Origin of the sequence: Clostridium sp. YIM B02506, from assembly GCF_022324845.1 — a bacterium.
Classification (GTDB): Bacteria; Bacillota; Clostridia; order Clostridiales; family Clostridiaceae; genus Clostridium_T; species Clostridium_T intestinale.
Map to the genome: position 1 here is coordinate 1 of NZ_JAKGTG010000011.1, position 111,771 is coordinate 111,771.

The following is a 111,771-nucleotide window of genomic DNA, read 5'->3' on the forward strand; positions in this document are numbered from 1 at the left end:
AATGTAAATAGCTTAATTTTTTTTATTTATGCGTGATTTTATTATTTATACTATGCTAAGTTGACGACATTGAGCGTCTGCCACCTACATGGGTGCTGATGTGGATTGGTATATTAAGGCAGACGATATTGTCTTAAAGCGTCTAGCTCAAAATCAACCACCAGAAACAAAGCAAAATCAAAGTAAAAAATAACATATAGTATCTTCTTTGTTAGTAGGCATTCTGCTATACTAACAGTAGAAATTGGAATTTTAGGAGGTGCTTTATGTTTAATGAAATCTGCATTTACGAAGCAAAATTAACAAAACTAGATGAAATTGAAGAATTAATGAAAGAAGTAGCTGAATTTTATTTAAGTCAAGAGGGTGTTATTGATGTTCACTATATAAGACGCACGCATAGACAAAAGGATTTTAATGCCGTTAAGGAGGGCGAATTGCCTGTTCGTCTTACTCGAAATATAGGTAAAGTGACTTATGTTCTATACTGGGTATTAAAAGATGAAGAAGCACATGCAAGAGTATCAAAACTAGGTGTAGAAAAATTTTATAAACGCTGGAATCGCTGTTTAACTACAATGCCTAAAATAATATTGGGCGAAAACATTGTTTAAACTTTAATTTTATATTTCCAATATGAGCAGACAATTTTAATAAGGTTGACTGCTTTTTTCATACCCAGAAAGGAGTGATACCATTTTTAAATACAAAGGAAAAAGAATCCGAGCCAGTGATAAAAGCCTAGTTTACCATACTGCTTTAGCTGGATTTAGTTTCCTATTCCTGCTGGTGTTGTTACCATTTCATGTATCTTCACTCATGACAATGGATTGGCAGACTATCACGATTGACAGCTTTACCAATCAACTTTGTAGACCATATTTTTGGGGTAGTGTAATCACTGCCCTTTTTGTATGCTTGACTTTTACTTTTCTGTACTACCGATACCGTATTGATTCAGTGAAGCAACTACAGCACCGCCAAAAGCTGGCTCGTATGGTACTTCAAAACGGCTGGTATGAAGCAGAACAGATTCAAGATGATGGCTTCTTCAAAGACTTGCCAAGCACTAAAGCGAAAGAGAAAATCAGCCATTTTCCCAAGATGTACTACTACTTAAAAGATGGACTTATCCATATTAACGTGGAAATCACTATGGGAAAATATCAAGACCAGCTCCTGCAACTAGAAAAGAAGCTCGAAACTGTATGAGGATAGAGCTACCGATAAAATTACTGAACGTAATTTTTCTATGTTATCAACCAAGTATCAGCAAGAACAGATTGAACTTGAAACTGAAATTAGAGCACTAAAGGAAATGCTCGAAAAAAGCAAACAGGAAATAATTGGTGCTGAAAAGTGGATTGAGCTAATCAAGGAATATTCCAATCCTAAAGAGCTTACCTCTTCATTACTAAATACAATGATTGAGAAAATATTGATACACGCACCAGAAACAATAGAAAATGGCGAACGTGTACAAGAAATTGAAATCTATTACCGTTTTATTAGTAAAATAGATTGATGACTTGAAAATAAGATTACATATCTTTAACTATAGGAAAGCGGACAATCTTATCCAGATGTAGAAAATTTGATTTTAATAAGTGATATGTTTAAGGTCAGCATAGATAAACTAGTAAAAGAGGACTTTGATGAGTGCGAATATAATGATATAAAAGAAGAAAAGGAAATTGATGATAAAATTATTGAGTTTTTATGTAGGGCAAAAAAGGTAACTTATGCTGGAAAAGGAGCTGAAGTAGAATCATCAAGACCTAGATCACATGATTTTGAGCATTCAGAAGGAGAGTTAAAATATATAGATACCTATTTAGGCGGAGAAATATTTTTAGGAGAAGAAGGAATATGGAAAGATAACACTCCTATATGGGTAATGAATTATAAAGGAAGAGTTTTAGAGGAGGGCTTTTCAGGGGACTTCTTAAAGGAAACTCTATCCTTAGTTAATAAAGAAATGCCATATAGAGGACCCCTTGTATATGAAAACGGAGATTATAAATATCACTGTATTGTTCAAGGGGATTTTAAATGGTTTAAAGGATACGAAGAAATTTTCTGTCATAATAAAAAAGTATATGAGTGTATGTTTCATGGAGGAGCAATTAAGTAATTTTTTAAGTTAAAATAGGGCAAAGTAACAACATAAATATGTTGTTAGGGAGCTGAAGAAATGAATTTATTTAAGGACTTTATGATAGTATTTTTAAGGATTTTTACTATTTTACCATTCATGCTTATGGTTACTTTATTCATGGGAAGAAGAACAATAGGAGAAATGCCTATATTTGATTTTTTAGTAGTTATAGTAATAGGTGCATTAGTAGGTTCAGATATATCAGAGCCTAATATACCACATATACATACAGTTGTAGCGCTTATCTTTGTAGGGATTTTGCAAAAAATAATATCTACTCTCATGATTAAATATAGAAAAATTGGAAAGCTAATAACCTTTGAGCCGGTGATAGTTATACAGGATGGGAAATTTATAGCTAAAAGCCTTAAAAAGATTGGATATTCAGTAGACAATGTACTTCAGATGCTAAGGGAGCAAGAAGTATTTGATGTTGGAGAGATACATCTAGGAATAATAGAGGCTAGCGGTAAGTTGTCTTTGCTTAAAAAACAAAACAAAGCAACTGTTACTATAGAAGATATGCACCTAATTAAAAAGTCCCCATCTTTATCCTACGTTGTTATAATTCGAGGAGAGGTAATTAAAGATGCACTAGATAAACTTAAGCTTTCAACAATATGGTTAGAGGAAGAGCTAATGAAGCTTAATATTACTGCAATTGATGATGTATTTTTTGCTACAGTAAATGATAACAAAGAACTTAGTGTATCACTAAAAGAATATACAGGGGAAGAAACAATCCCTATATATAACTAAAAAAGGCAGATTTATTCTGCCTTTTTAGTTATAATGTTCTAAGTATTAATATTCAATTACACGGATTGACAACATGAAAGCAACATGATAACCTTAATATATACTTATTAAAACACTTTTAAAAAGTATTTTAATAAAAGGAGGAGTAAATGAAAAATATAGGAGGAAATTCTTTAGTTATTAAAGAAATAAATATAAATCTTGTAAAAAAAGCCTTGAAGATTGAAAAATACGCAACGAAGCAGGAAATTGCAAAAGTTACAGGGTTAAGTATTGTTACAGTAAGTACAGTTCTTCAATATTTGGTAAAGCAAAATGAGGTTATTGAAACTGAGTTAATTTCATCTAGAGGGGGAAGACCTGCACAGCAATATAAATATAACGAAGATTTTAATCTTGTACTCGTAATTTTTCCTTATGATAAAGATGATAAAAGCATAGTAAGTGTTTCTGTAGTAAATCTAGGTGGCAATTGTGTCTATGAAAAAGAACATAGAGTTAAGGTTGTAAATATAGCAACTCTTGAAGATATAATTAAGCCTATATTGGAAGAGTATAAACTCATAAAAGCAATAGGATTTGGTAATCCAGGAGTTGAAATTGATGGAGAAATCATACACTCGGATTATTGGATGTTAAAAGGGGTAAATATAATTGAATACTTTAGTAATCTTTATGGAATTAAAGCTGTGATTGAAAATGATGTTAATGCAGCAGTTGTTGGATTTAGTAATTCCAATAATTTAAAAGATAAAGGTACTTTTGTGTATTTATATTTTCCAGATAAATATCCTCCTGGTGCAGGTATCTTTATTAATGGGAAAATATTTAAAGGTGGAAGAAATTTTGCAGGAGAAGTTGCAACTATTCCTTTAGGAATAACTTGGAATAAGGAGCTTTATGATACATTTGAGGATTTTTGTGAGGCTGTATCTAAATTAATTGTTTCTATCAGCAGTATTTTAAATCCAGATGAGATCATAATAAATGGTACTTTTATAAGTGATAAACATATTGAGTTAATTAATGATAAATGTGAGAGAAAGCTTACAAAAAATATATTGCCTAAATTTTCTCTTTCAAATAACTTCTTAGATGATTATAAAAAAGGGTTAATTGTGGAAGCTTTAAGTGTGTTAGAGCCAGATGTTACATTAATTAAAAATAAATAAAAGAAAGTGAGGAATTATTATGAGTTATATAGACTTGCATATGCATTCATTTTACAGTGATGATGGAGAATTTAGCCCAAAGGAATTGGTTGACTTATGTATAGGTAAGGGTATCAAATATTTCTCTATAGCTGATCATAATTCAGTTAAGGGTATAAAAGAAGCAAAGGAATATTGTAAAGATAAAGAGATAAATATAATTCCGGCAGTTGAATTAGATTGTACAATTGATGGAGTGAACCTTCATGTATTAGGATATGGAATAGATTATAACAATGATATTTTTGATAGAATAGAAGAAGATATCATAGAACAAGAACAAGGTGCATCAAAAAAGAGAATGAAGTTAATAAGAGAGCTTGGAATTGATTTTTCAGATGAAGTAATAAAGAAATTATCTAAAAATGGAGTAGTTAATGGAGAAATGATAGCCGAAGCTGCCATGGAATTTGATAAAGATAAAAAAAATCCATTACTACAACCTTACTATGAAAATGGGACTAGAAGTGATAATCCATACGTAAACTTTTATTGGGATTACTGCTCTCAAGGTAAACCAGCTTATGCTGAAGTTAAATATATAAGTTTAGAAAAAGCAATAGAAGTAATTAAAACAAGTGGTGGAATACCTGTCTTAGCTCACCCAGGAAATAATGTTAAAGAAAAACATTCACTTCTTGAAGCTATAAGAGTTTGTGGAATAGAAGGAATAGAAGTTTATAGTAGCTATCATAGTAAAGAGCAGGTTGAATATTATAAAGAATACGCTATGAGGCATAAACTTATATTAACTTGTGGAAGTGATTTTCATGGTAAAACCAAACCAAGCATAACTATTGGATCTACAGATTGCGAAAACAAAGAAGATGATATTATTTCAGAAATAATCAAAGATATTTAAATTATGATGCAGATGAGTGATGATCATCTGCATTTTTGTTACAAAATAATTAATATTACTTAAAGGTGTTGATAAATTACTTAAAATTACTTAAAATTAAAATAAGAGGTGATATCATGAATGATAAAAATGAAATTATAAACCTGTATAAGACTACTAAAGAAGTTGTTAACTTATCACATGAAGAAAGACTTCAATTAAATATTTCAGAAAAAAAGAGTATAGCTGAAAAGGCATTGATATTTGTTCATAATAACAAAAAGTATTTTTTAGACTCATCTACAAGTGTTCAGCTTTTAGCAAATCTTATAGAAAAGTCTGTAGATGTATATACAAATTCTTTAGATAACATAGAAATTCTTTCTAAGAAAGAAAATGTTGTTATTCATACAACAGGAGAATATCTAAATAAGAATAATAGATTTTTCTATAATAAAGGTGATATCAGTTATTTCAGTGATGATACTGAGTTTGATGTAGCTTTTTTAGGTGCATCAGCGGTGCATGAAGATGGTGTGTACTATGTAGATGAAGAAGATGTTGTAATAAAAAAAGAGGTAGTAAGTAAATCAAAGAGGGTGATATTACTTGCCGAACATCAAAAATATCAAAGAAAAGCTATTTATAAAGGGCTAGACTTAAAAGATATACACATCATAATTCTTGATGATATATCATCAAGTCATTTTGCTGATATCATGAACTCAGAAAACATCAAGATAAAACCAGAAACTTTATTGATTATGTAAGGAGATGTTTTTAGATGTACCAAGAAGAAAGACAGTTAAAGATATTAGATTATTTAAATGAAAACATCAATATGTCTGTACATGATATATGTGAGCTTCTTGATGTATCTAGAGATACAGCTAGACGTGATATATTAAAGCTCATAGAAAAAGGTGCTGCCATACGTACCCATGGAGGAATTTCTCTGCCTGTAATAAGAAATACTATTGAAGCTTACAAAGAAAGAGTAATGAAATATTCTACAGAGAAAAAAGATATAGCAAATAAAGCATTAGAATTCATTAATGAGAAGGAGCACTATTACTTTGATGTTTCTACTACAGTATGTTATTTAGCTGAACTAATTGATAAAAAGGTTACAGTAGTAACTAATTCCTTAGACAATCTAGAAATACTTTCCGAAAAAGAAAATGTGAATATCTATTCTACAGGAGGGCGTCTAAATAAAAATAATAGATTTTTTTATGGAGATGAAGTTAAAACCTATATTGAAGAAAGACTATTTGATATTGCATTTTTGGGGGCTGGCTCCATAATGCAAACAGGATTATACTTTTTTGACAAAGAGGATGTAGTAATAAAACAAGCAGCGGTAAAACAAGCTAGAAAGGTGGTTCTTCTTGTAGATTCTAAGAAATTCAATGGGTTTACCTATTATAAAGGCTTGAACTGGGACCAGATAGATATAATTATTACAGATAGAAGACCACCATCAGTGTTCATAAACATTATAAAAGAGAATGGTATAGAATTAATAATTGTTTAGAATATAAAAGAAGTTATTATAATTTATGTGTGATAACTTCTTTTTATATATGTTAACAGGAATATAATTGAAATCATTATATATACTTATAAGGATTAGTATTAACAATAAAGAGAAGGTAAATATATGTATAGTCTAAAAATAAAATTTAATAAAATTACTGTAGGAATTATGGTAGCTTGTGGTGTTTTAATTTGTGTATATTTTATGATGTCACTATATTTCATGAAACATTTTTATTTTGGCACTGTAGTTAATTCTGTTAATATTTCTGGAAAAAGTCTAAAAAAAGCTAATGAAAAGATGGAAAATGAATTTAATAACTATACAATCACTCTTAAAGAACGTGGTGATGATGAAAAGATTAATGGAGTTGATATAGTACTAAAATATATACCTAATAATAATCTTGTAGAGTTAAAAAGACAGCAAAATCCATTTTTGTGGATGACTATGTTTTTTAATAAAGAATCCATAAATTTAGATATACTTACTTATGATGAAAAGCTACTAAAAGAAAGTTATGATAAACTTTCTTGCATCACAAACCCCAATATAATAAATCCTGAAAATCCTAAATTAAAGTATGTAGAGGGTGGATATGAAGTTCAAGAGGAGATTTATGGAAATAAGATAAAAAAAGAAAATCTATATAATAGTATAGTAGAAGCTATTAAAAAAGGAGAAAAGACTTTAGATTTAGAAACGAATAATTGTTATGAGAACCCTAAGTATGTTGCATATTCTAAAGAAGTTGTTGATGCTAAGGAGCTTCTTAATAAATACATTAAAGCTGAAATAACTTATATTGTTGGAAAAGAATCTGAAGAACTTGATGGATCCATAATAAATAATTGGATAAATATTAAAGATAATTATGAAGTTGAGATTGATGAAAACAAGGTCAAAAGCTATGTAAAAGAACTAGCAAATACCTATGATACCTATGAAGCGGAGCGAGATTTTCTAACATCGGTAGGGAAGAACGTAAAGGTTTCTGGAGGAAATTATGGCTGGTTAATTGATACTAATAAAGAAACGAAGGAAATTATTTGGACTATAAAACAGGGAGAAAAAGTTTCTAGGGAACCTATTTATGCACAAACTGCTCTTTCAAGAGAAGAAAATGATATTGGGGATACCTATGTAGAAATCAATATGACAAGACAGCAGCTTTGGTTTTATAAAAACGGTAAGCTTTTAACAACAGGAGATGTTGTTACAGGAAATATCAACAGAAGTAGATCAACCCCAACAGGTGTCTTTAGATTAAACTATAAACAAGAAAATGCAACTCTGCAAGGAGAAAACTATAGTGCACCAGTTAAGTTTTGGATGCCTTTTTACGGAAATGTTGGTATTCATGATGCTACATGGAGATCTTCATTTGGCGGTAATATATACAAAACAGATGGCTCTCATGGATGTGTAAATGCACCTCTTTATTTAGCTAAAACAATTTATGCAAACATTGAATCGGGAACTCCTGTAATTTGTTATTATGAATAAACAATAAGAAATGATTGTACTTTGACAGTAGTACAATCATTTTTTCTATGTTACTATTTATTTATAAGTAAATATGGATATTTTTAGGAGTGATAGCGTTGATGTGGTTAATAGCAATTATGATTCTAATTTTTCTTTTATATATAGCAAAGAAAAGAATTAAAGGAAGCAAGATTCAAATGATAGCCAGTATATTTGCAGTAGAAGCGATGGTGTTTGCAATAGCATATATGACGAGTCGAGAAAGTAAATACAATTTAATTTGTTTTATATGTTTATTAAGCAAGGTAATACTAGATATTTCAGAGAGGTTTATCTCTAAAAGGAGAAAAGTATGAGTGGATCAATAAAGGAGATTTTTGTAAAATATATATTTTCATTTCTATTTCTCAGTACATTAGCATATTTTTGGAAGTGGCTAGATATGAGTATGGAGACCGCACTTTTCATGTCTTTAGGAATGGGGATTTGTGATTTTCTAATCTATATAGTAAGAAAATATAGAAATAAGAAAAAGATAGAGTAACACAACTATATTTGTGTTACTACAATATTAAGATAAAAAGATTAAATTAAGGAGAATAATAAATGAGTATTGGTAGAAACGATAGTTGTTGGTGTGGTAGTGGAGTAAAATATAAAAAATGTCATATGAATTTTGATGAAAAGCTAGAGAGTCTTAAGGATAAAGGACATATAATTCCAACACGAAATCTCATAAAAAATAAAGAACAAATTGAGGAAATAAAAAAGAGTGCAGAAATTAATAATGCACTACTAGATTATATAAGTGATAAAGTTAAAGAGGGTATTACTACAGAAGAAATAGATAAACTAGTTTATGAATTTACCGTTTCAAAAGGTGCTATACCTGCACCACTTAATTATGGAGGATTTCCTAAAAGTGTTTGTACATCAATAAATGATGTAATATGTCATGGCATACCAAGTAAAAATGAAGTACTTAAAAATGGTGATATCGTAAATGTAGATGTATCAACTATACTAAATGGTTACTTTTCTGATGCTTCAAGAATGTTTATGATTGGAGAAGTAAGTGAAGAAGCTAGAAATTTAGTTAATGTATGCAAAGAATGTTTGTATAAAGGAATAGAGGCAGCTAAACCTTGGGGATTTGTGGGGGATATTGGTGAAGCTATACAAGAGTATGCTGAAAGCAGAGGATATTCAGTAGTTAGGGATTTTGGTGGACATGGGGTAGGAGTTAAATTTCAAGAAGAACCTTTTATACCTCATTTCGGGAAAAAAGGTCAAGGAATGGTTTTAACTCCAGGAATGATGATAACTATTGAGCCTATGATAAATACAGGTGACTATAGAGCTTATATAGATGAAAAAGATGGTTGGACTGCTAGAACTGTAGATGGCTCGCTTTCAGCTCAGTGGGAGCACATGCTTTTGATAACAGATGATGGTATTGAAATAATATCAAAATAGTAGCTTATCAAGACGAATATGACATGTAGTTGTCTATAATAGAATGTTACTATAAGGGTAATATCTAAAAAGGAGATTAATAAAATGGAGATTATAACATTAAATAAAAACAATATAGACAATGAATATATTTGTTGTGCTATTTCTGATAAAAAGTGCAGAGAAGGTTACGAGAAGAAAAAAGAGCTATTAAAGAAAGAGATAGACAAAGGATACAGCTTCAAAAAGTTTGATGTAAAGCATAAAGTATTTATTGAGTATTGCCCATCAGAGATATCTTGGCTTCCTATAAATGCAGATAATTATATGATTATTAACTGCTTTTGGGTAGCAGGTATGCATGCTGGAAAGGGATACGGTAAGAAACTTTTAGATGAATGTTTTAAGGCAGCTGAAAAAATGAATGGAATTGTTGTATTAACAAGTTCTAAAAAGAAATCATACATGGCTGATAAAAGATTTTTTATAAAGCAGGGGTTTGAGGTTTGTGATAGAGCAGATCCATATTTTGAACTCTTAGTATATAAAAATAAAAGGGATGTAGAAAGTCCAACCTTTAATGATTCAGTTAAAAAAGCTATACCTAAAAGTGATAAAGGTTTATGTTTATATTACTCAAACTTTTGTCCTTTTACAGAGCATTACGCAAAAGTACTTAAAGAATTAGCAGATAAAAGCAATATACCTATAGAAATAATAAAAATTAACAATAGAGAGCAAGGGAAAGAAAATCCGTCGCCATTTATAATTTATAGCTTGTTTTATAATGGAAAGTTTCTAACTCATGAAATTGTGAATGACAAAAGGTTTGATAAACTTATTTTATCTTAAAAAGTGAATATATAATATAAAAATACAGATTAGAAGTCTGTATTTTTTTGTGAAATTAATGAAAGTTACTCCGTATATATTTATGAAGACATATAAGAAAGGAGTTAAATATGGTTATTAAAGAGGACAATCTTATAGAAGAATTGGATAAGAGAAATAGTGAAGCCTTAGAATATATAATTCAGAAGTATGCTAACTTGATTTTTAAGGTAGTTATAAATGTTTTAGGTAGTGATAATAGAGAGCTGGCTAAAGAATGTATTAGTGATATATATATGCTTGTTTGGAATAAATATAAGTTATATAATCCGGAAAAAGCCTCTTTTAAGAATTGGCTACTAACAGTAAGTAAATACAAAGCAATAGATTATAAGAGGGCTTGTAAGAGCTTAGAGAATGTAGAGTTAGATAAAGAAGCTTTAAAAGCACCTATCGACATTGAGAGAGATTTTATAGATAAAGAAAATGTTAAAGATGTATTAGGGTACCTCAACGATGAAAAACCTATAGATAAAGAAATATTTATTAGAAAATATATATATGAAGAAAGTATAGAAGAGATTAGTGAAAATTTAAATTTATCTAAGGGAGCTGTTTATAATAGGCTTTGGAGGACAAGAAACTCTCTTACTGAAAAAATAAAATGTTATAAAAAGGAGGTAATAGAATGAAATCACATTTAAACGAAGATGATATTTTAGTGCTTCTTAATGATATAAATATAAATGAAAGTGAGTTAAGCGATTTAGAACTTAATGATAAAGATATAAATCAAATTACTACTGAGGTTTTAAGTAGAATTAAAAACAAAAAGCCAAGAAGGAAAAAGTGGATGATAGCAGCTTCTATCGGGACTATACTTGTAGTTTTGTTTTTGGGACGACCTGTAATCGCAGCTATAAGTTCAAAAATATTTGAGAACAACAAAGATATTAAAAAAGCAGTTGAAAACAACTATGTTCAGAAATTAGATGAGAAAGTTGCTTATGATAACGGGGTTAAAATTGAATTAACAGATGTAGTTTTAGATAAGCGAAAATTGGCCTTATCATTTAAAATCAAGTTTGAAGATAAAAAATTAATTAATAATATAAAGTTAATAAATTTAGATTTGAAAATAGAAGATGAGAATGGAAAAATTATATACGGAAAGATATCTAGTCAAGAAGATGCTAATAAACAAGTTATACAGGGAGGAAAAATAACTAATTGGAATTATGAGGTTTTAAATGATGATGAGGGTACTTTAAGATATGATTTTGTATTAAATTCAATAGATGTAGATATTCCTACATTAAATAAAATGAATATTTGTATTGAAAAAATACTATATGCAGATCACTTAAATGTAAAGTCAGAAGAAGATGTTGAAAAAATTGATGGATTGTGGAATATTGATTTTGACATAGATAGTAAATTTAAAGACGAAAATAAGATAGTGTTTAGATATGAAAATATTAATGATGAAGTGAAGATAATTAGCGCTGAATCAAGCCCTATAGGTTCTGTAATAAAATTTACTACCCCTCCTAATACAGATATTATAAGAGAAGAAGGGATTTCCTTAGTTGCTAATAATGGGAGCATAAATAATGCGGATTTTATGTTCCGTAATACAGATTATATGGGTATTTCAACTTATACTGTTGAATTTAATATATCAACATTTGATGATTTAAATGATTTGGTTTTCATAGTGAAAAATTATAATGGAGAAGATATAAAGATAAAATTGATTAAATAATAGGTAATGAAAAAGAGTATGAAGAGATATAAATCTTTGTACTCTTAATTTTTTCAAATAATTTTGACTAAACTTGCTAATATAGGGCAGATAATATATAATGAGCCTAGGTTGTAAGTACAGTAATACGAATATAGAATTATTTTTATGCTATAAATTAATAATATATTTATAAAACTAATAAATATTATTGAGTTATTGGTTTATATTTATTGATTTATTGTTCAGAATAGTTTCGGTTAAAATTGTAATACTGTTTTCGGACTTATATTTTTATGTAGAAGCAAGGAAAGATTGAGTTCTTGCTGGATTGGAGATTAAATGAATAACAAAAATAAAGCTAAAAGTAAGAAAAAAGTAAAGATAATACCCTTAGGTGGATTAGGTGAAATCGGGAAAAACATAACAGCTGTAGAATATGATGATGAAATCATAGTTATAGATTGTGGTGTAGCATTTCCAGATGTTGAAATGTATGGTGTAGATTTAGTAATTCCAGATATAACTTACCTTTTAAATAGAAAAGAAATGGTTAAAGGAATAGTGTTAACTCATGGTCATGAAGATCATATAGGTGCGCTTCCATATATATTGAAACAGTTAAACGTACCTGTTTATGGAACTAGATTAACCTTAGCATTAGTAAAAAGTAAACTTACAGAACATAATATACTTTCTGATTGTACTTTAAATGAAGTAAATGCAGGAGAGGAAGTTAAAACAGAACATTTTTCTGTTGAATTTATAAGAACCTGTCATAGTATAGCAGATGCTTGTGCATTAGCTATTAAGACTCCAGAAGGGGTTATATTCCATACAGGAGACTTCAAGATAGATTATACTCCTACTTATGGAGAGGGTGTTAATTTTGAACGTTTTGCAAAGCTTGGTAGCCAAAAAGTTCTTTTACTAATGGCTGAAAGTACTAATGTTGAACGTCCAGGATATACAGTTTCAGAAAAAATAATAGGTGAAAACTTAACTAGAATGTTTGGAGAAGCTAAAGGAAGAGTAATAGTAGCCTCTTTTGCATCAAACTTAGATAGACTTCAACAAATAATTAATTCTTCTCTTCATTATGGAAGAAAAGTTGCTTTTAGTGGAAGAAGTATGGAGAAAAATTCAACTATAGCTATTGAATTAGGTTACATGCATATACCAGAAGACTTCCTTATAAGCTTAGATGACATAAATAAATATCCACCAGAGAAAATAACTATTATAACTACAGGAAGTCAAGGGGAGCCAATGTCAGCTCTTTCAAGAATAGCATCTGCTACCCATAGAAAGATAACTATTCAAGAAGGTGACTTAGTAATTGTTTCAGCTTCACCTATTCCAGGAAATAAAAAATATATATCTAAAAGTATAGATGAATTATTTAAAAAAGGCGCAAAAGTAATTTATGATGACATAGAAGAAGTTCACGTTTCAGGGCATGCATGTCAAGAGGATTTAAAATTAATTCATAATTTAATTAAACCTAAGTTCTTTATGCCTGTTCATGGAGAATATAGACATTTAAAGAAACATGGGATGTTAGCTGAAAGTTTGGGAATGGATCCTAACAATATATTTATATTAGAAACAGGTGATTCTTTAGAATTAACTAGAAGAGAAGCTAAAAAAGGACCTAATGTCCAAACTGGCGCTGTTATGGTAGATGGATTAGGAATTGGTGACGTAGGAAATGTAGTTTTAAGAGATAGAAAACATTTAGCTCAAGATGGGATATTAACAGTAGTTTTAACTATAGATACAGAGTCTATGAATATTTTATCTGGTCCAGATATAGTTACAAGAGGATTTATATATGTAAAGGAATCTGGTAACTTACTCCATGAAGCTACTAAGGTAGTAAGAGCTGAAATAGATAAATGTATGGAGAAGAAGATTACTGATTTATATGTAATTAAATCCAATATAAGATACTCTCTAGGACAATTTTTATATACTAGAACAAAAAGAAATCCTATTATATTAACTGTAATAATGGAAATTTAATAGATAGAGGTTATCGCAAATTAGTTTGTGGTGACCTCTTTTTTAACCATTAATTGAGGCTTCCTGCATAGAAACATAGGAACATAAGAACACAGGAACATAAAAACATAAAAACATAGGAACATAAAAACATAAAAACATAAGTGCACAAATGTAAAAAATATAGAATGGAGAATGAGGTACCATGAGAATAAATAAGTTTTTTAGTAATATGGGATACTGCTCTAGGAAGGAAACTAATCGGCTTATAGAAGAAAAGAGAGTAACAGTAAACGGAAAACTCTGCATACCAGGTCAATGGGTAGAAGAAACTGATGTAATTTTGGTAGATAATAAACCGTTAGTGAGTAAAAATAAAGTATATATATTATTAAACAAACCTGTAGGAGTTACTTGTACAGCTGCAAAAGAAGTAGAAGGAAATATAGTATCATACATGGGTTATCCGGAATACATATTTCCTGTAGGAAGATTGGACAAGGAATCTCAAGGATTAATTTTAATGACAAATGATGGTGAACTAGCAAATAAAATATTAAATTCAGATAATGAACATGAAAAAGAGTATATGGTAACCCTAGACAAATCCTTTGATGATAGTTTTGTAGAAGGTATGTCTGCTGGCGTTGAAGTATTAAATATTAAAACAAGACCCTGCAAAGTTACAAGAGTGAGTGATGATACATTTAGAATTATCTTAACCCAAGGACTTAATAGGCAGATAAGAAGAATGAGTAAAGCTTTTGGCTACAATGTTGAAATCCTTGAAAGAGTAAGAATAATGAATTTGAAGATAGATGGTATAGAAATGGGAAAGTGGAGACACTTAACTAAAATAGAAGAGAATGAACTTAAAAAAGAACTATCCTTATGAGAAGCTAATCTCAAAAGGATAGTTCTTTTAAACTTCTTTTGAATATGGAGAAGATGGATTAGGTGTAAGTACTATAAATAGTGACATGTCTTTAGTTCCTGTATTTTTTAAACTAAAAACTTCTTTTCCATAGCAGTGTATAACATCTCCTTCAGTTATATTATGTAGGCTACCATCTACAGTCATTTCGCCATCACCTGCTAAAACATGAACCAACAAATCGCTTTGTTCATGATTATGAGGGGGAACACCTTGACCAGGTTTAAAATTAAGAACAAAGTTTAAGATTTTATCTTCTTTAAAAATAATTCTTTTAGTAAATGCCTCATCCGTAAAAGCTATTTTATTAGCTATTTTTTCTAGTTTCATGATTTTCTCCTTTACTGAAGTTATTTTAATTTTAATATACACATTGACATAATTTATTATACTATATATATAATGGAAAATATACTAACTGCTGAAGTTTTTAGATTAGAGCCTTTAGCTTATATAATTAATTTGGAGGATGTTATATGGAACTTAAAATTATTCATGATAGTGAAATGGTGTACAATTTTTTAAAAGAGAAAACTAGATTTAATTATATTTATCAGTTTAATAATATTGATAAGAGTAATTGGGGAAATGTTATATGTTATGGTCTTTTTGAAAATAAGGAACTGAAAGATATAGCAATGCTAAATATTAATTATGGAATTCCAGTTTTATTAGCTGCAAGTTTTGATGATAGTAATTATTCAGTAGAATTAATTAAAAGTATAAAAAACTTTCTCCCAAAAGAATTCTATACGCATATTGATAAAGTTACTATAGATAAAGTATTTAATGATTGTGATGTTTTAGAATATGAAGAGTATATAAACATGGGAATAGATAATAATGTAAGTATGAAAGAAATTACTTCTACAGACGTTGTTAGATTAGGAAGTAATAATTTAGATGATATAAAGGAACTGATTTTAAACAGTTACCCAGAAGCATGGTTAGATGATGATCTTATAAAATTAAATGAGAACTTTGGTATATATAATAGGGAAAAACTAATTAGCTTTGCTGGAATACATGCTTATTCAGAGGAGATGCAAGTCGCTGCCATAGCCCATGTTACTACTCATCATGATTATAGAAATAGAGGTTATGCAGAAAATGTAGTAAATGAACTTGTAAGAAGCTTAAAAAATAAAATAAATTTTATTGGACTTAATGTTAAGAATAATAATGTAAGTGCAATAAATTGCTATAAAAAACTTGGATTTAAAGAGTATGGAAAGTTTTCAGCTTGTACAATAAAAAGAACTTAGTGTGAAATATTAACACTTAATTTAAATATAATATTATAAAGAGAATGAATTTAATGTTTATAGTGCTAAATATTAAGCTCAACAGATATTTATTATCAATAGAGAAGAAAATTAATTGATAATAAAACTTGATAAATGATAAAGGTTATGATATACTTAGTAATAAGTAATAAAAAACTATGTTACTTAATTTAGATCAAGGAGGAGAGCAATATGAATATAGATAAAACTAATAATAAATCTAGCAAGAGTAGTAAGGCATCCAAGTATGATCTTGAGGAAATAAGAAAACATCTAAAAGAAGCTCTTGATAGTGTTAAAGAATTAAAAAGTTAATGATTTTGCAGATATTTTCCCTAAGAAGTGTTGAATATAAACTTCTTAGGGACTTTTTTTATACTTGTGTGACCAAGTCACTTAATTTTTTTTGATTTCTTTATATAATTAGAATATAGAAAAGAAAAGGGAGATTTATCAAATGAATATTAAAGAATTATATAATGTATATCCAGTTCTCGAAAAAATAGATAAAGATAATAATGGAATAATAGCTTCAAGAGCAACTTTTAAAACTTTATATTCAGATGAGTATATATCTAGCAATGAATCTTCCTGCCAAGGAGTAGTATTTGTAATAAAAGGAATGATAAAGATTCAAAAGATTAATAAAGATGGGGAAGAAACAAATCTCTATAACATAAAACAAGGAGAGTTTTGTCATGAAGCCTTAAGTTGTTTATCAACACTTAATTCTTTAAATATATCAGGAAAAGCTATTCAAGATTCAGAAATCTGCATTATTCCTTTTGATGTAGTTAAAAAATATCTCATAAGTAGCAATGGATTTTTGATGTATATGTATGAAGATTTATATAAAAAGTTCAGCTCAATAATAGAAAACAAAGAAGAGAGAATGCATGAATCTTTAGAAAGCAGGATTATTAAATTTATCATGGATAGAAATAGTAAGGTTGTATATGCAACCCATAGTCAATTGGCATTTGAGATTGACTCTGTAAGAGAAGTGGTAAGTAGGAAGCTTAAAGTTATGGAAAGACAAGGATACATTAAGTTAGAAAGAGGGAAAATAATAGTTCTTAAGAATTTAAGTGAGTTTGAAGGAGGAAATAAAAATGTTTAATCTATTAAGAAGAAATACTGGAAAAGTAATAAATGTAAATAATATTGATAATGTTATAGGGAAAGTTGAATTAATTGATATAAGAGAAGAATATGAATATAAAGCTGGAAGTATTAGAAGCGCTAAGAATATACCTATGGGGAAACTTTTAAATGAGCCAGAAAGATATTTAGATAAGAATAAGGAATATTATATAGTATGCCAATCTGGAGGAAGAAGTTCAAGAGCCTGTAGCAATTTAGCGAGCAAAGGATTTAATGTTGTTAATGTTGCAGGAGGAGTAGGCTCTTATGTTGGGACAAAAAGAAAATAGATAGAGATATAAAAGGTTCTACAAGCTGATGAGGTTTGCAGAACCTTTTATTTATATTAACTACAAAAACTATTTAAAATCGTATATATAATTATATTGAGTTAATATGAAACTCCTATTACATTAATTGCAAATATAATTTATAATTAAAATATCATAAAATTATGCAGGAGGATGGAATGATTAAGAATATAGTATTTGATCTAGGTAATGTATTACTAGATTTTAATCCTTTAGACTATTTAAAAGCCAGGGGAATAGAAGATAGTGTTAAATGTAAAGAGATATTTAATGAAATATTTAAAAGTGAAGAGTGGCTTATGTTAGATAGGGGAACCATAACTGAGGAAGAAGCAATAAGAGTCCTATGTGAAAGAAGTAAGGAGAATTCTGAACTTATTAAATTAGCCATGGATAATTGGTATGATATTTTAGTTCCTATAGATGGAACAGTAAAAGTATTAGAAGAAATAAGAAGTGCTGGCTATAATTTATATGTTCTATCAAATTTTCATTTATTAGCTTATGAAAATGTAACTAAAAGATATCCATTTTTTAATTATTTTCATGGCGGTATTATTTCATATAAAGAAAATCTAATTAAACCAGAGGAAGAAATATATCTAAGATTAATTAAAAGATATAATATAATTCCAGAAGAAACAATATTTATAGATGATACATTAGAAAATGTAGAAGCAGCTAAAGTTTTTGGAATTAATGGTATAGTTTTTAAGAATCCGAACAACTTGAGAGAAGAACTTAAAGGATATAAAATTAATATATAGACAAGAGGCTGTTCAAATATTAACAGCCTCTTGTTTATATATTTAGTTAATTAATTCTAAAATACCAAGTATAATTAATAAAAATCCAGATAATAAAGGCGCATATCTTCCTAATAGCTTTCCTAAGAAACTATTTCCTAAATATTGTCCTATAATAATAGTGAAAATGCTTAATATAAAGGTAAAGATTACGGTTAATGAAATGCTAATTCCAGTTACACTAGCAGCAACTCCTGAACCTAAGTTATTAAGTGCCAAACCAAAAGAAATTAAAAGAGATTCTCTCATGTTTATGTCTCCAGAGTTATCTAAATCAGTTTTTTTTGCATATTCAATCATGTCATCTATATCTTTTAAAGCTAGATCATTGCTTTTGCTGTTATTTATAAGGTTGCTTTCACTTTTATATATAAAATATCCCCCTAAGAAAATAATTAATAAAGAGCCTAGAGCATTAGCTATATTGTGTGGTAGAAAATTAGTTATATAAAATCCTATGGACATTGCTAAAAATGTTCCTGTAGAAGTTATAAAAGCTATTATAAGATTAGAAAATATTTTTATATTTATCTTTTTTATACCATAAGCTATGCCTATAACTAAGTTATCAAGATTTGAATATAAGGCAAATAGCATTGCAGATAAAATCACAGACATGTTTATCACCTTCCTTTGTATTCACTTTTTAATATATGAAAAGAGTTAAAAAAAAGTTCTAAATAGTAAGTTAAGTGAATACAGGGTACAAATATATTTCAATGAAAAATTAATAAGTTAAATAATTATTATTTTTATCTTAAATTTAGTCAATATTATACAAAAAATGTACATTTTATAGTACTATGGATAGGTAACTTATATTATGGGGGGACAGAAATGAAAAAAAATATACTAAAAAAAATATCGATTAGCATCTTAATGATGTTAGTTTTATCAACTGGAATTTATGGATGTACAAGCAAGACAGTAGCAGTTTCAGGAGATGGTCAAACTGACACTAATGAAGAGAAAAAATTTGATTACAGTAATTTTAAAGAATTATCTTTGAATAAAGATGATATTAAAATTAAATTTGAAGGGAAAAATCTAGACACAACTTTACCTATTTATGTTGAGAACAATAGGTATTACCTACCATTAACAGAGATAGTTGAAAGGTTAGAAGGAAAGATAACTAAAGAAGGAGATGCAATTAAAATATCTCTAAATGGAAATGACATAAGCATAAACACTAAAGATAACAATTTTACAATTAATGATAAAACTCAGAATTTAAAGAAAAAATTAATGATTTCTGAAGACATAGTTTACATATCAATGTTTGATTTTACTAAGATTTTAAATTTTAAAACTGATTGGAGTTTTGATAATAAAACTATCACTTTCTTTAATAATAGAGAAAAGATTGATAAAAAAGAAGTTGGAGACTCACCTAAAACAGCACTTATAAGAATAGAAGATATTGGAGTTAGTAAAAATTATAGATACGTAAATGAAGAAACTTTAGAAAAATTAAGAATTGTTTCAGATTATATGTACTCTGAAGGAATACCTTTTCATGTTGCTTGGGTTCCAAGATATATGGATCCTAAAAGAAATGAGGATAATGATTTAACTAAAGAAAATAATATGTATTATTCAGACTTTTTATTTACTTTAGATTATTTTGAGGACAGAGGTGGACTTATAGGACTTCATGGATATACTCATCAAGCAGGAGATGATGCTAGTATTGAAGGAAAAGAATTTGCAAATTCAAAGGATCCAAAATCTTATACTAAAGAATTTACAGAAGAGAGAATTAAAGCAGCACGTGATACTGCAAATAAATTAGATATTAAGCCATACTTTTTTGAGACTGGTCATTATGCTGGATCAGATGATAATTTTAGAGTTATAGAAAAAGAGTTTGATTATATATATCAGCCTAAAAAAGATGGGTCAAAATATATAGTAAGTGCAAAAAATGAAACAAGAACTGCAAAATATATACCAGCTTACTTAGATTGTATAGATGGTAAACAAGATACAGATAACATGCTTAACAAAATCAACAAATTACCAGCTGATGTTATGGCGTCTTTTTTCTATCATCCTAATATAGAGTTTGAAGATATAAAGATTACTAAGGATGATACTGGTTATCCAACTTATACATACTCAGAAGAGTCAACTTTACATAGAGTAGTTAAGTTACTTGAAACTAAAGGGTATAAATTTAAGAAAATAACAGACTTATAATATACAAATAGAAAGGACTAGCTGTTTTCAGCAGTCCTTTTCTATTTTAGCTACAACCACTTGTAGAACCACAAACTAAGCATAAAGAGCAAGTTCCATTAGGAACTATTTGTTCACTTCCACAATTATTGCATTTTACCTTATGATGACCTTCTGGGATGAGTTCACTTGAAATATCTATTTTAGAAGGTATATTTTTAATCTTATTTTCAAGAGACTTAGCATAATCTAATAGTTCTTTATAATTCATAGATTCAAGAGACTTAGTGGTACCATCTAATGATACATTAAGTGGTTGTGAAACCTTTGAGCCATCTCTGTATAGTGCTATACATTTTACTCCAAGTTTCCAGGCTTCTTCATGAACCTCTTTAAAATCTTCTATAGTAGCATCATTAGGAAGATTTACAGTTTTAGAAATAGCTCCAGAAACAAAGGGAGTTAAAGCAGCAACCATTTTAACATGCCCCATAGGAGAGATAAATCTATATCCTCCAGAAGACTTATTTGCAGTGTCAAAAATTGAATAATGATTTTTATTTAAATAAGGAGCTCCTTCTATTTTGCCATGTTCATCTATATATGATACTATAGATGAAATTTCTGCACCGCTATAATTTAAGCTTTCTAAAGCAGTTTTAATAGTGGAGTTAACAAGTTTCATGTAACCACCACCGCTTAGATTTTTCCATACTATATGTGAGAAAAAAGGCTCTATGGAAGTAGTATCACAATCCATTGCTAAGGCAATTGTACCTGTAGGAGCTATCACTGTTACTTGAGCATTTCTAAACCCAACTTCACTTCCATGTGAATAAGCTAAGTTCCAAGAAGTTTTTAAGGTTTCAGATAAATTGTTTAAAGAAAGCTCATTTAAAATTTTATGGTTAACTTTAATTGGAGTATAATTTAAATCTTCAAAAGCACCAGATAAAGCACCTGCGGCTCTTGAGTGATTTCTAATTACTTTTAACATATATTCCTTATTAATATCAAACTTCGGAAAAGTACCAATTTTCTCAGCCATAAGTGAAGAAACATAATAAGAATATCCAGTAACAATTCCCATTAAAGCTGCAGAAATTGTTCTTCCTTCTTCACTATCATAAGGAATTGCCATAGCCATTAAAGTTGAGCCAGTATTAGCAATACCTAGACCAGTGGTCCTAAACATAAAGGATTTTCTTGCAATTTCTTCTGTAGGAAATTGACCTTGATAAATTGTGGTATCTAAAACAACTTGAATTAATGCAGTTAGATGTGTTAAAGCATCTAAATCAAAGGCTTTCTTATGTTCATCGTAAAATTTTCTTATGTTTATACTTGCTAGGTTACATGCGGTATCATCAAGGAAATGATATTCAGAACAAGGATTTGATGCATTGATTCTGTTGTGTTTAGCATCATATAGACCATCTTCTCCAGCAGGGCAAGTGTGCCATGCATTTATTGTATCATCAAATTGGGGAGCTGGATCTGCACAATTCCAAGAACTTTCATTAAAGCTATCCCACAATTCTTTTACTGAGATTACTCTATTAACAGCATCAGTTTTTCTTCCTTTAAGAAGAATAGTTTCATCAGAATTAGTGGTAGCCTTTTTCATAAATTCATCTGAAAAACGTACAGAATTATTAGCGTTTTGACCAGAAACAGTTTCATATGCTTCTCCTTCAAAACCTATGTCATACCCCATCTTACCTAAATCTCTTACTTTTTGTTCTTCTCTTGATTTCCAAGTTATAAAATCCATTATCTCTGGATGGTCATAATCTAAACAAACCATTTTTGCAGCTCTTCTAGTAGTTCCACCAGATTTTATAGCACCTGCATTTCTATCAAGTACCTTTAAAAAAGACATTAGGCCTGAGGATTTGCCGCCACCAGATAAAGGTTCATCTAATGCTCTTATGTTTGAGAAATTGGTACCTGTACCAGAACCAAGTTTGAAAAGTCTAGTTTCAGTAGTTATTAAATCTGTAATAGAACCAGGGCCAAGTAGCTTATCTTCAATTTTGTTTATAAAACATGCAGAACCTTGAGTCCTAGTGTATGCATCTTTTGATTGAAGAATGTTACCTAATTCTTCATCATAATAAAAATGTCCCTCAGCTTCCTTACTTATATTATAAGAGAGTTTTAATCCAGTATTAAACCATTGAGGTGAGTTAGGAGCCCACATTTGATTTAAGAGAGCAAAAGCAAGTTCGTCATAAAATATTTGAGAGTTTTCTTTATTTATAAGTCCTTGTTCTAAAGCATAAGCAGTCCAAAAGTTAACTAATCTATGAGTTATTTCCTTCATGCTTCTTTCATAACCAAGAGTGTTTGGAACACCACTTTGTCTAAAATATTTACTTGCTATAATATTACATGCATTTTGTGAATAAAAGTCAGGAAATTCTAAATCTTCTCTAGAAAAAATGGTTTTATTAGTTTTGTAGTCTACAATATGAACAGATACGTTTTTCCATTTAAAAAGATCATAAACACTCTTATTAGTAGTGTCTAATTCTTTAGTAAAATATCTAGTTATTAGTTTATATAAGTCATTCATAAAACAAATCTCCTTCAAATAAAAACTTCATTAATATATTTTACACACAATATATTGTGCAATGCAAAAGTTGAAATACTATATATAGTTGAATGTCTGTAGGGTTTATTAGTAAATAATGCTATTATCTTCTCATTTCTAAGTTTTTTAATTCATGAGAAAGAAAGATGGATGAGAAGAGATTATTTAAAATTTAATGGTATATAATTAGGTAAATACATATAAGTAGAAGGAGAAGAAATTTTAAAGGAGAAAGGTAGGATGATAGAAGATAATAAAAATTCTTTAGAAAAAACAAATAAATCTTTTGCTAGTGGGTTAAACTGCTACAAAATTTTTTGGATTTTTTTTATAGGATGTATTTTAGGAGTGGTTATTGAAACTATTTGGTGCATTATAACACGCTTTAGAATTGAGAGCAGAAGTGGTCTTATATATGGACCATTTAATCTTGTATATGGCTTTGGAGCTGTTATAATAACTTTGAGTTTATATTGGTTATATAATAAACGTGATTTGTGGGTATTTGTTGGAGGAATGTTAGTTGGAGGAGTTTACGAGTATTTATGCAGTTGGGTGCAAGAAAAGATATTTGGAACAGTTTCATGGGAATATAGCCAGATGAATTTTAATTTAAATGGTAGAATTAGTTTATTGTATTGTTTTTTCTGGGGAATATTAGCGCTTATATGGGTAAAACAAATATATCCAGTTTTATCAAATCTAATCGAAAAAATCCCAAATAGAATAGGAGTTTCTTTAACATGGGTATTATTTATATTTATGATATTTAATACAGGTATTTCAGGTTTGGTAGTAGAGAGGCAAACTGAAAGACGTGAAGGAATACAAGCGGTATCTTTTCTTGATAAATATTTAGATAAACATTATTCAGATGAAGTGTTAAGGAAAATATATCCTAATATGATATACGTTATTGAAAAATAAAAGGTTGCCAGTGATTATTTATTACTGGCAATCTTTTTCTTATATATTTGGATCTTCAGCAATTTTCTTTAACTTTTGAATCATGCCGGGTTTTATTTGATTTGAATATATTTCATTTTTTATCTTAGGAAACTTAGTCATTATTAAAAATATTGTACTCATTATTTTATATTTAAGAGAATTATGTGAAAAATCAAATATACCTAATTTTTTATAGGCTTTATAATCTGCTAAAAAAGGAAATCTAAGTTTACCGTAAATATCATCTCTAAAAATCTTCATACCTCCAACACCAAGAAAAGTTGATGGTTTAATGAAATCAGCTAATGATAAGTTTATAGCTTTTAAAGCTAAAGCATAAAGCTGATTATCTATTTCATTTATAGAAGAATATTCATCTGTAACAAAGTCTACTAGATTTGCTCTCTGCCACTGGGTATAGGACTCAAATATTTGTTTAAGGTTAGGTATTTGAGTTAATGGACCTGATATAATAAATCCAATCTGCTTACCTGTAATAGTCGGAGTATGGGTGTTAAAAAAGCTTCTATCAAAAAATCTTTTCCATAGAGAAGATAAATATCTGTCTTTAATATCTCCACAAAAAATTATTATATCTGAATTTCTAATTTTATTATTATAAAAATCTATAAATTCATCTTTTCCAGTGTAAACACACTCATAGTTATATCCACATTTTATGCAACCTAAGCAGCCACCTTTTATATCTATTTCTTGAAGATTAATTATTTCTATATCATCTATAAAAAAGGAGCTAAAAGTATTGATCATATTTGATAGATTGCTATTTTCAAGAGAGTCAGTTATTAGAGTTAACTTTTTATTAGAAGTATCTATTTTGTTAAAAGTAGCTTCACTTTTATAGACTATTGGATTATAGGATAATTTAGAGTAGTTTTTAGTTGTAGTAATTTTGTTATTAATTGCATTAAAGTAATTTTCATAAAAGGCTAAAATAAGTTTTCTACTGCTTTCTTTTTCTAAATCATCCATATGCAAGGATAAATAATCTACAAAGTTCATGCCTAGGTCATCGCAAATAGCATTTATATAGTTTATTGCAGTATGATCTTGAAAGTGAATTGATGTAGCTAAGGCGCAGGCGTATTTGCCTTTAAAAGAATTAGTGACTTTTCTTTCAAAAATTAATTCAATAAATCTTTTATATTGAGATGCAACTAAGTGATAATAAAGAGGAAATGCCCAGATTACTCCATCACTAAGATTTATTTCATCTATAACTTCCCCAAAAAAGTTCAAGTCTTTTTCAAGTTTATTTATTTGCTGTGCAATATTAATTATATTAAGTTCATGTTTAGGAAATTTCTTTTGAATGTATTTGATATACTGCATAGTAACGCTTATATCACCTTTTGGACTTCCGTTTAAAACTATTATTTTCATTTATTAATCCCCCTTAAGAAACTATGTTTACGGTGTAAACTTTATTCCATTATATGTCGGCAAGTTTACACTGTCAACATATAATGATATAATTTAATAAAGAAATATTTTTTATTTCTAGGAGGAAGATATGAATAGAGAAAATTATCATCATGGAGATTTAAAGCAAGAGCTTATAGATAAAGGATTGTTATTGTTAAATAGGGAGGGCTTTGAGAAATTCTCTTTAAGAAAGGTTGCTAGTATGTGTGGAGTTAGTCATACTGCGCCATATAAGCATTTTAAAGATAAAGAAGAACTAATAGAAGAGATTATCAAAAAAGTGTGGAAAAGTTTTAATATAGCGCTATCAGAATCTACGAATAAGTATAAATTTTCACCTAAAGAAGAAATCATCGAAATGGGAAAAGCCTATGTGAAATTTATGGTTGAAAATCCAGAATACTTAAATTTCATGTTTTTATGGGGGAATAGTACACCAATAAAGATAGAAGAAAATAAATTTAATTCTTATGAAGGAAGTGCTTTTGAAGTATTTAAAAATTCTGCTGAAAGATATTTAAAAGAAATTAATATAGATGACACTGAGTACACTGAAAGAATCTTGACTATGTGGAGTATGGTTCATGGAATAGCTATACTATTAGCTAAAGGAAGTATAAAATATAACGGAGATTATTTGTACCTTACTGAGAAAATGATAAGAAGTGGGTTAGGAATTTAAACACTTAGTTCCTGTAAATGAATAATTGACAATGTAGTATCCAAAAGGATTTAAACCTATACTAAAGGTAAAAAAACACAATATTTATCAGTACCGATAGGCACTTCTTCTAGATTTTTCATATATTAATTATGGAAAAATCTAGGAGGAGTGTTTTATCACGAGTATAATAAGCAAAATGATATATAAAATGATGCTACAAGGTGGGGGAATAGTTGAAAAGAAATTCAACTCAAGTACGGAAAATTACAGTAAGGTAAACAATGAACTGTTATTTAAGATATTAAAAAACAATTCTAAAAGTGAATTTGGAATTAAGTACAAATTTAAGTCTATTAAGTCAATAAAAGTATTTAAGGATAAGGTTAAGTTAAGTGAATATAAGGATTATGAGAGTTATATAAATAGAATGGCAGAGGGTGAGAAAAATGTTTTAGTTAGTGAAGATGTAATATATTTTAGTCATACATCAGGAACTACAGGTAAACAAAAATTAATCCCTTGTACGAAAAGCAGTAGAAAAGTTGCAGCAAAGTATATGGCCTTACTTATTAATAAATTTACCTATAATAATTTTAAGGATACTTGGAAATTGGATAAAGGGCTAATGATAGCTGATATAGTGATGACCACATAAACTGAAGGAGAAGTACCTATTTGTTCAGCAACCTCTGGAGGAATTAAAAGTATAAAACCTCTATTACCATTTTTATATACTTCACCAATAGAAGTTATGGAAATAAAAGACAAGGAAACTGCCTATTACTTGCATTTATTATTTGCATTGGAAGAATCTAGACTTTCATATATAAATGGAATTTTTATTTCAAATATATTAGACTTACTGAGAATTTTAGAGGAGAAACATCAAGACTTAGTAAATGATATAAGGAAAGGTCGTATAAATAATAACTTAAACATAGATAAGACTATTAGTGAAAAATTAAATAAGCTTATTGCTCCTAATTCTACTAGAGCGGATGAATTGGAAAAAGAGTTTAAAATAGGATTTGAAGGAATAGCTAAGAGAATATGGCCAAGGCTATCATATATAGCGACAGTAACAGGAGCAAACTTTTCTATATATGATGATAAGGTAAATCATTATACAGACTCAGTACCTATATATTCTCCTGTTTATGCAGCCAGTGAAGCTATGATTGGAATTAATCCATATGCGGATAAAATAAGATATGTAATTGTCCCAGATACAGCTTTTTATGAATTCATTCATGTTAAGGATGGGGAAACAGAAAGCGGAGATACCTTAAGCTTAGATGAGATTAGATTGGGTGAAAAATATGAAATAGTAGTTACTAATTATGCAGGGTTTTATAGATATAGAATAGGAGATATCATTAAAGTGGTAGGATTTTATAACGGCTGTCCAGAGGTTGAATTTGTATGTAGAAAAAACCAGCTGCTTAATATGGTATCTGAAAAGACTAATGAAGAACATATAACAAATTCAATAAAAAAAACAATGAAATATTTAAACTTAAGTTTGGTTGATTATACAACATTACCTGATAATTCTATTACACCTGGAAGATATATTTTCTACTGTGAGTTTAAGAATGACATTTCTATTTCTACTGTGAGATTGATAGAAGAAAAACTAGATAAGGAAATTAAAAATTCTAATTTAGCTTATGATAGAGCAAGAAATACTAATAGATTAGGAAAGGTAAAGGTTATAATCCTAGCACCCAAGACATTTAATTCAGTTAAACAATACTTATTCAATAAAGGAATATCTAAAAATCAGATAAAGATACCAAGAGTTATAACCAATAATACAAGCATATTAAATATATTAAAGCGCAATAGAAGATTATAGAATGTATTAATAAATATTGAAGGCACCAAAGGATAACTTTGGTGCCTTTTACAAAGTAAAGCATGAAAATAGCTTATTAGGTAATGAAACTAAAGAATAAACTACAATAATATCCATATGATATACAAAAAATAAAAGGAGCGAAAAATTTTGATTAAAAGTAAATTAATTAAAAAGGCTGTTTCTGTTATAGCTATGACAACACTTATGGTTACGGGGGTAGTATTAGGGAATACAAAAACAGTATCTGCTGTAACATCAAGTGCTATTCCAACTCATGTCTTAGTAGGTTACTGGCATAATTTTAATAATGGTTCGGGAGACATTAAACTTAGAGATGTTTCATCAAATTTTGATGTTATTAATATTTCCTTTGGAGAACCAACTACAGTTACCTCTGGAGATATAAGATTTACTCCATATAATGCAACAGATTCAGAATTTAAAAGTGATGTTCAATATCTTCAAAGCAAAGGGAAAAAAGTTTTACTATCTATAGGAGGACAAAACGGAGAGGTTCAACTAACAAGTGCTGGAGCTGTTACTAGTTTTGTTAATTCTGTAAGTAATATTATTGATAAATATGGTTTAGATGGATTAGATGTAGATTTTGAAGGACATTCACTTCATTTAGATGCAGGAGATAAGGACTTTAAGAATCCTACAACGCCAGTTATAGTTAATACTATTAGTGCATTAAAACAATTAAAAGCAAAATACGGTACGAATTTTGTTTTAACTATGGCACCTGAAACTTTTTTTGTTCAACTTGGACATACCTATTATGGCGGATTAAATTCATATGTTGATAATAGAGCAGGATCATTTTTGCCAGTAATCTATGGACTTAGGGATTATTTAAATTGGGTTCAAGTACAATATTACAATTCGGGTTCGATAAATGATATAAATGGAAAGGCACAATCCATGGGAACTGGTGAATTTTATGCATCTTTAGCTGATATGTTATTAACTGGCTTTAATGTAAATAATGATCCTAATTATTTCTTCCCAGCATTAAGACAAGATCAAGTTGTTATTGGTGTTCCAAGCTGTAATAGTGCGGGAAATGGATATGTTTCAAATTCTGAAGTTCAAAGCGCTTTAGATGGATTAATTTATGGAGGAACCGTTGGAAGTTATAAGATTAATAATAAATACCCTAATCTAAGAGGGCTTATGACTTGGTCAATAAATTGGGATAAGTATACAAACTATAATTGGTCAAACTATTTCAGAAACTATTTTAATAATTTAACTCCACCTACTAACACACTTAAAGCAGCAACTTTAAGCTCTTCAGCTGTTACGAGTGGAAACTATACAATATCTGCAGTAATTCCAGGCTATAATACTGCAACTTCATATAAGATTTATGAAGGAACAACTGTAATAACCTCAGGAAGTTTAACTGTTGGGCAGGCAAGTAAAACTATTAACTATAATATTACATCAAAAACTCCAGGCACTTATTCATATAAATGTGAATTAAGTGATGGTAGTAAAACAGTTACTTCGAATCAGATATCAGTAACAGTTTCAAGTTCTACAAATAACAATGCATGGGTTCCAAATCATGCATATAAAGTTGGTGATATAGTAACTTATAATGGTGGCACCTATATGTGCCGTCAAGCCCATACCTCATTAGTAGGTTGGGAACCAAGCTCAGTACCAGCTTTATGGCTAAAGCAATAACAGTGATTTATATGTAAGAAATAAAGAGTTGTCCATAGCTTAGGCTTGAACAACTCTTTATTATTTAATATCTTAAAAGAACACAGGAAGCTATTACTCCAGCGCCTACTGTCCAAAGAATAACATGGTCTCCAGGATTAAGGTTACCATTTTTTATAGAATCAGCTAAAGCTAAAAATGGACTAGTTACACCTGTGTAACCAAACCTGTCTCCAACAAAAGGAAATTTCTCAACTGGTTCTTCTAGCGTAGCTTGAATCATATCAATATTTTTTTTTGCAAATTGAGATAAACAATAAAGTTTAACATCCTTTTTAGTTAAATTATTTCTTCCTAAAATATCATTTATTGAATCTACAGAACTTGCAAAAGCATCGTCTGTATTAAAGTCTATCCACTCTATTATTCTGTTATCTTTTTCAGGTGCTTCTTCGGTTGCAAGAACATTTGAGAATCCTTCAGGTGGGAAGTTTATATAGCAGCTTAAAGAACTGTCCACATAAGAGGAGCTATCTATAAAATCGGAAGGACCGTTATCAACATTTTCTAATAAAACTGCACAAGCTGATTCACCAAAGTTAGCATAAGTTATAGCTTCGGATTTTCTAGAATATCTAATAAGTAAATCTGAGCCAACTAAAAGTGTATATTTTATTCTATTATTACTTTTCATAGTTCTGCAAACTTGATCAAAAGCATTGATCATTCCAGAGCAATTACCGTTCATATCATATGCATTAGTTTGTTTACCTAAACCTAAAGCTTCATGTATTTTAACAGCATTTGTAGGAGATAAATACTCTGGGGTTGAGGATACAAAAACAACTAGATTTATATCGGTTGGATCTATGTCAGAAGTTCTTAAAACTTTTGTACAGGCTTCAATTGCCATAATCAAAGAGTTTTCATATGGATCTTCTGAAATATATCTCTCTTTTCTCCCTGTAACTTTTAAAAGCCCAGAAATGTCTACTCCTTGTTTAGAGAAATGATCTAAAAAGTATTCGTTTGAATATTTTGTTTTTGGATGATAATAGTCTATCGCTTTTATTTTCACATTCATTTTAAGTTCACCCTGCTTTCAATAATATTTAGTATTTTTGAACTTACAAAAACAAAATTTTATATAAGTAGTTACTATTTTACTAAAAAATATATATAATGGATTATTTTTTTATGTATAAAAATGAACCTTTAGTGAAAAATGAGGAATTATGTAATAAAGTTTGAGATAATATAGAAGAAAATATAATAACATGATAAACTATTAGGGAGATTATGACGAAAATATATATAGATGGATATTAAAACATATTAAGGATGATTATTATACAATCTCTAAGAGGGGGAAAGACAATGGATTATAAAAAGAACATTGATTTAAAAAATAAGATTATGCTTGCAGGATTTATAGGATCCGTAATATTAAGAGTTATATTTGATGTTATTTTGAAAGTAGATCAAAAGGCTATAGTGATTTTAATAGCGGCAGCTATACCTTTAGCTTTAGTTGACATCATTCTAGTGCTAAGAAAAAAAATCATACCGGCTATGTATTTTGGGATATTTATGTATGGGGTCGTAATATTTATAATGTTTATATCTGATCCTAATTGGGCAAATTTTATTTTGATTTATTATGGGGTAATGCTTATTAGTGTTTATCAAGATTTTAAAGTATTGATAATAGAGGCTCTGGTATCCTCAGCATTAATCATATATTTCTTTTTAACATATAAGACAAGCCTATTTGCTTCTGTAGGCTATGAAGAATTGATATTTTACATATTATACATTGTAGCAGCATCAGCTGTACTATCTATTAATGCATTTATAACAAAAACAATATATAAGAACATAGAAGACAACCATAAAGAAACGAAAGAGGCAAAACAAAAAGCAGAAGTATTATTAGAAAAGATATACACCACTATAAAAACTTTAACAGATGCTAACAAAAAAATAAGAAATGGAATCTCTTCAACAGGTCAGATAACAGAGGAGATTACAAGCTCAACTAGTGAGGTTTCAGCAGGAGCTTCAAATCAAGTAGAGGTAGTAGACAGCATGAAATCTGTCATGGAAGTCGGCGTAGAAAAGGTTGAGGAAGTTACAAACGCAATAAGAACTATGGAAGAACTTTCAAGGTCTACGGAAAATGTTGTGTTAGAAGGTACAAATAAAGTGGATATACTATCATCAGAAATGAATAAGGTTAATTCAGATATTACTAGTGTAGTTTCATTAATAACTGAGCTAAGTGAAGAAAATAGCAAAATAGTACAAATAATAAACAGTATTACAGAAATATCAGAGCAAACGAATCTTTTGGCACTTAATGCATCAATTGAAGCAGCAAGAGCTGGAGAACATGGTAAGGGGTTTGCTGTAGTAGCTGAAGAAGTTAGAAAATTGGCAGAGGACTCAAAAGCATCAACAGATAAAGTTGAATCAATACTTAATAATATATCAAATAAAACGCAAGTAGTTGCAAATCAAATACTTAAAGAGCAAAAATCTATACAGGCTTGTAATGACCATACAAATGATGTAAAAGATTTATTTAAAAATGTTAATTCTAATACCTCGAATGTACTTAGTCATTCAAAAAATGTTAGTTCTCAGTATAGAATATTAGAGAAATCTATGAAAGATTCCTTAGATTCTGTTCATAATATCAGCGATAATGTTGAAGAAACAGCAGCATCTATGGAGCAAATATTTTTAGCAATAAATGAATTAAATAAAAGCATAGTAGATATGACAAGCAGTTATAACGAAATTGATAATATATGTAAAGAATTAGAAAGCTTATAAAATAAAAACCATTATTACATTTGTGATAATGGTTTTTACATATTAGAAATTATTTGTTCTTTACTGATTGACATATATTTATTATAATTATAAATAACCATATAATAAGGTAATGAAAATTATAATACATTATTCAGGAGGATTTGGCATTAATGAAATTAGATAAAAAACTAATACAGTATTGCTTATATTTTGCAGGAACGGCTCTTTTAATTTATGCGGGTATAAGTCTTTTCGATAATATAGGAGGAATAATTAATTTTATTTCACGAACAATAGGATATTTTATGCAGTTAGTAAAGCCTCTTTTTATAGCATTAATAATAGCATATCTACTTTATCCTGGAGTTAAATTTATTGAAGAATTTTTAAGAAAAAATAACATATTTAAAAAAGAAGGCACAAGACGAACAGTTGGAATAGTAACTATGTACATATTAGTAATGGCAATATTTATAGCTATAATTTCTGGTATATATATCATGGTTGGAGGCAAACTTTCAAATAATACATCCATAACAAATATGACCGCGTATTTAACTGATTACTTAAACAATTCAACTCTTTCAGTAAATTCTATAAGTGAAAAGCTAGAAAGTTTAAATATTTCTCTTCTTGGAGGAAATTTAAATGATAAAATAGCGCAAATAGTAAGTTCTATACAGGTATATGTAACAAACAGTATAGGGGCTATGGGGAACTTTGTAGTTAATACAGGTGGAAATATTGCAACATTTTTTATAGCTTTAGTTCTTAGTATTTATCTTATAAAGGATTCAGAATACTTTATGGATTTATGGAATAAGATTTTTAATCTTATCTTTGGAAAGAGCAAGTCTGGAAATAAGTTGAAAGAAATATTTAATATAATCAATGATACTTTTAATAATTATATAAAAGGACAACTATTAGAAGCATTTATGGTTGGAGTATTATCAACAATTGCATTATTCCTTATAGGAATAGACTATGCCTTAGTTATAGGTATAATAGCTGGTATTTGTAACATGATACCATATATAGGACCAGTTGTAGGAACTATACTTGCTGTAGTTATGGCTTTATTAAGTGGAGAACCAATAACTGCCGTATGGGCAATCATAGGAATGCTTGTGGTTCAGCAAATAGACAATAATCTATTAGCACCTAAAATAGTTGGTGATAGTGTAGGGTTACATCCAGTATTTACTATGCTTGCAATACTTATAGGTGGAAATGTTGGTGGTCTTATAGGAATGCTTATAGGAGTACCACTTGCAGCTTCTTTGAAAATACTATTTAGTAGATGGTATGCAAATCATATGGAAAAAGTTGATGTTTAAACATAAAGTTAAGCTACAGAAATCTTTTTGTAGTTTAACTTCTTTTTTTGATTCTAAAATCATAGGAGCATAACAGCATTGGAACAGCAAAACAGGGAAGCATAATTGCATAAAAACATACTTGCGTAGAAACATAAAAACATAGGAACAGCGGAACAGTGAAGCATTGGAACATTGTAACATTGAAACAGTGTTATGAAAATATATTGACTTTCCAGTGCAGGGGATAGGTTATACTGATGTTATGGAGGGGAAGAAATGTATAAAATAGGTGAGTTTTCAAAGATAACAAATATGACTGTAAAGACTTTAAGATATTATGATGAAGAAAATATACTAACTCCATCTTATAGAGATGAGGATACTAATTATAGGTATTATAGCGAAGAGGATTTTAAAAAGGCGGAGCTAATACTGATGTTACGAAACTTAGATTTTTCTATTTCTGAGATTAAAGATCTACTTAATAGCTATGAGGATAAATCAGATTTATCTTATTATTTACAAGAAAAGAAAGAGTTAATAGAAAAGAAAATTCAGCAAGAAAAACTATTACTTAAAAAGATAGACCTCTATATTAATTTAGATAAGGAAGAGGAGATTAGTATGAGCTATGAAATTAAAATTAAAGAGCTTGAAGCTGTGAGGGTTGCATCAATTAGATTTAAAGGAAAGTATAGCGATGTAGGAAAGCATATTGGAAAAATATATAAAGCAATAAAAGGGAAAGCAGTGGGAGAGCCTTTTAACTGTTATTATGATAGTGAATATGCTGAAGAGGCCGACATAGAACTATGTGTACCAACATCAGAAAAAATTGAAAATGACGAGGTAACAATAAAAGAATTACCTAAGATAAAAGCAGTTGCTACAATTCATAAAGGTGATTATGGGAGCCTAAATATGGCTTATAAATCCATATTAGATTATGCAAAAGATAAAAATTATAAATGTTTAACACCATCAAGAGAAATATATATTAAAGGGCCAGGTAAAATATTTAAAGGCAACCCTAATAATTATATAACTGAAATTATAATTCCAATAAAGTAGGAGGAGAAAATAGAATGATTCAAATTAAATTAGATTATAAAAAAGAGTTTAAAGACTTATATCTGCCTAAAAATGAACCAATGTTAGTTGATGTACCTGAAATGAATTTTATTATGGTAGATGGAAAAGGAAATCCAAATGATGAGGATGGAGAATATCAATCAGCAGTGGAAATTTTGTATGCCTTATCTTATACTATCAAAATGAGTAAAAAGGGAAGTTATAATATAGAAGGTTATTTCGAATATGTTGTTCCCCCTCTTGAAGGGCTTTGGTGGATGGAGAATGATGGTATGGATTTTAAGAAGAAGGATAAATTTGAGTGGACATCAATGATAAGACAGCCTGAATTTGTTACAGAAGAGGTGTTTGAGTGGGCATGTAGTGAGGTATTAAGAAAGAAACCTGATTTAAATGTTTCTAAGGCTAGATTACAAAGTTTCAGAGAAGGTCTTTGTGTTCAAATTATGCACATTGGTTCATATGATGATGAACCTAAAACTGTAGAAAAGTTAGATAAATATGTAGAAGATAATAATTTGATAAATGCAATCTCTACCATAAATGAACAAGGTATAATAAAAAGACATCATGAAATTTATCTGTCTGATCCTAGAAAAACAAGCTTAGATAAACTAAAAACCGTAATAAGGCATCCTGTAAAAAACTCTTAATATCAATAAAGTTAGAAAAATAAGCTTTAAAGTATACTTTTACTAAGCTTTAATTTAGTAGAATGTATACTTTTATTTATGCTATAATACTAAAAATAAATATTTAATTTTGTAACGAATTAATCAAATCAGAATAAGCTAAAGTAAAGAAGTAGTGATTTTTATAGGGAGGGTAAAGAATGTGGAAATTATTTGCCATACTTTCAGCAGTATTTGCAGCGCTTACATCAATTCTAGCCAAAATAGGTATTAAAGGAGTAGATTCTAATTTAGCTACTGCTATAAGAACTGTAGTGATAATAGTTCTAGCATGGGGAATTGTTTTAAGTACAGGAGGATACAAAGGGATAACCAGCTTAACTAAGCAAAATTGGACATTCTTAATACTTTCAGGTATAGCTACCGGATTGTCTTGGGTATTTTATTATAAAGCTATTTCGTTGGGACAAGTTGCACAGGTTGCATTGATTGACAAATTAAGCATAGTACTTACATTGATTTTATCATTTTTCATATTAAAAGAAGATTTCACCATAAAAACATTTATAGCAGGAGCACTTATAACTTCAGGTACTATTTTAATGATCTGGAAATAGATAATTGGATATATTTTGAATTTTAATAAGATAAGAAACCTTGAGAAATTGAGGTTTTTTATTTTTTATAATCTAAGTAAATAAATTAGAGGTATAATAGTTAGTGTAATTAATTCTTATATTTCAAGGAGGTAGAAATGAATATAGAATTGGACGTTCACACACATACAATAGCAAGTTGTCATGCTTATAGCACTATAAGAGAAATGGCTAAAGAGGCTTCTAATAAAGGTTTAAAATTGTTAGGAATTACAGAACATGCAACAGGAATACCAGGAACATGCGCACCTATTTATTTTGCCAACTTACGAGTGGTTCCTAGAGAGATGTATGGAGTAGAACTTATGCTTGGAGCTGAGATAAATATTTTAGATTATGATGGTAAACTTAGTTTAGAGGATAGAATCATAGATAAGTTAGACATAAGAATAGCAGGAATACATCATCATTGTTATACACATGGAACTATGGAACAAAATACAAATGCTATAATGGAGGCAATAAAGAATCCAAGAATAGATATTATAAGTCATCCCGATGATGGAGATTGTCCTTTAAATTATGAGATTATTGTACAAGCCGCTAAAGAGTATAATACACTTTTAGAGCTTAACAATAACTCCTTAAATCCTATTAATAATAGAAAAAATGCTAGAGAAAATAACATTAGTATGTTAGAGCTATGCAAGAAGTATGATGTGGAAATTATAGTATCAAGTGACGCTCATATAGATACAGATATTTGTAAATATGATTTAGCATATGAAGTTTTAAAGGAAGTTAATTTTCCAGAGGAACTTATAATTAATAGATCAATTGAGAAATTCAAACATAAAATAAACTTAAATAGAATTGCTGAACATAGCTAGGGTCGTGCCACGGTTATCTCCCACTTGAAGAAAAGAAGATATTCCAAATTTTATATTTGGCATAGTCGCTTTCACACAGTGCGTGGGAGTGTTACAGTGGCTAGACATCAGATGAAATTAGTAAGAAGCAGTTGGTAGAAATATTAACTGCTTCTTGCTTTATTAATACAGAAACAATTATGAGCAATAAGATTAAAAATAATTATGATATAGTATTAAGTATAGATTTATCTAGGAGGGAGAAAATGAGCACTTTAGAAGTATTGGAATTAAAATATTTTTATAATGATTCAGTTAATTGTATTTTCCCTGTGATCTTAAGGGACGATAAAGAAATGATTTTGATTGACTGCGGTTATCCAAATTCATTAGAGTTAATAGAAAAAGCAGCCAAAGAAAATAATGTAGATATAAGTAATTTAACAAAGGTTATAATTACACATCATGACTACGATCATATGGGATCTTTAGCTGAGCTAAAAAGAAAGTATCCAAGTGTTGAGATTATTTCGTCTATAGAGGAAGAGAAATATGTAAGCGGAAAAGTAAAATCTTTAAGGTTAAAGCAGGCAGAGGATATTTATGATATGCTTCCGGAAAATGAAAAAGCTGGTGCTAGAAAGTTTCAAAAGCAGCTTGAAGATTTAGAGAATGTTTTTGTAGATAAATGTGTAGAAGATGGAGAAGTTCTTAATTGTTGTGGAGGACTAGAGATAATAAATACTCCAGGGCATATGCCAGGACATATATCAATATATGTTAAAGAAAGCAAAACTTTAATTACTGGAGATGCTATGATTATTGAAAAAGGTCATTTATCTATTGCTAATCCTGAATATACCTTAGATATGGTTAGTGCAAAAGAATCTATAAAAAAGTTTATGTCCTATAATATAGAAAAGATTATATGTTATCATGGGGGAGTACTTACAAATAATATTAAAGAAGAGCTTGAGAAAGTATTATAAATGGTAAGGATACTGTAGTTTATGCTTGAAAGCGTAAGCTTATTATATATAATTAACACTTTGAATTGAAGTATATAACAAAGTTAAAGCACCTAGATTTTTTTCTAAGTGCTTTTATTTTACTTAAGGATTAGAGTATCTTTAGAAACTTCATTACCATTTATGAGGAGAGTTATAGAGTGCTCTCCAGGATAATGTTTACGTGTAGTTAAATCTTTAAAGCTATGAGTACGCCTGCCTTCTATATTAATATCTTTTGAAATTTCTTTATCTGATATAAGAAAGGCTTTGCTGGATTTTTTACCTTTAGCTTTTATAAAATCTATCTTATATTCTATTCTAATTTTAGTTTTTCTATTTACCTCAAGTTTTAAATCGTAATGAAGGTCACAGCTATCTCCTATGGTTATGTTATAAGGATTTATTTTTAGAAAAGCTTTTTTTATTGAAAAATCATTGCTGCCATTAAGAGAATAACCGAAAAGTTCAAGAGCTTTTGGATGCGACTTTTTTATTAAAGTTCTACAACCATGTCTTATTATCCAATCCGTATTAGAATTTACACCTTTCCAAGCTAAAGCTGTTTCTAATACTAAATTAGGATTATCTTTTGAAATATCATTTAAATTATTACTAACGCTTTTTCTTACATAAAGTGATTCATCATTTTTTAATATTTCAAGTACAGATAAAACTGGAATAGGATCAGTTTTAAAAATTGGAAGAGACATTCCCCAAGGTAAACGTGGTCTTAAGCCCTCACTAGCGAGTCTTCGAACATGTTCATTTGAACTATTAGCCCAAGATTTCATTTGAAGTATCATAACTTCAGGTTTTTTAAGTATAAAGGGTCTAACAGCAAATTCAGATGATGACTTAATGGTGAATCTTTCAAGTGCCTTCATGGATAGGGGCCAATATTCATCAGCTTGCCCATATACTTCTACAAAGTCAGGAAAAAATAAGTAAGGAAATCCAACACAAGATTCATCAATAGAGAATAGTATATCTAAGGCTTTTTCGTATTCAGTTGGGAGATGTTCACCTAATGCAAGAGTTATCTTACGAATTCTCTCTTTTAGTTCAAGGGTTTCCCAGGAGTTATCCATTACTGTATGTACAAAACTCTCTATGTTAAATTTATCATATACGCTATGAATTTTTTTGGAAAAATTATTAAGAAAAATTTCATCATACATGTATTTTAAAGGAGTTGGCATAATATCACCTCTTTACAATTATTTATTTTTATTATAAATCAAATAACATGACAATAGCACGTCATATTATTTGAAAGTACAATATATTGTAATAAATGAAAATAAATAATTTTGTAAAGTAATAAATGAATACAAAAAGAGTATTCTATGTATTAAGGAATAATTATACTTAGAGGTAAAAGTGTTTTTGTTAATGCCAGAAAACTTTTTAGTACCCACTAGATATGCTTCTAAAGATAGCTTAGGTATTAAAGAAATAAGAAATAAAGAATTTGAGTTGAAAGAAAATTTTAGAAATGAGTTTTTTTCTTTTAGACAAGGATTAATAGGAGTTTCTCTACCAAGTGAGGTGCCAAAAAGATGGGCTAGAGATGGTAGAGCTATGGAAGAACAGGCAGATATGCTAGGGATACCAATAATAGTTAAAAATGCTAATAACAGTGAAGAAAATCAAATACTGCAGTTAGAGGAACTAATAGCACAAGGTGTTGATATATTGATAATAGTACCTATTAGTGGAAGTGTTTTAGAGCAAGTAATAAAAAAGGCTAAGGATAAAGGAATAAAGGTTATAGCATATGATAGACTTATACCCAATGTAGATCTTGATGCTTTTATAAGTTTTGATAGTGTAAGAGTTGGGGAAATTATGGGTAGATATTTAATTGAAAAGGTTCCGACAGGTAGTTACGTAATAATTTTGGGACATCCGTATGATAATAATGCTGTATTAATTAATCAAGGAGCTATGGACTATATTAGACCTAGGGTTTTGCAAAGATATATAAATATAGTAAAGGAAGGTACTGCATTTAAATGGTCCCCTGAAGTTTCTTATAATATAGTAAAAGATGCACTAAAGGAAAATAACAACAAAATAGATTCTATATTAGCTCCAAGTGATTCAGTAGCAGAGGGTGCAATTAGGGCGTTGGAAGAACAAGGCTTAGCTGGTAAGACTGTGGTTACAGGACAAGATGCAGATTTAGAAGCTGCTAAACGGATAGTTAAAGGGACTCAAAGTATGACAGTTTTTAAAGATACTAGGGAATTAGGAAAAGAGGCTATAAATACTGCTGTTAAGCTTGCAAGAGGAGAAGCACTTGATGTAAGTGATATAACTAATAATGGCAAAGTTGATGTACCGTCAATTTTACTTAATCCTATATTAGTAGATAAGAATAATATAGATAGAGTTCTTATTGATAGTGGTTATCTAGGTAAAAATGAGGTATATGAAAGAAATAGTTTTGTAAAGTAATAAATGCATATAAAATGAGTATTCTATGTATTAAGGAGTAATTATAGTTAGAGGTAAAAATGTATATATCACTACCAGATACTTTTTTAGTACCAATTTTTTATATTTGTAGCGAGATATTAGAAATCAAAGCAGTGGAATTATATGAATACAACTGGAGAAATCAATTTATAGATAGATATATTGGAAACAGACAAGGATCAATAGGAGTATCATTACCAAGTGAAATACAGAATAGGTGGGCAATAGATGGAAGAGCTATGGAAATGCAGGCTGATATGTTAGGAGTGCCACTTAAAGTTACTATAGCTGAAAATAATGCTAACAGGCAAAATGAGCAAATAGATGAGATGATAGATCAAGGAGTTCAAGTTCTAATAATAGCTCCTATAAATTCTAAAAGCTTAGCCCCTGTACTTGATAAAGCAAAAAAGGCTGGAATTAAAATTATAGCTTACGATAGATTAATACTAGATGCAGATATAGATGCATATATAACATACAGCAGCTTAAGGGTTGGGCAGATTCAAGGAAGATATTTAATAGAAAAAGCTCCAAGAGGAAATTATATAATTCTATTTGGGGATCCAGCGGATAACAATTCATCTCTGCTTAGAGAGGGAGCTATGGAGTATATAAGACCTCGTGTACTACAAAGATATATAAATATAGTAAAAGAAGCACCAGTTATTGATTGGAATCCATTAAATGCATATAATATAGTTAAAAATGCACTTGTAGAAAATAATAATAATGTAGTTGCAATATTATCCCCTAATGACAATATTGCAAGTGCTGTAATTAGAGCGTTGGACGAGCAAGGGTTAGCTGGAAAGGTATTAGTAACAGGTCAAGATGGAGAGTTAGAAGCAGCTCGAAGAATTGTAAATGGTACCCAAAGCATGACTGTTTTTAAAGATAGTAGAGAACTTGGAAAGGAAGCAGTTGATCTTGCTGTAAAACTTTCAAAAGGAGATCCTGTGGATGCTAGTACAACTGTTAATAATGGAAGAAAAGATGTTCCAACTATTTTACTCACCCCTGTGTTAGTTGATGAAAATAATTTAGATAGGGTTTTAATAGATAGTGGATATCTTGATAAAAATCAAGTTTACCAAAGATATTAGTAAGGAGTATAATTTATGAAAATTTATACAATAGGACATTCTAATTATTCTGTTGAAAAGTTAATAGATATGCTTAAAATTTTTAATATAGATTGCGTAATAGATATAAGGGGAACACCCTATTCAAAATACAATGTTCAATTTAATAAAGAGACAATAAGAAAAACACTTACTGATAGGGGTTATTTATATATCTATATGGGTAAAGAATTTGCAGCTCAAAGAATGAATAGAAGTTCTTATACAAAGGAAGGATATGCAGATTTTGAAAAAGCCATGAGAGATGAACATTTTTTGGAAGGCATAAAACGATTAAAAAATGGTTTAAATAAAGGATATAAAATAGCTTTAATGGGAGCTATGCAAGATCCTATTAATTGTCATAGAGCAATACTAGTAGGAAGAGCTTTAAGGGAAAAAGGTTTCGATGTTAAACATATATTACATGAAGGAACCTTAGCTTCTCAAGATGAATTAGAGGAAAGAATTTTAGAAAAATATTTCAGCACTAGAAATCAACTCACAATTGATGCTCTATTAGGGCAAGAGCCAACTAAAGAAGAGCTCATAATAGAAGCTTATAGGAAAAGTAACAGAGAAATTGGTTATAGAGTTGAAAAATTAAAAGATAAAAAATAGCTATACATTTTAATATGCATAGCTATTTTTTATTATGAACCTAAAGAATATTGAAGAACATTTTTTACTTTAGGTACAAGGTAATGTGTGCCTCCTATGGATTTAGTATCTTCCATCATCATTGCGATTACCATTTTAGGATTATCCATATTTATTCCAACAAACCAAGAATTCTCAGTACCTGCGGTATCTCCTTGATTTAATTTTATTTCAGCTGTACCAGTCTTTCCACCTATGTTAACTCCATTTATTTTAGCTAAATTACCTGTAGCTTCCGGACTATTTACAACTGCAATTAAATCATTTTTTAATATATCTATGTTATCCTTACTTATAGCATTTTCTTTCCATATCTTTTGAGGATTAGAATCACTAATTTCAATTATAGGATTCATTATATTACCATTATTAACTACTGCGCTATACATTAAAGCAGCGTGTAAAGGTGTAATTAAAAGTTCCCCTTGTCCATAAGCTGTATCTGCAAGAAGTTCATCGGTTTTTAAGGAATTGTCACTAGATATTTGATTTTTTGCCATAGGGTATGGGAAAGGTAAATCTTCACCTATACCAAAAGATTTAATTCCTTCTACAAACTTATCCTTGTCAACTTTTAATGCTTGTTGTGCAAAATAAATATTGTGTGAGTATATAAAAGCATCTTTAAGATTTACAGGTTTTCCAGGATCAACTGTAGTAGTTATAGTTTTGCCACCCCAAGAACTGTCTTTTTGCCAAGATGCTCCCTTAATATCTAATGCTTCATCTGGTTTTATAACTCCTTGATCTAATCCGATAGAAGCTGTAACAAGCTTAAATATTGAGCCTGGAGCATAGGAATTATTAAATCTGTTTACTGAAATATTAGACCAAGTTGAATCTATTTGTTTCTTCAATGTATCAGATCTATAAGTTACAAAAATGTTAGGATCATAAGAAGGTGAGCTAACTAATGCTAAAACTTCACCAGTTTTAGGATCTAGTGAGGAAGAAGCACCTTTTTTACCGCTCATTTCAGTATAAACTTTTTGTTGTAGTGGTAAATCTATAGTAAGTTTTATATTTTCACCAGGTGATGATTCCTTCTGAAGTATTGTAACATCTTTACCATCTCTTGTTGCGGTTAACTTAAATCCATCTGTTCCTTTGAGTCTTGTTTCAAAAACTTGTTCTAAACCAGCTTTGCCAATATTACTAGTAGAACCGTAACCTTTATCTGAACTTTTTTCAAGCTCTTCTGCAGTTATTGGAGCAGTATATCCTATTAATGACCCTATAGCTTCTCCTCCATTATAGATTCTTGAGGAAACCTCCATATATTGTACACCAGGAAGGCTGGTAGCTTTTTGAATTTTTTCTTTATCATTTAAGGAAATTTTAACTAGTGGAATAAACTCATCTAGCTTATTTTCAGCATCTTTAAACTTATCTTTTATAAAGTCAATACTTAAATCAAGTATTGAGGATAGGGCTTGTATATTAGAATCTTTAGCTGTAAGAAACTTACGTGGATGTATTCCAACAGAAGCCACTTTGCCGTTTGAAGCTAGCTTAGTTCCATTTCTATCCATAAGTTCTCCTCTGACAGCAGTTATTCTTTGAAATTTTACCTTTTCTCCTTTTTCTAATTCAGGAAGTATAAGTTTTTCACTCCACTTAATTTTCCATGGATTAGATTTATCATTTGATTTAGTTAAATCTAGTGAATAGTCAGGGAGGTCTATTTCACCAAAATCACTGTTCATTGATAATGTAAAAGGGATACTAACTGTACTTTCTTTAGTTTTGTCTACAGTAGATAACTCCTCAGAGGATATAGATATGTCTTTTGATCCTAAACTTCCTAATATATTAGTATACTTATTTACAAAATCATCTTCGCTAATATATGATTTTGAGTCTTCATCTAATAACGTATATATTGATTTGTAATCTTGTTTGTTTAAATAATCTTTTAAGTTATTAAAAACTGTTGATGGTTTCTCTTTTTTTGAACATCCGAGAACCATTACAGAAATTAGAGATATAATTAATAACAAAGATATTTTTTTGAAATTTTTCACTTTACTTCCCCCTCAATAAATTAGTCTAACTTAAGTTTAACATAAGATATTAAAAAAAAACAATTTTATAACTTAAGAAAAATATAGAAGTAAATTGAAATTTAGAATATTATAATATATAATATTCTAAATTAATGAAATACAAAGGAGTTTAAAATGAGAACAGTATATAAAAACCCAAAGGAATTAGCAACATTTTTAAAGGATTCAATAGACTCGTATTTAGAAAATCTTATTACCTATGAAAAGTTAGAAGAAAGAGTAAAAAAGATTATTGATTCTAATGGGGAGAGAGTGTATAAGAATGGAATAATATCTCCACAACTTGCCAAGGTTTTAGGAGATTCAAGGATAGAAATAATGGATAAAATAGCTAAATAATACAAGACACCTTAGGGTGTCTTTTTTTACGAATAAAACGAATATGAGAACAAATGTTTGCATATACTTTTAATATAGTTTATAATATATTAAAGAGGTGATTAGTAATGGATATAATAAAAAAATCTATAGAAAATCATAAAGCTGTTACAATTATCTACATGGGTAAAGACAATAATATAACTAAAAGAAATATAGATGTATTAGGTGTAAATGATGAAAATATTAAAGCCTTTTGCCACTTAAGAAATCAAGTTAGATATTTTAAAAAAGATAGTATTTTAGCAGCTGAATACACTCATTAGAGTGTATTTATTTGTGAAATTAAAATGAAATAATTCAGTATGCTTATGATATTTTAGCTGAAAGTATAGAATAAACAAAATATACATAACCTAAGGAATATTAATAGTGAGGAGAATAAAGTATGAATAGATTACTAAAAGTTTTTCTTTCTTTTGTATTGATATTAACCTTAGGGGGATGCAGTATAGCCAAAGATGAGGTTCAAAATATAGATTCTTATCAAGATGTAATAAAAGACAAAGTAAAGAACATGTCTATAGAAGAAAAGATTGATCAGATGATGATGTTATCCATTGATAATGTGGTTGATAACGGGAAAACAATAAGGTTCACGAATGTGAATGAAGAAACTAAAAATTTTTTGAATAAGCATCAGTTAGCTGGAATTATATTATTTGAGTATAATATGGTAAATAAAGATCAGACCCAAAAGTTAACTAAAGATATTCAAGCCTTAAGCAAAGATAATAAGTTTTTTATAGCAGTAGACCAAGAAGGTGGAAAAGTAAGTAAAATACCTACGAGCAATAAAACAAAAAGTGCAAGAGAAATAGGAAATACGAAAGACTCTAAAAATGCATTTATAGCTGGAAGCACTATTGGAGAAGATTTTGAAACTTTAGGATTAAACTTAGATTTTGCACCTATAATGGATGTTGATACTAATCCTAAAAATCCAGTCATAGGAAATAGAGCTTTTAGTAGTGACGAAAAGGTTGTAGCTGAGTTTGGAGTTGAATTTATAAAAGGACTTAAGTCTAAGGGAATATTAGCTACTGCTAAACATTTCCCAGGACATGGTGATACATCAGGAGATTCTCATAAAGAGCTCGTTAAAGTAATTCACGCAATAGATAGAATTGAGAAAGTTGAATTATATCCATTTAAAAAAGCTATAGAAAACAATGTAGATATGGTTATGGTAGGGCATATAATAGTGCCTGCATTAGATGATGATAAAACCCCTGCAACATTATCTAAGTCTATGATAACTAGCTTATTAAAAGAGAAAATGGGGTTTAATGGAGTTGTTATAACAGATGCTTTTAATATGGGAGCTATAGCTAAAAACTATAATATAAAAGATGCAGTTGAAAAATCTATAAATGCAGGAGCAGATATTATTTTGATGCCAGTCACAGTAGTTCCAGGCGGCAATGAAAAAGATTATGAGGAACTTGTAACTTATATAAAAGATAAGGTTATAAAAGGAGAAATATCGGAAGATAGGTTAAATGATGCTGTTAGACGTATTTTGATTTCTAAGGAAAAGATTTAGATAGTGAAAAAGATTGTAAATTTTTGATGAATAAAATCACTGAATAATATAATTGTAGTATAATACTGTAAGGGAGAGTGGTAGTATTATGGTACATTGGAAAGAGGAATATGTAATTGGTGTTGAACTTATAGATGAACAACACAAAAAGCTAATCGAAATAGCTAATAAAGTTTATGAATTGTTAAAAAATGATTTTTTAACAGATAAATACGATAGGATTGTTGAGGTTATTGAAGAACTTGCAAACTATACAGTATTTCATTTTAAGTCTGAGGAAGAATATATGCTTAGTATAGGGTATAAGAAATTTTTATCTCATAAGGTTGAGCATGATGAGTTTATTGATAAAATAAATAGTTTTGATTTAAGCAAGATAGATGAAAGTCAAGAAAAACATCTAATAGATATATTAAACTTCATTATTACATGGATAGATGAACATATTATCCAAAAAGATAAACTAATAAATTCTTAAAATTTATAAAAGGGCTGTATGGCTCTTTTTTTATCTAAAAGGGAGTGAATTTATGAAGGTTCTATTTGTAACTGCCGAAGCATATCCTTTTGCGAAAGTTGGAGGTCTTGGAGATGTAGCTTTAGGACTTACTAAAGCTTTAAAGGATAAAAATATTGATATTAGAATTATAATGCCTAAGTATAAATTTCCTAAATACTTTCGTAAAAAGATTAAAACTGTAGCTAAGTATGAGACGTTTATAGGGTGGAGAACAGTACCTTGTGTATTAGAACATTGCAATTATAAAGGAATAGATTATTATTTTATAGATAATCCGGATTATTTTTATAGAGAAAAAGTGTATGGTTATGGAGATGATGATGAAAGATTTATATTTTTTTCTAAAGCAGTATTAGAAGGGATAAGATATCTAAAGGACTTTGTACCAGACATATTACACTGCAACGATTGGCATTCATCTATGGTTATACCATTAAAAGATATTTATTATAAAGAAGATAGATATAGAAATATTAAAACCCTCTTTACTATTCATAATCTTGCTTATCAAGGGCAGTTTGGTAAAGATACTCTTTGGATGCTTGGAATAGATGAAGAAAGGTATTATACTGAAAAAGAACTAAAGCATAATGAAGGAATTAACTTTATGAAATGGGCAATTAATAAAAGCAATATTGTAACAACAGTAAGTCCAAGTTATTTGAAAGAGGTTAAAGAAAAACATTATGGATTTGGTTTGGAGAAGGTTTTGAAAGATAAAGATGAGAACTTTTTAGGTATACTTAATGGAATAGACTATAATCTATTTAAAGTTCCTATAGAGAAGGGAAGTATACAAGATTTAATTAAATATAAAAAAATAAATAAAAGAAAACTTCAAGGAAAGTTAAATTTAGTTGTAGATGAAAACACACCTATAATATCTGTAATAAGTAGATTGGTAAGTCAAAAAGGAATTAATTTATTAATATCTAATATTCATGAATTTATTGATAGGGGTATGGAGATAATTGTTTCTGGAACTGGAGAAAGGTATTATGAAGAAGTATTAATGGAATTAGAATCAAGATACAAAGGAAGGGTAAAAACTATAATTGATTTTAATATAAATTTAGCTAATGAAATATACTTATCTTCAGATTTGTTTTTAGCTCCTTCAAAGTTTGAACCTTGTGGATTGACTCAAATGATATCTATGAGATATGGAACAATTCCAATTGTGAGAGCAGTAGGTGGATTAAAGGATAGTGTAGAAGAATTTAATTTTTTAACAGAAAAGGGTAATGGATTTGTTTTTAAGGAATTTGAATCAAGAGATATGTTAGATAGTCTAGATAGAGCTTTAGATGTATACAGAAATAAAAACTTATGGAACAAGGTTGTAGAAAATGCATTTTACTCAGATAATAGTTGGAATAGGGGTGCAGAAAAGTACAAGGATATATATGATAAGTTGAAGAAATAGGTGTTATAAGGTATAGTTATATTTATTGAGAATAACTTTAACGAAGGAAGGGGATTTTTATGATAAAAGCAGTTTTATTTGATTTAGATGGAACAATACTTGATACTAATGAGCTTATTTTGACTTCCTTTAGAGAAGCATTTAAAAAAGTATTAGATATCGAACCTTCAGACGATGAAATATCAAGACTATTTGGGAAGCCATTAGTTCAATCATTGATACCTTATACAGAAGATAAGTTGGAAGAATTAGTTACGACTTATAGAGGGCTTAATGATGTTAAACATGATAGTATGTGTTATGCATTTCCGGAAGTGAAGGACATGCTCCAAGAACTTAAAGGAATGGGGATTAAACTTGGAATAGTAACTTCTAAAAGAAAAATAATGGCAGATAGAGGATTGAAAATAGCAGGAATATTTAATTTGTTTGATGTAATTATGACACCTGAGGCGACGGAAAAGCATAAACCAAGTCCAGAACCAGCTATAGAGGCTTGTAGGTTATTAGGAGTTGATCCTTATGAGACTATAATGGTTGGTGATGCAACTTTTGATATAATCTGTGGAAGAGATGCAGGGTGTAAAACTATAGGAGTTAGATATACAGTGGTTCCAATAGAGGAATTAATAAGCTCTAACCCAGATTATCTTATAGATAGTCCAATTGAGATAGTTAAGATAGTAAAAAGTCTAAAGAAAAAAATAGTGTAAAATGAAATGCCATAGCTCGATTAGACTAGCTATGGCATTTATTTATTAAAAATATCTTCTTTTTCTACGTCTGCTTTTTGCAGTTAATAATAAATATGTTAAAGTAAATACAACTATTAAAACACCTAAAGTAATTAAATAAGTTACAATGTTAGTTTTAATAAGAGTAAAGGTACTTATATTTATTTTTCCTACATATTTTTGATTATAATCTCTAATAGAAAAGTTAACTTCAGTTTCAGGTTTAGCAGCCAAAGACCAGGCGTCTTTTCCTTGAACATCTACAGCTACAGTACCTTCATTTTTGTTAATATCATTATCATATATAGTTATATCTTTATCTACTAAAACACTTGCTTCAACTGTTTTCTTTGGTCCAAAGAATTTAAATGCCTTATAATCAACGTTAACTTTAGCAACTTCGGTACCAGAAGAGATGTAGGATGTTTTTTCTGCAGCGTAACTATAGTTTATTAAAGATTCCATATCTTTAAATACTTGAGGATTATTAATATCTTTACCAGAGTTTAAAACAACTCCAACTATCTTTCTTCCATCTCTTTCATATAAAGCAACTAAACATCTTCCTGCTTTTGTGGTAAAACCAGTTTTACCACCTATACATCCATCGAGTCCTAAGTTTTCATTTCTATTGTCAACTTTAAACTCAGCAGTTTTGTTTATAGTTATAGTGGCTTTTTTAGTTCCCATTACTTCTTTTACCCAATCATTATGGTAAGCAGCTTTTCCTATAGTAGCTAAATCAAAAGCAGTAGTGTAATGACTATCTCCATTTGGACCATCATCAACTCCATTAGGTGTTACAAAATTAGTGTTTTTAAGGTTTAATTCTTTAGCTTTATCATTCATCATCTTGATAAAGTTATCAGATGTACCCCCTACAGCATCAGCAACCATGTAAGCAGAATCATTAGCTGAGTACAATAAAAGTGCGTTCATAACATCTGCTGCTGTCATAGTTCCACCAATTGGTATGGGTTGGAAATTAGTATTTAAAGAGTAAGCTGGCTGAGCCTTTGCCTCCTCAGTATATTTAATATCATCATTTTTAGATTTGTTTTCAGCAAATAGTAAAGCTGTCATAAGTTTTGTAGTACTTGCTGGATAAGCCTTTGCATCAATATCTTTAGCATATATTATTTCGCCAGTTTCATAATCAATAGAAATAGCTGAGGTTCCTTTTATACTTGGAGCTTGTAGTTTCTCTACAGCATGAGCTTTAGTTATAAAAGGCGAAATTATTGTTAAAGATAGTGTTAATACTAAAGTAGAAATTAAATTCTTGCGTTTCAATGTGTCATCTCCCTATCGTATTAATATTTTTAAAATTATACTTTTAAATTTTGGCATTTATAAGTATAACATTATTATAGTATAATAACAACTGTAAAAATAATTACCAAGGAGATACAAAATGGATACAAAATCAATAAAAACATTGCTACAGAATAGAGTACCAAAAGAAATTGGTAGTTATAAAAGAAGTTCGGTTATGATTCTTTTATACGAAGAAAATGATGAGATTTATTTGATATTGGAGAAGAGAGCGTTAAATCTTAGACACCAACCAGGAGATATTTGTTTGCCAGGAGGAAAAATCGAAGAGGGAGAAACTCCTATAGAGGCAGCTATTAGAGAAACGGTTGAGGAGCTTGGAATAGATAAGGAAGATTTAGAAGTATATTCTGCTATGGATTATCTTATTACACCTTTTTCAGTAATAATGTATCCTTTTGTAGCTAAAATAAAGGAGCTCAAGGATACCTATAGTAAGGATGAGGTAGATTCATTAATTAAGATACCATTAAAGTTTCTACTAGAAAATGAACCTATATATCATGAAGGAGAGTTAATAGTTGATAGGGGAGAGGATTTTCCTTATGATCTCATAAGAGGAGGAGAGGGATATAAGTTTTCAAAATGTATGTATGAAACCTACTTCTATGTATGGGAAGACGAGGTTGTCTGGGGACATACAGCTAGAATTATTTATGCACTTATAAAAATACTAAAAAAGAATAAACCAAGTTAAGCTGGTTTATTCTTTAAAGAGTTTATTACATTTTCTTTAGCTTTTAATTCAAAGGAATCATCTAAAGGAGTAAGGTCTATTTCAATTCCTTTGTGAGCTAAAGCATTTTTAATTAATCTATCTGCAAATTCAGGATTTTTAGAAAGAAGTGGTCCATGAAAATAACTTCCGTAAGTATTTTTATAAATACACCCTTCCATACCATCTTCACCGTTATTACCATAACCTGTGATACATTTTCCAAGAGGTTTTAATCCCTCACCTAGATAAGTTCTTCCAGAGTGGTTTTCAAATCCTACATAGGTCTCATTAAAATCTTCATTATGAATCATAGTATTACCTATAAACCTATTATCTCCACCTTCTGTATAAAGGTCTAAAATATTTAAGCCATCTAACTTTTCTCCATTTGGTGCAGAATAATATTTTCCTAAAAGCTGATATCCGCCACATATAGATAAAAAAACTTTTCCATCCTCTATATAATCTCTTATGGCATCCCTTTTTTCTCCAGTTAAATCTCTTGAAACAATGGATTGCTCATAATCTTGACCGCCGCCAAAAAACACTATATCATATTCATCTTTCATAAAAGGTTCATCTAAAGAGAGATTTATTATGTTTACATTAATTCCTCTTTTTTCACATCTGTGTTTCAATATTAATATGTTTCCTAAATCACCATATACATTCAATAAATCAGGGTAAAGGTGACAAATATTTATTTCCATAACTAAACCTCCTACCAAAGTTTTTCTATATATCCTTTTGAGTGAAGATATTTTCTATAATTGATCATAGCAGTGTAAGTAGCTAAAATATAAATGTTTTTACTTTCACTAGCTAATATAGAACTTGTAAGTCCTTCATAATCCTCTTTAACTATAAACTTTTCATCATTAAGACCAGCTATTTTAAGTCTTAGAGCCATATCATACATTCTTATTCCGGAGATGAATATATCCTTTAAGTTAAGGGTATTTAACTTTTCAAAGTGAACATCCCATATCCAAGATACATCTCTACCATCAGCATAATTATCATTAAGCAAAAAGGCTGCTGAGAATTCGTCTTTATTAAGACAAAGAGTATCTATAGCTTGATTATATCCAGCAGGATTTTTAACTAATATTATTTTAATTTCCTTATTGTTTATAGTTAATGTCTCTTGTCTACCAAAGCTTGAGGATTGATTACCTAGTGATTCAATTATTTTTTCATCCTTTAAATCAAGTTCCTTAGCAATAGAATAAGCACATAAACCATTGTAAATATTATAAACACCAGATTGAGTTAAAACCACTTCATTACCATTAAAGGTTATTTTAGAACTATCTGCAGTAAGTTCTAGAATGTTATCAACACTATACTTAAGTTCTTCTCTCTTAAAATCACATTCTGGACAATAATAATCACCTAAATGATTGTAGGTAATAAAATTATAAGAATAAGGAGCTTTACAGAACTTACAGAACTTAGCATCAGCGTTTATATCTATTTTATTATCATCATTAACAGAAGCATTAAAACCATAATAAACTTTAGGATTTGGTAAATCTAATCGTCCAAGTAGGGACTCGTCTCCATTTAAAACTAGGGTACTGTTTGGAACCTTCTTAATTCCTTCAAGAATTTTTTCTAAGGTTGTATAAACTTCGCCATATCTATCTAATTGATCTCTAAATAGATTTGTTATTGTTATTATATCAGGAGAAATATGTTCAGTTATAAACTTAACATTAGCTTCATCAACTTCAATTACAGCATATCTTAATTCTTTAGAGAAGAACTTGTAGTTTTCAACAAAACATGAAACTATTCCAGATAACATGTTGGCTCCAGTACTATTAGTAACTACAGAAAGACCATTGTTTTTTATGATATTAGTAATCATAGAAGTAGTAGTGGTCTTACCATTAGTACCTGTTACAAGGATTACTTTATAATTTTTAGCTATATCTTTTAATATTCTTTTATTTAACTTTAAAGATACTCTACCAGGAAAATTACTTCCTCCCTTAAAGAGCTTCTTGGATAAAAATATTGTTGTTTTACCGGCTATTATACTAATTAAAGACTTAATATTAATTTTGCCCACCACCTTTAAAAATCTTTTAACATAATTTATATACACTAAAATTTTCAATTAATCAATCTTTTTAGATTATTGACTATAATATATATTTTAAATCTAATTAGAAGTATAACATAATGGATAATTTATATAAAATAAATTTGTACAACAAAATTTATAGCTTTTTAAGAAGTATTTTGTTAGAATCTACTTAGGAATTATGAAATTTTAGGAGGAAATATGGATAATTTCAAGGAAAACCTATACATGATTAAGGATAAGTGTAAGAAATTAATAAAAACACTTTATAGTAAATATAATAAGGCGGCTGAGAAATGGAGCTTCTTAAAATCTAAAACATTTGTAGGAATTGTAGTAGCAGTTTTATGTATTGTTATTTTCTCCACAGTAGCTACCCTTAAAAAGGGACGATTAACCATTGCAAATAACAAAGCAGAAACTCTTTTTTATGAAAGAGATTTTGAAAATTCTTTAGTTGAATATAAAAAGATACAAGAAGACGATAAATGGCCTATTTGGACAGTTAAAATGGCAGAGGTACACTCAGTTAAAAGAGATTACGAGCAGTCAAATAATCTATTAAAGGAAGCAATGGAAAAAAGAAATGAGATTATGGTTTCGAAAACTGAAAAACTTATAGAAAAGGATAAAGAGTTCATAAACCATGTAGTTTTTACTTATTTCATGAATAAGGATTATGATGATGCACTTAAAATAGGTGAAGAATTTTTAGATACATATGAAGGGTACAAACCTTTAATAAAAACAATGTATACAGTATATATGGTAAATGGAGAAAAAAATAAAGCAGAAGAGTTAGTTAAAGAATATCCTGTTGATGAGGAATCAGCTTATGATATAGCTGTTTTAGCTAAGATGCAGATGATTCTAAATGATTGGGACAAAGGATTAGATACATTAAAAGAAGCTTGGAATAAGGATAAAGATGAGCAGAAGGTTTTTGACATCATAGCTCAAGAAGCTGCTTATAATAAGAATTTTATATTAGAGAAATTGGTTGAGAGAGTTTCTAAAGAGCCAGAAGAACTTGCGTACAAAATGTGGATTGCTAAGGTTTATTCTATGTCTTCTGTATCAGCAGATATGGCAGACAAGTATCTACAAGAGTTAGATGGAAAAGATGTTGGTAAAGTAAATATAAAAATTATAAAAGCTAAAAATTATGAGAATTTAGGAGAAAGCGAAAAAGCAGCAGAGCTATTAGGTGAAATTACAAAAGAAAATAAAAACTCCTACATTGCATACCATACTGAAGCTTGGAACTATTATGAAAAAGGTGAATATGATAAGGCTTTAGAAATGGCTGATAAAAGCATTTTAGCTAATAAGGATTACCCAGATAATTATGGATTTTTAATACCAGATGTAATGATGAAAAAAGGGAATACAGAAGAGGCTGAGCCATATTTTAGAACAGCTCTACTTAAGGAACCTTTTAATTTTAATATAATGGTTAAAATAGCTGACTTCTATTGGTATACAGCCAAGGATAGTAATGCTGCTTACGAATATTTTAACTTAGCATCATTAGTAAAACCGATGGATTCAGAAGTTAACTACAATATGGCTATGATTAAATTAACCAACAATGAAATGGATGCAGCAGTAGATTTATTAAAAAAATCAATTTCCTTAAATGAAGCAGTTCCTAAATATCATAGAACATTAGGTACCGTATATATGAATAAAGAAAAATATACTGAAGCTATAACAGAAGTTAGGTATGCATATTCAGCAGATAAGGCAGATCCTCTAACTTTAAATAATGCAGGATGTTTTTACATTTCTATAAATGGAGATTTAGATAGAGGAATGATAAACTTAAAGGCAGCATTAGATGGAAAAGATTCAATTAATGATGAGGAAATAAAAAAGGCTATAGAGGATAATTATAATAAAGCCAAAAACCTTTATGATGAATTCCAAAAAGAAACTGGAGCATCACTACCTGTTCCTGAATTTACCCTGTTTTATTAATTAATAGTGGAATTTTATTGGATTTTGTATTATGCTAAAATGAGAAAAAAGGAGGTATGTACATGTATCCAATTATATTTGAAAATTTGTATTATGATAGAATATGGGGAGGAAGAGAGTTCGAGAAATTCAGAGATAATCTTCCAGAAGGTGTTATTGGTGAGAGCTGGGATATAGCATGTCATCCAAATGGAACTGGAATAGTTGCAAATGGTGAGTATAAAGGGATGTCTTTTACTCAATTAATAGAGGAAAAAGGAATAACTTTATTAGGAACAGAAGTTAAGGGAGATAGATTTCCTCTTTTATTAAAACTTATAACTTCAAACGATAGTTTATCAGTTCAAGTTCATCCTAATGACGAATATGCATTGAAAAATGAAGGTGATTTAGGAAAAACTGAAGCTTGGTATGTAATAGATGCTAAAGAAGGTGCAAAACTTGTTGTTGGAACAAAAGACTGCACAAAGGAACAATTTGCAAAAGCCATAGAGGAAGGGAATTTAGAAAAGTATCTAAATGAAGTTCCAGTAAAGCCTGGGGATATGTTTTTTGTGAAAAGTGGATTAGTTCACGCTATTGGAGAAGGAGTATTAATAGCTGAAATTCAGCAAAATAGTGATACTACTTATAGAGTATATGATTATAATAGAGGAAGAGAAATTCACGTAGAAAAAGCTTTAGATGTAATAGATTTTTCACTTAAGGGAGAAAAGTCTAATGGAATTACAGTAAAGTATGATGGATATGAAAAAACTTATCTTTCTTTATGTGAATACTTTTCTATTGAAAAATACGATATAAAAACTGAAGTTAAAGAAGTAAGTGATAAAGAAAGATTTTATCTTTTAACTTGTGTAGAAGGAAATGGTGAAATACATCATGAAAATGGGAATTTAACCATTGCTAAAGGAGATTCAGTTTTTATTCCGGCAACATTAGGAGAATATAGTGTTAAAGGTAATTTAAAAGTTTTAAAATCTTATGTTCCAGATGTTAAAAAAGTTGAAGAAGAGATTTTAAATAACATAAGAGGATAATATATGAAAAATGACACCTGTTTTTAGGTGTCATTTTTCATATAAAGATATTCTAAAGAGGAAGGGGAAGGATGTACGTGGTATATGAAAAAAATAAAGAACAAATAAGATTAAACTAACACCATTATAAATAATTTATTATACATAGATAATCTTTCGACTAAATACAAATAAATCACTACCTATAACAATGGTTCGTTCCACCATATAAAATATTTACACAACCCTATATAACCTCACGGCTATATAACATCATTACAACACCTTATATGATGTTAGCTAAACCCTATATGATAAGTTGGAATATTAGTATAATAAGAAGTTTTAGTTTCCGACTATAAAAACACTTTTCCTAACCATATAGAATTCACTAGATCAAATATAAATCTGAATCAACTTATACTCAATTCTAGCAAGCTTAAATAAATCTAAAAGAATCATTTAAGTATTGGCTTAATCGTTATTTGTTCCATGCTATTATATTAACCTGAATTAGTTTTTATATTCTGGTAAGTTATGGAGAAAAATTAGTAACATATTTATTAAGAAACTTTCAATAAGATGGACAAGCAAAGTTATAGGTTCTATAATTAATTTTAGATTATAAATATTAGGTTAAGGAGAGAAAGAATGGGAATTGATTATTTAGTTATTTTAAAAGCTATAGTTATAGCAGTAGTTGAAGGAATAACAGAATTTATACCTATATCATCAACAGGACATATGATATTAGTTGGGAACCTTATAGATTTTAAAGGTGAATTTGCAGATATGTTTGAAGTAGTTATTCAACTAGGTGCTATTTTGGCTGTTGTCGTTCTATATTGGAAGAAGATATACACTACTGTATTAGAATTTTTTAATTTTCTTTTTGGTGGGAAAAAAGAAGCTAAAAGAGGATTTGATTTTTGGATATCGGTTTTAATAGGTACAATCCCTGCCATTATATTAGGTTTTGCATTTCATGATCTTATTAAAGAAAAATTATTTTCAACAAAAACAGTTGCTATTGGATTTATAGTAGGTGGAATTCTTTTAATATTAATTGAAAATAATTTTAGAAGAAATCTTAAATACAAAAAAAATGTTACAAGAGATATAGATAAGATATCTTTTGTTCAAGCTATAAAAGTTGGTATATTTCAATGCCTTGCTATGTGGCCTGGTATGTCAAGAAGTGCATCGACTATTATGGGAGGATGGGTTTCCGGTTTAAGTACTCCAGTATCGGCAGAATTTTCATTCTTTTTAGCAATACCAGCTATGATAGGAGCATCAGGTCTTGATTTAATAAAATATAAAGGATATGCAACTATGACTTCAACCGAATGGTTAGCCTTGGCGGTAGGATTTGTGGTGGCATTTCTAGTAGCATTACTTGTTATTGAAGGATTTATTGCATTTTTGAAGAAAAAACCAATGAGAATTTTTGCTATTTATAGAATTTTTGCAGGAATAATATTAGTAGCATTAATAGCTACAGGTGTAATTAAATAGATTGAAAAACTATAAAGAGTATAAATAGACTTTGTTGAAATTATTATTTATGCTCTTTTCATTTAAAATGCACACAATATAAAGTTAAAAAAAGGATATAATTCATTAATATTTAACAAAGAAAAGAGATGAAAAATGTCTTTGCACTTTCAGAATATTATGATATCATTTAATTGTAACAATAGTCTGAAAATTTGCAAACGTTTTGTGAAAAGTCCTTTGAATAGTGTAAACATTAGAAAGTTTATAGTACTTTCAATGCAATATAAATTTAAGAATAACCTACAGAAGTAGAGGGGGATTAATATGGTACAAGGAATCAAAAAAATTGCACTACTAACAGGAGGCGGAGATTGTCCGGGATTAAACGCTGTAATTAGAGCAGTAACTAGAACAGCAATATTAAACTATGGGTACGAAGTTATAGGGTATAGATATGGGTATAGAGGACTATATAATAATGATTATGTTCCTTTAACATTAGAAAGTGTATCAGGGATTCTTCATAGAGGAGGAACTATTTTATATAGTTCAAACAAAGATAACCTTTTTGATTATACAGTAGAAGAAAATGGAGCCATGGTTAAAAAAGATGTTTCTGATGTAGCTGTAGAAAACATGAAAAAAGAAGGCGTAGATGTTTTAGTTGTTATAGGAGGAGATGGGACTTTAACTTCTGCAAGAGATTTTGCAAGAAAAGGTGTTAAGGTTATAGGAGTTCCTAAAACTATAGATAATGACTTGGCATCAACAGATATAACTTTTGGATTTAACACTGCTATAGGAGTTGCTACGGAGGCTTTAGATAGACTTCATACAACAGCAGAATCACATCATAGAATTATGGTTTGTGAAGTTATGGGAAGAAATGCTGGATGGATTGCATTAGAATCAGGAATAGCTGGATCAGCAGATGTAATTTTAATTCCAGAAATACCATACGATATAAATAGAGTTGTAGATAAGATAAATGAAAGAAAGCAAAATGGTAAACCATTCTCTATAGTTGTTGTGGCAGAAGGTGCTAAGTCAAAAGATGGAGATGTGGTGGTAGCTAAAATAGTTAAAGATTCTCCAGATCCAATAAGATTAGGTGGAATTGGAAATAAGTTAGCAGAAGATTTAGAGAGTATAATAAAAGAAAATGAAGTTAGATGTACAGTTTTAGGTCATGTTCAAAGAGGAGGCATTACTTCTCCATTTGATAGAATATTATCAACTAGATATGGAGTAGCAGCTGCTGATTTAATTAGTAAAGGAAAGTTTGGAAATATGGTTTGTTTAAAAGGAAATCTTATTTCATATGATTCTTTAGAAAATGTAATTGGAGCTAACAAAAATGTAAATCCTACAGGTGAGCTAGTAACTATAGCTAAAAAAATTGGTATTTCTTTTGGAGATTAAAATAAAAGCACTAATTCCCCAATGGAATTAGTGCTTTTCTAAATGTAAAAATAATTCTAATAAATGTTAAAATACTTCAAAATTTTCTGACAATATGTTATAATAGATGTAGCAGAACAGAATGGAAGCTGGAGGGTATTATGAAAGAGATTAAGAGATATTTAGAATCAAGAATAGGTAATTATAGTTTCTACTTTGAGGATTTACATTCAGGATACATGTATAGTTACAATGAAAACGTTCAAATGGTAGCGGCTGGATGTATGAAGTTGCCAATAGCTGTATCATTAATAAAATCTGTTGAGGAAGGCAGATTTACATTTTTAGATAAAATAAAGATTGAAAGTAAAGATAAAGTTTATGGTACTGGTATAATTCATGAGTTTAATGAGAGAGAATATACTATATTTGAATTACTAGTGGCTATGCTAATACAGAGTGATAATACTGCTGCTAATAAAATTATTGATTTAGTAAGTATGGAAAAAATCAACAAAGATATTAAAGAAATGGGATTAAGAAGCACTATTCTTAATAGAAAGACCACAGATGAAAGATCAGACCAAAGTGAATTAGAAAACATAACTTCAGCATATGACCTTTCAAAGATATGGAAGCATTTATATAACGGAACTTTCTTAAATAAAGAAAATAGTACTATGGTTATAGATATTTTAAGAAGACAGCAGATAAAAAATAAATTAGCATTATATATATCTGATGATTTAAAATATGATATATCATCTAAAACAGGGGATAAAAAAGGTGTAGAAAATGACACTGAACTTATCCAATTATCCAAAGGAAATTTTGTTTTCACAATTCTTTCTATGGATATTCCAAACAGTGTTTACGGAACCGTTACTTTAGCAAAATGTGGTAAGATGATGTGGGATAATGTAATGAATAATTGGCACTAAGCCATGAAATACTGATAACTCCTAGGTTCTAGGAGTTATCTTTTTTTGATTTTAGGCAAACGTCACAAATCAGTCACAAATTTTATTTTTTAAAGAAATTTTATATCCTTAATAAGGATTCTATTAATATCCAGAATCATCAAGTTGAGATAAGAAGTAATCCCTATCAATTGGTGTCATTGCTATGATCTGGTCAATAAAAAGGGTGAAAGTAAAATCGGTATAATTAGTTTTTACTCCATTATTATTAATAATTATTACATCAGTGAGTGAAATTTGACTAGATATATAATTACCTTCTGGATCTTTATAAGGTTTACCAATAACTTGTCCAAACGAAGTTAAGAAAAGACTATCAGCATAGTCGTTTGCAATTAATAACGCTAAAAAGGAATATTCTTTTAAGGTACATTTAGTTTTTAAAAGTTCATTATATTCCACAGTAACACCACCTTTTAACAAAATTTTACCATAAGTAGATATATAATACTAGAAAGAAGAAATTGATTGTTACTTGTAATTGGGAAAATAAATAGAGATAGTAGAAGAACATAAAATCAAGTTAGTTTGATGAGCCATCTTATTTTAGTTAACTAACTATAAAAATGAATAATAACCTAAAACACAGCATTATTTAGAAATGAATTTTGGGGTGTTTTTTAGTTCATAATGTAAAATATATGATATTAAAAAGAATCATACCTGTAGAAGCCTAGTTTACTACAGGTATGATTCTAAAACAGCAAATATCAAAGCAATTTTAAAGATGCTTGTTAGTACATTTTAAGAGATATAGGCTTCTCCATCACCTATAATTACAATTCTATGCTCTGGCTTTAATGATATCAAATTAAATTTTTGAGATTTAGGAGGTAGGCGTATAGCTTGTTGTGCTATCTGATCTTTATCATAAATCTGCAAAAATATAGGTCCTTTTTCAGATACATTTTGAATATAGTAAAGATTACCTTCAGAAAAATTAAAGTCAGATACTTTATAAACCCCCTCTTTAAAGGTATTCGTATTTGAAACTGCGTTAGCTTTAGATGGAATTAAAAATAAGAACAAAAGAATTAAAAAAGTACTAGTAAATTTCCTCATATGCATAGCCACCTTTCATAGTTATTGTGATAATATAAAAAGTTAAATATTCATAAACCGAAAAAATATTAAAAATATGATTCAACAAAAGGCTAATTTATGTATTAGCATATAATGAGGATACCAATGCTTTGGAATTAAGTATTTGCAAATTAATAAAAGAACTGTTGGAACCAGATAACCAGTTAACCAGTTAGCCAGAAATACAGAAAAACAGATAAGAATATAACCAGTTAACCAGCAAAAACAATTAACCAAAGAAATTTTAGATAAGAGCTTCAAAAATAAAAAAAGTCTTACTTACTGATATCTTAAGAAATTTGTGAAACAACTTAACAAAAGTTTCAGTTTATTTTAAGAAAAGAGCTGTATTATATAGATAATCGAATGTTGATTAAGATTTGAGAGGAGATTGAAGATGATAAGAATATTTTCGATAATAGAGAGAAAGAGAAGAAGTTTACATAAATCCATCAATATGTATGGAATTAGTGATAATAGGGTATTAACTAAGAGTAGAGAGCTTGATAAGCTAATACTTATAGAGCAAAGGAGAAGGTTATGTTTATTAAATACTGCCAAGTATTTCAATGCATGTGCAGCGAAGTAAAGGATATTATTAAAGGTTATGATGTTGTATGTAGTGGAGAGTGTTATAATTGTAATGAGTGCAAGGACTTGACAAAAGAAGAAACTGAAGAATAAATTTTTAGGAGGATAATTATGAAAAGTACAGGAATGGTAAGAAAAGTAGACGAGCTAGGAAGAATAGTACTACCAAAGGAGTTAAGAACAGTAATGAATATAGATATCGCTGACTCCCTAGAGGTATTCACTGAGGAGAAAACAATGATTCTAAGAAAATATAATCCGGGTTGCACTATCTGCGGCAATATAAAAGGTGGACAAGACTTTAAAGGTAAGTATGTTTGTGAGGATTGCTTGGAGGGGATTAAGAAGTAGTTTTTGCCTAATAAAGGTTTTGTTTGGTATTAAAAAGAAATAAAAAGAGCTAATAGAAGAGATGATAAAATTGATGGATGTTTGTTAACAGAATGTTTATTGTAATGACACATGAAGGACACATAGTAACTCTATAATAAACTTATAAGTTGAAATTAAGTTTTTTCATTATTCTTCTCCCTTTTAATAAAGCAGTCACTGTTGCGTGGCTGCTTTATATTATTGGGATATATATCTATTGAAAAGAAGCAGGAATAATTTAAAAAAACACTCCAAAATCAGCTAATAATATTCAAAGATTTTAGGTGCTTTATAGGCTTCTTCTCAAGCCTCATCAATAAAATTATGTTTAATAAAAAGTTAAACACCTTATTCCTGTAGAAGCGTTCCACAGCTTCATTAGAGTCATTTTACTTAAATATTATGTTTAATAAAAAGTTAAATGCTTAAAAAGTTAAAAAGTTAAATGTTTAAACATTTAAAAAGAAAAAAAGAAAAACATTTAAAAAGAAAAACATTTAAAAAGAAAAACATTTAAAAAGTTAAAAAGCTGACTAGACACCAATTAATATAGAGAGATGTAATCTGAAATATTATAGATGCAGAAAAGCCTAGGAGAATATACTCTTAGGCTTTTCTATATTTAATAAATAATATAAATAATATGAGTCAATAAAACTTTCAATATTATTATATGCTCAGAAATATTTGGCGTCACAATATAGTGAGGATTTTGAATTAATTTGTAGAAAAAAATGTGGTTGTGGTATTATAATAGAGAATTTAATCTAAGGGGGAGAATAAATGAATAATAAAAGATTAGCTGCTAATTCACTTCTATTGCTAGTTGCAGCTATATGGGGTTTTGCATTTGTTGCACAAAGAACTGGGGCGAATTATGTAGGTGCATTTAGTTTTAATGGAATAAGGTTTGCGATAGGTAGTATTTCGCTTGTTCCATTAATTATTTTTTTTGATAAAAGAAAAAAGAAAGAGAAAAAGTATGATGTTGGCTTTAAGAAATCTATATTGCCTGGAATTATAGTAGGTCTTATTCTTTATGCTGGGGCAAGCTTACAGCAGATTGGACTTATGTATACAACAGCTGGAAAGGCAAGTTTTATAACAGGTCTTTATGTGGTTTTAGTACCCATTATAGGAATTTTATTAAAACATAAAATTGAAAAAAATGCATGGCTTGGAGTAATTATTTCAGTAGTTGGTTTGTATCTATTAAGTGTTAATGAGAATTTTTCAATAGCTTATGGAGACTTGCTTGAGATTATAGGAGCTGTTTTTTGGGCTATACATATTTTAGCTATAGATTATTTTTCAGATAAGATAGATGCTCTAAAATTATCTTGTATACAGTTTGCAACTTGTTCTATTTTAAGTTTAATCACTTCGGCTATATTTGAACAAACTACTTTAAGTGGGGTATCTCAGGCGTTAGTTCCAATACTCTATGGAGGAATTTTATCGGTTGGAGTGGCTTATACACTTCAAGTTGTAGCTCAAAAGAATGCCAAACCTTCTCATGCTGCAATAATATTGAGTATGGAGTCTGTGTTTGGTGCCTTAGGGGGAGTTATTTTATTAGGTGAAACTATGAGTATTAGAGGCTATATAGGGTGTATGTTTATATTTTTGGGAATAATTTTATCTCAAATTAAATTTAGTGAGGATACTAACTTTAAATAATATTTTATTATATTATTTAAAAAAAATTAAAATTAGAGTATAATTAGTTATAAATTATTTAATATTGATACGCAATAAAGAGGTTGTGGCTTAGCTGCTCTTAAGGAGCAGTAAGTTGTGATCTCTTTTTATTGTAGATATTTTAAAGAGGGGATTATACAAATGAATTATTTAAATTTAATTGAACTTATTATAATAGTTATACTTATTTTAGCTTTTACCTTTCAGGTGATAAAAAATAGAAAAATAAAAGATGAATATAAAAAAGCTATTGAAAAGATAGTTTCTGGAGATTTGACTTTAAATATTGAAGATAATAAATTTATAGACAATGATTTAGGTAAAGTAACTGAAAAACTAATATCTTGGATATATAATACTTTAAGATCTTCAACTAGAATTTCACAGCAGCTTAATAACATATATTCTTCTTGTACTACATCCATGGATACTGCTAAAAGCGTAGGCGAAAAAATAGATGGATTTGAACATAAGGCAGAACATACTTTTAAAAGAATTGATGAACTAAACTCACTTACTAATAATATATACAATTCACAGCAGGAGATGTACGCTCTTTCAAATAAGGTAAAAGAAAGTGCAGCTCAAACAGAAGATTCTATAAAAATGGGAGGAAAGACTGTTGAAGATGCTGTAGAAATTCTTGAAGATATGAATGTACATATGGACGATCTGATAGGTGATATAACTAATTTAGCAAATGTTACGGATACTGTTGAGAAGATGGCTGATTTAATAAGTAAGCTTGCAAAAAATATAAATCTACTATCATTAAACGCTGCAATAGAAGCTGCTAGAGCAGGTGAAAGTGGCAGAGGATTCGGTGTTGTAGCAACTGAAGTTGGAAAATTAGCGGACGAAAGTGCAGTTTATGCAAAGGATATAAGAAGCAATATAGAAAACATAAAGGTTAAAAGTAATGCGGCTGTTGAGGCAATAAATATATTAGGTGAAAAAGGCAAAAAGGTTCAGACCTCTACGAGTTCTATAAAAGAATGTTTTAATGACATAAATACTGAGGTTACGGATATAATAGGGTCAGTTCATTTAGTTTCTAAAAAGATAGAGGAGCAATTATCTTCTAACGAAAAAATTAAGGTAGTATCTGATGATGCTTCAGAATTTTTTAAAGATTTTAATGTTGAAGTTAATAATATAGTTGTAGATATAAAGAAGCAATATGAACTAGAAAGATTAAATATTGATAGTTGTGATAATATGTCTAAAGATATTAAAACCTTGCTAGAATTTACTCAAGAATTTGAAAATATTATTTCAGAAAAACTAGTAAGCCATTGTGAAGTTTTAGCAAAACAGATGTGCAGTGAAAAGATAAACAACGAGTTTCTTGATAAATATTCAACTGAAAGTGGAATATCAGAATTTTACATAACAGATGGGGACGGGGTTACAATATTATCAAATAATAAGTTTGGCATAGGATTTAGATTTACTGAGGATGAAACTTCACAAGCCCATGTATTTAGGAATATACTTAAAGATAATAAACTTATAGTAACTCAAAACTTTATGAAAAGAGATGTGGATGATAAATACTATAAGTTTGTTGCTATATCAAGAAAAGATGGAGAAGGAATTGTACAAGCTGGGCTTGATCTTGAGGATATACTAAAATTAAAAATATAAGAACTAGAACTCTAAACCACCAGAATTTTTTGTCAACATAAATTTTTATATTGAAATAAAAATAGCTTAGTTACAAGCTTTAGATAGAATGATATAATTAGATTACAAATTTAAAGATATTGATTTCAAAAGCGTATAAAGGTGGGTTAGTATGGAATCAGCAAAAAATAATAAAGTATACTCATTTTTGAAGGAAAAGAGAGCAAGCAAGAGAATTGATTTTGACTTAGAAATCATGTATCCGAGAATAAATGATAAAAATGTAAATAATCCTAGCGGAGATCCTATTATGAGAGCACTGAATATATCTGAGGCAGGAATCTGTATAAGTAGCGATATTCCACTTAAGAAAGGTGATTTTTTAGATATTCTTTTATCTGTCAAGGGGAGCCCTTCTTTTACAGCCATTATGGAAATAAAATGGGTAGGATATGATGATAAAGCTTTTCTAGCTGGGGGAGAGTTTTTATGTTTGACAATGGATCAAATAAATACAATTAGAGGTTTTGTTAATAAATCTTTAGAAAGTTAATAAAGCGTATAGCTCTTAAATTTAGTACAGGGCTATTGACAATAGGTTATATTTTTGCTATTCTCTATGTAATATAGAGCCTTTAATTTGATCCAGAGAGGTCATTAAGGAAGTAAAGTTACCATACTAAATGGACGTATTACGCCTTCCTTTAAGGAAGGCTTTTTTTTAGGCAAAAATGCCTTATTAGTCCCTTTAAATTTAACACAGAGAGGTTAAAAAGGAGGAAATTATGAATAAAATTAAACATTTAATAGATCCTATGGATCTTACTGTAGATGAGCTAAATGAAATTTTTAATTTAGCTGAGGATATTATAAAATATCCTAAAGAATATTCAAGTCTAATGCAGGGAAGAATCCTTGCCACTCTATTCTATGAACCAAGCACTAGAACTAGATTTTCCTTTGAAGCTGCTATGATGAGGCTTGGAGGAAGTGTATTAGGTTTCTCAGAACCAAATTCCTCATCTGTTTCAAAAGGGGAAAGTCTTTCTGATACTATTCAAATAGTTTCTACCTATTCAGATATTATTGCAATGAGACATCCAAAAGAAGGTTCAGCAAAGGTTGCAACCATGTTCTCAAGTGTTCCAGTTATAAATGCAGGTGATGGTGGACATCAGCATCCAACCCAAACTCTTACTGATTTGTTATCCATAAGAAATTTAAAAGAGAGTATAGAAAATAACGTTATAGGAATATGTGGTGATTTAAAGTTTGGAAGAACTGTTCATTCACTTTTAAAAGCCATGTCTAGATATAAAAATAATAAGTTTATATTAATATCACCAAAAGAACTTACAATTCCAGAATATATAAGAGAAGAAATACTTATAGAAAACAATATAGAATTTATGGAAGTTGAAAGATTAGAGGATGTAATTGATAAATTGGATATCTTATATATGACTAGAGTTCAAAAAGAAAGATTCTTTAATGAAGAGGAGTATATAAGATTAAAAGATAGTTATATTTTAGATAAAAATAAGATGAAGTTAGCTAAAAAAGATATGATAGTACTTCATCCACTACCTAGGTTAAATGAGATTTCAAAAGAGGTGGATAAGGATCCAAGGGCATGTTACTTCAAACAAGCTGAGTATGGAATGTACGTAAGAATGGCACTTATATTAAAGCTTTTGGAGGTGAAGTAATGCTTAAGATAACCACAATTAAAAAGGGAATAGTAATGGATCATATAAAAGCAGGAACTGGGATAAAGATATTTAATCATCTAGAACTTGATAAGGTGGAATACCCAGTGGCATTAATTATGAATGTAGAAAGCTCTAAACTTGGTAGAAAAGATATTATAAAGATTGAGGATAATGTATCTCTAGACTACACATTTTTAAGATTATTATCGCCAACTATAACGATTAATATAGTAGATGATGAACGAATAGTAGATAAGATAAAGCCAACTTTACCAGAGAAGGTTGTAAATATAATTTCATGTAGAAATCCAAGATGCATAACTACAATAGAAAAGGATATACCTCAGGTTTTTAATCTTACTAGTAAAGAAAAAGGGGTATATAGATGTGACTATTGTTATGAAACTAGCGAATTTTGCAATTTGTAAACTGGAGGGAAAGGTATGAATTTACTGATAAAGAATGTAAATATAGTAGATGAGAGCCATGATTTTTATGGAGATTTATATATAGAAAATGGAAAGATAAAAGAAGTTGGATTAGATATTAAAAGAGAGTGTGAAACCTTAGAGGGAAATGGATTAACTTTAATGCCAAGCTTTATAGATATGCATGTTCACTTTAGAGATCCAGGTTTTACTTATAAAGAAGATATTGAAACAGGATCAAGAGCTGCTTTAAGAGGGGGATTTACCTATGTAAACTTAATGGCAAACACTAATCCTATATGTTCAAGTCTAGAGGTTTTAGAATATGTAAATAATAAAGCTAAGGAAATAGGGCTTATAGATTTACATCAATGTTTATCTATAACTAAAGATTTTGATGGAAAGACTTTAACGCCTCTAAAGGAGCTCTCAGGTAATAAGCTAATAAAAGCAATTTCTGATGACGGTAAAGGTGTTATGGGTTCAAGAACAATGATGGATGCTATGAATATAGCTCGTGAAAATAATTGGGTAGTAATTTCACATGCTGAAGATCACGAGTTTTCAGATATAGATATGAGACTAGCTGAAAATATGATGACCTGGAGAGATATAAGTTTAGCTAAATATACAGGTGCAAAACTTCACATGGCACATGTAAGTACTAAAGAGGCTATGGAATATATAATTGAAGCAAAATCAAATGGGTATAGCAATATAACTTTAGAAGTAACTCCACATCATATTGCTTTAAATACAGAGATATCAAACTATAGAGTGAATCCGCCTATAAGAAAAGAGGAAGATAGAAAATTTTTAATAGATGCCATAAAGATGGGCTATGTTGATGCTATTGGAACAGACCATGCTCCTCATAGTAAAGAGGATAAAGAAAAAGGTGCACCTGGAATGGTGGGATTGGAAACAGCATTTTCTATAAGCTATACAACTTTAGTAAAAGAAAATAACCTTTCCTTAAATAACTTAAGCAAGCTTATGTCTGGAAGACCAGGGGAGATTTTAGGAATAAAAAAAGGAAAGCTTACGCCAGGTTATGACGGAGATGTAGTTTTGGTAGATTTAAATAAAAATACTAAAGTTAAGGCAGAAGAATTTGCTTCTAAAAGCAACAATACGCCATTTGAAGGAATGGAGTATTATGGCGAAGTTGTTACTACTATAAAAGGTGGAAAAATATCGTATAAAAGGTAGGGGGATATATGAATATTATTGATAGATTATATAAAAGCGTAGAGGAAAAGGGTGTAGTATGTATAGGCTTAGATACAAGTATAGAATATGTTCCAGAATATATCATGGAAACATCAAAAAATGAAGCAGATGCCATATTTAACTTTAATAAAGAGATAATAAATGAAACCTTAGATGTTGCTGCTTGTTATAAAGTTCAGATAGCTTACTACGAAGCGTTAGGACTAAAAGGACTCGATGCTTATAAAAGAACACTTGAATACTTAAGAGAAAAGAATGCTATAATTATCGCAGATATTAAAAGAGGGGATATAGCAGCTACTGCTAAAATGTATGCTAAAGCACATTTTGAAGGGGATTTTGAAGCTCATTTTATAACTTTAAGTCCATATATGGGAATGGATTCAATAGAGCCATATCTACCTTACATGAAGGATGGTAAAAAAGGAGTATTTTCCTTAGTCAGAACTTCTAATCCGGGAGCAGAGGATATAGAATTTTTAGATACTACTAAAGGGCATAAGGTATATCATGAGGTTGGGGATAGACTTTGTAATATAGGTAATGATTATCTAGGTGAGTATGGGTATTCACAAATAGGTGGAGTACTAGGGTGTACACATAAAGAAGAGGCAAAAGAATTAAGAGAGAGATTTAAAAATATGTTTTTCTTAATACCTGGTTATGGAGCTCAAGGTGGAAAGGCTGAAGATGTGGCTATGTACTTAAATAATGGCAATGGGGGAGTTGTCAACTCATCAAGAAAGATTCTTTTAGCTTATAAAGAGGGAAGTGGTAATGAAAGAGTAGGATATTACGCTAGATTAGAAGCAATTAGAATGAGAGATGAGATTAGAGAAGCAATAAGTAGTAAATTCTAGGAGGGCTTTATGAATTATAAATTAGTTGAAGTTATAGAGAATAAAGAAATATGTTCAGGGATATTTAGTCTTAAAATTAAAGAAGAAGTTAAAGGAAAAGCTGGACAGTTTTATATGTTAAAACTTCAAGGAGGAACCTTACTTCCAAGACCAATATCTTTATGTGAATGGGAAGATGGTGTAGCAACCTTTTTATATGCTGTAGTTGGAAATGGAACTAAAGAATATAAAGCTCTTAAAGCTGGACAAACAATAAATGTTACAGGGCCTTTAGGAAATGGGTTTACTACAGATAGAGATTTGGGGAAAGTGGCATTAGTTGCAGGAGGAATTGGTACAGCACCATTTTTACAAGTATCTAAAGAATTAAGAAATAATTTCCCAAGAAATATTATTGACATGTATGTTGGTTTTAGAGAAGAAGTATATCTTATAGAGGAGCTAAAAGAATACTGTAATGAAGTTAACATAGCTACTAATACAGGGAAGTTTGGGGTAAAAGGTTTTGTTACAGATATTTTAGATTTAGATAAATATGATACAGTACTTTGCTGTGGACCTGAGATTATGATGAAAAAGGTTGTAGATATGGCTAAGGAAAAAGGTAAAAACATATATGTTTCTTTAGAAAAGCATATGGCTTGTGGGGTTGGTGCATGTTTAGTATGTACTTGTAAAACTAAAGAAGGTAATAAACGAACTTGCAAAGATGGTCCTGTTTTTGATGGATACTTTGTGGAATTATAAGGGGGCTAATTAATATGATAAATGTTAATATAAATGGAGTTGAGTTTAAAAATCCAGTAATAGCGGCCTCAGGAACTTTTGGGTTTGGGGAAGAGTACAATAATTTTTATGATGTTGGAATGTTAGGTGGGATTTCTTCGAAAGGATTAACCATAAATCCTAAGGAAGGAAATGATGGAATTAGAGTTTATGAAACTCCTATGGGGATGATGAATTCTGTAGGACTTCAAAATCCAGGAATAGATAGGTTCATTGAAGTTGAACTTCCTAAGATGAAAAGATATAATACTAATATTTTAGCTAATGTTGGTGGGGCAACAATTGAAGATTATGAAATGGCTTGTGAGAAGCTAAACCAAACTGATATTGATATAATAGAACTTAATATATCCTGTCCAAATGTAAAGTCTGGGGGAATGGCTTTTGGAATTAAAGGATGTATTGCAGCAGAAGTTGTTTCGAAGATAAAGAAGATAACAAATAAACCTTTAATGGTTAAGCTTTCACCTAATGCAGAGGATATAGTTGATATGGCTTACTCTTGTGTAAATGCTGGAGCAGATTCACTATCACTAGTAAACACCTTTAAAGGATTAGCTATAGATATAAATAAAAGAAAACCAGTTTTTAATAATGTTTTTGCAGGAGTGTCTGGACCAGCAATTAAACCTATAGCCTTAATGATGGTGTACGAAGTCTCAAAGGCTGTTAATGTACCGATAGTGGGACTTGGAGGAATATCAGATTATAAGGATGCTATAGAATTTATGATGGCTGGGGCAACAGCCATACAGATTGGAACTATTAACTTCTCAAATCCACTTGCTGGTAAAGAAATAATTAAGGGAATAGAAGAGTTTTTACTTAAAGAAGGCATAAAAGATATAAATGATATCATAGGAATTGCTAAAATATAGATATATTGATAGGAGTGTAAACATGGAAGCATATAAAAAAGAATTTATAGAGTTTATGATAGAGTGTGGAGTATTAACTTTTGGAGACTTTGTAACAAAAAGCGGAAGGAAAACCCCTTTCTTTGTAAATACAGGGAATTATAAAACAGGAAGTCAATTAAGCAGATTAGGAGACTTTTATGCAAAAGCAATAAAAGATAATTTTGTAGATACTTACGATGTAGTTTTTGGTCCTGCTTATAAAGGAATACCCTTAAGTGTAACTACTTCTATATCATTATCAAAACTATATGGGATTGATAAAAGATATTGCTCTAATAGAAAAGAGATAAAAGATCATGGAGATAAAGGCATTCTATTAGGTAGTAATCTTAATGATGGAGATAGAGTTTTAATCGTTGAAGACGTAACTACCGCTGGAACATCAATATACGAAACTATGCCGATATTAAAGTCTCAAGGGGATGTAAATGTAGAAGGACTTATAATTTCTGTAGATAGAATGGAAAGAGGACAAGGAGATAATTCAGCTTTAGTTGAGATAAGAGAAAAGTTTGGATTTAAAACTTGTGCAATTGTAACTATGAGAGAAGTTATAAACTATCTTTACAACAAAGAAATCAACGGTAAAATATATATTGATGATGAGATTATGGGTAGAATAGAAGAATATTATAAAACATATGGAGCTAAATAAACAAATTGTTAAACATTTATCAATTAAAACCTTATCATTTTCATATATTGGAATTAAACGATAATAATTATTAACGATAAATGAATATTTATTTCAAATGGAAAAACCTATTAACAAATTGATAATTATAAGTTATAATAAAAGCGTAATCTTTTACCAGGAGGAATGAATATGTTTAAACAATGGAATGGTTTCAGCGAAGGAGTATGGCAAGAGAGAATTGACGTTAGAAACTTTATACAAAAAAATTACACACCTTATGAAGGAGATGACTCTTTCTTAGAAGGTATATCTGATAAAACTAAAAATGTTTGGGAAAAATCAAGTAATCTTATAGTTGAAGAAATAAAAAAAGGTATAATTGACGTAGCTACTGATAGAATATCAGGAATTGACAGTTATGAAGCTGGATATATTGATAAAGACAATGAAGTAATAGTAGGACTTCAAACTGATGCTCCACTTAAAAGAATTGTAAATCCTTTTGGTGGTTGGAGAATGGTTGAACAATCATTAGAAGCTTATGGATTTAAGATGGATGAACAAATAAGCGAGTTCTTCCCTAAATATAGAAAAACTCATAACCAAGGGGTTTTTGATGCTTATACTGATGAAATAAGATGGGCTAGAAGTGCTGGTCTTTTAACTGGTCTTCCAGACGCTTATGGTAGAGGTAGAATAATAGGTGACTATAGAAGAGTTGCTTTATACGGTATTGATTTCTTAATTCAAGAAAAGAAAAAAGACTTAAAAGCTCTTAAAGGCGATATGTTAGATGAGCTTATAAGAAAGAGAGAAGAAGTTTCTGAACAAATAAGAGCACTAAGTGCTATAAAGAGTATGGCCGCAAAATATGGTGTTGATTTATCAGAACCTGCTTCAAATGCAAAAGAAGCTGTTCAAGCAGTTTACTTAGCTTATCTTTCAGCAGTAAAAGAAAATAATGGAGCAGCTATGTCTCTTGGAAGAACTGCAACATTCTTAGATGTATATATCGAAAGAGATTTAAAAGCTGGTCTTATTACTGAGTTAGAAGCTCAAGAAATAATTGACCAATTTATAATTAAGTTAAGATTAGTTAGACATTTAAGAACACCAGAATATAATGATTTATTTGCAGGAGATCCAACTTGGGTAACTGAGTCATTAGGTGGTATGGGAGTTAACGGTAATACATTAGTTACTAAAAACTCTTTCAGATATCTACATACTTTAACTAATTTAGGATCAGCTCCAGAACCAAATATGACAGTATTATGGTCTGATAAATTACCAGAAGGATTCAAAAAATACTGTGCAAAAATGTCAATATTAACAGACTCAATTCAATATGAAAATGATGAAGTTATGAGACCTGTATATGGAGACGACTATGCAATTGCTTGTTGCGTATCTGCTATGAGAGTAGGAAAGCAAATGCAATTCTTTGGTGCTAGATGTAACCTTGCTAAAGCTTTACTTTACACTATAAATGGTGGAGTAGATGAAAAGAAAGGTACAGTAGTTATTCAAGGTTTAGAAAAAATTGAGGATGAAGTACTTGACTTTGAAAAAGTAAAAAATAATTACTACAAAGTATTAGACTATGTAGCGAAGCTATATGTTGATACAATGAATATAATTCACTGCATGCATGATAAGTATGCTTATGAAGCAGGTCAAATGGCTCTTCATGATACAGAAGTAGGTAGATTAATGGCATTTGGTATAGCTGGACTTTCAGTAGTTGCTGACTCTTTAAGTGCTATAAAGTACGCAAAAGTTAAGCCTATAAGAGAAAATGGAATAGCTGTTGACTTTGAAATAGAAGGAGAATTCCCTAAATACGGAAATGATGATGCTAGAGTTGATGATATAGCTGTAGAATTAGTTAATAAATTCTCTAAAGAATTAAAGAAACATCCTTTATATAGAGATGCTAAACATACACTATCTGTTTTAACTATAACTTCAAACGTTGTTTATGGTAAGAAAACAGGAGCTACACCAGATGGAAGAAAAGCTGGAGAAGCATTTGCTCCAGGTGCTAACCCAATGCATGGAAGAGATATTAACGGAGCTTTAGCTTCATTAAACTCAGTAGCTAAAATACCTTATAATGAAGTTTGTGAAGATGGAGTATCTAATACTTTCTCTATAGTACCTCAAGCTTTAGGAAAAGAAGATGAACAACAAGTAACTAACTTAGTTGGAGTTCTTGATGGATACTTTACTCAAGGAGCTCATCACTTAAATGTTAATGTATTAAATAGAGCAACTTTAATGGATGCTATGGAAAATCCAGAAAAGTACCCTACTTTAACAATAAGAGTATCAGGTTATGCTGTTAACTTTAATAGATTAACAAAAAATCAACAAATGGAAGTTATAAGCAGAACTTTCCACGAAAGTTTATAAGATTTAAGGAAGCTAGTTTACTAGCTTCCTTATAAATTTAGGAGGAGTGTATTTATGATAAAAGGCAACATACATTCTATAGAAACTATGGGGCTTGTAGATGGGCCCGGAATAAGAGTTGTTGTATTTTTTCAAGGATGTGCATTAAGATGTACATTCTGTCATAATCCAGATACTTGGGCTATTTCAGGAGGGGAAAGTATAACTCCTGTAGAGCTTGTTGATAAAATTGAAAGATATAAGACATATTTTAAAAACTCAGGTGGAGGAGTGACTTTTTCAGGTGGAGAACCACTACTTCAACCAGATTTTTTAATTGAAGTTCTGAAGTTGTGTAGAGAAAGAGGGATACATACAACCATTGATACAGCTGGAGTAGGTGCAGGTAGATACGAAGAAATATTAAGATATGTAGATTTGATTCTTTTTGATGTTAAACATTATAATCCTAAGGAATATAGTGAAATAACAGGACGAGAAGTTAGGGAAAGTTTGAAATTTTTAGAAATTGCTCAAGAAATGAATGTTAAGATGTGGATACGTCATGTGGTTATGCCTGGAGTTACGGACACAGTTGAAGATATGCAAAACTTAGCAGATTTTATTAAAGAGTTAAAAAATGTAGAAAAAATAGAACTTTTACCATATCACCTATTAGGAACTAACAAATATGAAATATTAAACATGGAATATAAGTTAGAAGGAATGCCTGCCATGGATAAGGCTAAAGCTAAAGAACTAGAGAAAATTTTAATAGATTTAGTCAAAAAATAAAAAACATCAGCTGAGGCTGATGTTTTTTCTATTCTACTACAGAGAATTCATCTTTACCTACTCCGCAAAGTGGGCATACCCAATCTTCTGGAATATCTTCAAAAGAAGTTCCTGGAGCTATTCCATTGTCCTCGTCGCCTATTGCTGGATCATATACATATCCACAAACATCACAAATATAACTTTTCATAGTAATTACCTCCATTGTTAAATAATAATTATTATTATTACCTGTGAGTATATTATACCATATAGTATAATAATATCAAGGTAATATTTCCCACTACATAATATTTTTACTTAATATTTCACAATGAAAGAATATTTTGCTATAGTAAAAATATTATTATATGTATAAAGATTAAAAGGGGTTGACGAATTGAAGAAAGTTCTTTCACAGTTATTAGTATTTGTTACAATAGTATTTTTTATTACTGCTGGAGTAACTTTATTTATAGAATATAAAAATAAAGAATCTCTAGGAGAAAAAAGCAAAATTGAGATTAAAATAGAAAATAACAAGATAATAGTTCCGGAGGAAACATCAATAGTTAAAACTAACTATATTTTTTCTAAAAATTATTTTGTTATAAGAACAATATTAGCTATTTTAATACCAATATTTATATTAAAATCATCTCTTTTAGAATATGCTGAGGAATTATTTAATAAAAAAATTAAAAATAACTTTTCTCAGGGAGTTATCATGGGAATAGCATATACTATTATAAATTTTGTTATCTTGTTCCCTATAGCATTTTTTTCGTCTTTTTATAGATTAAAGCTTGTAGGACTGCTTAATTATGGATTTATTGATTGGCTTCTAGACTTATTAAAAGGAGAGATTCTAAATTTAGTTATATTTTCTCTGTTTTTAGGCATTTCATTTTATATAATAAAAAGTATAAAAAGATGGATACTTTCGCTTGGAGTTTTATATGCACTCATAATGATTTTTGGAGTATTTATATATCCTGTTGTTATTGATCCTTTAATAAATGATATAAAGCCTGTTAGCGATAAAGCGCTTGAAACTAAAATCATTAATTTAGCTGAAAAAAATGGGATTAAAAATCTAAAAGTATATGAAATCAAAAAAAGTGATGAAACATCAGCCTTAAATGCTTACATGACAGGAATATTTTCTACTAAGAGAATAGTTATATGGGATACTACCTTACAAAGTTTAAATGAGGATGAGATATTATCTGTAGTTGCTCATGAGATAGGCCACTATAAATTAAATCATATACCTAAAGGTATGGTGTTAGAAGCTGTGTTAAGCATGATTACATATGGTTCATCTATAATATTGCTTTTGATGATTAATAGAAAGTCTAGAAGAGCTTTAAAGGGGCCTTATGGGTTAGGATATGTATTACTTTACTCAACTATAATAAGCATGGTTACTTCACCGATATCCTTATATTATTCGAGGAAAATAGAGATTGAAGCAGATAGATTTGCAATTGAAGCTACAAATGATAATTTAACTAATGGAATTTTGGAATTAAGATTTATGGAAACAAATCTATCACCATATAACGTTGATGAATGGTATAAGATATTAAGATTTGATCATCCTACTGCAAAAGAAAGAATAGAACTTTCAAATAGTTATGATTATGATAAATAATTTATGGATTTATGAAGTTGAGAAACGCTTCTACAGAATAGAAGTGAGGAAATAAAAAGAGATTTACTGGTATATTTAAGTAATATATCTGTAAATCTCTTAGTTTTTTATTTTACTTTAGAAGAAAAGTATCCAGGAGCAATTAATCCCTTTTTAATACCTTCAACAACTATAAGATAGGTAGCAGCGGTATCAAATCTTGCGTCATGATAGTTTCCACTTCCTTCAAATAGTTTGTCAGCAGTTTCTGTGATTTTATCCTTTGTTATAGATAGATAATCAACTACCTCTTGAAGTTTAGGGTTTTTAAAGTCGCCGCTTGGTCTATAGAGTTTTAATACATTTTTGTAATAATTCATGGTACAGAAAGTATTTTTAGCTTTAAAATCTTCTCCCAATATGTATAGTAGTTCACTGTTTAAAAATTTTAAATCAAAAGATACATTATGACCAATTATAAAATCAGCTTGTATAAAATCATCTATAAAATTTTCAAAACTATCTTCAAAATAATTACCTTCACTTAATTCATATAACTTTTCTAAAGAAAATCCATGAACTTCTTGAGCTGATGGATCCATTTCATCTACTGTAAAAAAATAATTTCTTCCGTAAGTTTTTTGTGGTTTTTCGTTTGAATTAACTACTATATAGCTTAATTGACAAATATGTCCTGGCTTTATACTAGTTGTTTCAGTATCAAAAAAAAGTAATTTCATAATATGTCCTCCTAAAAATTACATAACTATATGATAATATAAATCAGTTAAATAATAAAGGATTTTAATAAAAAAAGTCCTGCTTATAAGCAAGACTTATTTTATCAAGGCTGATACATGTTCAAGAATTTCAAGACAACTGTTTAAAGTTACAGATTCTTTGTCTAATAAAGGATTAAATTCTACAAAGTCCATAGACCTAACCTTAGAAGTTGAGAAAACTCCTGTTAAAATATTTTTTATGTCTTTTATATTCATACCATCATGTACTGGTGTTCCTGTACCTGGTACTAATGATGAGTCTAGTGAATCTATATCAAAGCTTAAATGAAGATTATTAATATTGATGTTTGACAATCTATTATTAAAATCCTCTAAAAATGCTGTAACGCCTATCGAATTTATATCTTTTGTAGTCCAGACATTTATATTTAATTCTGTAATTAAATCTAGTTCTCCTTGATCTAAATCACGAGCACAAATTATAAATACTTTTTTAGGATCTATTTTTCTTCCTCTAAAATACAGGTCTCTTAATACGGCATGACCTAATCCCATTGCTGCTGATAAAGGCATTCCATGAACATTTCCAGAAGGTGTAGTTAGATAAGTATTTATATCTCCATGAGCATCTAACCAAATAACACCTAAATCATCCTTAAAATATCTAGATGCACCACTTAAGCTTCCAAGTCCTAAAGAATGATCTCCACCAATTACAAATGGGAAGGAGTTAGAAGACAATGAAGCATATACCGCATGGGCTAAATTTCTATTTGTCTCAACAATAGCAGATAAATATTTCATGTTTTCATGTTCTTTAAATTTATCTTCAACTAATAATTCAGGAACATATATGTTTCCTAAATCAAAAACTATATTGTTGCTTTTCTTTAATATTTTTAATAATCCATTTTCTCTTAATGTATTAGGCCCTAAATTTACGCCTTCAATATCGCAACCGTAAAAAATAGGAACTCCTATTGTATTAATTTCCATGGAATCACCTCCAAATGTATAAAGTAATTCATCCTCGCATATCTTATGGTTAAGACACACCTGATAAATTATATATCATATTAAGACAAAATATAAGAGCTAATTTTTAAAATTTTGTTAAAAAATTTAAATCATATTATATTTAGTTTGTCGAATTATAAATAAATAATTAATGAAAAAATTAACAATGTTATTGAAAGTTGTTATCATTAGTAATATAATGAAAGTGAGGATAATAATTATTATTAAATAACGATAACTAAACTAGGAGGTTTAGATTATGATTAAGGAAAAAGGAAACAAAATCTCAATTATAGGTGCAGGATTTGTAGGTTCTACTACTGCTTATGCATTAATGCTAGAAGGGCTTGCATCAGAAATAGTTATAGTTGATATAAATAAAGAAAAAGCTTTAGCAGAGGCTATGGACTTATCCCACGGTGCTGCATTTGTTAAAGCTGTTGATGTTAGAGCAGGTGAATATAAAGACACTGAAGATTCAGATATAGTAATAGTTACGGCTGGAGTAGGACAAAAACCTGGAGAAACAAGATTAGATATTATAAATAAAAACATTCCTATATTTAAGAGCATAATACCAGAAGTAGTTAAATATAGTCCTAATGCTATATTGTTAATTGTATCAAATCCTGTGGATATATTAACCTATATTGCCTACAAGATATCGGGATTGCCAGCCAATAGGGTAATAGGCTCTGGAACTGTGTTAGATACTTCTAGATTTAAATATATGCTTAGTGAACATTTTGAAATAGATGCTAGAAATATCCATACCTATATAATAGGAGAACACGGCGATTCAGAAATAGCTGCTTGGAGTTTAACTAATATAGCTGGAATATCAGCTGATGAATATTGTGAAAAGATGTGTAAAAGATGTGATTCCTCTTTTAAAAATGACATACCTAAAGAAGTAAAAGATGCTGCCTACAATATAATAAATAAAAAAGGTTATACAAACTATGCAGTTGGTCTAGCTATAAGGAGAATTGTAGAGGCTATTTTAAGAGATGAAGACTCTATTTTAACAGTTAGTTCTTTATTGAACGGTGAATATGGACTAGAAGATGTTTATTTAGCTATACCTACAATTGTGGATAGAGAAGGAGCTAAAAAGATATTAGAAGTTTCCTTAAATCCAGAAGAAAAGGAAAAATTAAAAGAGTCAGCGGAAATAATAAAAAAGCATTTAAAAGAAGCTGGAATACAATAGGTGAAGAGGAAAAATCCCTCTTCACCTATTTAAATTTTTATTCTAAGTGAAACTTCTCCAGAATATATTTGTTCAATCTTACCATTTGTATCTAAAAGCAGCTCACCATTTTCACCTAAATCTACAACTTTACCTGTTATGCTTTCTTTCCCTTTAAGTATAATAACTTCTTTATTTAAAACGTAGGAATTGTCTTTAATTATTTGAAAAGCTTCTTTGCTTTCAGAATTGTTAAGTAATGCTTTATAAAAATATTCAAAATTATTTAAAATAGATAAAAGAATATCTTCTCGGCTAAAATCATGGTTAAAATAGCTTTTTAGAGATAAGGCTATTTTATCAATATCCCCTGGAAAATCTTCTTTACTTTGATTTATATTTAATCCAAAACCTATAATTAAGTAATTGATCTCATCCATATCACACTTCATTTCTGTAAGAATTCCACCTAGCTTTTTACCATCTAAGTAGATATCATTAGGCCATTTAACTGAAATAGGTATATTCATATCAAGTAAAGCCTTAGCTATTGAAGCACAGATTATTGAAGTTATCTTTGAAATATCATAAGGTGACAATCTAGGTTTAAGAAAAATAGAGCAGAATATACCAGTGCCCTTAGGTGAAAACCAGGGCCTGTTAAATCTACCTCTTCCTTGAGTTTGAGTTTCAGCCAATACCAAAGTGCCATCTTTAAGAGTATCAGAACTATTTTTACAAAAATCATTAGTAGAATCTATAGTATTATAATGCAAAATTTCTTTGATTAAGGAATTATTAACTAATGAAGATTTTAAAGTATCAACAGAAAAAATATTAGGTGATGAGATTAATTTATAACCCTTTCTTGAATAAGACTCTATTACATATCCTTCTTCACGTAAGGTTTTTATATATTTCCATACAGCAGCTCGAGAGATTCCAAGCTTATCACTTATATCCTCTCCAGATGTAAATTCTTTAGGATTAGAAGATAAAGTTAATAAAATTTCATCTTTTAACATATAGTGCTCCTTAAAACATTTTTTAGTCAATTATAACATTAAAATGTCATACTTTTGAAATGTTTGGTGAAAATATTACTGTATAATTATATATTATGATTAATTTCTATGAATAGAGGGGATTAGAGAAAGAATGGGTAAGAAGAAAAAAGTTATTTTGTTAATAGCTATATTAGTTATTATAATAGCTTCTATAGCCTTAGGAAGTTATTTTTATATGAGAACAAAAATATATACTCCTGTGGAACCGAATCTAGAGGTTACCCCAGAAGTGAAAGAAGAAATAAAATATCATGAAGAAAAAGGAATTACAAATATATTGTTAATTGGAACAGATGCAAGGACATTAGATGAAGCTGCAAGAAGTGACTCCATAATTATTGCAACCATTGATGGAAGTAATCAAAAACTTAAATTTACTTCTATCATGAGAGATACTTATGTAAAGATACCAGGATATAGCGATCAAAAAATAAATGCAGCCTACGCATTAGGTGGAGCTGAGTTATTAATGAAAACTATAAAAGAAAATTTTGGAGTAGCGTTAGATAAGTATATAGTAGTGAACTTTTGGGGTTTTGAAGATATTGTTGATGCTATGGGTGGCTTAGAAATAGATGTAAAGGATTATGAGATTGAGGAAATTAATAAGTACATAGGAGAAGTCAGAGAAGATAAATCTCCACCACTTGAAAAAGCTGGACTACAAAATTTAGATGGGCAACAAGCATTAGCTTATTCAAGAATAAGGAAGGTAGGAAATGGTAGTTATGAAAGAACTGAAAGGCAGAGAAATGTTTTAACACTTATTGCAGCTAAAGCTAGAGACATATCTCCCTTAAAGTATCCGTCAGTAGCAAATGCACTGTTAAGTTGCGTAAAAACTAATATTGAACCAGCCAAACTTTTTGATTATGGATATACATTTTATAAATTTAATCCTCCTACATACGATCAGCTTCAAATACCTATTAATGAATTAAGTGAAGGTGGCGAGTTTTTAGATAAAGGTTGGGTGCTACTTATAGATAAAGAACAAAATGGTAATGCTATGAAAGATTTTATTTTTAATGATAAAAAGTGGGATTCTTTAAACTATAATAACTTAAGTTTTAAAAATGCTATGAGTCAATACAAAAATCAACAAGTTCAGTTTGATAAAGTTAAAGAACAACAAGAAAAGGTATCATTACCTGATGATAGACAAAAAACACAGATTAATGAGGATGAAGAAGAAAAAGCTAATTTAAGTGATTAATAGTAAGTAATTCATGAGATAATGGGTGAAATGGAAGAATTTTAAAGATTTATAGGCTTTTATAACTATATTTTCCATTAAAATATTATTAATTAATTTTAAATTTATTGAAATAGTAATACATAAATTATATAATTAAGCAGGTAAACTCATTTACTTGCTTAATTAATTGAAAGAAAGGATTTGAATACATGAACAAAAATAAATCGAAAGCAAAAGCTAGGAAGAAGAAAAGAAGGAAAAAAATATCTTTAAAAAGAGTATTTGCTTTTATTTTATTTGAAATTGTATTTACTGCTATAGTTGGACCATTTTATTTATATTATGGACCTTTTGAAAACGTAAAAAAAGGATTCGTAGGTTCAGCAATGACATCTTATAAAAGCCAGTTTTTAGCAACTTGGTTTTTAAGTGAAGAAAAAATAAATAAGATTTTAGCAGAAAATAATAATAATGATGAAGAGATATCTCAAGATGTAGAATCAAAAGAAATAAAAATACCTAAAACCCATGATGAAACAATAGAAAGGTATGATATAGATGGTGGAGATAAGTTTAAAGGGTATCTTTTAATAGTTAAGGATCCAACAAGAGTAAAAGTTGGACATAGCTCTAAGCTTGGCAAAGAAGGACAAACTCTATCTCAAATTTCAGAAGATAATGATGCTGTAGCGGGTATTAATGCAGGCGGATTTGCTAACGGAATTGATACAGGAACTGGTGGACAACCGGAAGGAATAATACTTAAAGATGGAAATGTAGTTTTCAAAGGAATAGATGAAAATCATAAAACTGATATTATAGCTATAAATAAGGACGGAAGACTTATTATAGGAAAATACTCATTAAATGAATTAAATGAATTAGGTGCAAAAGAGGCAGTAACTTTTGGACCAACATTAGTGGTAAATGGAAAACCTACTATTAAAAATGGTAATGGTGGTTGGGGTGTAGCTCCAAGAACAGCAATTGGGCAAAGAAGTGATGGCTCTATAATGTTATTGGTAATTGACGGAAGACAATTGTTTGGAAGCGTAGGAGCTTCATTAAAAGAAGTTCAAGATTTAATGATAGAATATGGAGCTGTAAATGTAGCAAATCTTGATGGCGGAAAATCTACTACTATGTATTATGAAGGTGAAGTCATAAACACTCCATCTGATGCTTTAGGAGAAAGAAGTATTCCAACAGCATTTATAGTTAAATAAGAAGGGGAGAAATTAATGAAGCTTTTAAAACGAATAACAATTTGGATAGCTATTTCTTTAACAATCCAATCTTTAGGACTGCTTTATTTAGATAAAAAGATTTTCGCTAATACTAATACTTTTAAAGCTGTAAAGGTAGAGGAAAAACCTAAAAATAAGGATATAGAAATAACTTTACCAGAAGGCAAAGATTTTAACATAAGTTTTGATGGTAAGTTTATATCTTATTTAGAAAATGGACAAATGAACTTAATAAATACTAAAACTGGAGAATCTATAAAGGTAGAAAATGAAGCTGATTCTGAGGTCTCTAATTATGAATGGCTATCTGATAGAAATAGATTGCTTTTAGTGGAAAAGAAAAAACAATCAAGTACAAAAAGTAAGCTTACAATATATTATTATGATGCTAGTAAAAAAGAAAAGGGGAAAATGGAGGAGCTTGACAACGTTGCAGAAAGTGCAAAAGTTGACAGGATTAAAGCCTCAACACTAACTAACGTTACTTACATAAAAGTAAATGAAAAAGGAGTTAAAAGCTCTATTTATAGAATAGATATTAATCATAATATTACACGTCCCAATCTTATGAGTTCTGCAGTAAGTAATATGGATGTTTTTCTTCGAGATGACATTTTTGTTTACGAAGACAGCATAAATGGAAGCATATATACTACTAAATCTAATAAAAAGCTTGCCTTTAATGAGAAGGTAACATTATTAAAAATTGATAACGAAGATATTGTTTATGTTGGTTCATTGAGTGGAGACAAGATATCTAAAATAACTTATGGAAAACTGAGTGATGAAACTAGCAAATGGAAAGCCACAACATTAAAAGAACCTATGGACAAAAAAGATATTCATATTACTAGAAAAGGTGAAATATTAGTTAATGATAACTTAAATGGTATAGTGACTAATCTAACTACTTCTAAAGAGACAAGCTATAAAGGAAATCTTTTATGTATTTATGATACGGGGATTGCCTCTGTGTCTCAAGGAAAGTTAATAAAAACAGAGTTTAATAAATAGACAGGATTTACCTGTCTATTTTATTGAAGATTACTAAATTTATGTTATAATGTGAATATTATAAAGGAGGTCAAGATGAGGGAAGAGATTTTATATAAGATTTTAAGTATTCCAGCTATATTAGTAGCTTTTACTTTTCATGAATATGCTCATGGAATAGTTGCAGATAAATTAGGCGATAAAACGGCTAGATTTCAAGGAAGGCTAACTCTAAATCCACTTGTACATATAGACCCTATTGGATTTATATTAATCCTAATAGCTGGATTTGGATGGGCAAAACCTATTAGAGTTAATAGAGGTGCTTTTAAAAACTACTATATGGATGATTTAAAGGTATCAATAGCTGGACCTTTAGCTAACCTTTTTACAGCCATAGTTTTTTCAATAATTTCAGGTTTCTATTTCAAATTTACTTATGAGGCTTATGGAACTATGATATCAATTATAGCAGGTATACTAGTAAACGTAGTTAGTATTAACGTGATTTTATTTTTATTTAATCTATTACCAGTACCAGGTTTTGATGGATTCAGTATTTTGGAAGATTTATTTCCTAAGGTTTTTGGTAAGATAGGATATAATCTTTATAAATACCAACAATTAATATTTATTGGGGTGGTATTTTTCGCTTGGAGAATTTTGACTGTACCAAGCAATTATATATTTAGCTTATTAAATAAACTAATAGAGTTTATTGTATTTTTATAGGAGGAATCATGAGACTAAGGAAAAAATGGTGGGTTAGACCAGAACTTGAGAAGGATTCAAAGGTAGTTACTAACCCTAGAGAATTAAAAGGAATTTGGAAAGAAAATTTTAAAAATAATAATGATATATTTTTAGAATTAGGCTGTGGAAGAGGAGATTTTGCAGTAACTAAAGCTAAAAATAATCCAGACATTAATTATATAGCAGTTGATCTTAAGGATGAGGTTTTAATTTATGTCTTAAATAAGGCTAATGAAGCTGAAGTAGAAAATATAAGAATAGTTCCACTTAATATTAGCTTTATTAGTGAAATATTTAGTGAGGATGAGGTATCGAGGATTTTTATAAACTTCTGCAATCCTTGGCCAAAAGATAGACATAAAAAAAGAAGACTTACACATACAAAATTTCTTGACGAATATAAGAAGTTTTTAAAGAAAGATTCTGAGATTTGGTTTAAAACGGATGATAAAGAACTATTTAATGAGTCTCAAGAGTACTTTAAGGAAGCTGGTTTTGAAATAGAATACTTAACCTACGATTTACACAAATCTGATTTTAAAGAAAACATAGTAACTGAATATGAATCTAAGTGGACTAGTATGGGAATGAATATTATGTTTCTTATTGGGAGACTTAAGAAAGAATAGAAGAGGGCTGTAGCACTAATATGAACTGCTCACTGTCAAGTAGACAGGGAACAGTTCATATTTAGTGAGACAGCCTTTAATATAGGAAAAAATGGTGAGGTTAAGGGGAAGGCTGGGGATCGCATTCTATAGAGCAACGGTGAAATGAATTTAAGGAAACTCTTGAGAAGAAGAGTTCGTAAAGAATAGGAAGTGTACAAACGTAGAAACGTAGAAATTTAGAAAATTAGAAATTTAGAAACGTACAAATTTAGAAATTTACAAAAAGAATTTAATGCAACCACTCCTATGTCGGGTTGCTACAGTATTAAGTGGAGAATGATTTGATGAAGGCTGGGGATCGCCTTCTACAGAGCAGAGGTGTTTAACTTTTTAAACATTTTTCTTTTTAAATGTTTTTCTTTTTTTCTTTTTTTCTTTTTAAATGTTTAAACATTTAACTTTTTAAGCATTTAACTTTTTATTAAACATAATATTTAAGTAAAATGACACTAATGAAGCTGTGGAACGCTTCTACAGCAACAAGGTGGATCATGATTTGATGAAGGCTGGGGATCGCCTTCTACAGAGCAGGGGTGTTTAACTTTTTATTAAACATAATTATCAATCAAAATGAATTTAATGAGGCTTGAGAAGAAGCCTCTACAGTATTAATGTGAAATGAATTTAATGGAGCATTCCTGCGGAATCTCCTACAGCAATAAGGGGGATGAATTTAATGCAACCGCTCCTATGTCGGGTTGCTACAGCAATAAGGTAAACTTCTATTCGGTGGACGCTGTTTTTAGCGTCAGTCTAATCCATTTTACAATAGCCTATGATTTGATGAGGCTAAGGAGAAGCCTCTACAGTATTAATGTGTATAATTTCCTCCTAATAAGAAAAGATAAGAATAATGTAATAAAGTAAAGGAAGTGTTTATGATGGAAAAGGATAAAATCACAGCAATTAAAAGTAGAAGTAGTGGAGAAATAGAGGCTTACGAGCTTTCTAGTGGGAAAATAATAACAAAAGAAGAGGCTGTAGGATTAGCTAGAGATGGAAAGATAGATGGGGTACAGGTTCTAGAATCAAAAAATGGTGAAGAATATTTAAGAAGCAGACCAGATGATGATGAAAGTAATAATTTAAGTGAACTACCTAAGTTTAAATAGTTTTAAGAAATTATTTGTTGTTTTAACTATATGGAAGAAAAAAGAACTCTTGTACAAAGTGCAAAAGTTCTTTTGTTTGTTTAGCAAGTAGTTTTACGATTAAAGCAAGTTAAACAACAATGTTTTGGATTTCTAGTTCTCTGTGATATATTTCTTTGAATTTGCATCTTGCTCTTAAAGCATCTCGTATCTCAAGCTCTAGAGGTATTGAGGAATAAACACTGATACTCACAATTTCATCAGCAATTTTTATATCTAAATATTTAACAGCACCTTCAAGGCTTCTATCTAAACTCTCAGAAATTCTTAATAATATTCCTATTTTCTCAACGATATCTACATCTAATCTATTTATTATGGAACTATATTGAGCTAAAGGAACTGTATAGGAATTATTTCTATGAAAAGCAGCAGTGCATGCACTAAGTAATAATTCTTTATGAGTTAGCCCATTCATATAGGCATTAAGTATGACATAAAAAGAATGAATATGATGATTATAGTATTTGATACTAATTCCGCTGTCATGTAGTAGTGAGGCAGTTTTAATTACGTTGTCATACTCATTTCCAAGATGATGTAATGGTCTTAATTGTTCATAAAGAGTTTTTAAGATTGTATAAACATGTTCAGCATGGTCTTTATTAACATTTAAGCTTTCCATTATACCTCGTATTGAATAATCAACTATATCATCTATTGGCCCTAAATTTTTTATTATATAATCAAAAAGTAATCCTTCACGCATTCCTCTGCCACAGATTTTTAATTGAGTAATATCTAAAAAATAAGTAAGAACTTTCATGATTAAAGTAGTTCCAACTATTATATCAACTCTATCTTTAGATACTCCATCAACCTTAATTCTTTGATTTAAATCTTTACTTTTAAGTAAATTTAAAATTTCACATAAATCTGTATTTGTAAGTTCGTAATTATGGGTTATTAGTAATGGATATCGCTTTCTAATACGATCAATTTTCCCAACATTTCTAAAGGCTCCACCAACGCCGATTATGTTATCAAAATTACCTTTTTTAAGCCACGGTATAGAGGTTATGCAATCCATGATAGAACTTTTAGCATTTTCAAAATCACTATGTATAATTCGATCTCTTAAATTAAAGCCATAAGATATATTTAAACTACCTATGGGTAAGGTTGTAGATTCTATAATTTGTCCATTTTTTACCCATGCTAGATGTGTACATGTACCACTAATATCTATAAGTAAAGAATTAGTTGTATAAATAGAGTTTTTTACTCCCATGTAATTATAATAAATTTCATCCTTTAATGTAAGGATTTTTACATCAAGATTTAGTTCACTTGAAATCTTTTCTATTATATACTCTCCATTATCTGCATCTCTTAAAGCTTCTGTGGCAACTACAATTATTTTAGTAGCGCCAGATGTAACACATAATGACTTAAAAGCACGCAAAGTATTAATAGTTATATTTACTTTTTCCTCTGTTATAAAATTATTATCTATAAGATCAAGTGCTAACTTAACAGGTTCACTTAATTCATCTATTACTCTAAAATAACCACTGTCCTCAATTTCTGATAGTATAACCCTAATATAATTTGAGCAAATATCAATTACACCAACACGTTTCATAGTACACCTCTAATTTTAAAATTATTCTAAATTATTATATCAAAATATTTTAATAAATGCATTAAAGTAATAATGTACATTATATTAATATTGACAATCAAAAGCCTTAAAATGTATAATAATTATCGTAACTAAATAAAGAGTACAGTCTATGATAAGAAGAGTAGTTTAATTAAAACCTAAAGCGAGCAGGAGTTTGGTGAGAGCCTGTAGGAGTGAGATTAAATGAAGAGAGCCTTTGAGACATTATTTGAAAGCTTAGGGTAAGTAAAATAAATCGCATTTCAGCGTTAAAGAATTGAGTGGCATTTATGCAACAAGAGTGGTACCGCGGATATTTCGTCTCTTTATTATTAAAGAGGCGTTTTTTATTTTATAAAAATAGAGGAGGAAACTAAATGAATTACAAAAGTCTAATAGCTGAAAGAATTAGTTCATTAATAGATTTAGATAAGGAAGAGATAGAAAAGGCTATCGAAATTCCACCAAGAGGTGAAATGGGAGATTATGCTTTTCCATGTTTTCAGTTAGCAAAGGTTTTAAGAAAAGCACCTAACGCTATAGCTACAGAACTTAAAGAAAAATTCAATAGTGAAGGTTTTGAGAAAGTTGAAAACTTAGGACCATATTTAAACTTCTTTGTAGATAAAGGAATGTTTAATAAAAACACAATAGAAAACATCCTAACATTAGGAGATAATTATGGAGCTTCAGAATTAGGGGAAGGAAAACCTGTATGTGTTGAATTTTCATCACCCAATATAGCAAAACCTTTCCATGTAGGTCACTTATTTACTACAGTTATAGGAAACTCTTTATATAAGATGTTTAATTATCAAGGTTACAAAGCAGTGGGAATAAACCACTTAGGAGACTGGGGAACACAGTTTGGTAAACTTATCTCTGCATATAAAAGATGGATTGATGAGGAAGCTTTAGAAAGGGAACCTATAAATGAACTTTTAAGAATATATGTTAAATTCCATGATGAGGCTGAAAAAGATCCTAGCTTAGATGATGAAGGAAGAATGTGGTTTAAGAAGCTTGAAGATGGTGATAAAGAAGCTACTGAGCTTTGGGAAAGATTCACTAAACTTTCTTTAAAAGAATTTAATAATGTATATGATGAATTAGGAGTTAAATTTGATTCTCTTGCAGGAGAAGGCTTTTATAATGATAAAATGGATGTAGTTATAAAAGAACTTGAGGAGAAAAAATTATTAACTGAAAGTAATGGAGCTAAGGTTGTTATGCTTGAAGATTACAACATGCCTCCATGTATAATATTAAAATCAGATGGAGCTACTATATATGCTACAAGAGATTTAGCAGCTGCTATGTATAGAAAGAAAACTTATGATTTTGATAAAAGTATATATGTAGTTGGTACACCTCAAGCTCTACACTTTAAACAAGTATTTAAGGTTTTAGAACTTGCAGGACATGAATGGGCTAAAGATTGTGTTCATGTAGGATTTGGATTAGTTAAATTTGCAGATAGAAAGCTTTCTACAAGAAAAGGTGAAGTAGTATTATTAGAAGACCTTTTAAAAGAAGCAAAAGATAGAGCATTAGAAGTAATAAATGAAAAAAATCCAACACTTGAAAATAAAGAAGATGTTGCTAAAAAGATAGGTATAGGGTCAATAGTATTTACTTATCTTAAAAACTCAAGAGAAAAAGATATATTATTTGATTGGAAAGAGATGTTATCTTTTGAAGGAGAAACAGGTCCATATGTTCAATACTCCTATGCAAGAGCTAACAGTATATTAAGAAAAGTTGGGGAAACTAGTGGAGAAGCTAGTTATTCTGGTTTAGATTCAAAAGAAGAATTTGAATTAATTAAAACTTTAGAAGCATTTAATAAAAATATATTAAATGCACTTGATAAATTAGAACCTTCTATAGTAACAAGATATGTTGTTGATGTTGCAAAAGCTTTTAACAAATTCTATAATGCCCATACTGTAGCAAACCTAGAAGACGAAAAATTAAAAAATGCTAGAATAAATTTAGTAAAAGCTACATGCCAAGTTATTAAAAATGCTTTAAATCTTCTTGGTATTGAAGTAGTAGAAAAGATGTAAAAAATGATAATAAGGGATTCTAAATTACTTTGTGATTTAGATGAAAATATAGTTAGAAATTACACTCTTGATAATTTAGTATTTTTTGATATTGAAGCCACAGGGTTTAATGTAAAAAAAGATTGGGTTTTTGCCCTTTCTTTTTGTACCATTGTTGAAGGTTACTTAGTAGGGAAAACATTTGTTTGCAATAACATTAAAGATGAAAAAGCGTTAATAGAAAAGTTTATAAATATTATAGAAAATAAAGGGTTATGCAGTTATAACGGAAAGGCCTTTGATGAACCGTTTTTAAGAAAAAGAGCTTTAATATATGGAATAGATTTTCCTGAAAATATATCTCATCGTGATTTATATAGGGAAATAAGACCATATAAAAATGGATTAAATATAGAGTCTTTATCATTAAAGGATATTGAAAAAACATTAAACATAGATAGAAATGAAGAAACTACAGCAGTTGAGTGTATGCACTTATATAAAAGGTATTTAGAAACATCAAATGAAAAGTTTTTGAATAAGATTATAAGGTACAACTTTAATGATGTTAGATCTCTTCCATATATATTCAATTTAATTAACGAAGTTAAATCTAAAAATATAATTAGAGAAGATGTAATAGATGAGATAAAAAGAAAAGAAATATTAAGATTATGTTTAAATAATAATATATTCTTGGAAGAATCTATAAGCAGCAATATATCTAAAAAAGCTGGTGGAAGAATACTCTTTAAACTATATAACAAAGATATAAGCAAAAAAGAAATAGAGGATATCATTAATAATAGTTATTGATGATAAAAAAATAAAACTCCTAAAAAAGAGTTTTATTTTTTTATCTTTATTTTATCATCATATTTTGGGCAGTGAGTATCACAATCACTACAATTACATTCACCTTTTGAGGATTTTTTGATATTTCTATAAATTATATATCCAGAAAGAATAACTAGGACAATAGTTATAAGTATTTCTATCATAATAAAAACCACCTTATTAATATTCCACAGCTATAAATAAAATATGAAACTATCCATGCAATAAATAGCTGATTTATCACTGATAATAGTGTGAATTTAGTACCGTACTCCTTTTTTAGTGCCCCTATTGTAGAAACACAAGGAACATAAAGTAGTACAAATACCATAAATGATAAAGCAGATAAAAAATTAAAGTAATTAGGCAAAATTAAATCTAGATTACCTCCATATATTATGCCCATTGTTGAAATAACAGTTTCTTTTGCAAGTATACCAGTTAGTAGAGATACGGCAGCTTGCCAGTTTCCAAATCCTAAAGGAGAAAATATAGGTGCAATAAAATTACCTATATAAGCTAGGAAACTTGAATTTATATCTGTTACTAGTCCAGAAAAATTAAAATTAGATAAAAACCATATGATGACACTCATAGCAAATATAATTGTACCAGCTTTTTTTAAGAACCCTTTTCCTTTATCCCAAGTATGTTTGAATACATTTTTAGGTTCAGGCAATTTATATTCAGGAAGTTCAATTATAAATGGTTCCTCATCTTTTTTGAATATAGAGTTTTTGAAGAATATACCCAATAAAAATGCAACTAATATACCAAGAAAATATAATGATCCTACAATTAAAGCTTCTCTACCTTTAAAAAATATGCTTGCAAATACTAAATATACCGGTAGCCTAGCATTACAACTCATAAAAGGAACTAATAAAGCTGTTAGTTTTCTATCCTTTTCACTTTCTAAAGTTCGAGCAGACATAATAGCTGGAACAGTACATCCAAAGCCAACCATCATAGGAATGAATGCTTTACCTGATAAACCCATCTTTCTCATTAACTTATCCATTATAAAAGCAACTCTTGCCATGTAACCAGAGTCTTCTAATATAGAGATACAGAAAAACAAAGCTAAAATTACAGGTAATAATACAACTATTCCACCTACCCCAGCAATTATTCCATCTATTATAAGACTTCTAAACCAATCTGCTGATGTAGATAGAAGTGTCTCTACAGAGGGAAGTATAAACCCATTAAGTACTTGTTCATCAAGCCAATCTGACAAAGGAATTCCAACCCAAGAAAATGTAAACTTAAATATAAACATCATAATAAGTATAAAAATAGGATAAGCTAAAATAGGATTTAATAATATTTTATCTATAAAATCATTACTTGAGTTTTTTGAAGTTTCACTTTTTATAAATGACTTGTCCACAAGTTTATCCAAAAAAGCATAAGCTTCTTTTTCATTATAAAAGCTAAAAGTTTTTTTGGAATATGATTTAGGAAAATCATGATTTGCAATTAAAGTTTTAATTTCATCTATTCCAATTCCTTTACTAGCACTTAAAGGTATTATTTTTACACCTAACTCTTTTTCTATTAAAGGAATATCAATTTTTATTGATTTTTTTTCAACTATATCCATCATATTTAATAATAGAACTATAGGAATATTAAAAGCTTTAAGCTGAGTAGTCAGGTATAGATTTCTAACTAAATTTGATGCGTCAACTATATTTAAAATAACATCAACATGTCCATCTTCTAAGAATTTTTTAGAGACCTTTTCTTCATTTGAAAATGTGTCCATGGCATAAATACCAGGTAGATCAACTATTTTAACATCCTTTAAGTAGCCTTCTTTCTTTTCAACAGTAACCCCAGCCCAGTTACCTACATATTGATTGGAACCAGTAAGTTCGTTAAAAAGAGTGGTTTTACCTACATTAGGATTTCCTAGCAAAGCAACAGTTGTCATTAAATTCCCTCCTCTTATCTTACAAAAATATTTTTAGCATCTTTTTTTCTAAGGGCAAAATCAGTACCTCTCAAATTCACAATAAGAGGGTCTCCTAAAGGTGCTATGTTTTTTAATGTAATTTTAGTTCCTTCTATACAACCAAGAGCTAGAAGTCTCTTAGTAAGCTTATCATCACAATTAATTTTTGTAATTATACCTGTATCACCAGGTTTTAAATCGCAAATGCACACTATTAACACCCCACACTGAAAATCAATATCGTGAGTATGATACCACTATAAATATATATAGTCAAGAAAATAACAAGCTTTAAGTAGGATTATATAGATTTTTATATTGAAATGGTGCTTTAAATAGTGATAAAATAAAGATTAAAAAACTAAGGAGGTAGGCTATGAAAAAAATAGCAGCATTTTTTGATATAGATGGAACATTATATAGAGAAGGTTTAATAACAGAAGTATTTAAAAAAATGATAAAATATGAAATAATAGAATCAGAGAGATGGTATAAAGAAGTTAGGCCTAAATTCCTTAGCTGGGATAGAAGAGAAGGAGATTATGACTCTTATCTTCTAAAGATGATAGATATATATATGGAAGCAATAAAAGGTATAAATAGACACAATATTGAATTTATTGCTAAAAGAGTTATTGAGCAAAAAGGAGATAGGGTTTATACTTTTTCTAGAGAGAGAATTAAATGGCATAAGGAACAAGGGCATGTTTTAGTTACCGTATCAGGTTCACCTGTTGAGCTTGTAAGAGAAATGGCTATGAAATATGGTTTTGATGACTTTAAAGGCTCTATATATCTCTTAGATGAAAAGGAAAAATATACAGGTGAAGTAGTTCCTATGTGGGATTCTGTAAGTAAGCAGAAGGCTGTAGATGAAATTGTAGAAAAATATGATATAGATCTTGATCAAAGTTATGCTTATGGAGATACATCAGGTGATTTTACAATGTTTAAGGCAGTTAAACATCCTTATTGCATTAATCCAACTAAAGAGCTATTAGATAAAGTTAGAGAGGAGGATAGCATTAGAGAAAAGATAAAGGTTGTTGTTGAAAGGAAAGACGTTACGTATAATTTAGATATAGACAACATTCAATATGTGTAAAAGAAAGAGTGAGCGCTAGTGATAATAAGGGAAAATACTATAAGGATTGATGAGCCTACTAAAGAAAATATGTTGGAGGCTCAAGACGACTTATCCTTTGAAGATGCTGTGTTTTTTGATTTAGAGCATTATGTTTATAAGAAACCTAAATGTGTTGGCGTATTTGGCGCTTGTTATTTCTCTCCTGTAAATTCAGAAATAAAAGTCACTCAATATATGATTGAAAATAGAGAAGAAGTCAAGGATATTTTAATTTTGGCTAAAAGATACCTAGAGGATATTTGTGAAAATGAAGGCAAGAGCTCTATAGTTACTTTTTCAGGTAATAATGACTTTACAGTAATTAATTACTTATTCAATAAATACAAAGTGGATTTTTCTTTTGAAGAACACTTTAAATCTGTTGATCTACAAAAAGAATATGAAAAAGTGAAAAAAGAAAGTATTGGATTAAAAAATTTAGAGAAATTATTCAATATTGAAAGAGAAAATGGAGACCTTATCTCTGGAGCAAATCTAGCTAAAACTTTTCACAAAGTCCTAAAGGATAAAGACTACATATTTAGAATGCCTAAGGAAAAGATAGAAAAGATATTAGTTTATAATGAGGCGGATGTAGTTAATCTATTTCATATATATAAAGATTGGAAACAATATATGATAGTAGAAAAAGAAGAAGAGGAAATCGAAGAAGTAGAAGATATAGAAGATATAGAAGATGTAGAAGATGTAGAAGAGATTGAGAAAATAGAGGAAGAATTTCAGGAGGAAATAAAAGAGAGCTGTACAATTTAGTGCAACTCTCTTTTATTATTTACTGTTTTTTTATGTTAGTTCCATCTGAAACAAGAACTATTGTACCATCTAAGTCAGTTCTATAATATTTAACCTTATTATCTTCTAAAGCTTTTATAGTTTCTTTATGTGGATGACCATACTTGTTGTTTTTACCACAAGATATAATTGCTATACTTGGATTAACTGCCTTTAGGAAATCCTTAGAAGTAGATGTGGAGCTTCCATGATGACCAACCTTTAGAACATCGGATTCTAAATTGTATCCTTTTTTTAATGTTTCTTTTTCAGACAGTTTTTCTGCATCTCCAGTAAACAACATAGAATTATTACCATAGGTTAATTTAATTATAGGTGAATAGTTATTAGCATCTTCATAGCTATCACTATTTGGTGCAAAAACCTCTAACTGGACATCAGAATCAAAATCTATAGTTGATCCAGCTTTTAAAGGTTTGATTTTTAAGTCTTTATTTTTTAGTTCTCTAATCATGCTTTCAAAAGCTTTAGTTGTAGAGGTAGATTTTGGAGCATAAAAATTAGTGATTGAGTATTTTTTTATAACTTCATCCATATTTCCAATATGGTCTTCATCTGGATGAGTTGCTATTACAGCATCAAATTTTTTTATATTTAATTTTTTTAAGTAATCTAAAAATTTGTCTTCAGCTTTTTGTGTAGATGAGTCAATAAGCATGTTTTTATCTTTATATTGTATAAGTATTGCATCTCCTTGATCTACATCTATAAAATGCACCTTAACCATATTTGATGTTTCTGAATCAGATTTATCAATAGAGGCTAAGTCACAAGAAAATAGAAAGGAAGATAGTAGTATTAAAAAAGCCATTAATATATTAATAGATATTTTTTTCATAAGTTACTCCTTTTAATAAATTACTCCCTACAGTGTACCACTTTATGCTAATTAAGAAAAGTTATTAATACTTGAACTTTCTATAAGGGGTAAGTATAATTAAGAAGATGATTTTGAGGTGGTGTTATAAATGAAGTTAATTTTTATGTTAATTTCTTATGGGATTTATATGATTGGCCTAAGAATTAAGGGAAGTATATATAAAATTTTAAAGAAATTTTCAACTAAGGAAAAAGCAGAAGCATATAGAGATAGAGTTGTTTTTAACTGGGCTAATTTTACTATTAAAATAATAGGACTTAAAGTAAATGTAGTTGGAAGAGAAAACATACCTAAGGAAGCCTGCGTTTTTATATCAAACCATCAGAGTATTTTAGATATTCCAGTGCTTTTTTACGGAGCTCATAGAGTTATGGGATTTATAGCTAAAAAGGAACTACTTAAAGTACCTGTAATTGGTTATTGGTTAAAGGTTGCTCATTGTGTACCTATTGATAGGGAAAATGTTAGAGAAGCTATTAAGGTAATACAAATAGGGTCTGAAAACTTATTAAAGGGAGACTCTATGGGAATATTTCCTGAAGGGACTAGAGCAAAAGATGGAATCATGAAACCTTTAAAGAAGGGAAGTTTAAAGCTTGCAACTAAAGCTAAAGCACCCATAGTTCCAGTTACTATAAATGGAACCTATAAAGCCTATGAATTAAATAAAAAAATTCAAAGTGCAGAAGTAACAATTATTTTTGATAAGCCTATATATACTGATAATATAAGTAGGGAAGAAGAAAGAGAGCTGCATACTAAGGTTCAAGATGTTATAATGAAAAATTTAGAGAAATTGCAAAAAGAGTAGATTAGTCTACTCTTTTTTGTTAGAATTTTGTTACTTGTAAGAAAATTGAAAAAACATTTAACAAAAATTGCAAATTTTGTGTTATAATTTTATGGTAATCCAATATTGAAATAAAAAATGAAATATTTATGTTGAGAATAATTCAGAATGGGGGATTGTTATGCGCAAAGAGTTTTCCTTAAGTAATGACAAAGCAACTATTAATTTCACAGCTAAGTATTGCGACAACTATGAAACTCTTTTAGAAAGTGACGGTTTTAAAAGAGTATTAGAAACATTTTTATTAAAGTCTAAGAAAAAATATTCTCATAGTTATAGGTTTTTAGTAGAAGGTTTTAAATCAGAGGATTTAGATTTTATAAGAATGGAAGTAACTAATATATTTAAAGTTCTAACAGTAATGAGTTTAGAAGAAATCGTAAAGATAAAAGATAACTATGAGGAACTTTTAATAAATAAGGATGAATTTGTTAATTTTATTGAAAACCTATATCTTTTTTGGCGAAGGTTAGAAAGATACACTATAATTTATGCAAATAGAGTTAAGACTGGTTTAGCAGCCGTTAGTTTTACGGAAATTAATTCTCAATTTACAAAATTGATATTGAGACTTTATAGAAAAATAGAAAAAAACATAATAGGATTTAATCCTAATGTATTTAGACAACTAAGTGCAGGTGCTAATGCAAGTTTAATGCTTACTAGCATTAATTGGGAAGTGCCAGAAGAGTATAAGGCATTAGAAAAGATACCATTTATAGATACAATTTTATTATCTACACCATTTATAACATATCCTAAAAAGAATACAAGAGATGGTATGTTTAGTGAAGTAAAATATAATCCATTAGAAAATGGAACAATAAATAAAGATCATTGGTTTTGTTATCCTGCTAAAATTGGCGAGTTAATGGCATTTTTATATTTTCATAGAGATTTTATGGAACATGGTATAACCTTATGCAATTTGTTTGAACTTGCTAGAGAAGAAGATTATAGAGGTAAAAAACCAGACATAATATATGTTTTTGGTGCTAGAGAATCTGGTGAAGAAATTAAAACAGTATTTTATGATGATGAAAAGAATGATATCATGCTTGGATATGTAAGCCATTCAGAAGATATAGACTATTTTGGTTATATGAAAAAGATGAGCCTTACACTTCATAATCTTATAATGATAAAGAGAAGTTTTTTACCTATACATGGAGCTATGGTTAATATAGTATTAAAGAATGGAAAAGAAGCAAACGTTATAATTATGGGGGATTCAGGTGCAGGAAAATCAGAAAGCTTAGAGGCATTTAGAACCTTAAGCGAAGAACATATTTCCGATATGACTATAGTATTTGATGATATGGGTACTATTAAAGAAAAAGATGGTAAGATTTATGGGTATGGAACTGAAATAGGTGCTTTTGTAAGATTAGATGATTTAGATCAGGGGTATGCCTTTAAGGAAATGGATAGAAGTATATTTATGAACCCAGATAAAATTAATGCTAGATTAGTTATGCCTGTAGCCTCTTATAAAGAGATAATGAAGGGCTATAAGGTAGACTTATTTTTGTATGCAAATAACTATGATAATGTAGAAGAGGGTGAAAATTCTATTCAATACTTCAGCTCACCTAAAGAGGCAATAAAGGTATTTAAAGCTGGAGCTAGAATGGCTAAAGGAACCACTACAGAAAAAGGATTAGTAGAATCGTATTTTGCAAATCCATTTGGACCAGCTCAAAAGCAAAAAGAGTGTGATATTTTATTAGATAAATATTTTAATAATTTATATAAAGCAGAAGCTAAGGTTGGACAAATGAAAACATGTTTAGCAATACAAGGATTAGAGAAAGAAGGCCCAAGAAAAGCTGCTTTAGAACTGTTTGAAATAATTTCAAATGAGTTAAACACCTCTGAATTATAGAAGATTTTATGGAAATTCTTAATTAAAGTTACTAGAGAGTAAAGCTAAAAGCTATCACGAAATGTGATAGCTTTAATTTTTTAATGAATTTATTTTATTCTTTATTTCAGTTAATATAGAATCGAATTTTTTAGATTTTATATTTGGAAAGGCATTTATTAATCTTCTATGATTTAGGTTAATATTGTTAAGTGAATTTTCATATTTACTTTTTAGATCCTTAAGATTTTGTTCGATATTTTGAGCCGCATCCATGGCTATTTCTTTAGTTGTACTAAACAAATATTCATATCTATCTTTAATTTCAGCTGATATATTATTTAAACTATTAAATAGGCTATTTAGCCTAATTAAAGATGATAAGGTGAAAAATACATCAGTTAAAAAATATATAAGAATTAAATAGGCTATAGGGTTTAATACAACAGCCGGAACTAAGTTAACTAAAGATGCTATTAATGGGTGAATTACTTTTATTATAAATACAACTGCCACTCCCCATAGTAGAGAAAAACTTAAACATATTCTTCCTTTAATATTAAAAGCATTGTCGCTATAGTCCCACCATCTTGAATTAAAGAATGTTTCAAGTATAAAGCCTGTAATATATTCTACTAAAGAAACTAAAATAGTTGCAAAAATATATAATAGAATAATGTTATCATTAAAACGCTCTAAAGATATTATAGCTAATACAATTCCTGTACCATATATTGGACAAAAGGGACCATATAAAAACCCTCTATTAACAAAAAATCCTCTAACTTTATATGCATAACATACCTCTGTTAACCAACCTAATAAGGAGTAAATAAAGAAATAAAGAAATAATTCATAGATATTAGTATTAGATATAGCTGATAAGATATAAATCACTCCTTTCGAACATTAACTATAGTATATTATACAATAATTACATAGATATGAACAATTTAAAAGTAGATATATAAATTTCATCAAAATTAATGTTTTTTTAACATAAATAACTCTCTTTCCGAAGAAAGAGAGTTATTTATAAATTAATCGATTGAATTAGTTCTGTCTTTAGCGAAAAATGATATAGCATATAATCCACAAATTCCAACTATAGCATATATCACTCTTGAAACTGCAGACATATTGCCAAATAGTGATGCTACTAGGTCAAAATTGAAGAAACCTATTAGTCCCCAGTTTACAGCACCTATAATAACTAAGATAAGTGCTAGAGTATCTAATGTCTTCATAAATACACACTCCTTTTTAATTATTTACAACTATTATTTTAACCACAAAAAAAATATATATGTATTTATGAAATAAAAATAAGTCACCCATTAGGGTGACTTAAAATTACAATTGAATATTTCTGTCAACTGGTTGAGAAAGTGATATTATAGTATCAGTTCTTTGAATACCAGTTACTGTGTTAATTTTATTCATAAGTAAATCTTGTAGATCTGATATGTTTTTGCAGATTACTTTTGCAAGTATAGAATAATCTCCTGTAGTTAAATGTAGCTCCACAATTTCCTTTATTTTTGATAACTCATCAAAAACATAATTGAAAGATGAAGTTTTATCTACATATATACCAACAAAACAACAAACATCATAGCTTAGTTTAGGTAAATTTAAAACTATTCTTGTTCCTCTGATTATACCTAAGTCTTCCATTTTTTTCATTCTAACGTGGATAGTTCCACCAGAAACATGACAAATTCTTGCTATCTCTAAATAAGGAGTTCTACAATCTTTAATTAATATGTCTAATATTTGTAAGTCTAAATCATCTAAGTTTGATAATTGATTCATAGACATGTTATCACCTCTTAAGTTTGATATTTTACTTTTTAATTTTATCAAATTCTAATTAAAATTTCCACAAAATAATATAAAAATAAAAAAAAATTTAAAAAATTTTTATTATATTATTAATTAATTGCCTATATTTGAATAAATACTTGTATTAATATAACAATATTAAATACAAGTATTGAAAATGATTTAAATATAAACTAATATAATTATGTAGATAAAATTTTAGGGAGGAGTGAGGAAATGGCTGGCATTTTGATTTTTATACTACAATTTCTAGTATTAGGTGTTGTTATATTTGGAGTATTTACTTTATTAAGAAAATTTGTTTTTAGTAAGGTGAAAATAAATAAGTGGATTCCTTTAGCAATTGCAATTGTATTATTTATAATTCAATTTTTTGTTCAAAGAATTAATGGATACGCTGGATTAGCTTTAACTGTATTTGTATTAATATTCTTTATGTGGTTTTTAGATGTTCATCAAGGAATAGGCCCAAGCGGTAAACCTAAAGGAAAACAAATAGAGATAAGATCTAAGGCAAAACCAAATAGAGCTAAACAATTTTATAAAGATAAAGAAGATAAGAAATAAAAGCTCAATTGAGCTTTTATTTTTTGTCTTCTATAAATATAGGAGAGGTCATAGCTATTTTTCCACCATCTTGATAAATTTTAATTACGTACCATTTTAGTGCCTCATCAAAGGGGATTTTTATTAGGTATTTGACTTTATTCAAATTAATTTTATCAAGGGTTTTTACTACACTTCCACCATTTGAAAGTATTTCAATTTTATTTACGGTATATTTAGGATCATAAGCGTAAATAAAAAATTCTAATTCTTTTATCTTGTCTAGTAATATAATTTCTCCCATAAAGTGGTTATTTATAGAAAAATAAGTTTTTAGAGTTTTAGATTCAGTAGAATAGGTTCGTCTATTTCTAAAGGCATCCATAATTGTTTTTCTACTGAAATCATTACATACAACACATGTAAGGTTTTCTGAGTCACCAAAATTCATTCGATGATTATCTTGACCATTTATAGCACCTAGTCTCCAGCCGTCATCTAAGAGCTTATAATAGTATTTAAAGTGGCGTATATATTTATGAGGAGGAGAGCCATTAGCCACTTCTATAGAGGTAATGAAGTGATTTAATATAGGATGATAGTTAAGTTTGCTTATGGGACTATGAGGATGGTTTATAAATATTAACCCATCAGGTTGATTTAGCATCCATAAAAAAACACTTCGCATGTCATTAATAACTCCTGTAAAATAATTAGATACATTAACAATGTTAAGGTCACCCCAAGGATTACTCCTGCTTTCAAACCCCAATATTGCTAATGGATACTTATTTTTTTTATTATATTTAGTTAAGGATTCTTTTAAATAGTGCCACTTAGTTTTTTTTGAACCTTCTTTTTTTAGAGGTTCCTTAAGAGAGGAGTTATGGTCTGTTAATATAATAAAGTCTATAGATTTTTTTGCTGCATACTCAAGTGCTTCAAGAGGACTTCCCCTCCCTGTTGAAATTTCAGTATGGCAATGGGGAATACCGTAGTAAAATTTTAATTTAGAATCTATCAAAGCATTAGCGTTATAGCTAAAAATATTTTCTTTACTACCCATTGGAGTCCTTCTTTCAAAAAGTATTTATATATTATATAATAATATGATGGATAGTAATTTTATGCTAAAAGGAGGAAATTATGATTAAAGAGTTTTTAGATAAAAAGCCAATGATTCATGAGGGGACCTTTATTGCTGAGAATTCCACAATAGTAGGAGATGTTGAGATAGGTAAAGACTCTTCTATATGGTTTGGTGCTGTTATAAGAGGAGATGAAAATAGTATAAAAATTGGTGAAGGTAGTAATGTTCAGGATAATTCAATTATTCATGTGGATGAACATAAGGTGACTATAGGTAACTTTGTTACAGTGGGCCATGGAGCTATATTACATGGATGCGATATAGAAGATGAGGTTCTAATTGGAATGGGAGCAACTGTTTTAAGTGGAGCTAAAATTGGTAAAAATACTATTATAGGAGCAGGCGCTTTAGTGAAAGAAAATGCTAACATACCAGAAGGCGTTTTATGTGTTGGCATTCCAGCTAAGGTTGTAAGAATACTAAATCAAGAAGAAAGAAATGGACTTAAAGAGCATAGCATAGAGTACATTAAGCTATCAAAAAAATATAAGTAAATGAACATTTGGAGGAAAAATGATTAAACTAGGTGAATATAATGAACTTGAAGTTGTTAAAGTAAGAGATTTTGGAGTTTTTGTTACAGATGGTGAACAAGAAATATTAATTCCAAAGGGAAGTTTAACAGGCAGAACACTAGAAGTTGAACAAAAGATAGAAGTTTTTATATATAGAGATTCAGAAGATAGAATAATAGGAACATTAAAAAAGCCTTTAGCTACTGTTTTTAATTTAGCATATCTTAAGGTTGTAGATGAATCTAATATAGGTTCTTTTGCAGATATAGGAATAGGCAAAGATGTGTTAATCCCTTTAAAAGAACAACTATACAAATTAAATGTTAATGATAAATATTTATTATATATGTATATTGATAAAACAGGAAGATTAGCAGCTACTACAGATATAGAAGACTATTTAGATATAGCAGAAGGATATGTGTTAGATCAAGAAGTTAAAGGCATAGTATATGAAATTAATGAAAATGGAACACTTAAGGTTGCAGTTGAAAGCAAATACAAAGGTTTAATTCTTAAAAATGAGTATTATGAGTATATAGCCATAGGTTCAGAAGTAAGTGTTAGGATTAGAAGAATATATGAAGATGGAACTTTAGGACTTACTCCTAGGAAGAGAAAACTAGATGAAAGAGAAGTTCTTACAGAAAAGATATTAAAGTACTTAAATGATAATAATGGATTTATGCCGTTTAATGATAAATCATCTCCTGAGGACATAAGAAGAATATTTAATGCTAGTAAAAATTATTTTAAAATGTCTTTAGGTGGTCTTATGAAGGAAGGCGTAATAGAACAAAAAGAAGATGGTACGTACTTAAAGTAAAATTAAAGCTCAGTTTAACTGAGCTTTTTTGCATTTATAAGATAAAAATACAAATACTAATTGAAGAAGGGAGGCTTTTAAATGAAGAAAAAGCATATATCTTTATTTTTCATAATATGGTTATTAGTATTTTTAACATGTAGATTTTCTTTTATAAATATCAAAGTAAGTGCAACTGAAAACAAACCAGAAGTACATTTTATAGATGTAGGGCAAAGTGACTGTGCCTTAATAAAAAATGGAGATGAGAATTATCTTATAGATAGTGGAGATAAAACTGAAAGTAGTAAGGTGATTAAATATTTAAAAGATCAAGGAGTTGAAAAGCTTGATTTTATTATATTAACTCATTACCATGGAGATCATTATGGGGGGCTTTATGATATAACTAAAAACATTAAAACCGATATTGTATATGTTCCTAAGTTTTATGTAGTTGAAGAGGAGAGAGTTAAGGCAATTAAATCTTTAATAAATACTAATACTTCTTTTGGAATTATAGAAAAAGGATGGACCTATGAAAAAGATGGTTTGAGCTTAAAGGTATTATTACCATCAAAACCTCATGAGTCTTTAGAAAACAATGATTCTTTAGTTATAAGAGGAGATATAAATAAAAATAGTTATTTATTTATGGCTGATTGTGAGTTTGATGAAGAAAAAGAGTTATTAGACATGAAGGAAATAGAAAATATAGATGTTCTTAAACTTGGGCATCATGGACTTGATACTTCTTCTTCAGAAGAGTTTTTAAAGAAGGTAAATCCTAAATATACAGTTATAAATTGTGATGGAAAAGAAAGTCCTGATAAAGCTGTAATTGATAGATTAAAAACCTTAGAAACTAAAATATTAAGAACAGATATAAATGGAAACATAGTATTTACTCAAAAATAATAGAAAAAATAAGCTGTGCACAATAATTAACAAGGTGCACAGCTTATTTTTATCTTTTTCTAAAAAGAATTTTTATTAATTCATTTAATATAAAAGGAATTAAGGATAATAATATAACAAATCCCCAATCTCTAGCTGTTAGTGTATATACCTTAAAGATTTGAGCAATAGGAGGTATAGAGATTATTGATAATTGAAGTAATATACCTACACATATAGCTCCTAAAAGATATTTATTTGTAAGTGGACCTATCTCAAATAAAGTTTTTTTAGGATTTCTAACACTTAGAGAATAAAATAATTGTGAAACAGCAAGAACAACAAATGCCATGGTTTGAGCATGCATTAATGAATCGGGATATAAATGTTCTCCAACTCTAAATGCAACAAGAGTAAGTGCACCCATAATTGCACCATTAATAGCTAAAAGAACTCCAAACCTGCCTGAAAATAAGCTTTCTTTAGGATCTCTAGGTGGATCATTCATAACACCTTTATCTCCAGGGTCAACACCTAAAGAAAGGGCAGGAAAACTATCAGTTATAAGATTAACCCATAATATGTGTATAGGCAGAAGTGGTGTATCCCAGTTAAGGAGTATAGCAACAAATAAAGTTACAATTTCACCAAAATTACAGCTTAAAAGAAAAATAATAGATTTTCTTATATTGTTATATATATTTCTACCTTCTTCTACAGCTGAAACAATTGTCGTAAAGTTGTCATCTGTAAGAATCATGTCTGCGGCTCCTTTAGCTACATCTGTACCTGTAATTCCCATAGCAACACCTATATCAGCTGTTTTCAGTGATGGAGCATCATTAACACCATCACCAGTCATAGAAACTATATTTCCATGAGATTTAAATGCTTTAACTATCTTAACTTTATGTTCTGGCGAAACTCTCGCAAATACTTTATAATCTTTTATATTTTCATTGAAGGTTTCTTCAGTAAACTTATCAATTTCATCTCCTGAAATAGTCTCATCTATACTTTCAGCTATTCCAAGTTCTTTGGCTATTGCAAAGGCTGTGTTTCTATAATCACCTGTAATCATAATAGGAGTGATGCCTGCACTTTTACATAGTTTAATAGAATCTCTAACTTCAAGTCTAGGAGGGTCGATCATTCCCATCATACCAACATATATAAGATTTGTTTCTAAAGAGTCTATAGATACATTAGAAGAATCAATTTCCTTATAAGCACAAGCGAGTACTCTTAAAGCTTCATCTGACATTTCATCTGCTGCCTTTAAAATGGATTTTCTAACTTCATCATTTAAGTCAACTATATCTTCTCCAAGTAAAGCCTTATTCGATATTTTTAATATGCTATCTATAGCACCTTTAGTAAATACCTTTAAGCCACCTTCATGTTTATTAACTGTTGTCATAAGCTTTCTGTCAGAATCAAAAGGAATTTCATCAATCCTTTGAAATTGGTCATTTAAGCTTTCTTTAAATAAGTTATATTTAACACCAGCTTCTAATAAAGCTATTTCTGTAGGATCACCTGTTTTAGATTTTTCTGTATATGTAGCATCATTACATAAAATCATTCCATGGACTAAAAGCTTATTTGAAGGTTTTTCTAATTCTATATTATCAATATTTAATAAAGAGTTATCTGCATAAAACTTAGTTACTGTCATTTTGTTTTGAGTTAAGGTACCAGTTTTATCTGAACATATTATATTTACTGAACCTAGAGTTTCAACAGCAGGTAACTTTCTAATAATAGCATTTTCTTTAATCATTCTCTGTACGCCCATTGCTAATACTATAGCAACAATAGCTGGAAGACCTTCTGGTATAGCGGCAACAGCAAGGCTTATTGCAGTTAAAAACATTTCAAGCATATCTCTGCCTTGGAATAAAGCTATAACAAAAATTAAACCACATATAAAAATTGCAGCAAAACCTAAAGTTTTACCTAATTGAGCAAGTCTTTTTTGAAGAGGTGTAGTGTCTTCCTCAGCCTCATCTATCATTTTAGCAATTTTACCTATTTGAGTGTCCATAGAAGTTCCAACAACAACACCAATTCCTCTACCATAGGTTGCAAGAGTGGACATAAAAGCCATGTTGTGCTGATCCCCAATAGTAACATTATCTTTTTCGATAGTTATCATGGCATCTTTATCTGCGGGAACAGATTCACCGGTAAAAGCAGCTTCATCAATCTTTAAATTAGCACTTTCAATAAGTCTTAAATCCGCAGGAATGAATCTACCAGCATCTATTACAACTATATCTCCAATCACTACTTCTTCAGATGGGACTTCTTTTAGTTCACCACCTCTTTTAACAATAGCTTTAGGTGTTGACAGTTCTTTTAATGCTTCTAAAGCCTTTTCTGCCTTAGACTCTTGAACAACTCCTATAATTGCATTAATAAAAATAACTATAAGAATTATGATAGAATCACTTATTTCTCCAACCATGGCTGAAATTATTGCAGCACCAAACAAAATATATATCATAACATCTGCAAGTTGAGAAATAAAAAGCTGAAGCAAAGTTTTTTTCTTTTTAGTTGAAAGTCTGTTTGGTCCATACTCTGATAATCTTTTTTTCGCTTCTTCATCGCTTAAACCAGTGGAAATATTCGAATTTAATTCTTTTAAAACTGTCTCAGAGGTTTTTGAAAACCACATATATAAATTACCACCTTTCTTTAATTTATAAAATAGTATATATTTATAGAATATATATAATAGACTAAAAAAATACGTTGTTATATTGTTGAATATTATGAAAAAAATGCTTTTAGCTATTCTAAATATATATATTTAAATTAATTTAACTTTAGATTATAATTGTTTTAGAGGTGAGTAGTAGGTGGAGATTAAAAGAGTCGGAAAAAATACTAGAATAGATACTGAGAGAAAAATTTCGAGTTCTAGAAAAGATTTTTCTCAAAGCTTTAATCAAGCAAGAGATAGAAGATCAGGTGAAGAACTTAAAAGGATGATAGACGATATCAAAAAAAGAGGAAATAGATTAGTTTTAACAAAGACCTATGCTGACGTAGCTGCTTATAAAAGAATGATTAAAGATTATCTTGAATCTATTTTAAAATACATGTATGACTTAAAAAAAGATGTTAGTTTCTGGCAGACACAATATTTCTTAACTGTAGATACCATAGATGGAAAACTTGAAGAGCTAACTAATATGCTTTTAAGTGAAGAGAGAGAAAATTTAAATATTGCTTCTACTATAGATGAAATTCAAGGTTTGATAGTAGATATTTATAGATAAAGAATTTTTATAAATTGAAAGAGACGGCTAAACTTATTAGCCCGTCTCTTTATGCTTATATTAACTTTATTAAAACCAACTGTTTGGAGAAGCATCTGATGGCATTCTCCAATCTCCTCTAGGTGATAATGATATTGTACCAACCTTTGGACCATCAGGAAGTGCACTTCTTTTAAATTGTTGAGAGAAAAATCTCCATAAAAATTTATCTAACCATTTTTTTATTACTTCTTCAGAGTAATCATTTTTAAATGCATTTTTAGCTAAGAACATAATCCTTTCAGGAGAGGAACCATGTCTTATAAAATGATATAAGAAGAAATCATGAAGTTCATAAGGACCAACTATATCTTCTGTTTTTTGAGCAATTTCACCATTTTCATCTTTAGGAAGAAGTTCAGGAGAAACTGGAGTATCTAATATATCAAGTAAAGTCTCATTAACTTCTTTTGATGACTCAAAATCAGCTACGTATTTTACTAAATATCTAACCAAGGTTTTTGGTATTGAGGTATTAACGGAATACATGCTCATATGGTCTCCGTTATAAGTACACCATCCAAGAGCAAGCTCTGAAAGATCTCCTGTTCCAACTAGTATCCCGCCTTCTTTGTTAGCTAAGTCCATTAATATCTGAGTTCTTTCTCTTGCTTGAACATTTTCATAAGTTACATCATGTATGTTTTTATCATGGCCAATATCTTCAAAATGTTTTAAGCAAGCTTCAACAATATTTATTTCTCTTAAATCGCAACCAAGTTCTTTGCACAAAGTTAAGGCATTATTATAAGTTCTATCAGTTGTTCCAAAACCAGGCATAGTAATAGTTAAGATATTTTTTCTATCTAAACCTAATAAATCAAAGGTTTTTACTATTACAAGTAAGGCTAGAGTGGAGTCTAGTCCTCCAGATATACCTATTACAGCTTTTTTAGACTTTGTATGTTCTAATCTTTTTGCTAAAGCTGAAGATTGAATATTAAATATTTCTCTACAGCGAATTTCTCTTTCTTTTTCTGCAGAAGGAACAAAAGGATGTTTAGATATAAATCTATCAAAGTTTTTTATTGAAGTATCTTTAAAAGAAATAGGTATTAATTTTGGCTCATTAGTTAATATTTTTGATGAATCCCTAAAACTTATATTTTTACTTCTTTCCGAATTAAGTTTAAATATATCTATAAATCCATATAATACTTCATTTTCTCTTTGGAACCTTTCGTTTTCATTTACGGTTCCTCCATTTTCACTAATTAATAAGTGACCGGAGAAGAGTAAATCTGTAGTAGATTCATGAACTCCTGCTGAAGCATAAATATAAGCTCCCATACAGCGAGCACTTTGATTTTCTACAAGTAGTTTTCTATAAGTACTTTTAGATACTAGTTCATTTGAGGCAGAAAGATTACAAATTATATTTGCGCCCATAAGTGAAAGCTGAGAAGATGGAGGTATAGCTACCCATAGGTCTTCACAAATTTCGATTCCAACCTTAAGGTCTTTATAACCAAATATTAGGTTGGTTCCAAAAGGGATATCTTGTTGGAAAAACAAATCAACCTTTTTATCTAAAAGATTTAAGCCTTCAGTAAACCATCTTTTTTCATAAAATTCAGTATAGTTAGGAATAAAGGATTTGGGAACTATGCCAAGTATCTTTCCTTCAAAAATTGCAAAAGCACAGTTATATAGGTTATAATTATATAAAAGAGGTGCTCCTACAATAATCAAGATATCTTTATCTTTAGAATCTGCACATATGGTATGCAAACCTTCATAAGCTTTTTCTATTAATATTTTCTGAGTAAATAAATCTCCACAAGTATAAGAGGTAATAGATAGTTCTGGAAAAACTAATAATTTAGTATTATTTTTATAGGCTTCATTTATTTGAATTATAATATTTTCAACATTATAATTTACGTCAGCTACCCTTAACTTAGGGCAAGCAGCTCCGACTTTTACAAAATCCATAACATCATCTCCAAAAATTATTATTTAAATTTAATATGCTGAAATTCTATCTTTTTATCCAAAGGACAAAGTTCCATTAAATTTATTATATAAATTTATAATAATTAGAAAATATAAGAAAATCAACAAAAAACATAGAAAGACTATGCTAAATTGCTTAATATAGTATAAAAAAACCTATAAAGAGTTTAAAAATAAGTTGTAAATAATCTGTAACTAGTGTATAGTATAGATATAAAGAAAAAAGGAGGTAATTAATTGAATACGGCGATTATAATCATTTGGATCATTATAGCTCTTACATTTCTTTTAGTAGATGTATTTACTTCATCTTTTCTATTTGTTTGGTTTGGAATTGGAGCACTTGTAGCATTGGCTTCATTGATATTAGGAGCACCGCTAGAGCTACAAATAGTAATTTTTCTAATTTCAAGTTTGATAGCTATAGCTATTGGATATCCTTGGGCTAGAAAAAAATTCAAAGTAAATATAAAACAAATTAAAACTAGAGAAGAAGAATTTATTGGAACTATCCATAAATCAGAAAAAGATATTATTGAAAAATCAAGCATAACACTTGATGGAGTTTTATGGAGAGTTATAAATAGAGGAGAAATAATAAATAAAGGAGATAGTTTTGAAATTATCGAATTAAAAGGAAACCAAATTATCATTGAAAAATTGAAAGGAGAACTTTAAATGGAAGGTTTAATTGGTTTAATTATTGTTATTGTTATTGCTGTAATAGTACTATCAATAATACTTAGTTCTGTAAAGGTAGTAAACACAGGTAATTTATATGTATTAGAGAGGTTTGGACAATTTTATAGAGTTTTAGAGCCAGGTTGGCACTTTACTATACCTTTTGTAGATTTTGTTAGAAGAAAAGTTTCTACAAAACAACAAATTTTAGATATTCAACCTCAAGCAGTTATTACAAAGGATAATGTTAAAATATCTATAGATAACGTTATTTTCTTTAAAGTTTTAAATGCAAAAGATGCTGTTTATAACATAGAAGATTTTAAATCAGGTATAATTTATTCAACCATAACTAATATGAGAAATATTGTAGGTAACATGACTTTAGATGAAGTTTTATCAGGAAGAGATATAATTAATCAAGAACTATTAAAAGTTGTTGATGATATAACTGATGCTTATGGGATTAAAATTCTTTCGGTAGAAATTAAAAATATAATTCCTCCAGCAGAAATTCAACAAGCAATGGAAAAGCAAATGAGAGCTGAAAGAGATAAGAGAGCTGTTATACTTGAAGCAGAAGGTGCTAGACAATCAGCAATAGCTAGAGCAGAAGGTGATAAGCAATCAAAGATTCTACAAGCTGAAGCTGAAAAAGAAGCTAATATAAGAAGAGCTGAAGGATTAAAAGAGTCACAACTTCTTGAGGCTGAAGGTAAAGCTAAAGCTATTGAGGCTGTTGCAGTAGCTGAAGCTGAAGCTATTAGAAAAATAAATGCATCTATAATAGAATCAGGTACTAATGAAACAGTTATAGCTCTAAAACAAGTTGAGGCATTAAAAGAAATGTCTAAAAATCCAGCAAACAAACTTATACTTCCAAATGAAACACTTTCATCTTTAGGAAGTATAGCAGCAATAGCTGAGATGTTAAAGAATAAAAACTAAAAAATGTGAATATAATAATAATACCTTTTGGAGGCTACGTAGGCCTTTGCCGTCAGATATATCTGGCGGTTTTTTTTATTCTTTAGACCAGTTATAAAAAGTCAATAATTTTTTTGAATTTATTTTTGCTAAAAAGAGGTATACT

109 protein-coding genes, 3 pseudogenes and 1 other annotated feature are annotated in these 111,771 nt (G+C 29.3%); of the genes and pseudogenes, 85 read left to right on the plus strand and 27 right to left on the minus strand.

Going from position 1 to position 111,771, the window contains the following annotated elements; translation table 11 throughout:
* Positions 1-266: 266 nt before the first annotated feature.
* From L1S49_RS10175 to L1S49_RS10260, 18 genes and pseudogenes are all read left to right on the plus strand, one after another.
* Positions 267-614 (plus strand): hypothetical protein, encoded by a 348-nt coding sequence (locus L1S49_RS10175; protein ID WP_238904125.1) that lies wholly within the window; start codon positions 267-269, stop codon positions 612-614.
* Between the two features lie 82 nt (positions 615-696).
* Positions 697-1,203 (plus strand): annotated as a pseudogene (locus tag L1S49_RS10180) (ATP-binding protein); the annotation flags it as partial.
* Positions 1,199-1,525, plus strand: a pseudogene (locus tag L1S49_RS10185) (DUF4368 domain-containing protein); the annotation flags it as partial. The pseudogenes L1S49_RS10180 and L1S49_RS10185, both read left to right, overlap by 5 nt.
* An 87-nt stretch (positions 1,526-1,612) precedes the next feature.
* Positions 1,613-2,134 carry a DUF5680 domain-containing protein gene (locus L1S49_RS10190; RefSeq protein WP_238904127.1) on the plus strand — a complete coding sequence of 174 codons (522 nt, stop codon included), beginning with the start codon at positions 1,613-1,615 and terminating at the stop codon, positions 2,132-2,134.
* A gap of 60 nt (positions 2,135-2,194) precedes the next feature.
* Positions 2,195-2,917 carry a DUF421 domain-containing protein gene (locus tag L1S49_RS10195; protein ID WP_238904129.1) on the plus strand — a complete coding sequence of 241 codons (723 nt, stop codon included), beginning with the start codon at positions 2,195-2,197 and terminating at the stop codon, positions 2,915-2,917.
* Between the two features lie 149 nt (positions 2,918-3,066).
* Positions 3,067-4,089, plus strand: a complete 1,023-nt coding sequence (locus L1S49_RS10200; protein WP_238904131.1) for an ROK family protein — start codon at positions 3,067-3,069, stop codon at positions 4,087-4,089.
* Between the two features lie 19 nt (positions 4,090-4,108).
* A complete protein-coding gene (locus tag L1S49_RS10205; protein ID WP_238904133.1) occupies positions 4,109-4,990 on the plus strand; it encodes a PHP domain-containing protein in 882 nt (293 codons plus the stop codon).
* Positions 4,991-5,106: 116 nt separating this feature from the next.
* Positions 5,107-5,739, plus strand: coding sequence for a DeoR/GlpR family DNA-binding transcription regulator (locus L1S49_RS10210; RefSeq protein WP_073017002.1), 633 nt, complete (start codon positions 5,107-5,109; stop codon positions 5,737-5,739).
* 14 nt (positions 5,740-5,753) lie between these two features.
* Complete coding sequence (locus L1S49_RS10215; protein WP_238904136.1) at positions 5,754-6,506, plus strand: DeoR/GlpR family DNA-binding transcription regulator; 753 nt, start codon at positions 5,754-5,756, stop codon at positions 6,504-6,506.
* A 126-nt stretch (positions 6,507-6,632) separates the two neighbouring features.
* Positions 6,633-8,015 (plus strand): L,D-transpeptidase family protein, encoded by a 1,383-nt coding sequence (locus L1S49_RS10220; protein ID WP_238904138.1) that lies wholly within the window; start codon positions 6,633-6,635, stop codon positions 8,013-8,015.
* Positions 8,016-8,116: 101 nt separating this feature from the next.
* Positions 8,117-8,353, plus strand: coding sequence for a hypothetical protein (locus L1S49_RS10225; protein WP_238904140.1), 237 nt, complete (start codon positions 8,117-8,119; stop codon positions 8,351-8,353).
* The gene (locus L1S49_RS10230) at positions 8,350-8,541 is read left to right on the plus strand and encodes a hypothetical protein (RefSeq protein WP_238904142.1); all 192 of its coding nucleotides are present in this window, start codon (positions 8,350-8,352) and stop codon (positions 8,539-8,541) included. Before L1S49_RS10225 ends, L1S49_RS10230 begins: the two co-directional genes overlap by 4 nt.
* A gap of 62 nt (positions 8,542-8,603) precedes the next feature.
* Positions 8,604-9,473, plus strand: coding sequence for a methionyl aminopeptidase (locus L1S49_RS10235; protein ID WP_238904144.1), 870 nt, complete (start codon positions 8,604-8,606; stop codon positions 9,471-9,473).
* Positions 9,474-9,557: 84 nt separating this feature from the next.
* Positions 9,558-10,304 carry a GNAT family N-acetyltransferase gene (locus L1S49_RS10240; protein ID WP_238904146.1) on the plus strand — a complete coding sequence of 249 codons (747 nt, stop codon included), beginning with the start codon at positions 9,558-9,560 and terminating at the stop codon, positions 10,302-10,304.
* Positions 10,305-10,414: 110 nt separating this feature from the next.
* Entirely contained in the window at positions 10,415-10,975 is a 561-nt protein-coding gene (locus L1S49_RS10245) for a sigma-70 family RNA polymerase sigma factor (protein WP_238904148.1), read from the plus strand.
* On the plus strand, positions 10,972-12,048 hold the full coding sequence (locus L1S49_RS10250) for a DUF4179 domain-containing protein (RefSeq protein ID WP_238904150.1): 1,077 nt from the start codon (positions 10,972-10,974) through the stop codon (positions 12,046-12,048). Before L1S49_RS10245 ends, L1S49_RS10250 begins: the two co-directional genes overlap by 4 nt.
* A 321-nt stretch (positions 12,049-12,369) precedes the next feature.
* Positions 12,370-14,052 carry a ribonuclease J gene (locus L1S49_RS10255; RefSeq protein ID WP_073016987.1) on the plus strand — a complete coding sequence of 561 codons (1,683 nt, stop codon included), beginning with the start codon at positions 12,370-12,372 and terminating at the stop codon, positions 14,050-14,052.
* Between the two features lie 184 nt (positions 14,053-14,236).
* Positions 14,237-14,926: a 23S rRNA pseudouridine(2604) synthase RluF gene (locus L1S49_RS10260; protein ID WP_238904152.1), complete on the plus strand. Its 690-nt coding sequence runs from the start codon at positions 14,237-14,239 to the stop codon at positions 14,924-14,926.
* Positions 14,927-14,953: 27 nt separating this feature from the next.
* Here the strand turns inward: L1S49_RS10260 and L1S49_RS10265 are convergent, their stop codons facing one another.
* A complete protein-coding gene (locus tag L1S49_RS10265; RefSeq protein WP_238904154.1) occupies positions 14,954-15,295 on the minus strand; it encodes a cupin domain-containing protein in 342 nt (113 codons plus the stop codon).
* Positions 15,296-15,441: 146 nt separating this feature from the next.
* On the opposite strand from L1S49_RS10265, the gene L1S49_RS10270 reads away from it, so the two are divergent.
* The 5 genes from L1S49_RS10270 to L1S49_RS10285 all read left to right on the plus strand — a co-directional run bounded on the left by L1S49_RS10270 (position 15,442) and on the right by L1S49_RS10285 (position 18,472).
* Positions 15,442-16,230, plus strand: a complete 789-nt coding sequence (locus L1S49_RS10270; protein ID WP_238904156.1) for a GNAT family N-acetyltransferase — start codon at positions 15,442-15,444, stop codon at positions 16,228-16,230.
* A gap of 213 nt (positions 16,231-16,443) precedes the next feature.
* On the plus strand, positions 16,444-16,566 hold the full coding sequence (locus L1S49_RS23235; RefSeq protein ID WP_275299572.1) for a hypothetical protein: 123 nt from the start codon (positions 16,444-16,446) through the stop codon (positions 16,564-16,566).
* A 142-nt stretch (positions 16,567-16,708) separates the two neighbouring features.
* Positions 16,709-17,371, plus strand: a complete 663-nt coding sequence (locus L1S49_RS10275) for a Crp/Fnr family transcriptional regulator (protein ID WP_238904158.1) — start codon at positions 16,709-16,711, stop codon at positions 17,369-17,371.
* Positions 17,364-17,684: a rhodanese-like domain-containing protein gene (locus tag L1S49_RS10280; RefSeq protein ID WP_238904160.1), complete on the plus strand. Its 321-nt coding sequence runs from the start codon at positions 17,364-17,366 to the stop codon at positions 17,682-17,684. Before L1S49_RS10275 ends, L1S49_RS10280 begins: the two co-directional genes overlap by 8 nt.
* 179 nt (positions 17,685-17,863) lie before the next feature.
* Positions 17,864-18,472 carry an HAD family phosphatase gene (locus L1S49_RS10285; protein WP_238904162.1) on the plus strand — a complete coding sequence of 203 codons (609 nt, stop codon included), beginning with the start codon at positions 17,864-17,866 and terminating at the stop codon, positions 18,470-18,472.
* A 42-nt stretch (positions 18,473-18,514) separates the two neighbouring features.
* Here the strand turns inward: L1S49_RS10285 and L1S49_RS10290 are convergent, their stop codons facing one another.
* Positions 18,515-19,129 (minus strand): manganese efflux pump, encoded by a 615-nt coding sequence (locus tag L1S49_RS10290; RefSeq protein ID WP_238904164.1) that lies wholly within the window; start codon positions 19,127-19,129, stop codon positions 18,515-18,517.
* Positions 19,130-19,348: 219 nt separating this feature from the next.
* Between L1S49_RS10290 and L1S49_RS10295 the strand changes: the two genes are divergently transcribed.
* Complete coding sequence (locus L1S49_RS10295) at positions 19,349-20,713, plus strand: DUF2334 domain-containing protein (RefSeq protein ID WP_238904166.1); 1,365 nt, start codon at positions 19,349-19,351, stop codon at positions 20,711-20,713.
* Positions 20,714-20,759: 46 nt separating this feature from the next.
* Here L1S49_RS10295 and L1S49_RS10300 read toward each other — a convergent pair whose 3' ends face one another.
* Positions 20,760-23,270 (minus strand): vitamin B12-dependent ribonucleotide reductase, encoded by a 2,511-nt coding sequence (locus L1S49_RS10300; RefSeq protein ID WP_238904168.1) that lies wholly within the window; start codon positions 23,268-23,270, stop codon positions 20,760-20,762.
* Between the two features lie 261 nt (positions 23,271-23,531).
* On the opposite strand from L1S49_RS10300, the gene L1S49_RS10305 reads away from it, so the two are divergent.
* Complete coding sequence (locus tag L1S49_RS10305; RefSeq protein WP_238904170.1) at positions 23,532-24,218, plus strand: putative ABC transporter permease; 687 nt, start codon at positions 23,532-23,534, stop codon at positions 24,216-24,218.
* Positions 24,219-24,257: 39 nt separating this feature from the next.
* On the opposite strand, the gene L1S49_RS10310 is transcribed toward L1S49_RS10305, so the two are convergent.
* Entirely contained in the window at positions 24,258-25,643 is a 1,386-nt protein-coding gene (locus tag L1S49_RS10310; protein ID WP_238904172.1) for an NAD(P)H-dependent oxidoreductase, read from the minus strand.
* 130 nt (positions 25,644-25,773) lie between these two features.
* Here L1S49_RS10310 and L1S49_RS10315 point away from each other — a divergent pair, with 130 nt between their 5' ends.
* From L1S49_RS10315 to L1S49_RS10325, 3 genes and pseudogenes are all read left to right on the plus strand, one after another.
* The gene (locus L1S49_RS10315; protein ID WP_238904174.1) at positions 25,774-26,367 is read left to right on the plus strand and encodes a TetR/AcrR family transcriptional regulator; all 594 of its coding nucleotides are present in this window, start codon (positions 25,774-25,776) and stop codon (positions 26,365-26,367) included.
* 193 nt (positions 26,368-26,560) lie between these two features.
* Positions 26,561-28,207 (plus strand): annotated as a pseudogene (locus L1S49_RS10320) (GH3 auxin-responsive promoter family protein).
* 150 nt (positions 28,208-28,357) lie between these two features.
* The gene (locus L1S49_RS10325; protein ID WP_238904176.1) at positions 28,358-29,905 is read left to right on the plus strand and encodes a glycosyl hydrolase family 18 protein; all 1,548 of its coding nucleotides are present in this window, start codon (positions 28,358-28,360) and stop codon (positions 29,903-29,905) included.
* A gap of 64 nt (positions 29,906-29,969) precedes the next feature.
* Here the strand turns inward: L1S49_RS10325 and L1S49_RS10330 are convergent, their stop codons facing one another.
* Positions 29,970-30,968 (minus strand): 3-oxoacyl-[acyl-carrier-protein] synthase III C-terminal domain-containing protein, encoded by a 999-nt coding sequence (locus L1S49_RS10330; RefSeq protein WP_238904179.1) that lies wholly within the window; start codon positions 30,966-30,968, stop codon positions 29,970-29,972.
* 293 nt (positions 30,969-31,261) lie between these two features.
* Here L1S49_RS10330 and L1S49_RS10335 point away from each other — a divergent pair, with 293 nt between their 5' ends.
* The 7 genes from L1S49_RS10335 to L1S49_RS10365 all read left to right on the plus strand — a co-directional run bounded on the left by L1S49_RS10335 (position 31,262) and on the right by L1S49_RS10365 (position 38,204).
* Positions 31,262-32,722 (plus strand): methyl-accepting chemotaxis protein, encoded by a 1,461-nt coding sequence (locus L1S49_RS10335; protein ID WP_238904180.1) that lies wholly within the window; start codon positions 31,262-31,264, stop codon positions 32,720-32,722.
* 152 nt (positions 32,723-32,874) lie between these two features.
* Positions 32,875-34,044 (plus strand): AI-2E family transporter, encoded by a 1,170-nt coding sequence (locus L1S49_RS10340; protein WP_238904182.1) that lies wholly within the window; start codon positions 32,875-32,877, stop codon positions 34,042-34,044.
* Positions 34,045-34,302: 258 nt separating this feature from the next.
* Entirely contained in the window at positions 34,303-35,097 is a 795-nt protein-coding gene (locus L1S49_RS10345) for a MerR family transcriptional regulator (RefSeq protein WP_238904184.1), read from the plus strand.
* 14 nt (positions 35,098-35,111) lie between these two features.
* Complete coding sequence (locus L1S49_RS10350) at positions 35,112-35,771, plus strand: GyrI-like domain-containing protein (RefSeq protein ID WP_238904186.1); 660 nt, start codon at positions 35,112-35,114, stop codon at positions 35,769-35,771.
* A 179-nt stretch (positions 35,772-35,950) separates the two neighbouring features.
* Entirely contained in the window at positions 35,951-36,367 is a 417-nt protein-coding gene (locus L1S49_RS10355; protein WP_073016933.1) for an EamA family transporter, read from the plus strand.
* Positions 36,368-36,504: 137 nt separating this feature from the next.
* Entirely contained in the window at positions 36,505-37,236 is a 732-nt protein-coding gene (locus L1S49_RS10360; RefSeq protein WP_238904188.1) for a phosphatase, read from the plus strand.
* A 245-nt stretch (positions 37,237-37,481) separates the two neighbouring features.
* Positions 37,482-38,204: an MBL fold metallo-hydrolase gene (locus L1S49_RS10365; RefSeq protein ID WP_238904190.1), complete on the plus strand. Its 723-nt coding sequence runs from the start codon at positions 37,482-37,484 to the stop codon at positions 38,202-38,204.
* Positions 38,205-38,323: 119 nt separating this feature from the next.
* Here L1S49_RS10365 and L1S49_RS10370 read toward each other — a convergent pair whose 3' ends face one another.
* Positions 38,324-39,424, minus strand: coding sequence for a DNA alkylation repair protein (locus L1S49_RS10370; protein ID WP_238904192.1), 1,101 nt, complete (start codon positions 39,422-39,424; stop codon positions 38,324-38,326).
* A 193-nt stretch (positions 39,425-39,617) separates the two neighbouring features.
* Between L1S49_RS10370 and L1S49_RS10375 the strand changes: the two genes are divergently transcribed.
* The 3 genes from L1S49_RS10375 to L1S49_RS10385 are packed head-to-tail and all read left to right on the plus strand — an operon-like array spanning position 39,618 to position 42,451.
* The gene (locus L1S49_RS10375) at positions 39,618-40,685 is read left to right on the plus strand and encodes a substrate-binding domain-containing protein (RefSeq protein WP_238904194.1); all 1,068 of its coding nucleotides are present in this window, start codon (positions 39,618-39,620) and stop codon (positions 40,683-40,685) included.
* Between the two features lie 59 nt (positions 40,686-40,744).
* The gene (locus L1S49_RS10380; RefSeq protein WP_238904196.1) at positions 40,745-41,812 is read left to right on the plus strand and encodes a substrate-binding domain-containing protein; all 1,068 of its coding nucleotides are present in this window, start codon (positions 40,745-40,747) and stop codon (positions 41,810-41,812) included.
* 15 nt (positions 41,813-41,827) lie between these two features.
* A complete protein-coding gene (locus L1S49_RS10385) occupies positions 41,828-42,451 on the plus strand; it encodes a DUF488 domain-containing protein (protein ID WP_238904198.1) in 624 nt (207 codons plus the stop codon).
* Positions 42,452-42,483: 32 nt separating this feature from the next.
* On the opposite strand, the gene L1S49_RS10390 is transcribed toward L1S49_RS10385, so the two are convergent.
* On the minus strand, positions 42,484-44,514 hold the full coding sequence (locus L1S49_RS10390; RefSeq protein WP_238904201.1) for a penicillin-binding transpeptidase domain-containing protein: 2,031 nt from the start codon (positions 44,512-44,514) through the stop codon (positions 42,484-42,486).
* A 156-nt stretch (positions 44,515-44,670) separates the two neighbouring features.
* Here L1S49_RS10390 and L1S49_RS10395 point away from each other — a divergent pair, with 156 nt between their 5' ends.
* The 6 genes from L1S49_RS10395 (at position 44,671) to ppaX (ending at position 49,139) form a co-directional block, all read left to right on the plus strand.
* Positions 44,671-44,895 carry a TIGR04540 family protein gene (locus L1S49_RS10395; protein WP_021802393.1) on the plus strand — a complete coding sequence of 75 codons (225 nt, stop codon included), beginning with the start codon at positions 44,671-44,673 and terminating at the stop codon, positions 44,893-44,895.
* A 107-nt stretch (positions 44,896-45,002) separates the two neighbouring features.
* Positions 45,003-45,200 carry a hypothetical protein gene (locus L1S49_RS10400; protein ID WP_021802392.1) on the plus strand — a complete coding sequence of 66 codons (198 nt, stop codon included), beginning with the start codon at positions 45,003-45,005 and terminating at the stop codon, positions 45,198-45,200.
* Positions 45,201-45,322: 122 nt separating this feature from the next.
* Positions 45,323-46,480 (plus strand): glycoside hydrolase family 3 N-terminal domain-containing protein, encoded by a 1,158-nt coding sequence (locus tag L1S49_RS10405; RefSeq protein ID WP_238904203.1) that lies wholly within the window; start codon positions 45,323-45,325, stop codon positions 46,478-46,480.
* 88 nt (positions 46,481-46,568) lie between these two features.
* A complete protein-coding gene (locus L1S49_RS10410) occupies positions 46,569-46,958 on the plus strand; it encodes a bacteriohemerythrin (RefSeq protein WP_238904205.1) in 390 nt (129 codons plus the stop codon).
* A 52-nt stretch (positions 46,959-47,010) separates the two neighbouring features.
* Positions 47,011-48,426, plus strand: a complete 1,416-nt coding sequence (locus L1S49_RS10415; RefSeq protein WP_238904207.1) for a glycogen/starch synthase — start codon at positions 47,011-47,013, stop codon at positions 48,424-48,426.
* Positions 48,427-48,485: 59 nt separating this feature from the next.
* Complete coding sequence (gene ppaX, locus L1S49_RS10420) at positions 48,486-49,139, plus strand: pyrophosphatase PpaX (RefSeq protein WP_238904209.1); 654 nt, start codon at positions 48,486-48,488, stop codon at positions 49,137-49,139.
* Positions 49,140-49,184: 45 nt separating this feature from the next.
* Here ppaX and L1S49_RS10425 read toward each other — a convergent pair whose 3' ends face one another.
* The gene (locus L1S49_RS10425) at positions 49,185-50,453 is read right to left on the minus strand and encodes a D-alanyl-D-alanine carboxypeptidase family protein (protein ID WP_238904211.1); all 1,269 of its coding nucleotides are present in this window, start codon (positions 50,451-50,453) and stop codon (positions 49,185-49,187) included.
* A gap of 121 nt (positions 50,454-50,574) precedes the next feature.
* Here L1S49_RS10425 and L1S49_RS10430 point away from each other — a divergent pair, with 121 nt between their 5' ends.
* Positions 50,575-51,192 (plus strand): CoA pyrophosphatase, encoded by a 618-nt coding sequence (locus L1S49_RS10430; protein WP_238904213.1) that lies wholly within the window; start codon positions 50,575-50,577, stop codon positions 51,190-51,192.
* Here L1S49_RS10430 and L1S49_RS10435 read toward each other — a convergent pair.
* Entirely contained in the window at positions 51,189-51,923 is a 735-nt protein-coding gene (locus tag L1S49_RS10435) for a type 1 glutamine amidotransferase (RefSeq protein WP_021802385.1), read from the minus strand. The genes L1S49_RS10430 and L1S49_RS10435 overlap by 4 nt on opposite strands.
* 11 nt (positions 51,924-51,934) lie before the next feature.
* Positions 51,935-53,290, minus strand: coding sequence for a Mur ligase family protein (locus tag L1S49_RS10440; RefSeq protein WP_181603701.1), 1,356 nt, complete (start codon positions 53,288-53,290; stop codon positions 51,935-51,937).
* 216 nt (positions 53,291-53,506) lie between these two features.
* On the opposite strand from L1S49_RS10440, the gene L1S49_RS10445 reads away from it, so the two are divergent.
* The 5 genes from L1S49_RS10445 (at position 53,507) to L1S49_RS10465 (ending at position 60,146) form a co-directional block, all read left to right on the plus strand.
* Complete coding sequence (locus tag L1S49_RS10445) at positions 53,507-55,285, plus strand: hypothetical protein (protein ID WP_238904215.1); 1,779 nt, start codon at positions 53,507-53,509, stop codon at positions 55,283-55,285.
* A 62-nt stretch (positions 55,286-55,347) separates the two neighbouring features.
* The gene (manA, locus tag L1S49_RS10450; RefSeq protein WP_238904217.1) at positions 55,348-56,325 is read left to right on the plus strand and encodes a mannose-6-phosphate isomerase, class I; all 978 of its coding nucleotides are present in this window, start codon (positions 55,348-55,350) and stop codon (positions 56,323-56,325) included.
* A 630-nt stretch (positions 56,326-56,955) separates the two neighbouring features.
* A complete protein-coding gene (locus tag L1S49_RS10455; RefSeq protein ID WP_238904219.1) occupies positions 56,956-57,822 on the plus strand; it encodes an undecaprenyl-diphosphate phosphatase in 867 nt (288 codons plus the stop codon).
* Positions 57,823-58,128: 306 nt separating this feature from the next.
* Positions 58,129-59,226: a 6-phosphofructokinase gene (locus tag L1S49_RS10460; protein ID WP_073016907.1), complete on the plus strand. Its 1,098-nt coding sequence runs from the start codon at positions 58,129-58,131 to the stop codon at positions 59,224-59,226.
* A gap of 140 nt (positions 59,227-59,366) precedes the next feature.
* Entirely contained in the window at positions 59,367-60,146 is a 780-nt protein-coding gene (locus L1S49_RS10465; protein ID WP_021802379.1) for a serine hydrolase, read from the plus strand.
* A gap of 123 nt (positions 60,147-60,269) precedes the next feature.
* Here the strand turns inward: L1S49_RS10465 and L1S49_RS10470 are convergent, their stop codons facing one another.
* Both L1S49_RS10470 and L1S49_RS10475 read right to left on the minus strand, forming a co-directional pair.
* On the minus strand, positions 60,270-60,587 hold the full coding sequence (locus L1S49_RS10470) for a hypothetical protein (RefSeq protein ID WP_238904221.1): 318 nt from the start codon (positions 60,585-60,587) through the stop codon (positions 60,270-60,272).
* A gap of 342 nt (positions 60,588-60,929) precedes the next feature.
* Positions 60,930-61,247, minus strand: a complete 318-nt coding sequence (locus tag L1S49_RS10475; protein ID WP_073016902.1) for a hypothetical protein — start codon at positions 61,245-61,247, stop codon at positions 60,930-60,932.
* A gap of 561 nt (positions 61,248-61,808) precedes the next feature.
* Here L1S49_RS10475 and L1S49_RS10480 point away from each other — a divergent pair.
* From L1S49_RS10480 to pflA, 14 genes are all read left to right on the plus strand, one after another.
* Positions 61,809-61,952 (plus strand): hypothetical protein, encoded by a 144-nt coding sequence (locus L1S49_RS10480; protein ID WP_175550846.1) that lies wholly within the window; start codon positions 61,809-61,811, stop codon positions 61,950-61,952.
* Positions 61,953-61,970: 18 nt separating this feature from the next.
* Positions 61,971-62,210, plus strand: a complete 240-nt coding sequence (locus L1S49_RS10485; RefSeq protein ID WP_073016897.1) for an AbrB/MazE/SpoVT family DNA-binding domain-containing protein — start codon at positions 61,971-61,973, stop codon at positions 62,208-62,210.
* Between the two features lie 804 nt (positions 62,211-63,014).
* Positions 63,015-63,911 carry a DMT family transporter gene (locus L1S49_RS10490; RefSeq protein ID WP_073016894.1) on the plus strand — a complete coding sequence of 299 codons (897 nt, stop codon included), beginning with the start codon at positions 63,015-63,017 and terminating at the stop codon, positions 63,909-63,911.
* A gap of 162 nt (positions 63,912-64,073) precedes the next feature.
* Positions 64,074-65,579 (plus strand): methyl-accepting chemotaxis protein, encoded by a 1,506-nt coding sequence (locus L1S49_RS10495; RefSeq protein WP_238904223.1) that lies wholly within the window; start codon positions 64,074-64,076, stop codon positions 65,577-65,579.
* Between the two features lie 151 nt (positions 65,580-65,730).
* Positions 65,731-66,111, plus strand: a complete 381-nt coding sequence (locus L1S49_RS10500; protein ID WP_238904225.1) for a PilZ domain-containing protein — start codon at positions 65,731-65,733, stop codon at positions 66,109-66,111.
* 232 nt (positions 66,112-66,343) lie between these two features.
* Positions 66,344-67,267 carry an aspartate carbamoyltransferase gene (gene pyrB / locus L1S49_RS10505; RefSeq protein ID WP_238904226.1) on the plus strand — a complete coding sequence of 308 codons (924 nt, stop codon included), beginning with the start codon at positions 66,344-66,346 and terminating at the stop codon, positions 67,265-67,267.
* The gene (locus L1S49_RS10510) at positions 67,267-67,698 is read left to right on the plus strand and encodes an aspartate carbamoyltransferase regulatory subunit (RefSeq protein WP_073016885.1); all 432 of its coding nucleotides are present in this window, start codon (positions 67,267-67,269) and stop codon (positions 67,696-67,698) included. The genes pyrB and L1S49_RS10510 overlap by 1 nt, the downstream gene beginning before the upstream one ends.
* A gap of 15 nt (positions 67,699-67,713) precedes the next feature.
* Positions 67,714-68,910, plus strand: coding sequence for a dihydroorotase (locus L1S49_RS10515; RefSeq protein WP_238904228.1), 1,197 nt, complete (start codon positions 67,714-67,716; stop codon positions 68,908-68,910).
* A gap of 8 nt (positions 68,911-68,918) precedes the next feature.
* A complete protein-coding gene (gene pyrF, locus L1S49_RS10520; protein ID WP_238904229.1) occupies positions 68,919-69,791 on the plus strand; it encodes an orotidine-5'-phosphate decarboxylase in 873 nt (290 codons plus the stop codon).
* A 9-nt stretch (positions 69,792-69,800) separates the two neighbouring features.
* Entirely contained in the window at positions 69,801-70,538 is a 738-nt protein-coding gene (locus tag L1S49_RS10525) for a dihydroorotate dehydrogenase electron transfer subunit (protein WP_238904231.1), read from the plus strand.
* A 14-nt stretch (positions 70,539-70,552) separates the two neighbouring features.
* Positions 70,553-71,455 (plus strand): dihydroorotate dehydrogenase, encoded by a 903-nt coding sequence (locus L1S49_RS10530; protein WP_238904233.1) that lies wholly within the window; start codon positions 70,553-70,555, stop codon positions 71,453-71,455.
* 22 nt (positions 71,456-71,477) lie between these two features.
* On the plus strand, positions 71,478-72,152 hold the full coding sequence (gene pyrE, locus L1S49_RS10535) for an orotate phosphoribosyltransferase (protein WP_238904235.1): 675 nt from the start codon (positions 71,478-71,480) through the stop codon (positions 72,150-72,152).
* 171 nt (positions 72,153-72,323) lie between these two features.
* Positions 72,324-74,549, plus strand: a complete 2,226-nt coding sequence (gene pflB, locus L1S49_RS10540) for a formate C-acetyltransferase (RefSeq protein WP_073016871.1) — start codon at positions 72,324-72,326, stop codon at positions 74,547-74,549.
* A 54-nt stretch (positions 74,550-74,603) separates the two neighbouring features.
* Positions 74,604-75,323: a pyruvate formate-lyase-activating protein gene (gene pflA / locus L1S49_RS10545; RefSeq protein ID WP_238904237.1), complete on the plus strand. Its 720-nt coding sequence runs from the start codon at positions 74,604-74,606 to the stop codon at positions 75,321-75,323.
* A 28-nt stretch (positions 75,324-75,351) separates the two neighbouring features.
* Here pflA and rd read toward each other — a convergent pair whose 3' ends face one another.
* Positions 75,352-75,513, minus strand: a complete 162-nt coding sequence (rd, locus tag L1S49_RS10550) for a rubredoxin (RefSeq protein WP_073016866.1) — start codon at positions 75,511-75,513, stop codon at positions 75,352-75,354.
* A 189-nt stretch (positions 75,514-75,702) separates the two neighbouring features.
* On the opposite strand from rd, the gene L1S49_RS10555 reads away from it, so the two are divergent.
* Positions 75,703-76,959 (plus strand): M48 family metallopeptidase, encoded by a 1,257-nt coding sequence (locus tag L1S49_RS10555; RefSeq protein ID WP_238904239.1) that lies wholly within the window; start codon positions 75,703-75,705, stop codon positions 76,957-76,959.
* A 107-nt stretch (positions 76,960-77,066) separates the two neighbouring features.
* Here the strand turns inward: L1S49_RS10555 and L1S49_RS10560 are convergent, their stop codons facing one another.
* Together L1S49_RS10560 and rocF are read right to left on the minus strand one after the other, a co-directional pair.
* Positions 77,067-77,678: a 3'-5' exonuclease gene (locus L1S49_RS10560; protein ID WP_238904241.1), complete on the minus strand. Its 612-nt coding sequence runs from the start codon at positions 77,676-77,678 to the stop codon at positions 77,067-77,069.
* Positions 77,679-77,774: 96 nt separating this feature from the next.
* Positions 77,775-78,677 carry an arginase gene (gene rocF / locus L1S49_RS10565; RefSeq protein ID WP_238904243.1) on the minus strand — a complete coding sequence of 301 codons (903 nt, stop codon included), beginning with the start codon at positions 78,675-78,677 and terminating at the stop codon, positions 77,775-77,777.
* A gap of 280 nt (positions 78,678-78,957) precedes the next feature.
* Between rocF and L1S49_RS10570 the strand changes: the two genes are divergently transcribed.
* Positions 78,958-79,911 (plus strand): L-lactate dehydrogenase, encoded by a 954-nt coding sequence (locus tag L1S49_RS10570; protein ID WP_238904245.1) that lies wholly within the window; start codon positions 78,958-78,960, stop codon positions 79,909-79,911.
* Positions 79,912-79,940: 29 nt separating this feature from the next.
* Here the strand turns inward: L1S49_RS10570 and L1S49_RS10575 are convergent, their stop codons facing one another.
* Entirely contained in the window at positions 79,941-80,915 is a 975-nt protein-coding gene (locus tag L1S49_RS10575; RefSeq protein WP_238904247.1) for a biotin--[acetyl-CoA-carboxylase] ligase, read from the minus strand.
* Positions 80,916-81,048: 133 nt separating this feature from the next.
* On the opposite strand from L1S49_RS10575, the gene L1S49_RS10580 reads away from it, so the two are divergent.
* The 6 genes from L1S49_RS10580 to L1S49_RS10605 all read left to right on the plus strand — a co-directional run bounded on the left by L1S49_RS10580 (position 81,049) and on the right by L1S49_RS10605 (position 86,931).
* Positions 81,049-82,173, plus strand: coding sequence for an LCP family protein (locus tag L1S49_RS10580; RefSeq protein ID WP_238904249.1), 1,125 nt, complete (start codon positions 81,049-81,051; stop codon positions 82,171-82,173).
* Between the two features lie 191 nt (positions 82,174-82,364).
* A complete protein-coding gene (locus L1S49_RS10585; protein WP_238904251.1) occupies positions 82,365-83,381 on the plus strand; it encodes a phosphodiester glycosidase family protein in 1,017 nt (338 codons plus the stop codon).
* 15 nt (positions 83,382-83,396) lie between these two features.
* Positions 83,397-84,416: a dipeptidyl-peptidase IV gene (locus L1S49_RS10590; protein WP_238904253.1), complete on the plus strand. Its 1,020-nt coding sequence runs from the start codon at positions 83,397-83,399 to the stop codon at positions 84,414-84,416.
* Between the two features lie 75 nt (positions 84,417-84,491).
* Positions 84,492-85,127, plus strand: coding sequence for a site-2 protease family protein (locus L1S49_RS10595; protein WP_238904255.1), 636 nt, complete (start codon positions 84,492-84,494; stop codon positions 85,125-85,127).
* 8 nt (positions 85,128-85,135) lie between these two features.
* Positions 85,136-85,777: a tRNA (guanosine(46)-N7)-methyltransferase TrmB gene (gene trmB, locus L1S49_RS10600; protein ID WP_238904257.1), complete on the plus strand. Its 642-nt coding sequence runs from the start codon at positions 85,136-85,138 to the stop codon at positions 85,775-85,777.
* 923 nt (positions 85,778-86,700) lie between these two features.
* Positions 86,701-86,931: a DUF3892 domain-containing protein gene (locus L1S49_RS10605; protein WP_238904259.1), complete on the plus strand. Its 231-nt coding sequence runs from the start codon at positions 86,701-86,703 to the stop codon at positions 86,929-86,931.
* Between the two features lie 109 nt (positions 86,932-87,040).
* Here L1S49_RS10605 and L1S49_RS10610 read toward each other — a convergent pair whose 3' ends face one another.
* Positions 87,041-88,555 (minus strand): Ppx/GppA phosphatase family protein, encoded by a 1,515-nt coding sequence (locus tag L1S49_RS10610; protein WP_238904261.1) that lies wholly within the window; start codon positions 88,553-88,555, stop codon positions 87,041-87,043.
* Between the two features lie 142 nt (positions 88,556-88,697).
* Positions 88,698-88,905, plus strand: a binding site (T-box leader).
* A 48-nt stretch (positions 88,906-88,953) separates the two neighbouring features.
* On the opposite strand from L1S49_RS10610, the gene argS reads away from it, so the two are divergent.
* Both argS and L1S49_RS10620 read left to right on the plus strand, forming a co-directional pair.
* Positions 88,954-90,645 carry an arginine--tRNA ligase gene (gene argS / locus L1S49_RS10615; protein WP_238904263.1) on the plus strand — a complete coding sequence of 564 codons (1,692 nt, stop codon included), beginning with the start codon at positions 88,954-88,956 and terminating at the stop codon, positions 90,643-90,645.
* Between the two features lie 3 nt (positions 90,646-90,648).
* The gene (locus L1S49_RS10620; RefSeq protein ID WP_238904265.1) at positions 90,649-91,440 is read left to right on the plus strand and encodes a ribonuclease H-like domain-containing protein; all 792 of its coding nucleotides are present in this window, start codon (positions 90,649-90,651) and stop codon (positions 91,438-91,440) included.
* 32 nt (positions 91,441-91,472) lie between these two features.
* Here L1S49_RS10620 and L1S49_RS10625 read toward each other — a convergent pair whose 3' ends face one another.
* Genes L1S49_RS10625 through L1S49_RS10635 form a run of 3 tightly spaced genes read right to left on the minus strand, consistent with a single transcriptional unit; the run spans position 91,473 to position 93,633 of the window.
* Positions 91,473-91,625, minus strand: a complete 153-nt coding sequence (locus L1S49_RS10625) for a FeoB-associated Cys-rich membrane protein (RefSeq protein WP_238904267.1) — start codon at positions 91,623-91,625, stop codon at positions 91,473-91,475.
* Entirely contained in the window at positions 91,622-93,400 is a 1,779-nt protein-coding gene (gene feoB / locus L1S49_RS10630) for a ferrous iron transport protein B (RefSeq protein ID WP_238904269.1), read from the minus strand. Before feoB ends, L1S49_RS10625 begins: the two co-directional genes overlap by 4 nt.
* Before the next feature lie 14 nt (positions 93,401-93,414).
* Positions 93,415-93,633 (minus strand): FeoA family protein, encoded by a 219-nt coding sequence (locus tag L1S49_RS10635; RefSeq protein WP_073015634.1) that lies wholly within the window; start codon positions 93,631-93,633, stop codon positions 93,415-93,417.
* 164 nt (positions 93,634-93,797) lie between these two features.
* Between L1S49_RS10635 and L1S49_RS10640 the strand changes: the two genes are divergently transcribed.
* Together L1S49_RS10640 and L1S49_RS10645 are read left to right on the plus strand one after the other, a co-directional pair.
* On the plus strand, positions 93,798-94,526 hold the full coding sequence (locus L1S49_RS10640; protein WP_073015636.1) for an HAD-IB family hydrolase: 729 nt from the start codon (positions 93,798-93,800) through the stop codon (positions 94,524-94,526).
* Between the two features lie 18 nt (positions 94,527-94,544).
* Entirely contained in the window at positions 94,545-95,321 is a 777-nt protein-coding gene (locus L1S49_RS10645; protein ID WP_238904272.1) for a ribonuclease H-like domain-containing protein, read from the plus strand.
* A gap of 19 nt (positions 95,322-95,340) precedes the next feature.
* On the opposite strand, the gene L1S49_RS10650 is transcribed toward L1S49_RS10645, so the two are convergent.
* Complete coding sequence (locus tag L1S49_RS10650; RefSeq protein WP_238904274.1) at positions 95,341-96,198, minus strand: ComEC/Rec2 family competence protein; 858 nt, start codon at positions 96,196-96,198, stop codon at positions 95,341-95,343.
* 130 nt (positions 96,199-96,328) lie between these two features.
* Here L1S49_RS10650 and L1S49_RS10655 point away from each other — a divergent pair, with 130 nt between their 5' ends.
* Together L1S49_RS10655 and L1S49_RS10660 are read left to right on the plus strand one after the other, a co-directional pair.
* Entirely contained in the window at positions 96,329-97,051 is a 723-nt protein-coding gene (locus L1S49_RS10655; RefSeq protein WP_073015643.1) for a lysophospholipid acyltransferase family protein, read from the plus strand.
* A 160-nt stretch (positions 97,052-97,211) separates the two neighbouring features.
* Positions 97,212-98,975 (plus strand): phosphoenolpyruvate carboxykinase, encoded by a 1,764-nt coding sequence (locus tag L1S49_RS10660; RefSeq protein ID WP_238904276.1) that lies wholly within the window; start codon positions 97,212-97,214, stop codon positions 98,973-98,975.
* A gap of 72 nt (positions 98,976-99,047) precedes the next feature.
* Here the strand turns inward: L1S49_RS10660 and L1S49_RS10665 are convergent, their stop codons facing one another.
* From L1S49_RS10665 to L1S49_RS10675, 3 genes are all read right to left on the minus strand, one after another.
* Positions 99,048-99,851, minus strand: coding sequence for a putative ABC transporter permease (locus L1S49_RS10665; protein ID WP_238904278.1), 804 nt, complete (start codon positions 99,849-99,851; stop codon positions 99,048-99,050).
* Positions 99,852-99,994: 143 nt separating this feature from the next.
* Positions 99,995-100,201, minus strand: a complete 207-nt coding sequence (locus L1S49_RS10670) for a DUF378 domain-containing protein (protein WP_021802340.1) — start codon at positions 100,199-100,201, stop codon at positions 99,995-99,997.
* Positions 100,202-100,307: 106 nt separating this feature from the next.
* Positions 100,308-100,775, minus strand: a complete 468-nt coding sequence (locus L1S49_RS10675; protein ID WP_021802339.1) for an Lrp/AsnC ligand binding domain-containing protein — start codon at positions 100,773-100,775, stop codon at positions 100,308-100,310.
* A gap of 240 nt (positions 100,776-101,015) precedes the next feature.
* On the opposite strand from L1S49_RS10675, the gene L1S49_RS10680 reads away from it, so the two are divergent.
* Positions 101,016-101,366 (plus strand): hypothetical protein, encoded by a 351-nt coding sequence (locus L1S49_RS10680; protein WP_073015647.1) that lies wholly within the window; start codon positions 101,016-101,018, stop codon positions 101,364-101,366.
* Positions 101,367-101,382: 16 nt separating this feature from the next.
* Here the strand turns inward: L1S49_RS10680 and L1S49_RS10685 are convergent, their stop codons facing one another.
* Entirely contained in the window at positions 101,383-102,411 is a 1,029-nt protein-coding gene (locus L1S49_RS10685; protein WP_238904280.1) for a CehA/McbA family metallohydrolase, read from the minus strand.
* Positions 102,412-102,491: 80 nt separating this feature from the next.
* On the opposite strand from L1S49_RS10685, the gene L1S49_RS10690 reads away from it, so the two are divergent.
* The 3 genes from L1S49_RS10690 to L1S49_RS10700 all read left to right on the plus strand — a co-directional run bounded on the left by L1S49_RS10690 (position 102,492) and on the right by L1S49_RS10700 (position 104,733).
* Entirely contained in the window at positions 102,492-102,989 is a 498-nt protein-coding gene (locus L1S49_RS10690; RefSeq protein WP_021802336.1) for a gamma carbonic anhydrase family protein, read from the plus strand.
* A 19-nt stretch (positions 102,990-103,008) separates the two neighbouring features.
* A complete protein-coding gene (locus L1S49_RS10695; RefSeq protein WP_073015652.1) occupies positions 103,009-103,836 on the plus strand; it encodes a S1-like domain-containing RNA-binding protein in 828 nt (275 codons plus the stop codon).
* A gap of 81 nt (positions 103,837-103,917) precedes the next feature.
* On the plus strand, positions 103,918-104,733 hold the full coding sequence (locus L1S49_RS10700) for an MBL fold metallo-hydrolase (RefSeq protein WP_238904283.1): 816 nt from the start codon (positions 103,918-103,920) through the stop codon (positions 104,731-104,733).
* A 49-nt stretch (positions 104,734-104,782) separates the two neighbouring features.
* Here the strand turns inward: L1S49_RS10700 and L1S49_RS10705 are convergent, their stop codons facing one another.
* Positions 104,783-107,395: a cation-translocating P-type ATPase gene (locus L1S49_RS10705; RefSeq protein WP_238904285.1), complete on the minus strand. Its 2,613-nt coding sequence runs from the start codon at positions 107,393-107,395 to the stop codon at positions 104,783-104,785.
* 184 nt (positions 107,396-107,579) lie between these two features.
* Here L1S49_RS10705 and L1S49_RS10710 point away from each other — a divergent pair, with 184 nt between their 5' ends.
* A complete protein-coding gene (locus L1S49_RS10710; protein ID WP_021802332.1) occupies positions 107,580-108,002 on the plus strand; it encodes a YaaR family protein in 423 nt (140 codons plus the stop codon).
* A 69-nt stretch (positions 108,003-108,071) separates the two neighbouring features.
* Here the strand turns inward: L1S49_RS10710 and L1S49_RS10715 are convergent, their stop codons facing one another.
* The gene (locus L1S49_RS10715) at positions 108,072-109,976 is read right to left on the minus strand and encodes an NAD(+) synthase (protein WP_238904287.1); all 1,905 of its coding nucleotides are present in this window, start codon (positions 109,974-109,976) and stop codon (positions 108,072-108,074) included.
* 258 nt (positions 109,977-110,234) lie between these two features.
* Between L1S49_RS10715 and L1S49_RS10720 the strand changes: the two genes are divergently transcribed.
* Positions 110,235-110,675, plus strand: coding sequence for an NfeD family protein (locus L1S49_RS10720; RefSeq protein WP_083553347.1), 441 nt, complete (start codon positions 110,235-110,237; stop codon positions 110,673-110,675).
* On the plus strand, positions 110,676-111,626 hold the full coding sequence (locus tag L1S49_RS10725) for an SPFH domain-containing protein (protein ID WP_238904289.1): 951 nt from the start codon (positions 110,676-110,678) through the stop codon (positions 111,624-111,626).
* Positions 111,627-111,771 lie beyond the last annotated feature (145 nt).

What these genes read in the sequence shown, in the direction of transcription:
- L1S49_RS10225 (WP_238904140.1), top strand. Translation starts at nt 8,117, where the DNA reads ATGTGGTTAATAGCAATTATGATTCTAATTTTTCTTTTATATATAGCA.
- L1S49_RS10620 (WP_238904265.1), top strand. Translation starts at nt 90,649, where the DNA reads ATGATAATAAGGGATTCTAAATTACTTTGTGATTTAGATGAAAATATA.
- L1S49_RS10405 (WP_238904203.1), top strand. Translation starts at nt 45,323, where the DNA reads ATGAATAGATTACTAAAAGTTTTTCTTTCTTTTGTATTGATATTAACC.
- L1S49_RS10335 (WP_238904180.1), top strand. Translation starts at nt 31,262, where the DNA reads ATGGATTATAAAAAGAACATTGATTTAAAAAATAAGATTATGCTTGCA.
- L1S49_RS10650 (WP_238904274.1), bottom strand. Translation starts at nt 96,198, where the DNA reads ATGAAAAAAATATCTATTAATATATTAATGGCTTTTTTAATACTACTA.
- L1S49_RS10365 (WP_238904190.1), top strand. Translation starts at nt 37,482, where the DNA reads ATGAGCACTTTAGAAGTATTGGAATTAAAATATTTTTATAATGATTCA.
- L1S49_RS10705 (WP_238904285.1), bottom strand. Translation starts at nt 107,395, where the DNA reads ATGTGGTTTTCAAAAACCTCTGAGACAGTTTTAAAAGAATTAAATTCG.
- L1S49_RS10270 (WP_238904156.1), top strand. Translation starts at nt 15,442, where the DNA reads ATGGAACTTAAAATTATTCATGATAGTGAAATGGTGTACAATTTTTTA.
- trmB (WP_238904257.1), top strand. Translation starts at nt 85,136, where the DNA reads ATGAGACTAAGGAAAAAATGGTGGGTTAGACCAGAACTTGAGAAGGAT.
- L1S49_RS10640 (WP_073015636.1), top strand. Translation starts at nt 93,798, where the DNA reads ATGAAAAAAATAGCAGCATTTTTTGATATAGATGGAACATTATATAGA.
- L1S49_RS10660 (WP_238904276.1), top strand. Translation starts at nt 97,212, where the DNA reads ATGCGCAAAGAGTTTTCCTTAAGTAATGACAAAGCAACTATTAATTTC.
- pflB (WP_073016871.1), top strand. Translation starts at nt 72,324, where the DNA reads ATGTTTAAACAATGGAATGGTTTCAGCGAAGGAGTATGGCAAGAGAGA.
- L1S49_RS10290 (WP_238904164.1), bottom strand. Translation starts at nt 19,129, where the DNA reads ATGTCTGTGATTTTATCTGCAATGCTATTTGCCTTATATTCAAATCTT.
- L1S49_RS10205 (WP_238904133.1), top strand. Translation starts at nt 4,109, where the DNA reads ATGAGTTATATAGACTTGCATATGCATTCATTTTACAGTGATGATGGA.
- L1S49_RS10410 (WP_238904205.1), top strand. Translation starts at nt 46,569, where the DNA reads ATGGTACATTGGAAAGAGGAATATGTAATTGGTGTTGAACTTATAGAT.
- L1S49_RS10455 (WP_238904219.1), top strand. Translation starts at nt 56,956, where the DNA reads ATGGGAATTGATTATTTAGTTATTTTAAAAGCTATAGTTATAGCAGTA.
- L1S49_RS10210 (WP_073017002.1), top strand. Translation starts at nt 5,107, where the DNA reads ATGAATGATAAAAATGAAATTATAAACCTGTATAAGACTACTAAAGAA.
- L1S49_RS10295 (WP_238904166.1), top strand. Translation starts at nt 19,349, where the DNA reads ATGAAAAAAAATATACTAAAAAAAATATCGATTAGCATCTTAATGATG.
- L1S49_RS10530 (WP_238904233.1), top strand. Translation starts at nt 70,553, where the DNA reads ATGATAAATGTTAATATAAATGGAGTTGAGTTTAAAAATCCAGTAATA.
- L1S49_RS10595 (WP_238904255.1), top strand. Translation starts at nt 84,492, where the DNA reads ATGAGGGAAGAGATTTTATATAAGATTTTAAGTATTCCAGCTATATTA.
- rd (WP_073016866.1), bottom strand. Translation starts at nt 75,513, where the DNA reads ATGAAAAGTTATATTTGTGATGTTTGTGGATATGTATATGATCCAGCA.
- L1S49_RS10560 (WP_238904241.1), bottom strand. Translation starts at nt 77,678, where the DNA reads ATGAAATTACTTTTTTTTGATACTGAAACAACTAGTATAAAGCCAGGA.
- L1S49_RS10525 (WP_238904231.1), top strand. Translation starts at nt 69,801, where the DNA reads ATGAATTATAAATTAGTTGAAGTTATAGAGAATAAAGAAATATGTTCA.
- pflA (WP_238904237.1), top strand. Translation starts at nt 74,604, where the DNA reads ATGATAAAAGGCAACATACATTCTATAGAAACTATGGGGCTTGTAGAT.
- pyrF (WP_238904229.1), top strand. Translation starts at nt 68,919, where the DNA reads ATGAATATTATTGATAGATTATATAAAAGCGTAGAGGAAAAGGGTGTA.
- L1S49_RS10510 (WP_073016885.1), top strand. Translation starts at nt 67,267, where the DNA reads ATGCTTAAGATAACCACAATTAAAAAGGGAATAGTAATGGATCATATA.
- L1S49_RS10330 (WP_238904179.1), bottom strand. Translation starts at nt 30,968, where the DNA reads ATGAATGTGAAAATAAAAGCGATAGACTATTATCATCCAAAAACAAAA.
- L1S49_RS10695 (WP_073015652.1), top strand. Translation starts at nt 103,009, where the DNA reads ATGATTAAACTAGGTGAATATAATGAACTTGAAGTTGTTAAAGTAAGA.
- L1S49_RS10275 (WP_238904158.1), top strand. Translation starts at nt 16,709, where the DNA reads ATGAATATTAAAGAATTATATAATGTATATCCAGTTCTCGAAAAAATA.
- pyrB (WP_238904226.1), top strand. Translation starts at nt 66,344, where the DNA reads ATGAATAAAATTAAACATTTAATAGATCCTATGGATCTTACTGTAGAT.
- argS (WP_238904263.1), top strand. Translation starts at nt 88,954, where the DNA reads ATGAATTACAAAAGTCTAATAGCTGAAAGAATTAGTTCATTAATAGAT.
- L1S49_RS10360 (WP_238904188.1), top strand. Translation starts at nt 36,505, where the DNA reads ATGAATATAGAATTGGACGTTCACACACATACAATAGCAAGTTGTCAT.
- L1S49_RS10435 (WP_021802385.1), bottom strand. Translation starts at nt 51,923, where the DNA reads ATGGAAATAAATATTTGTCACCTTTACCCTGATTTATTGAATGTATAT.
- ppaX (WP_238904209.1), top strand. Translation starts at nt 48,486, where the DNA reads ATGATAAAAGCAGTTTTATTTGATTTAGATGGAACAATACTTGATACT.
- L1S49_RS10350 (WP_238904186.1), top strand. Translation starts at nt 35,112, where the DNA reads ATGATTCAAATTAAATTAGATTATAAAAAAGAGTTTAAAGACTTATAT.
- L1S49_RS10610 (WP_238904261.1), bottom strand. Translation starts at nt 88,555, where the DNA reads ATGAAACGTGTTGGTGTAATTGATATTTGCTCAAATTATATTAGGGTT.
- L1S49_RS10385 (WP_238904198.1), top strand. Translation starts at nt 41,828, where the DNA reads ATGAAAATTTATACAATAGGACATTCTAATTATTCTGTTGAAAAGTTA.
- L1S49_RS10725 (WP_238904289.1), top strand. Translation starts at nt 110,676, where the DNA reads ATGGAAGGTTTAATTGGTTTAATTATTGTTATTGTTATTGCTGTAATA.
- pyrE (WP_238904235.1), top strand. Translation starts at nt 71,478, where the DNA reads ATGGAAGCATATAAAAAAGAATTTATAGAGTTTATGATAGAGTGTGGA.
- L1S49_RS10580 (WP_238904249.1), top strand. Translation starts at nt 81,049, where the DNA reads ATGGGTAAGAAGAAAAAAGTTATTTTGTTAATAGCTATATTAGTTATT.
- L1S49_RS10460 (WP_073016907.1), top strand. Translation starts at nt 58,129, where the DNA reads ATGGTACAAGGAATCAAAAAAATTGCACTACTAACAGGAGGCGGAGAT.
- L1S49_RS10235 (WP_238904144.1), top strand. Translation starts at nt 8,604, where the DNA reads ATGAGTATTGGTAGAAACGATAGTTGTTGGTGTGGTAGTGGAGTAAAA.
- L1S49_RS10255 (WP_073016987.1), top strand. Translation starts at nt 12,370, where the DNA reads ATGAATAACAAAAATAAAGCTAAAAGTAAGAAAAAAGTAAAGATAATA.
- L1S49_RS10340 (WP_238904182.1), top strand. Translation starts at nt 32,875, where the DNA reads ATGAAATTAGATAAAAAACTAATACAGTATTGCTTATATTTTGCAGGA.
- L1S49_RS10280 (WP_238904160.1), top strand. Translation starts at nt 17,364, where the DNA reads ATGTTTAATCTATTAAGAAGAAATACTGGAAAAGTAATAAATGTAAAT.
- L1S49_RS10370 (WP_238904192.1), bottom strand. Translation starts at nt 39,424, where the DNA reads ATGCCAACTCCTTTAAAATACATGTATGATGAAATTTTTCTTAATAAT.
- L1S49_RS10680 (WP_073015647.1), top strand. Translation starts at nt 101,016, where the DNA reads ATGGCTGGCATTTTGATTTTTATACTACAATTTCTAGTATTAGGTGTT.
- L1S49_RS10605 (WP_238904259.1), top strand. Translation starts at nt 86,701, where the DNA reads ATGGAAAAGGATAAAATCACAGCAATTAAAAGTAGAAGTAGTGGAGAA.
- L1S49_RS10305 (WP_238904170.1), top strand. Translation starts at nt 23,532, where the DNA reads ATGATAGAAGATAATAAAAATTCTTTAGAAAAAACAAATAAATCTTTT.
- L1S49_RS10700 (WP_238904283.1), top strand. Translation starts at nt 103,918, where the DNA reads ATGAAGAAAAAGCATATATCTTTATTTTTCATAATATGGTTATTAGTA.
- L1S49_RS10395 (WP_021802393.1), top strand. Translation starts at nt 44,671, where the DNA reads ATGAGAACAGTATATAAAAACCCAAAGGAATTAGCAACATTTTTAAAG.
- feoB (WP_238904269.1), bottom strand. Translation starts at nt 93,400, where the DNA reads ATGACAACTGTTGCTTTGCTAGGAAATCCTAATGTAGGTAAAACCACT.
- L1S49_RS10500 (WP_238904225.1), top strand. Translation starts at nt 65,731, where the DNA reads ATGGAATCAGCAAAAAATAATAAAGTATACTCATTTTTGAAGGAAAAG.
- L1S49_RS10345 (WP_238904184.1), top strand. Translation starts at nt 34,303, where the DNA reads ATGTATAAAATAGGTGAGTTTTCAAAGATAACAAATATGACTGTAAAG.
- L1S49_RS10220 (WP_238904138.1), top strand. Translation starts at nt 6,633, where the DNA reads ATGTATAGTCTAAAAATAAAATTTAATAAAATTACTGTAGGAATTATG.
- L1S49_RS10375 (WP_238904194.1), top strand. Translation starts at nt 39,618, where the DNA reads ATGCCAGAAAACTTTTTAGTACCCACTAGATATGCTTCTAAAGATAGC.
- L1S49_RS10190 (WP_238904127.1), top strand. Translation starts at nt 1,613, where the DNA reads ATGTTTAAGGTCAGCATAGATAAACTAGTAAAAGAGGACTTTGATGAG.
- manA (WP_238904217.1), top strand. Translation starts at nt 55,348, where the DNA reads ATGTATCCAATTATATTTGAAAATTTGTATTATGATAGAATATGGGGA.
- L1S49_RS10240 (WP_238904146.1), top strand. Translation starts at nt 9,558, where the DNA reads ATGGAGATTATAACATTAAATAAAAACAATATAGACAATGAATATATT.
- L1S49_RS23235 (WP_275299572.1), top strand. Translation starts at nt 16,444, where the DNA reads ATGAATATAGATAAAACTAATAATAAATCTAGCAAGAGTAGTAAGGCA.
- L1S49_RS10175 (WP_238904125.1), top strand. Translation starts at nt 267, where the DNA reads ATGTTTAATGAAATCTGCATTTACGAAGCAAAATTAACAAAACTAGAT.
- L1S49_RS10655 (WP_073015643.1), top strand. Translation starts at nt 96,329, where the DNA reads ATGAAGTTAATTTTTATGTTAATTTCTTATGGGATTTATATGATTGGC.
- L1S49_RS10685 (WP_238904280.1), bottom strand. Translation starts at nt 102,411, where the DNA reads ATGGGTAGTAAAGAAAATATTTTTAGCTATAACGCTAATGCTTTGATA.
- L1S49_RS10260 (WP_238904152.1), top strand. Translation starts at nt 14,237, where the DNA reads ATGAGAATAAATAAGTTTTTTAGTAATATGGGATACTGCTCTAGGAAG.
- L1S49_RS10485 (WP_073016897.1), top strand. Translation starts at nt 61,971, where the DNA reads ATGAAAAGTACAGGAATGGTAAGAAAAGTAGACGAGCTAGGAAGAATA.
- L1S49_RS10575 (WP_238904247.1), bottom strand. Translation starts at nt 80,915, where the DNA reads ATGTTAAAAGATGAAATTTTATTAACTTTATCTTCTAATCCTAAAGAA.
- L1S49_RS10625 (WP_238904267.1), bottom strand. Translation starts at nt 91,625, where the DNA reads ATGATAGAAATACTTATAACTATTGTCCTAGTTATTCTTTCTGGATAT.
- L1S49_RS10585 (WP_238904251.1), top strand. Translation starts at nt 82,365, where the DNA reads ATGAACAAAAATAAATCGAAAGCAAAAGCTAGGAAGAAGAAAAGAAGG.
- L1S49_RS10490 (WP_073016894.1), top strand. Translation starts at nt 63,015, where the DNA reads ATGAATAATAAAAGATTAGCTGCTAATTCACTTCTATTGCTAGTTGCA.
- rocF (WP_238904243.1), bottom strand. Translation starts at nt 78,677, where the DNA reads ATGGAAATTAATACAATAGGAGTTCCTATTTTTTACGGTTGCGATATT.
- L1S49_RS10355 (WP_073016933.1), top strand. Translation starts at nt 35,951, where the DNA reads ATGTGGAAATTATTTGCCATACTTTCAGCAGTATTTGCAGCGCTTACA.
- L1S49_RS10445 (WP_238904215.1), top strand. Translation starts at nt 53,507, where the DNA reads ATGGATAATTTCAAGGAAAACCTATACATGATTAAGGATAAGTGTAAG.
- L1S49_RS10495 (WP_238904223.1), top strand. Translation starts at nt 64,074, where the DNA reads ATGAATTATTTAAATTTAATTGAACTTATTATAATAGTTATACTTATT.
- L1S49_RS10310 (WP_238904172.1), bottom strand. Translation starts at nt 25,643, where the DNA reads ATGAAAATAATAGTTTTAAACGGAAGTCCAAAAGGTGATATAAGCGTT.
- L1S49_RS10285 (WP_238904162.1), top strand. Translation starts at nt 17,864, where the DNA reads ATGATTAAGAATATAGTATTTGATCTAGGTAATGTATTACTAGATTTT.
- L1S49_RS10250 (WP_238904150.1), top strand. Translation starts at nt 10,972, where the DNA reads ATGAAATCACATTTAAACGAAGATGATATTTTAGTGCTTCTTAATGAT.
- L1S49_RS10475 (WP_073016902.1), bottom strand. Translation starts at nt 61,247, where the DNA reads ATGAGGAAATTTACTAGTACTTTTTTAATTCTTTTGTTCTTATTTTTA.
- L1S49_RS10195 (WP_238904129.1), top strand. Translation starts at nt 2,195, where the DNA reads ATGAATTTATTTAAGGACTTTATGATAGTATTTTTAAGGATTTTTACT.
- L1S49_RS10715 (WP_238904287.1), bottom strand. Translation starts at nt 109,976, where the DNA reads ATGGATTTTGTAAAAGTCGGAGCTGCTTGCCCTAAGTTAAGGGTAGCT.
- L1S49_RS10690 (WP_021802336.1), top strand. Translation starts at nt 102,492, where the DNA reads ATGATTAAAGAGTTTTTAGATAAAAAGCCAATGATTCATGAGGGGACC.
- L1S49_RS10400 (WP_021802392.1), top strand. Translation starts at nt 45,003, where the DNA reads ATGGATATAATAAAAAAATCTATAGAAAATCATAAAGCTGTTACAATT.
- L1S49_RS10415 (WP_238904207.1), top strand. Translation starts at nt 47,011, where the DNA reads ATGAAGGTTCTATTTGTAACTGCCGAAGCATATCCTTTTGCGAAAGTT.
- L1S49_RS10670 (WP_021802340.1), bottom strand. Translation starts at nt 100,201, where the DNA reads ATGAAGACATTAGATACTCTAGCACTTATCTTAGTTATTATAGGTGCT.
- L1S49_RS10245 (WP_238904148.1), top strand. Translation starts at nt 10,415, where the DNA reads ATGGTTATTAAAGAGGACAATCTTATAGAAGAATTGGATAAGAGAAAT.
- L1S49_RS10265 (WP_238904154.1), bottom strand. Translation starts at nt 15,295, where the DNA reads ATGAAACTAGAAAAAATAGCTAATAAAATAGCTTTTACGGATGAGGCA.
- L1S49_RS10570 (WP_238904245.1), top strand. Translation starts at nt 78,958, where the DNA reads ATGATTAAGGAAAAAGGAAACAAAATCTCAATTATAGGTGCAGGATTT.
- L1S49_RS10430 (WP_238904213.1), top strand. Translation starts at nt 50,575, where the DNA reads ATGGATACAAAATCAATAAAAACATTGCTACAGAATAGAGTACCAAAA.
- L1S49_RS10465 (WP_021802379.1), top strand. Translation starts at nt 59,367, where the DNA reads ATGAAAGAGATTAAGAGATATTTAGAATCAAGAATAGGTAATTATAGT.
- L1S49_RS10200 (WP_238904131.1), top strand. Translation starts at nt 3,067, where the DNA reads ATGAAAAATATAGGAGGAAATTCTTTAGTTATTAAAGAAATAAATATA.
- L1S49_RS10230 (WP_238904142.1), top strand. Translation starts at nt 8,350, where the DNA reads ATGAGTGGATCAATAAAGGAGATTTTTGTAAAATATATATTTTCATTT.
- L1S49_RS10315 (WP_238904174.1), top strand. Translation starts at nt 25,774, where the DNA reads ATGAATAGAGAAAATTATCATCATGGAGATTTAAAGCAAGAGCTTATA.
- L1S49_RS10675 (WP_021802339.1), bottom strand. Translation starts at nt 100,775, where the DNA reads ATGTCTATGAATCAATTATCAAACTTAGATGATTTAGACTTACAAATA.
- L1S49_RS10515 (WP_238904228.1), top strand. Translation starts at nt 67,714, where the DNA reads ATGAATTTACTGATAAAGAATGTAAATATAGTAGATGAGAGCCATGAT.
- L1S49_RS10590 (WP_238904253.1), top strand. Translation starts at nt 83,397, where the DNA reads ATGAAGCTTTTAAAACGAATAACAATTTGGATAGCTATTTCTTTAACA.
- L1S49_RS10215 (WP_238904136.1), top strand. Translation starts at nt 5,754, where the DNA reads ATGTACCAAGAAGAAAGACAGTTAAAGATATTAGATTATTTAAATGAA.
- L1S49_RS10380 (WP_238904196.1), top strand. Translation starts at nt 40,745, where the DNA reads ATGTATATATCACTACCAGATACTTTTTTAGTACCAATTTTTTATATT.
- L1S49_RS10480 (WP_175550846.1), top strand. Translation starts at nt 61,809, where the DNA reads ATGTTTATTAAATACTGCCAAGTATTTCAATGCATGTGCAGCGAAGTA.
- L1S49_RS10300 (WP_238904168.1), bottom strand. Translation starts at nt 23,270, where the DNA reads ATGAATGACTTATATAAACTAATAACTAGATATTTTACTAAAGAATTA.